Origin of the sequence: Hymenobacter negativus (genome assembly GCF_016056375.1) — a bacterium.
In the GTDB taxonomy this organism is placed as follows: Bacteria; Bacteroidota; Bacteroidia; order Cytophagales; family Hymenobacteraceae; genus Hymenobacter; species Hymenobacter negativus_A.
In genome coordinates this window covers 398,632-513,974 of the sequence record NZ_JAEDAE010000003.1, presented here as the reverse complement: position 1 = coordinate 513,974, position 115,343 = coordinate 398,632, and the positions used below count along the sequence as shown (strand labels likewise).

92 protein-coding genes (2 of these 92 only partly in view) are annotated in these 115,343 nt (G+C 59.7%); 50 read left to right on the top strand and 42 right to left on the bottom strand.

The genetic code is table 11. The features are described 5' to 3' along the window. The 13 genes from I7X13_RS10130 to I7X13_RS10070 form a co-directional block, all read left to right on the top strand. A protein-coding gene (locus I7X13_RS10130) for a translocation/assembly module TamB domain-containing protein (protein ID WP_198075380.1) crosses the window boundary here: on the top strand, positions 1 to 357 show its end. Its footprint begins 4,263 nt before the window's first position; 357 of the gene's 4,620 nt are visible here — the last part of the coding sequence; its start codon lies beyond the left edge, outside the window; it ends in the stop codon at positions 355 to 357. A gap of 41 nt (positions 358 to 398) precedes the next feature. Continuing rightward, the gene (locus I7X13_RS10125; RefSeq protein WP_198075379.1) at positions 399 to 1,298 is read left to right on the top strand and encodes a cell division protein FtsX; all 900 of its coding nucleotides are present in this window, start codon (positions 399 to 401) and stop codon (positions 1,296 to 1,298) included. A gap of 76 nt (positions 1,299 to 1,374) precedes the next feature. Further along, the gene (locus I7X13_RS10120; protein WP_198075378.1) at positions 1,375 to 1,698 is read left to right on the top strand and encodes a DUF3098 domain-containing protein; all 324 of its coding nucleotides are present in this window, start codon (positions 1,375 to 1,377) and stop codon (positions 1,696 to 1,698) included. A gap of 81 nt (positions 1,699 to 1,779) precedes the next feature. Continuing rightward, the gene (locus I7X13_RS10115; protein ID WP_198067916.1) at positions 1,780 to 2,610 is read left to right on the top strand and encodes an undecaprenyl-diphosphate phosphatase; all 831 of its coding nucleotides are present in this window, start codon (positions 1,780 to 1,782) and stop codon (positions 2,608 to 2,610) included. Continuing rightward, the gene (gene truB / locus I7X13_RS10110) at positions 2,610 to 3,455 is read left to right on the top strand and encodes a tRNA pseudouridine(55) synthase TruB (protein WP_198075377.1); all 846 of its coding nucleotides are present in this window, start codon (positions 2,610 to 2,612) and stop codon (positions 3,453 to 3,455) included. The genes I7X13_RS10115 and truB overlap by 1 nt, the downstream gene beginning before the upstream one ends. A 172-nt stretch (positions 3,456 to 3,627) precedes the next feature. Then, a complete protein-coding gene (locus I7X13_RS10105; protein WP_198075376.1) occupies positions 3,628 to 4,575 on the top strand; it encodes a bifunctional riboflavin kinase/FAD synthetase in 948 nt (315 codons plus the stop codon). A gap of 33 nt (positions 4,576 to 4,608) precedes the next feature. Continuing rightward, positions 4,609 to 5,847: a carboxypeptidase-like regulatory domain-containing protein gene (locus tag I7X13_RS10100; RefSeq protein ID WP_198075375.1), complete on the top strand. Its 1,239-nt coding sequence runs from the start codon at positions 4,609 to 4,611 to the stop codon at positions 5,845 to 5,847. 120 nt (positions 5,848 to 5,967) lie between these two features. After that, complete coding sequence (locus I7X13_RS10095) at positions 5,968 to 7,209, top strand: carboxypeptidase-like regulatory domain-containing protein (RefSeq protein WP_198075374.1); 1,242 nt, start codon at positions 5,968 to 5,970, stop codon at positions 7,207 to 7,209. Next, positions 7,206 to 7,901 (top strand): CoA transferase subunit A, encoded by a 696-nt coding sequence (locus I7X13_RS10090; RefSeq protein WP_198075373.1) that lies wholly within the window; start codon positions 7,206 to 7,208, stop codon positions 7,899 to 7,901. Before I7X13_RS10095 ends, I7X13_RS10090 begins: the two co-directional genes overlap by 4 nt. Positions 7,902 to 7,942: 41 nt before the next feature. Further along, positions 7,943 to 9,289, top strand: coding sequence for a serine hydrolase domain-containing protein (locus tag I7X13_RS10085; protein ID WP_198075372.1), 1,347 nt, complete (start codon positions 7,943 to 7,945; stop codon positions 9,287 to 9,289). 81 nt (positions 9,290 to 9,370) lie between these two features. After that, positions 9,371 to 10,027 (top strand): 3-oxoacid CoA-transferase subunit B, encoded by a 657-nt coding sequence (locus tag I7X13_RS10080; protein WP_198075371.1) that lies wholly within the window; start codon positions 9,371 to 9,373, stop codon positions 10,025 to 10,027. Between the two features lie 57 nt (positions 10,028 to 10,084). Continuing rightward, entirely contained in the window at positions 10,085 to 11,251 is a 1,167-nt protein-coding gene (locus I7X13_RS10075) for a T9SS type A sorting domain-containing protein (RefSeq protein ID WP_198075370.1), read from the top strand. Between the two features lie 366 nt (positions 11,252 to 11,617). After that, positions 11,618 to 13,156, top strand: coding sequence for a carbon-nitrogen hydrolase family protein (locus I7X13_RS10070; RefSeq protein WP_394368584.1), 1,539 nt, complete (start codon positions 11,618 to 11,620; stop codon positions 13,154 to 13,156). A 62-nt stretch (positions 13,157 to 13,218) separates the two neighbouring features. Here the strand turns inward: I7X13_RS10070 and I7X13_RS10065 are convergent, their stop codons facing one another. Continuing rightward, positions 13,219 to 13,752: a GNAT family N-acetyltransferase gene (locus I7X13_RS10065; RefSeq protein WP_198075369.1), complete on the bottom strand. Its 534-nt coding sequence runs from the start codon at positions 13,750 to 13,752 to the stop codon at positions 13,219 to 13,221. A gap of 136 nt (positions 13,753 to 13,888) precedes the next feature. Between I7X13_RS10065 and I7X13_RS10060 the strand changes: the two genes are divergently transcribed. The 3 genes from I7X13_RS10060 to I7X13_RS10050 all read left to right on the top strand — a co-directional run bounded on the left by I7X13_RS10060 (position 13,889) and on the right by I7X13_RS10050 (position 20,642). Then, positions 13,889 to 14,602 (top strand): SDR family oxidoreductase, encoded by a 714-nt coding sequence (locus I7X13_RS10060; protein ID WP_198075368.1) that lies wholly within the window; start codon positions 13,889 to 13,891, stop codon positions 14,600 to 14,602. Between the two features lie 278 nt (positions 14,603 to 14,880). Next, positions 14,881 to 16,854, top strand: a complete 1,974-nt coding sequence (locus I7X13_RS10055; protein WP_198075367.1) for a DUF4394 domain-containing protein — start codon at positions 14,881 to 14,883, stop codon at positions 16,852 to 16,854. Between the two features lie 227 nt (positions 16,855 to 17,081). Continuing rightward, the gene (locus tag I7X13_RS10050; RefSeq protein WP_198075366.1) at positions 17,082 to 20,642 is read left to right on the top strand and encodes a M36 family metallopeptidase; all 3,561 of its coding nucleotides are present in this window, start codon (positions 17,082 to 17,084) and stop codon (positions 20,640 to 20,642) included. Positions 20,643 to 20,716: 74 nt separating this feature from the next. Here the strand turns inward: I7X13_RS10050 and I7X13_RS10045 are convergent, their stop codons facing one another. Beyond that, positions 20,717 to 21,442 carry an RDD family protein gene (locus tag I7X13_RS10045; protein ID WP_198075365.1) on the bottom strand — a complete coding sequence of 242 codons (726 nt, stop codon included), beginning with the start codon at positions 21,440 to 21,442 and terminating at the stop codon, positions 20,717 to 20,719. Between the two features lie 169 nt (positions 21,443 to 21,611). Here I7X13_RS10045 and I7X13_RS10040 point away from each other — a divergent pair, with 169 nt between their 5' ends. The 12 genes from I7X13_RS10040 (at position 21,612) to I7X13_RS09985 (ending at position 34,591) form a co-directional block, all read left to right on the top strand. Beyond that, positions 21,612 to 22,586: a stage II sporulation protein M gene (locus tag I7X13_RS10040; RefSeq protein ID WP_198067901.1), complete on the top strand. Its 975-nt coding sequence runs from the start codon at positions 21,612 to 21,614 to the stop codon at positions 22,584 to 22,586. A gap of 42 nt (positions 22,587 to 22,628) precedes the next feature. Then, on the top strand, positions 22,629 to 23,597 hold the full coding sequence (locus tag I7X13_RS10035; protein ID WP_198075364.1) for a hypothetical protein: 969 nt from the start codon (positions 22,629 to 22,631) through the stop codon (positions 23,595 to 23,597). Between the two features lie 71 nt (positions 23,598 to 23,668). Continuing rightward, entirely contained in the window at positions 23,669 to 24,445 is a 777-nt protein-coding gene (locus I7X13_RS21915) for a DUF4129 domain-containing protein (RefSeq protein WP_198075363.1), read from the top strand. Positions 24,446 to 24,462: 17 nt separating this feature from the next. Further along, a complete protein-coding gene (locus I7X13_RS10025) occupies positions 24,463 to 25,989 on the top strand; it encodes a DUF4350 domain-containing protein (protein ID WP_198075362.1) in 1,527 nt (508 codons plus the stop codon). A gap of 12 nt (positions 25,990 to 26,001) precedes the next feature. Then, positions 26,002 to 26,265: a hypothetical protein gene (locus tag I7X13_RS10020; RefSeq protein WP_198067897.1), complete on the top strand. Its 264-nt coding sequence runs from the start codon at positions 26,002 to 26,004 to the stop codon at positions 26,263 to 26,265. A gap of 57 nt (positions 26,266 to 26,322) precedes the next feature. After that, the gene (locus I7X13_RS10015; RefSeq protein WP_394368583.1) at positions 26,323 to 27,321 is read left to right on the top strand and encodes an AAA family ATPase; all 999 of its coding nucleotides are present in this window, start codon (positions 26,323 to 26,325) and stop codon (positions 27,319 to 27,321) included. 2 nt (positions 27,322 to 27,323) lie between these two features. Further along, positions 27,324 to 27,875, top strand: coding sequence for an NADAR family protein (locus I7X13_RS10010; RefSeq protein ID WP_198075360.1), 552 nt, complete (start codon positions 27,324 to 27,326; stop codon positions 27,873 to 27,875). A gap of 78 nt (positions 27,876 to 27,953) precedes the next feature. Beyond that, positions 27,954 to 28,745 carry an SDR family NAD(P)-dependent oxidoreductase gene (locus I7X13_RS10005; RefSeq protein WP_198075359.1) on the top strand — a complete coding sequence of 264 codons (792 nt, stop codon included), beginning with the start codon at positions 27,954 to 27,956 and terminating at the stop codon, positions 28,743 to 28,745. Between the two features lie 72 nt (positions 28,746 to 28,817). After that, complete coding sequence (locus I7X13_RS10000) at positions 28,818 to 30,167, top strand: DUF58 domain-containing protein (RefSeq protein WP_198075358.1); 1,350 nt, start codon at positions 28,818 to 28,820, stop codon at positions 30,165 to 30,167. Positions 30,168 to 30,268: 101 nt separating this feature from the next. After that, entirely contained in the window at positions 30,269 to 32,326 is a 2,058-nt protein-coding gene (locus I7X13_RS09995; protein WP_198075357.1) for a beta-N-acetylhexosaminidase, read from the top strand. Positions 32,327 to 32,445: 119 nt separating this feature from the next. Further along, positions 32,446 to 33,927 (top strand): hypothetical protein, encoded by a 1,482-nt coding sequence (locus tag I7X13_RS09990; protein ID WP_198075356.1) that lies wholly within the window; start codon positions 32,446 to 32,448, stop codon positions 33,925 to 33,927. Between the two features lie 49 nt (positions 33,928 to 33,976). After that, a complete protein-coding gene (locus tag I7X13_RS09985) occupies positions 33,977 to 34,591 on the top strand; it encodes a 3'-5' exonuclease (RefSeq protein ID WP_198075355.1) in 615 nt (204 codons plus the stop codon). A 154-nt stretch (positions 34,592 to 34,745) separates the two neighbouring features. On the opposite strand, the gene I7X13_RS09980 is transcribed toward I7X13_RS09985, so the two are convergent. From I7X13_RS09980 to I7X13_RS09890, 19 genes are all read right to left on the bottom strand, one after another. After that, positions 34,746 to 38,615, bottom strand: a complete 3,870-nt coding sequence (locus I7X13_RS09980; RefSeq protein ID WP_198075354.1) for a hypothetical protein — start codon at positions 38,613 to 38,615, stop codon at positions 34,746 to 34,748. A 75-nt stretch (positions 38,616 to 38,690) separates the two neighbouring features. After that, the gene (locus I7X13_RS09975; protein ID WP_317191559.1) at positions 38,691 to 42,455 is read right to left on the bottom strand and encodes a sensor histidine kinase; all 3,765 of its coding nucleotides are present in this window, start codon (positions 42,453 to 42,455) and stop codon (positions 38,691 to 38,693) included. A gap of 346 nt (positions 42,456 to 42,801) precedes the next feature. Beyond that, positions 42,802 to 43,092 carry a DUF983 domain-containing protein gene (locus tag I7X13_RS09970; RefSeq protein ID WP_213019052.1) on the bottom strand — a complete coding sequence of 97 codons (291 nt, stop codon included), beginning with the start codon at positions 43,090 to 43,092 and terminating at the stop codon, positions 42,802 to 42,804. Positions 43,093 to 43,205: 113 nt separating this feature from the next. Next, positions 43,206 to 43,460: a hypothetical protein gene (locus I7X13_RS09965; protein WP_198075353.1), complete on the bottom strand. Its 255-nt coding sequence runs from the start codon at positions 43,458 to 43,460 to the stop codon at positions 43,206 to 43,208. Between the two features lie 40 nt (positions 43,461 to 43,500). Next, entirely contained in the window at positions 43,501 to 44,076 is a 576-nt protein-coding gene (locus tag I7X13_RS09960; RefSeq protein ID WP_198067887.1) for a DUF420 domain-containing protein, read from the bottom strand. Further along, a complete protein-coding gene (locus I7X13_RS09955) occupies positions 44,060 to 44,734 on the bottom strand; it encodes an SCO family protein (protein ID WP_198075352.1) in 675 nt (224 codons plus the stop codon). The genes I7X13_RS09960 and I7X13_RS09955 overlap by 17 nt, the downstream gene beginning before the upstream one ends. A gap of 3 nt (positions 44,735 to 44,737) precedes the next feature. Beyond that, the gene (locus tag I7X13_RS09950) at positions 44,738 to 45,082 is read right to left on the bottom strand and encodes a cytochrome C oxidase subunit IV family protein (RefSeq protein WP_198075351.1); all 345 of its coding nucleotides are present in this window, start codon (positions 45,080 to 45,082) and stop codon (positions 44,738 to 44,740) included. 89 nt (positions 45,083 to 45,171) lie between these two features. Then, on the bottom strand, positions 45,172 to 45,945 hold the full coding sequence (locus tag I7X13_RS09945) for a cytochrome c oxidase subunit 3 (RefSeq protein ID WP_198067884.1): 774 nt from the start codon (positions 45,943 to 45,945) through the stop codon (positions 45,172 to 45,174). A 21-nt stretch (positions 45,946 to 45,966) separates the two neighbouring features. Continuing rightward, on the bottom strand, positions 45,967 to 46,554 hold the full coding sequence (locus I7X13_RS09940) for a cytochrome c oxidase subunit 3 (protein ID WP_198075350.1): 588 nt from the start codon (positions 46,552 to 46,554) through the stop codon (positions 45,967 to 45,969). Between the two features lie 84 nt (positions 46,555 to 46,638). Further along, the gene (gene cyoE, locus I7X13_RS09935) at positions 46,639 to 47,490 is read right to left on the bottom strand and encodes a heme o synthase (protein WP_198075349.1); all 852 of its coding nucleotides are present in this window, start codon (positions 47,488 to 47,490) and stop codon (positions 46,639 to 46,641) included. Positions 47,491 to 47,556: 66 nt separating this feature from the next. Next, a complete protein-coding gene (locus I7X13_RS09930) occupies positions 47,557 to 48,699 on the bottom strand; it encodes a COX15/CtaA family protein (RefSeq protein WP_198075348.1) in 1,143 nt (380 codons plus the stop codon). 164 nt (positions 48,700 to 48,863) lie between these two features. Further along, positions 48,864 to 50,756 carry a cytochrome c oxidase subunit I gene (locus tag I7X13_RS09925; RefSeq protein ID WP_198067880.1) on the bottom strand — a complete coding sequence of 631 codons (1,893 nt, stop codon included), beginning with the start codon at positions 50,754 to 50,756 and terminating at the stop codon, positions 48,864 to 48,866. 22 nt (positions 50,757 to 50,778) lie between these two features. Beyond that, complete coding sequence (locus I7X13_RS09920; protein ID WP_198075347.1) at positions 50,779 to 51,849, bottom strand: cytochrome c oxidase subunit II; 1,071 nt, start codon at positions 51,847 to 51,849, stop codon at positions 50,779 to 50,781. A gap of 82 nt (positions 51,850 to 51,931) precedes the next feature. Further along, positions 51,932 to 53,242: a hypothetical protein gene (locus tag I7X13_RS09915; RefSeq protein WP_211531914.1), complete on the bottom strand. Its 1,311-nt coding sequence runs from the start codon at positions 53,240 to 53,242 to the stop codon at positions 51,932 to 51,934. A 6-nt stretch (positions 53,243 to 53,248) separates the two neighbouring features. Beyond that, positions 53,249 to 53,998: a c-type cytochrome gene (locus tag I7X13_RS09910; protein ID WP_198075346.1), complete on the bottom strand. Its 750-nt coding sequence runs from the start codon at positions 53,996 to 53,998 to the stop codon at positions 53,249 to 53,251. Further along, on the bottom strand, positions 53,998 to 54,525 hold the full coding sequence (locus I7X13_RS09905; RefSeq protein ID WP_198067877.1) for a DUF3341 domain-containing protein: 528 nt from the start codon (positions 54,523 to 54,525) through the stop codon (positions 53,998 to 54,000). The genes I7X13_RS09910 and I7X13_RS09905 overlap by 1 nt, the downstream gene beginning before the upstream one ends. Next, on the bottom strand, positions 54,518 to 55,969 hold the full coding sequence (nrfD, locus tag I7X13_RS09900; RefSeq protein ID WP_233454733.1) for an NrfD/PsrC family molybdoenzyme membrane anchor subunit: 1,452 nt from the start codon (positions 55,967 to 55,969) through the stop codon (positions 54,518 to 54,520). The genes I7X13_RS09905 and nrfD overlap by 8 nt, the downstream gene beginning before the upstream one ends. Positions 55,970 to 55,993: 24 nt before the next feature. Then, entirely contained in the window at positions 55,994 to 59,008 is a 3,015-nt protein-coding gene (locus tag I7X13_RS09895; protein WP_198075345.1) for a TAT-variant-translocated molybdopterin oxidoreductase, read from the bottom strand. Positions 59,009 to 59,161: 153 nt separating this feature from the next. Next, positions 59,162 to 60,496 carry a cytochrome c3 family protein gene (locus I7X13_RS09890; RefSeq protein WP_198067875.1) on the bottom strand — a complete coding sequence of 445 codons (1,335 nt, stop codon included), beginning with the start codon at positions 60,494 to 60,496 and terminating at the stop codon, positions 59,162 to 59,164. 514 nt (positions 60,497 to 61,010) lie between these two features. Here I7X13_RS09890 and rpsF point away from each other — a divergent pair. From rpsF to priA, 6 genes are all read left to right on the top strand, one after another. Continuing rightward, a complete protein-coding gene (rpsF, locus tag I7X13_RS09885; RefSeq protein WP_198067874.1) occupies positions 61,011 to 61,388 on the top strand; it encodes a 30S ribosomal protein S6 in 378 nt (125 codons plus the stop codon). 53 nt (positions 61,389 to 61,441) lie between these two features. Further along, positions 61,442 to 61,675 carry a 30S ribosomal protein S18 gene (rpsR, locus tag I7X13_RS09880; RefSeq protein ID WP_035561439.1) on the top strand — a complete coding sequence of 78 codons (234 nt, stop codon included), beginning with the start codon at positions 61,442 to 61,444 and terminating at the stop codon, positions 61,673 to 61,675. An 88-nt stretch (positions 61,676 to 61,763) separates the two neighbouring features. Then, complete coding sequence (rplI, locus tag I7X13_RS09875; RefSeq protein WP_198067873.1) at positions 61,764 to 62,207, top strand: 50S ribosomal protein L9; 444 nt, start codon at positions 61,764 to 61,766, stop codon at positions 62,205 to 62,207. Positions 62,208 to 62,309: 102 nt separating this feature from the next. After that, positions 62,310 to 65,111: a GSCFA domain-containing protein gene (locus tag I7X13_RS09870; protein ID WP_198075344.1), complete on the top strand. Its 2,802-nt coding sequence runs from the start codon at positions 62,310 to 62,312 to the stop codon at positions 65,109 to 65,111. 108 nt (positions 65,112 to 65,219) lie between these two features. Then, a complete protein-coding gene (locus I7X13_RS09865; protein ID WP_198067871.1) occupies positions 65,220 to 67,316 on the top strand; it encodes a thioredoxin domain-containing protein in 2,097 nt (698 codons plus the stop codon). A 66-nt stretch (positions 67,317 to 67,382) separates the two neighbouring features. Further along, the gene (priA, locus tag I7X13_RS09860; protein WP_198067870.1) at positions 67,383 to 69,926 is read left to right on the top strand and encodes a replication restart helicase PriA; all 2,544 of its coding nucleotides are present in this window, start codon (positions 67,383 to 67,385) and stop codon (positions 69,924 to 69,926) included. Between the two features lie 95 nt (positions 69,927 to 70,021). Here the strand turns inward: priA and I7X13_RS09855 are convergent, their stop codons facing one another. Beyond that, on the bottom strand, positions 70,022 to 70,654 hold the full coding sequence (locus tag I7X13_RS09855) for a hypothetical protein (RefSeq protein WP_198075343.1): 633 nt from the start codon (positions 70,652 to 70,654) through the stop codon (positions 70,022 to 70,024). Positions 70,655 to 70,869: 215 nt separating this feature from the next. On the opposite strand from I7X13_RS09855, the gene I7X13_RS09850 reads away from it, so the two are divergent. The 3 genes from I7X13_RS09850 to I7X13_RS09840 all read left to right on the top strand — a co-directional run bounded on the left by I7X13_RS09850 (position 70,870) and on the right by I7X13_RS09840 (position 73,479). Next, a complete protein-coding gene (locus tag I7X13_RS09850) occupies positions 70,870 to 71,667 on the top strand; it encodes a class I SAM-dependent methyltransferase (protein WP_317191558.1) in 798 nt (265 codons plus the stop codon). Positions 71,668 to 71,795: 128 nt separating this feature from the next. Then, positions 71,796 to 73,055 carry an S-adenosylmethionine:tRNA ribosyltransferase-isomerase gene (locus I7X13_RS09845; protein WP_198075342.1) on the top strand — a complete coding sequence of 420 codons (1,260 nt, stop codon included), beginning with the start codon at positions 71,796 to 71,798 and terminating at the stop codon, positions 73,053 to 73,055. A gap of 115 nt (positions 73,056 to 73,170) precedes the next feature. Beyond that, complete coding sequence (locus I7X13_RS09840; protein WP_198075341.1) at positions 73,171 to 73,479, top strand: hypothetical protein; 309 nt, start codon at positions 73,171 to 73,173, stop codon at positions 73,477 to 73,479. Between the two features lie 96 nt (positions 73,480 to 73,575). Here the strand turns inward: I7X13_RS09840 and I7X13_RS09835 are convergent, their stop codons facing one another. Further along, positions 73,576 to 73,812, bottom strand: a complete 237-nt coding sequence (locus tag I7X13_RS09835) for a hypothetical protein (protein WP_198075340.1) — start codon at positions 73,810 to 73,812, stop codon at positions 73,576 to 73,578. A gap of 137 nt (positions 73,813 to 73,949) precedes the next feature. On the opposite strand from I7X13_RS09835, the gene I7X13_RS09830 reads away from it, so the two are divergent. Then, positions 73,950 to 74,414 (top strand): hypothetical protein, encoded by a 465-nt coding sequence (locus I7X13_RS09830; RefSeq protein ID WP_198067865.1) that lies wholly within the window; start codon positions 73,950 to 73,952, stop codon positions 74,412 to 74,414. 33 nt (positions 74,415 to 74,447) lie between these two features. Then, a complete protein-coding gene (locus tag I7X13_RS09825) occupies positions 74,448 to 75,359 on the top strand; it encodes a prohibitin family protein (RefSeq protein WP_198075339.1) in 912 nt (303 codons plus the stop codon). 72 nt (positions 75,360 to 75,431) lie between these two features. Here I7X13_RS09825 and I7X13_RS09820 read toward each other — a convergent pair whose 3' ends face one another. Together I7X13_RS09820 and I7X13_RS09815 are read right to left on the bottom strand one after the other, a co-directional pair. After that, a complete protein-coding gene (locus I7X13_RS09820) occupies positions 75,432 to 76,850 on the bottom strand; it encodes a RagB/SusD family nutrient uptake outer membrane protein (RefSeq protein WP_198075338.1) in 1,419 nt (472 codons plus the stop codon). A 21-nt stretch (positions 76,851 to 76,871) separates the two neighbouring features. After that, entirely contained in the window at positions 76,872 to 79,892 is a 3,021-nt protein-coding gene (locus tag I7X13_RS09815) for a SusC/RagA family TonB-linked outer membrane protein (RefSeq protein ID WP_198067862.1), read from the bottom strand. Positions 79,893 to 80,168: 276 nt separating this feature from the next. On the opposite strand from I7X13_RS09815, the gene I7X13_RS09810 reads away from it, so the two are divergent. Then, positions 80,169 to 81,335: a ribonuclease D gene (locus I7X13_RS09810; RefSeq protein ID WP_198075337.1), complete on the top strand. Its 1,167-nt coding sequence runs from the start codon at positions 80,169 to 80,171 to the stop codon at positions 81,333 to 81,335. Between the two features lie 166 nt (positions 81,336 to 81,501). Here the strand turns inward: I7X13_RS09810 and aceA are convergent, their stop codons facing one another. Together aceA and aceB are read right to left on the bottom strand one after the other, a co-directional pair. Then, positions 81,502 to 82,785 carry an isocitrate lyase gene (gene aceA / locus I7X13_RS09805; RefSeq protein WP_198075336.1) on the bottom strand — a complete coding sequence of 428 codons (1,284 nt, stop codon included), beginning with the start codon at positions 82,783 to 82,785 and terminating at the stop codon, positions 81,502 to 81,504. Positions 82,786 to 82,974: 189 nt separating this feature from the next. Next, positions 82,975 to 84,600 carry a malate synthase A gene (gene aceB, locus I7X13_RS09800; RefSeq protein ID WP_198075335.1) on the bottom strand — a complete coding sequence of 542 codons (1,626 nt, stop codon included), beginning with the start codon at positions 84,598 to 84,600 and terminating at the stop codon, positions 82,975 to 82,977. A gap of 281 nt (positions 84,601 to 84,881) precedes the next feature. Here aceB and I7X13_RS09795 point away from each other — a divergent pair, with 281 nt between their 5' ends. The 4 genes from I7X13_RS09795 (at position 84,882) to I7X13_RS09780 (ending at position 90,367) form a co-directional block, all read left to right on the top strand. Beyond that, positions 84,882 to 86,387: a helix-turn-helix domain-containing protein gene (locus I7X13_RS09795; RefSeq protein ID WP_198075334.1), complete on the top strand. Its 1,506-nt coding sequence runs from the start codon at positions 84,882 to 84,884 to the stop codon at positions 86,385 to 86,387. A gap of 26 nt (positions 86,388 to 86,413) precedes the next feature. After that, on the top strand, positions 86,414 to 87,421 hold the full coding sequence (mltG, locus tag I7X13_RS09790) for an endolytic transglycosylase MltG (RefSeq protein WP_198075333.1): 1,008 nt from the start codon (positions 86,414 to 86,416) through the stop codon (positions 87,419 to 87,421). A gap of 229 nt (positions 87,422 to 87,650) precedes the next feature. Next, the gene (locus I7X13_RS09785; protein WP_198075332.1) at positions 87,651 to 88,895 is read left to right on the top strand and encodes an OmpP1/FadL family transporter; all 1,245 of its coding nucleotides are present in this window, start codon (positions 87,651 to 87,653) and stop codon (positions 88,893 to 88,895) included. A 50-nt stretch (positions 88,896 to 88,945) separates the two neighbouring features. After that, positions 88,946 to 90,367 (top strand): hypothetical protein, encoded by a 1,422-nt coding sequence (locus tag I7X13_RS09780; protein WP_198075331.1) that lies wholly within the window; start codon positions 88,946 to 88,948, stop codon positions 90,365 to 90,367. Between the two features lie 110 nt (positions 90,368 to 90,477). Here the strand turns inward: I7X13_RS09780 and I7X13_RS09775 are convergent, their stop codons facing one another. Then, positions 90,478 to 91,998 (bottom strand): hypothetical protein, encoded by a 1,521-nt coding sequence (locus tag I7X13_RS09775; protein ID WP_198075330.1) that lies wholly within the window; start codon positions 91,996 to 91,998, stop codon positions 90,478 to 90,480. 94 nt (positions 91,999 to 92,092) lie between these two features. Between I7X13_RS09775 and dtd the strand changes: the two genes are divergently transcribed. Both dtd and I7X13_RS09765 read left to right on the top strand, forming a co-directional pair. Then, positions 92,093 to 92,539: a D-aminoacyl-tRNA deacylase gene (gene dtd / locus I7X13_RS09770; RefSeq protein WP_198067853.1), complete on the top strand. Its 447-nt coding sequence runs from the start codon at positions 92,093 to 92,095 to the stop codon at positions 92,537 to 92,539. 25 nt (positions 92,540 to 92,564) lie between these two features. Continuing rightward, the gene (locus I7X13_RS09765) at positions 92,565 to 92,891 is read left to right on the top strand and encodes a nucleotide pyrophosphohydrolase (RefSeq protein ID WP_198075329.1); all 327 of its coding nucleotides are present in this window, start codon (positions 92,565 to 92,567) and stop codon (positions 92,889 to 92,891) included. 92 nt (positions 92,892 to 92,983) lie between these two features. On the opposite strand, the gene I7X13_RS09760 is transcribed toward I7X13_RS09765, so the two are convergent. From I7X13_RS09760 to I7X13_RS09720, 9 genes are all read right to left on the bottom strand, one after another. After that, positions 92,984 to 93,703 (bottom strand): 2-phosphosulfolactate phosphatase, encoded by a 720-nt coding sequence (locus tag I7X13_RS09760; RefSeq protein WP_198075328.1) that lies wholly within the window; start codon positions 93,701 to 93,703, stop codon positions 92,984 to 92,986. Positions 93,704 to 93,802: 99 nt separating this feature from the next. After that, complete coding sequence (gene gcvT / locus I7X13_RS09755; RefSeq protein WP_198075327.1) at positions 93,803 to 94,906, bottom strand: glycine cleavage system aminomethyltransferase GcvT; 1,104 nt, start codon at positions 94,904 to 94,906, stop codon at positions 93,803 to 93,805. Between the two features lie 173 nt (positions 94,907 to 95,079). After that, positions 95,080 to 96,144 (bottom strand): branched-chain amino acid aminotransferase, encoded by a 1,065-nt coding sequence (locus tag I7X13_RS09750; protein ID WP_198075326.1) that lies wholly within the window; start codon positions 96,142 to 96,144, stop codon positions 95,080 to 95,082. Positions 96,145 to 96,330: 186 nt separating this feature from the next. After that, positions 96,331 to 96,879 (bottom strand): cob(I)yrinic acid a,c-diamide adenosyltransferase, encoded by a 549-nt coding sequence (locus tag I7X13_RS09745; RefSeq protein WP_198075325.1) that lies wholly within the window; start codon positions 96,877 to 96,879, stop codon positions 96,331 to 96,333. Between the two features lie 86 nt (positions 96,880 to 96,965). After that, positions 96,966 to 97,685 carry an ABC transporter ATP-binding protein gene (locus tag I7X13_RS09740; RefSeq protein WP_198067847.1) on the bottom strand — a complete coding sequence of 240 codons (720 nt, stop codon included), beginning with the start codon at positions 97,683 to 97,685 and terminating at the stop codon, positions 96,966 to 96,968. Positions 97,686 to 97,697: 12 nt separating this feature from the next. Continuing rightward, positions 97,698 to 100,484 carry a tetratricopeptide repeat protein gene (locus I7X13_RS09735; protein ID WP_198075324.1) on the bottom strand — a complete coding sequence of 929 codons (2,787 nt, stop codon included), beginning with the start codon at positions 100,482 to 100,484 and terminating at the stop codon, positions 97,698 to 97,700. 3 nt (positions 100,485 to 100,487) lie between these two features. Beyond that, on the bottom strand, positions 100,488 to 100,775 hold the full coding sequence (gene gatC / locus I7X13_RS09730) for an Asp-tRNA(Asn)/Glu-tRNA(Gln) amidotransferase subunit GatC (protein ID WP_168671800.1): 288 nt from the start codon (positions 100,773 to 100,775) through the stop codon (positions 100,488 to 100,490). 42 nt (positions 100,776 to 100,817) lie between these two features. Continuing rightward, the gene (locus tag I7X13_RS09725) at positions 100,818 to 101,627 is read right to left on the bottom strand and encodes a lysophospholipid acyltransferase family protein (protein WP_198075323.1); all 810 of its coding nucleotides are present in this window, start codon (positions 101,625 to 101,627) and stop codon (positions 100,818 to 100,820) included. A 103-nt stretch (positions 101,628 to 101,730) separates the two neighbouring features. Continuing rightward, positions 101,731 to 102,309, bottom strand: coding sequence for an NUDIX domain-containing protein (locus I7X13_RS09720; RefSeq protein ID WP_198075322.1), 579 nt, complete (start codon positions 102,307 to 102,309; stop codon positions 101,731 to 101,733). 451 nt (positions 102,310 to 102,760) lie between these two features. On the opposite strand from I7X13_RS09720, the gene I7X13_RS09715 reads away from it, so the two are divergent. Next, positions 102,761 to 103,009: a hypothetical protein gene (locus tag I7X13_RS09715; protein WP_198067843.1), complete on the top strand. Its 249-nt coding sequence runs from the start codon at positions 102,761 to 102,763 to the stop codon at positions 103,007 to 103,009. A gap of 80 nt (positions 103,010 to 103,089) precedes the next feature. Beyond that, a complete protein-coding gene (locus I7X13_RS09710; protein WP_198075321.1) occupies positions 103,090 to 103,665 on the top strand; it encodes a ribonuclease HII in 576 nt (191 codons plus the stop codon). A 6-nt stretch (positions 103,666 to 103,671) separates the two neighbouring features. Here I7X13_RS09710 and I7X13_RS09705 read toward each other — a convergent pair whose 3' ends face one another. Genes I7X13_RS09705 through I7X13_RS09695 form a run of 3 tightly spaced genes read right to left on the bottom strand, consistent with a single transcriptional unit; the run spans position 103,672 to position 106,129 of the window. Continuing rightward, complete coding sequence (locus I7X13_RS09705; RefSeq protein ID WP_198067841.1) at positions 103,672 to 104,115, bottom strand: response regulator; 444 nt, start codon at positions 104,113 to 104,115, stop codon at positions 103,672 to 103,674. Between the two features lie 55 nt (positions 104,116 to 104,170). Then, a complete protein-coding gene (locus I7X13_RS09700) occupies positions 104,171 to 105,730 on the bottom strand; it encodes a sensor histidine kinase (RefSeq protein WP_198075320.1) in 1,560 nt (519 codons plus the stop codon). A gap of 24 nt (positions 105,731 to 105,754) precedes the next feature. After that, complete coding sequence (locus tag I7X13_RS09695; protein ID WP_198067839.1) at positions 105,755 to 106,129, bottom strand: CZB domain-containing protein; 375 nt, start codon at positions 106,127 to 106,129, stop codon at positions 105,755 to 105,757. A 229-nt stretch (positions 106,130 to 106,358) separates the two neighbouring features. Here I7X13_RS09695 and prfB point away from each other — a divergent pair. After that, a protein-coding gene (prfB, locus tag I7X13_RS09690; RefSeq protein ID WP_198067838.1) for a peptide chain release factor 2 occupies positions 106,359 to 107,436 on the top strand; the annotation gives its coding sequence in 2 pieces (ribosomal slippage) (positions 106,359 to 106,418 and positions 106,420 to 107,436; 1,077 coding nt in all). 85 nt (positions 107,437 to 107,521) lie between these two features. Here prfB and I7X13_RS09685 read toward each other — a convergent pair. Both I7X13_RS09685 and I7X13_RS09680 read right to left on the bottom strand, forming a co-directional pair. Continuing rightward, positions 107,522 to 109,003 carry a SusD/RagB family nutrient-binding outer membrane lipoprotein gene (locus I7X13_RS09685; protein ID WP_198067837.1) on the bottom strand — a complete coding sequence of 494 codons (1,482 nt, stop codon included), beginning with the start codon at positions 109,001 to 109,003 and terminating at the stop codon, positions 107,522 to 107,524. Between the two features lie 6 nt (positions 109,004 to 109,009). Continuing rightward, positions 109,010 to 112,228 carry a SusC/RagA family TonB-linked outer membrane protein gene (locus I7X13_RS09680; protein WP_233454732.1) on the bottom strand — a complete coding sequence of 1,073 codons (3,219 nt, stop codon included), beginning with the start codon at positions 112,226 to 112,228 and terminating at the stop codon, positions 109,010 to 109,012. Positions 112,229 to 112,980: 752 nt separating this feature from the next. Between I7X13_RS09680 and I7X13_RS09675 the strand changes: the two genes are divergently transcribed. Beyond that, positions 112,981 to 115,343: the 5' portion of a SusC/RagA family TonB-linked outer membrane protein gene (locus tag I7X13_RS09675; protein ID WP_317191557.1), read on the top strand. Its footprint extends 946 nt past the window's final position; the window shows 2,363 of its 3,309 coding nt (coding positions 1-2,363); its start codon is at positions 112,981 to 112,983; its stop codon lies off the right edge, out of view.

The window sequence follows — 115,343 nt, the reverse complement described above, 5'->3', positions numbered from 1 at the left end:
GGCTTCACCAGCAATTCCAACCTGGTAAACAGCACAACGCCTGGCGGTTCTACTACGCCTACCAGCACCGGCAACACCGCCGGTCAAGCCTCCCTGCTCGGCGACCTCAGCCTGGAATACTACCTGCGGGCTGATGGCAAATTCCGGGCAAAGCTGCGCTACGAAACCACCCCACGCGACCTGGAAACCATCAACCAGCCCCGGGCGGGCCTGTCGCTGCTGCACACTGAGCAGTTTAACACTTTCGGCGAGCTGTTCACGCGCAAAAACCCCAAAAAGAAGGAGCGCAACACCCAGAAGGCCCGCGAAGGCAAGGAGGTGATGACCGTGGACGACGACCCGCGCACGAATCTGTAGAACGTTCTTTTTCCTTATCCCTTCCGTTACCTTTGCCGGATATGGCTGCCCCAACCACTTCTCATTCGCGCAAGAAAAAGCTCGGCTCCTACCCTACTTTGCTCGTGGTGTTCAGCATTACGCTGGCCTTGGTGGTGATTGGTTTGTTTGGCCTGCTGCTGGTGCACGCCCAAAAACTGAGCGAAGTTGTGCGCGAAAACCTGGAGGTGCAAGTGTACCTCGACCGTGACCTGCCCGAAACGGAATTGCTCCGCCTGCAGCAGGACCTGGGCCAGCAGCCCTTCGTGGCCGAGCGCAACGGTAAGCCCCAGATTCGCTTCGTGAGTAAGGAAGAAGGTGCCCGCCAGCTGCTGCAAAGCACCGGCGAGGATTTCCGCCAGTTCCTCGGCGACAACCCGCTGCGCGATGCCTACGTGCTCAAAATCAAGCCCGAATTTACCGACACTACCCACCTGGGCCAGCTCAACCGCAGCATTTCGGCTCAGCGCGGCGTGTTTGAAGTGCAGTATCCGCAGGATTTATTTGCCAGCATCAACAACAACCTGACGCGGGTGAGCCTCGTGCTGCTGGGCTTCGCGGCGGTGCTGGTGTTGGTGGTGGTCATTCTGATTAACAACACGATTAAGCTGGCGCTGTTCTCGCAGCGTTTTCTCATCCGCTCCATGCAACTGGTGGGCGCGACGCGGCTCTTTATCCAGCAGCCGTTTTTGCGGCGTGCTACGTGGCAGGGCCTGGCCAGTGGCCTGCTGGCCGCGCTGATTCTGGTGGCGCTGCTACAATATGCTTACCTCGAAGTAGAGCCGCTGCGCCTACTGCGCGACGACCTGCGCCTCGGGTTGCTGCTGCTCGGCGTCATCGGACTGGGCGTGGTTATCGGCTTTTTCAGCTCGGCCCGCGCCGTGCACAAGTACCTCAAAATGTCGCTCGACGACTTGTATTAACATCTTCAGAACGTTGTGCTTCGACTCCGCTCAGCATGATTTTTCTAACCGATAACGAATAACATCATAATCCCATATGCAACCCACCAAACCCGCCTTCCGCTTCGCCTTTGGTCCCCGCAACTACCGCCTGATGTGGGCGGGCCTGGCCCTGTTGGCTGCTGGCTTCATCACCATGATGTTTGGCGACAAGGCCAATTACGGCGAAGATTTTGTGGGCATCACGCTCGGGCCGCTGCTGCTCATTGCCGGGTTTATCGTGGAATTTGCGGCCATTATGGTGCGCGATAAATCAATAGTGGCTGTGGCTGACGCTCCTGCAATCACGCCGGCTTTTACCACCGAGGCGCCCGTTGTGGCCGCCCCTGCCGCAGCCCCGGCTTATAAGCGCCCTTATTAGCGGTCCACGATTGATAGCTAAGGAACAATGCCCTTAATTATCAATCATTAACCACTAATAACTAACCGTTAACCACTACCAATGACCTATTGGCACGCGCTGCTCCTCGCTATTGTGGAGGGCATAACCGAGTTTTTGCCCGTTTCCAGCACCGGGCACATGATTATTGCCTCGGCCTTGCTGGGCATTCCGCCCACGCCGTTTTTCAAGCTCTACCTGGTAGTCATTCAGCTGGGTGCCATTTTATCGGTGTTTGTGGTGTATTACAAGCGCTTTTTCCAGAGCATTGACTTCTATTTGAAGCTGTTGGTAGCTTTTCTACCCATTGTGCTGGTGGGGCTGCTGTTCAAAAAACACATCGATGCCCTGCTCGAATCGGTGACGACGGTAGCCGTTATGCTCGTCATTGGCGGCGCGGTGCTGCTGTTCATCGACCGCTGGTTCCCGCAGGAGGACCCGCAGGAAGGCGGCCATCCCGTCACCAATCCCAGCTTCAAGGAAGCTTTGATTATCGGTCTGTTTCAGTGCCTGGCCGTGGTGCCGGGTACCAGCCGCTCGGCCGCTACCATCATCGGCGGCCTTACGCAGAAGCTCACGCGCCGGGCGGCAGCCGAATTTGCCTTTTTCCTGGCTATGCCCACCATGGCGGCAGCGGCCGTGAAAGACATTTATGATTATTACAAAGACGCCAAAGCACAGGGCGTGGACGTGGCGCACCTGTTTTCGGGCACCGAACTGAAGATGCTGGCGCTGGGCAACGTGGTGGCCTTTGTGGTCGCGCTACTGGCCATCCGGCTGTTCGTGGGCTTTGTAGCCCGGTATGGCTTTCGGGCCTTTGGCATCTACCGCATAATTGCGGGCGGTATTTTGTTGATTATGTTGGCGTTGAAGCTGCCCTTAAATCTGGTATAATGACGAAGACCCTGGCCGATTTCGACTTTGAAACGGGAGAAGTCCTGCTCCTGGACAAACCCTTGACGTGGACTTCTTTCGATGTGGTGCGCAAGGTGAAGAACACGCTGCGCATCAAGAAAATCGGCCACGCCGGCACCCTCGACCCCTTGGCTACCGGCCTGCTCATCCTCTGCACGGGCAAGAAAACCAAGGAAATCGACCAGATTCAGGCCCAGGAAAAAGAATACACCGGCACTTTCCGCCTCGGCGAAACCACGCCCAGCTTCGACCTTGAAACGGCCGTGGATATGGCCCGCCCCTACGCCCACATCACCGACGAGCAGATTACGGCCGCTACGGCCCAGTTCACCGGCCTCATCCAGCAAACACCTCCCATTTTCTCGGCCGTAAAAATCGACGGCAAGCGCGCCTACGAGCTGGCCCGCACCGGCCAGGAGGCTGAGATAAAGGCCAAAACGGTTGAAATCAAGACCTTCGAAATCACGCGTATTGCGCTGCCCGAAGTCGACTTCCGCGTAGTTTGTTCCAAAGGCACGTATATCCGCAGCTTGGCCCGCGACCTGGGCGTGGCCCTAGGCTGCGGCGCTCACCTCACACGCCTGGTGCGCACTCGCATTGGCGAGTACCGGGTGGAAGATGCCTTTACGCTGGATGCCATTCAGGCGCTGCGTCCGCCTCGGCCCGATAGCGAAGCGTCCACCCTACCGGGTACGACCCGCTCCCGTCACGAACGACCCAATACGGCTCCCAACCGCGCTGGCCTGCAGTACTTTGCCGCGCTCCAGGCCGATGCGCTGGCGGCCAAGCATCTCAAGGACGCGACCGAAAAATCGGCGGAGTAAGTTGTAGAGACGCAATATTTTGCGTCTCATCGTTGAACGGCCGGAGCTGCACCGAGGCTCAACAACATCAGCAACGATGAGACGCAAAATATTGCGTCTCTACTCCGTACAACGGCATAGCGCTACCTTCGTGGCGGTTTTTATCCCTTCAAATACGCTTCTCCGGCGCCTTATGCACGTCATCCGCGACCCGGCCCAGTTTCCGTTTCTTGGCAATGCCGTCGTCACCAGCGGCACCTTTGATGGGGTGCACGTGGGGCACCAGCGCATTCTGGCGCGGCTGCGCGAGGTGGCGCAGGCCAGCGGCGCGCCATCGGTGGTGATTACCTACTGGCCGCACCCGCGCCTGGTGCTGGGCCCCCCGCCCTCCCACCCCGAGCTGCTGGAATTGCAGCTGCTGAACACGCTGGATGAGCGCATTGCCAAGCTGGCCGAGCGGGGCGTGGACTACCTGCTTATCGTGCCCTTCACCAGGGAATTCGCGCAGTGGACTTCGGAGGAATACATCCAGAACCTGCTGCTAAAAACCGTGGGTGCCAAACAATTGGTGATTGGCTATGACCACCGCTTTGGCAAAAATCGCGAAGGCGGCTTCGACTACCTCCGCCAGAATGCGGACCGCTACGGCCTGACCGTGGAGGAAATACCACGCGAGGACGTGGACGCCGTGGGCGTGAGCAGCACCCGCATCCGGCAGGCGCTGCGCCAGGGCGACATTGCCACGGCCAACCGCTACCTGGGCTACCACTATCCGCTCACGGGCCTGGTGGAGCACGGCCAGAAGCTCGGCCGTACCATTGGGTATCCGACGGCTAATCTGGCCGTTCAAGAGCCGTTGAAGCTGGTGCCGGCCCGGGGCATTTACGCGGTGTGGGCCACCACGGCGGCAGGTACGCGGCACCAGGCCATGCTCAGCATTGGGGTGCGGCCCACCATTGGCACCGATTTGGCTCAGACGATTGAGGTAAACCTGCTTGATTTCAGCGGCGACTTATACGACCAGCTGCTGACGCTGGAGTTTGTGGCCTGGCTGCGGGCCGAAGAAAAATACGACGGACTGGATGCGCTAATTGCCCAACTGGCGTTGGATGAGCAGAACACGCGGGCCGCGCTGGCTTAGCCGGCCGTTATTATCTTACCTTATTATTTCATAATGAGATATTTGCAATTATTGCTGGTTTGCTGTTTGCTGGGAATGGGAAGTGCGGCGCAGGCCCAGGGCAAGCTGACCGGCGTGGTTTTGGATTCGGTGACGCATGAGCCGCTGGCGTTTTCCAGCGTTTTCCTGGCCAATACCACGCTGGGCGTAACGACGACCGAGCAGGGCAAATTCGAGTTTCCCAAGGTGCCGGCCGGCACCTACGACGTGGTGGGCTCCTACGTGGGCTACCGACTGGCCAAGCAGTCGGTGACCATGACCGCCGCCGCGCAGCAGATTACGCTGCAACTGGCCCCCACCGGCAACCAGCTGGGCGAAGTGGTGGTGAAACCGGAGCCCAACAAGCCGGAAGAGTACCAGAAATTTGCGCAGCTGTTTTTGGGCGGCAGTTCGTTTTCGGCCCAGTGCCACATCAGCAACCCCGATGATGTGCGCGTATTTTTCGACGACTCGACCAAAACGCTGACCGCGCAGGCCAAGGAGTTTGTGCAGATTGATAATGAGGCGCTGGGCTACCGCCTAAAATACTACGGGCTGTATTTCGCGGCCAACGACGAGGACGGCTCGATTTCTTATTACGGCCAGCCGGTTTTTGAGGAACTGAAGCCGCGCGATGAGCGCCAGCGCAAGCTGTGGACTGCCAACCGCCTCACGGCTTACACGGGCTCGTTTATGCACTTTCTGCGCAGCGTGTACAACAACCGCGTGCAGGCCGAGGGCTTCCTAACCCAGCAAATCATCGTGGGCCCGAACCCTCGCTTCGAGCGCGCCGACGAGAAACGCCGCGCCCTACTGGCCAGCCGGCCCGACAATAAATTCACCGCCACCGAGCAGGATTCGCTCGATAAGTGGGAAGACATGGCCCCGGTTATCGCCACCCTCAACCAGACGCCGCTGCCCATTGACAGCATCCGCCGGGTAGGGCCGAACGGGAAGCGGACTTTCCTGCGCTTCACGGGCGAGCTACAGGTGGCCCACTTCGGCGAAGCGCCCGACCCGCTGTATAAGCGGCCGATGTCGCCGCTGGGCTACCCCAAAATCCCGTACCCGGCCAAGCGGCAGGTGTCGCGCCTGAAGCTGCAGGGCCGCGAGGCCGCCATTCAGGCCAACGGCTCGCTGCTGAACCCGCTCGACGTGTATAATGGCGAATACTGGGGTTTTGAGAAAATCGGGGAGTTTTTGCCGTTTGACTACATGCCGCCCACGGCATCGACAGCTGCGCCCCGTCAGTAAGGGGCCGGTTACTTAGAGACGCATACTTGCGTCTCGTCGTTGAGCGGAATTAGCCTGACACATCCTAACGACGAGACGCAAGTATGCGTCTCTAAACCGTTTCACCTCCGCTTTGCCCGAATGCGCTTCTACCCGGTGCTTCTACTGCTACTGGCGCTGTTGGCACGGCCCGACAGCATTCGGGCGCAGGGCCGGCTGAGCGGCGTGGTTTTGGATTCGCTGACGCACCAGCCGCTGCCGTTCGCCAGCGTGTTTCTGGCCAATACCACACTGGGCGTGACGACTACTGAGCAGGGCAAGTTCAATTTCCCGAGCGTGCCGGCCGGCACTTACGACGTGGTGGGCTCCTACCTGGGCTACCGGCTGGCCAAGCAATCCATCACCGTTGGGCCGGCGGCGCAGCAGCTTACACTGCTGCTGACGCCCACAGCCAACCGCCTCGCCGAAGTGGTGGTGCGCCCCAACCCCAACCGCGCCAGCGACTACCAGAAATTCACGGAGCTGTTTCTGGGCCGCACCACGTTTTCGCGCCAGTGCCGCATCCGCAACCCCGATGATGTGCTGGTTGACTTCGACCCCGAAGCCAATGAGCTGACCGCCACGGCCATCAACTTTGTGCAGGTTGATAACCAGGCCCTCGGCTACCGCATCAAATACTACGGGCTGCGCTTCAACACCAACTTCACCCAGCACGTCGTCACGTTCTACGGCCAGCCGGTATTTGAGGAAATGACGGCCCGGAACGCCCGCCAACAGCGCCGCTGGGAAGCCAACCGGGCGGCGGCCTATCATGGCTCGCTCACCCATTTTCTGAGCAGCGTGCGGGCCGGGCAGGTGGCCGAGGAAGGTTTTACGGCCCAGCGCCTGCGCATTGTGCCCAACCCGCGCTTTGCCCGGGCCGACAGCCTGCGCCGCCAATTGCTGCGCGAGCGGGAAACGCGAATGCTGTCGGCAGCAGATAATGACTCAATACGAATCTGGAGCAAGGTGCCCGCGGCGTTTTCGATGCTCTACACGAAGGTGCTGCCCGTGGATAGCGTGCGCCGCGTGGCAGCCGGGGGCGAGCCGGTTTTTCTGCGCTTTCGCGACAACCTGCAGGTTAGCTACTTGCGCGAAGCACCCGACCCGCTTTACCCAATACGCACGGCGCAGCCCACCAATGCGCCCTCCCCGCCCGCCGACCGGCAGGTGTCGCAGCTGGTGCTGATGGTGCGTGAAATTGAGATTCAACCCAACGGCCAATTGACGAATCCGCTGGCCGTATTTACCGACGAATACTGGGGGTTCGAAAAAATGGGTGAATTTTTACCCGTGAATTACCTGCCGCCGGCTCCGGCCGCCTCCCCCAAAACCCACCCATGATAAACAAAACCGTTCCCAACGTGCAAGCCGCCCTGCAGGGCCTCACCGATGGCATGACCCTGATGCTCGGCGGCTTCGGCCTGTGCGGCATCCCCGAAAACTCGATTCAGGAAATCCTGCGCCTCGGCGTAAAAAACCTCACCTGCATCTCCAACAACGCGGGCGTCGATGACTTCGGCATCGGGCTGCTGCTGCAAACCAAGCAGGTGCGCAAGATGATTTCGAGCTACGTGGGCGAAAATGCCGAATTCGAACGCCAGCTGCTGAGCGGCGAGCTGGAAGTGGAGTTGATTCCGCAGGGCACACTGGCCGAGCGCTGCCGGGCGGGCGGCGCGGGCATCCCGGCCTTCTTCACCCCGGCCGGCTACGGCACCGAGGTGGGCGAGGGCAAGGAAGCCCGCGAGTTCAACGGCAAGATGTACCTGCTGGAAACCGCTTTGCACGCCGACTTTGCCTTCGTGAAAGCCTGGAAGGGCGACACCGCCGGCAACCTGATTTATAAAGGGACGGCCCGCAACTTCAACCCCATGATGGCCACGGCCGGCAAAATCACGGTGGCTGAGGTGGAAGAGCTGGTGCCCGCCGGCGAGCTCGACCCCAACCAGATTCATACGCCGGGCATTTTCGTACAGCGCATCTACCAGGGTGAGCGGTACGAAAAGCGCATTGAGCAGCGCACGGTGCGGGCCTAACGCTTCCCCAGCCGCGCAAAACCTGTTTTTCTGATTAGCCCATGAAAAAGTCCGCCGTTGTCCTGCTGTTGTTGCTAAGCAGCCCCAGCGCGTTTGCGCAGGTAGCCGCGCCGGCCCGCCAGGCGCGACGCTCGGTCCCAGCCAACCCGGCGGCGACTCCGGCTATTGTCGACCCGGCCGGCGCCCAGCGCATCGACCGGCTGCTGGCTGAGTACACTGCCGCCGGCCGCGTGCCCGGCGCCATTGCGCTGGTGATGCGCGACGGCAAGGTGGTGTATCGCAATGCTTTCGGCGTGTCCGACCTTGCCAACCAAACGCCGTTGCGCACCGATGCCATTTTTCGCATCGCCTCCCAGACCAAAGCCCTGACCAGCGTGGGACTGATGATGCTGTACGACGAAGCCAAATTCCAGCTCGACGACCCCATTGCGAAGTACCTGCCGGCCTTTGCCAACGCGCAGGTGCTGGCCAGCTTCAACCAGAAAGACTCGACTTACACCACGGTGCCGGCTAATAGTCCGGTCACCATCCGGCAGCTGTTCACCCACACTTCAGGCATCAGCTACCCGGTGATTGGGACGCGGGAAGCCACGGCCATTTATGCCAAAGCGGGTATTCCGAGCGGCATTGGCACGCCTTCGGGCACGCTGGCTACCTCCATGGATGCGCTGGGCAAGCTACCGCTGATGCACCAGCCGGGCGAGCGGTTTACCTACGGGCTGAGCGTGGACGTGCTGGGCCGGCTGATTGAGGTGCTCTCGGGCCAGTCGCTGGACCAGTTTCTGCGCACGCGGTTGTTTGAGCCGCTGGGCATGAAGGACACTTTCTTCTACCTGCCTGCCGAGAAACAGGCCCGCCTGGTGCTGCTGTACACTGAAAACGCCGCCAAGCAAAGCGTAGAAATGGAACCGCAGGGCCGCATGACACCCAACTACCCCAAGGCCAAAGGCACGTACTTTTCGGGCGGCGCGGGCCTGTCGTCTACCATCGACGACTACGCCCGGTTTCTGCAGATGATGCTGAACGGCGGCAGATACCAGGGCCGCCAGCTGCTGAAGCCCGCCACCGTGGCCCTCATCACCCAGAACCAGATGGGCAGCGTGAGCCAGGGTGGCAATAAATTCGGCCTGGGTTTCAGCATCACACCCCCCGAAAATGCGCGGGTGCCGGGCCTGTCGGCCGGCTCCTATGAGTGGGGTGGCATTTTCGGCACCACGTACTGGGTCGACCCGCAGCAAAAGCTGGTGGGCCTGATTTACACCCAGAAATACCCCAACAGCACCGGCCGCGACCTGGCCGGTAAGTTCAAAGCCGCCGTGTACGAGTCGTTTGTGCCCGGCCAGACGGCGCCAGCCGGCACGACTGTTCCGGCTGCGGGAACCAAGTAATTTCAGCTTTTTCCTCCTAACTCCCACCCAAAAATCCGCGAAATCCGACCAATCCGTCGAATCCGTGGTTCAGATAATCTTATGCTAGACAAACACGGCATCGCCCGGCGCATCGCCCAGGAAGTGAAAGACGGCTCCTACGTCAACCTCGGCATCGGCATTCCCACGCTGGTAGCCAACTACATTCCGGCCGGCATCAACGTGGAGTTGCAATCCGAAAACGGCCTGCTCGGCATGGGCCCCTTCCCCACCGAAGACCAGGTCGACCCCGACCTCATCAACGCCGGCAAGCAGACCGTGACCACGCTGCCCGGCTCCAGTATCTTCTCCTCGGCTGATTCGTTCGGCATGATTCGCGGCGAGCACGTCGACCTCACCATCCTGGGCGCGATGGAAGTATCGGAGCGCGGCGACATTGCCAACTGGAAAATCCCCGGCAAAATGGTGAAAGGCATGGGCGGCGCGATGGATTTGGTGGCTTCCGCCAAGAACATCATCGTGGCCATGCAGCACGTAGCCCGCGACGGCTCTTCTAAGCTGCTATCTGACTGCACCTTGCCCATCACCGGCCTGCGCTGCGTGAAGAAAATCGTGACCGAGTTGGCCGTCATCGACGTCACGCCCGACGGCTTCGTACTGCGCGAGCGCGCCCCCAGCGTGACCGTGGAACAGATTGTGGCCGCCACTGCCGGCAAGCTGGTGGTGCCCGCCGGCGAAGTACCCGAAATGGTGCTCTAATATCCTGAAACAAAGGCAGCCGGCGTATCTTCGTCACCACCCTTCACTGCTGATTCTATGCGCCAACTCTTACCCCTGCTGCTCCTTGCTGTCGTTCCTGTGCTGGCCCAGGCCCAGGTTTCGCCGATAATCGACCGGAACGATATGCCGGCCACTACCACCACCGTGGACAGCCTGCGGCTGAGCGTGGCCAGCCCGGCCCTACCCAGCACCGTGCCGCCCCTGACGCGGCGTGGGGCCAACCAAACCTGGAACTACAGCACCCTCGCCCCCACCTCGCAACGAGTCGAATCATTCGTATCGGCAAGCAGCGTCACCAGTACCGCGCCAGTGTACGCCTTCACCTTCGGGGCACTGTTTGGGGGCGTGAACCGGGCCACGGTAGCGTCGCCGCAGGCGCTGCCGCTGCCCGTGGCCCTGCCCATTCCCATCACCGATACTTACCAGTTCTATAGCTTATCGACGGCGACGGCGGCTCAGCAGGACTTCCGGTCCGTGGGGTTTGGCGCGTCGCTCAGTGGCACGGCCATTCCGGTTACGTATGCCAGCGCAGCCCAGCAGGACGTGATTTACCGCTTCCCGCTGAGCTTCGCCAGCCTGCCCGATTCCAGCAGCTCGTTCTTTTCTACCCCGGCGGCCGTTGCCACGGTGGGCTACCTGAGCCAGAAGCGCAAGCGCGTGAATAAGCCCGATGCCTGGGGCACGCTCACCACGCCCTTTGGCACGTTCCAAACGGTGCGCGTGGTCACCACCCTCATCGACCACGACAGCGTAGCTTTTGGTGGCACGGCCGGTCAGGGTTTCGACATTCCGCTGACCCGCGAGTATAAGTGGCTGGCCAAAACCCACCACGTGCCGCTGCTCACCATCACCACGCGCACCATTGGCGGCACCGAAACCGTGACCGGCGTGGAATACCGCGACATTTATCGCCGTATTATTCGCACGGCCACCCGCGACGCGGCCACCGATGCTGTGCTGACCGCCTACCCCAACCCCTCGGCCATCGGCACGCCGCTCACCCTGACGGTACCCGCCGGTAGCGGCCTGCTCACAGTATCGGCCACCGACGTGGTGGGCCGGCAGCTGTTTCGGCGCAGCTTTGGCAGCAATTCCGGTACCATTCGCCTTGAGGCCGAGGACTTTGGCACCTTCCGGGGCGTGCTGCTGCTGACGGTGCAAACCGCCCAGGGCACCGCCACCCGCCGGCTGGTGCGCGAGTAGCATTAATGACGAATTGCACCGTTTTGACTGTTTTTCCGTTGAAGGACCCGTTGGCGAACGCCGCCAACGGGTTTTTTTACGGGTAATTTTGTCGGGCCATTGCCGGTGCCCGGCTACTGGGGTCCCTAGCGGCCCAACCTCTAACACAGCGCTTTCTTCGATATTATGGCAACTTCTTCCAACGGCAAATCTGCCGCGTCTGCGGCCTCCAACGGCAAAGCCGCTCCCGGTGGCGCGCACGCCAAAAAAGTGGGCAAGCCCGCCCCGGCCCTAGCTGCCGAGCGCCTCACGCCCACCGCCGTGCCGGCTCACAAGCTGGTGCTGCGCACGCTGCGCCGCTCCGATTTTAAGGCCATCAAGGAAATTATGGATAAGGTGTATTCCAACATGGAAGGCGCCTGGGCGGCCGACGAGTTTGCGGCCCTGCTCCGTAAGTTTCCGGAAGGCCAGATTGGCATCGAGGACAACGGCCGGCTGGTGGCCGCTGCCCTGGCCATCATCGTGGATTACACTAAGTTCGGTGATAAGCATACCTACGCCAAAATCACGGGCAACGGCAAGTTCGACACCCACGACGACGATGGCGATACGCTCTACGGCGTTGACGTATTCGTGGACCCCGAATACCGCTCGCTGCGCCTGGGCCGCCGCCTCTACGACGCCCGCAAGGAGCTGTGCGAGAACCTGAACCTGCGCGCCATGGTAGCTGGTGGCCGCATTCCCGGCTACGCCGCGTATGCCAACGAGCTGACGCCGGCCAAGTACGTGGAGATGGTGCGCAACAAGGAGCTGGTCGACCCCATCCTCACGTTCCAGCTCTCGAACGAGTTTTACGTCCGTAAAATCATCCGCGGCTACCTGCCTTACGACTCGGAATCAAAGGCTTATGCTACACTACTGGAGTGGATTAACGTGTATTACGAGGAGTCGGAAAAGCTCATCGGCAATACTAAATCGAATGTACGCATTGGCATTGTGCAGTGGCAGATGCGTGCCACCCGCTCGCTGGAAGACCTATTGCAGCAAATTGAGTTCTTTGTGGACACCGTGAGCGGTTACAAGGCTGACTGCGTGCTGTTTCCGGAGTTTTTCAACGCTCCGCTGATGGCCCTCACCAACGAGGACTCGCCGGCGGTGGCCATCCGGGCGATGGCGGCCTTCACCGAGCCCATCAAGGCCAAGATGATGGAGCTGGCCGTGAGCTACAACATCAACATTGTGGCCGGCTCGATGCCGGTGTACGAGAACGAGAAGCTGCACAACGTGGCCTTCCTCTGCCGCCGCGATGGTACCATGGACGAGCAGTACAAGCTGCACGTAACGCCCGACGAGGCCAGCTACTGGGGCATGCGCGGCGGCGACAAGCTGAAATGCTTCGACACGGATTTTGGCAAAATCGGCATTCTGGTGTGCTACGACGTGGAGTTCCCAGAGCTGAGCCGTATGCTGAGCGACGAGGGCATGAAAATCCTGTTCGTGCCCTTCTGGACCGATACCAAAAACTCGTACCAGCGCGTGCGCCTCTGTGCCCAGGCCCGCGCCATCGAAAACGAGTGCTACGTGGCCATCACCGGCTCGGTGGGCAACTTGCCCCGCATCGAGAACATGGACATTCAATATTCGCAGTCGGCCGTGTTCAGCCCCTCCGACTTCGCCTTTCCGCACGATGCCATCGTGGCCGAGGCTACACCCAACACGGAGATGACCCTCATCGCCGACCTCGACCTCGACCTACTCAAAGACCTGAACACCAGCGGCGCGGTGCGCAATCTGCGCGACCGCCGCAAGGACCTGTACTCGGTGAGCTGGGTGAAGAAAACCGAGCGCGACGACGAGCTGCTGGCCCAGGGCGAGGAGCGCCGGCCCAGCACCAACTCGCGCCGCAAGGCCATCGCAGCGGGGTAGGGTTTTGGTATTTCGTTAGCTTAAAAGGCGGCAGTCATTCGGATGACTGCCGCCTTCTTTCTTTATTTGGCAGTTAATAATTTATAGTACACCGCCGTCGCGTGGGGCTGTCCGTCGAAGTTGATAAAATACGCGGGGATAGCGCCTACAAATACGTAACCAATTGATTGATAAAGCTGCTCGGCAATGTCGCCCAGGCGGGTGTCGAGCACCAGCGTGGTGCGGCCCAGCGTGCGGGCGTGGTCTTCCAGGGCCACGAGTAGCTGCCGGGCCAGGCCCTGGCGGCGCGCCCGCCGGTGCACCAGCAGCTTCGATACTTCGGCGCGGAGCAGGGAGTTAGGGCGGGTGGCCAGGTCGAGCTGCACGGTGGCGAGGAGGTCATCGGAGCCGGGCGGGCGGGCCACCAGCAACACGCGGTGCCCATCCTCAACAGCGTTGATAACGCTCTGCCAGTAGTCCTGGCTTTCAGCAGCCGGCAGCGGAGGCAGGAAACCGACGGAAGCGCCAGAGTCGACGGCATCGTGCAGTAGCTCGTGGAGCTGGGGCAGCAGCGCCTGGGCTTCGGCAGCGCTGAGGGAAGTGATAAGTGGGGTCATAAGGGTCGCAAGAAAACAATTCGGACAGAAACGGGCGGCTCAAAGGAGCTACTCCTATGGCGGGATGGGCTTTTGTATGTAAACTGCGCATTCGTTTGCCTTACTGCTCTTCTCACTTACCACTATAGAACACCTCATGCGCGTTTTCATCACCGGAGCCAACCGGGGCCTGGGCCTCGAACTTACCCGCCAGTACCTGGAGCGCGGCGACCAGGTATTCGCCGCCAGCCGGCAGCCTGCCCAGGCCGCCGAGCTGCAATCCCTGAAGCAACAGTACGCCGACCGCCTCGTGCTGCTGCCCCTCGACGTAACCGATGCGGCGTCCATCGCGGCGGCCGTGCAAACCGTGCAGGCCGCCACCGATGGCCTCGATGTGCTCATCAACAACGCCGGGGTGTACCCGCACGCGGGCTCCGGCGACGCCCACCAGCGCCTGGGCCAACTCACCCACGACGACGCCATGGAAACCATGCAGGTGAATGCCATTGGGCCGCTGCTGGTGTCGCAGGCGCTGCTGCCGCTGCTGCGCGCCGGGCGCAAGGGACGCATTCTCAGCATCTCGTCGGGGCAGGGCTCGCTGACGTGGAAAGCCACCGGGGACCCCTACCACTACAGCGCCAGCAAGGCCGCCCTGAACATGTACATGCGCAGTCTGGCGGCCGAAATCGGCCATATGGGTTTGATTTCGGTGCTGGTGGACCCGGGCTGGATGCGCACCGACATGGGCGGCGACCACGCCACCCAGGAGCCCGCCGACTCGGCCCGCGGCATCATTCGCATGGCCGAGCAGCTGCATGCCGAGGAAAACGGCAGCTTCGTGACCTGGCAGGGCAAGCCCGTGCCGTGGTAGCCGCCGGGCGCGCCGCACTGGTTTAGAGCAGCAACTACGCGGCTTTGGTCTGAAGCAGGGCCAGCGTTGGTAAGACGCGGCAAAGACACCGTTGCATTTGCCCCCTACTGTCCGCCTGCCGGGCAGTAGGGGGCTTTTCGTTTGGGGTGAATTAGGGAGATAGACTGGACTTTTATAAGGTAACTACTTGAATTAAAATGCCATTAAAATCAATCTGCTTTGGGTTTGTCTTCGTAACTCAATACAGTTCATCAACTCTTCACAAAACACCTCTTGTTATGCAACACCGTTCTACTTCCCAATGGCTGGCAGCGGCTACAGCCGGGCTTTTATTGCTGAATGCTGCCCCAGGCCACGCCCAAACAGTTTTCGGCCTGCAAACGTCAACCACCGCCACCAATCTTGTCACGTTTCAGGCCACAGCTCCGGGCACGTACACGGCTACTACGGCCATCACCGGACTGGGCACCGGTCAAACCCTGGTGGGCTTGGACAGCCGCCCCAACACCGGCCAGCTGTTCGCACTGGGCTACGCCGCGGCTACTACGCAAGTGCAGCTCTACACCCTGAACGTGACCACCGGCGCGCTCACGGCCGTGGGCCCGCTGCTCACGCTGAACCTGGGCACCAACACCGCCCGCATCGGCTTCGATTTTAACCCGACCGTGGACCGCATCCGGGTTACGGGCAGCAACAACACCAACTTCCGGCTGAACCCCAACAACGGCGCCCTGGCCGCCACCGACACCAACCTGGCCTACGCCACCACCGACCCCAACGCCGCCCAAACGCCCGGCATTGGGGCCGTGGCCTACACCAACAGCTACATCGGAGCCTCGGCCACTACCCTCTACGACGTAGACGAGGCCAATGCCCGCCTGACCACCCAAATCCCGCCCAACAACGGCACCCTGAATACGGTGGGCGCACTGGGCTTCGCAAATTTCGGCAGCTCCGACCTCGACATTTACTTTAATACCAGCACGGGGGCCAATGTGGGCTACCTCACGGCCCTGCCCAACGTGACGCCGGGCACCACCAACAGCAGTCTTTACACCGTGAATCTCGCCACGGGTGCCACCACGCTGGTGGGGGCCATCGGCGGCAACCTCACGCCACCGGTCACGGACATTGCACTGCAAATCACGCGCACGGTGCCAGCCACCGTGACCGGCAACCTGGCCTACGCCCTGTCGGGCACGAACCTGCTGACGTTTGATACGGCGCTGCCGGGCACCATTCGCACCTCGCTGGGCATCACAGGCGTAGCCGCTACCCAAACCCTGGTGGGCCTGGATGTGCGGCCATTTACTAATACGCTCTTCGCCCTGGGCTACGATGCGGCGCTGGCCACGCCCGGGCTGAATGCACAAGTGTATTCGATAAGTGCGGTAACGGGGGTGGCCACGCCTATCGGCTCGGCTATTCGCCTGGAGTTGGGCACCGGCAAAGTTGGTTTCGACTTCAACCCGACGGTGGACCGCATTCGCGTAACCTCATCTAACCGCGCAAACTACCGCCTCAACCCCAACGATGGCACCGTTGCCGCCACCGATACCCAGCTGGCCTACGCGACCACCGATGCCAACGCCGCTGCCACGCCCAACATTGGGGCCGTGGCCTACACCAACAGCGTGGCCGGCCCCCTTGCCACCGCTACTACTCTCTACAATTACGACCTGAGCCTGAACATCCTCACCACCCAAAACCCGCCGAACAACGGCACCCTGAACACGGTGGGAACCTCGGGCATTACGGCTAATGCCACGGCGTCCAGCCTGGACATGGATATTTACTCGCCGGTGGCCGGTACCAACACAGCCTACCTAGTAGCGAACCCCGGCACCACGGCCAACACCAACCTTTACACCGTGAACCTGACCACGGGCGCCACCACGCTGGTAGGCGCCATCGGCAATGGCCTGGCGGCCCGCGACATAGCCGTGGCTGGCCCGGCTGGTGTGAATACGGCCGTGCGCGACCGCGCCGACCTGGTGGCCGGGCTGAGCCTGTACCCCAACCCAACCCATGGCCGCACTGCGCTGGCCTTTAATATGGCCCGCCCCGGCCAGGTCGAACTAAGCGTGGTTGATGCCCTGGGCCGTCGTGTGGCAACCGTGCCATCGGCGGCGCTGCCGGCCGGGCCGCAGGAACTGCGTTGGGAAGCCGGCACTGCCAAGCCCGGCTTGTACCTGATGCGCCTCGTGGTGGATGGCCAGCCCGCCGCCACCCGCCAGCTGGTGATAGAATAACCCTGCTCAACGGCTTAGCCACACTTACAAGCCTCCTTATGAAAAAGCCCCGCCGAAATTATTCGGCGGGGCTTTCCTTCTTTCCGGGCGTTAAATCCTTCTCAAAAAGAATAAGTTTTAGTCATTTAAGGACAATGGTTTGCCTGCCATCATCGGGGAACACCTTGAATGTTGTACTTTTAGTTTTCCGAGCTTCATAACGTTTCATCACTACCTATTTTTTGCCCGTGAGTAAACCTTTTACCTTTCAAAAGCTCAGCTTGGCCCTGCTCGGCCTGCTGCCGCTGACTGCGCTACACGCGCAGTCCCTTGCCCCCCAGCAGGCCATGGAGAAAGCCTTGGCCGTGCGCAGCCAGTGGGCAGGCCCCGGCTTTGCGCCCGCCGACCTGCGCATGAGCAGTGCCTACGCCGATGCCAACGGCCTGGAGCACATGTACGTGCAGCAGCTATACCAGGGAATTCCGGTCTTTAACAAGATTCAGTCGCTGGCGTTTGTGGGCAGCCGCCTGGCCTCGCACACCGGAGCGTTTGTGCCGGCCAAGCAGTTTGCGGGCGTGCCCGCCACACCGGCCATCACGGCTGCGGTGGCCGTGAGCCGCGCCTTGCAGCATCTGGACCGTCCCTTCGCCGCTACCCCACTCCGCCTCACGGAAGAGAGTGGCCCCGAAGCCCGCCAGACCTTCGCCGCCAGCGGCGTGGCCCGGCAAGACATTGTGGCCAGCCTAACCTGGGCATTTGATGAGGCCGGCAAGGCCCACCTGACTTGGAACGTGAACGTCGACCTGCTCGGCTCGCCCGACTGGTGGAACGTGCGGGTAGATGCCGCCTCGGGTGCCATCGTGAGCCAGGACAACTGGACCGTGAGCGAAGCCGCTGCCCCTCACGCCCGGCCCGCTGCTGTGGCCACTAAAGGCGCAGTGGCCACGGTTGCGAAGGCCGCCCAGTTCCTTCCCCCGCCGCCGCCCACTACCACCTCGACATCGTTTCTGGTAATTCCCTTCCCCCGGGAGCGGCCCACGGCCACCGGCGTTCAGACCGATACCGACCCGTGGCTGAAAGCCGGGGCCACCAACAACGCCACCACCTACGGCTGGAACTTCGACGGCACCACCAACTACGCCTTCACGCGGGGCAACAACGTGGCCGCCTACGACGACGCCGCCAACACCAACGCGCCCGGCAACTACGCCAACTCGACGACGGCAGCCCCTGCCCTCAGCTTCAACTACACGCCCGATTTCACCCTGGCGCCCGGCGGCACTACCAACCGCAACGCGGCCGTTACCAACCTGTTCTACTGGAACAACATCATCCACGACATCACTTACCAGTACGGCTTCACGGAGGCTGCCGGTAACTTCCAGGCCGATAACATGGGCCGGGGCGGCAGCGGCAACGACTACGTGAAAGCCGAAGCCCAGGACGGCCTCGGCACCAACAATGCCAACTTCAGCACGCCGGCCGACGGCAGCAGCGGCCGCATGCAGATGTACCTCTGGAGTGCCGCCACGCCATCTTATTCGCTGATAGTGACGGCCCCTAGCACCGTGGCCGGCAGCTATCCGGCCGTGGAAGGCGGTTTCAGCACCAACAACAGCCTTGCCACGCTGGGTCCTATTTCGGGCCAACTGGCGCTGTACAACGACGCGGGTAACTTGGGCTGCACCGCCACTACCGCCACGGCGCTCACCGGCAAAATCGCGCTGATTTACCGGGGTAGCTGCAATTTCTCGGTGAAAGTGAAAAATGCCCAACTGGCCGGTGCCACCGCCGCCATTGTGGTAAACAACGTGGCCGGTGCGCCTTCGGTAATGGGTGGCAGCGACAACACGGTTACCATTCCTTCGGTAATGATTTCGCAGGCCGACGGGGCCACCCTGGTTGCTCAGATTACCAACAACATCCAAGTTACCCTGCCCCGCGCGCCAGCGCCCGGCCCAATGCTGGATGGTGACTTCGACAACGGCGTAATGGTGCACGAGTACGGCCACGGCGTGAGCACCCGCCTCACGGGCGGCCCCGCCAACAGCAGCTGCCTCAACAATGCCGAGCAAGGCGGCGAAGGCTGGAGCGACTACCTGGCCCTGATGCTGACCACCGACTGGACCACGGCGGCCCTCACCGACGGCCCCAACGCCCGCCCCGTAGGCACCTACGCCTCTGGCCAGACGGCCACCGGCAGCGGCATCCGCCGCTACCCCTACTCCACCAACCTCACGGTAAACCCGCTGACCTACGCCAACGTGGCCACCAACCCCGAAGTACACGCCATTGGCGAAATCTGGTGCGCTGCCCTGTGGGACATGACCTGGAACATCATCCAGCAACGCGGCCGCATCGAGCCCAACCTGTATAACGGAGCCGCCAACGGCGGCAACAACATTGCCATGCAGCTGGTGTTGCAAGGCATGAAGCTCCAGCCCTGCCAGCCCGGCTTCCTCGACGCCCGCGACGCCATCCTGGCTGCCGATTCGCTGCTCTACCAGGGCCAGTACCACTGCACCATTTGGAACGCGTTTGCCCGCCGCGGCATGGGCTACAGCGCCGTGGAAGGCTCTTCGGGCAGCGCCACCGACCAAACGGCGGCCTTCGACATGCCGCCGCCCGTGACGCTGCAAAAAGTGACGCCGCTGGTTTCCGGCAACACCTTCACCAACGAGTACAAGCTGGCCTGCAATTGCAGCGTGCCCACCGCTCCTTACACCCTCACCGACGAGCTGCCCACGGGCATGCAGTTCGTGAGCAGCACCACCGGCGGCACGCTCGTGGGCAACAAGGTCACGTTCAGCAACATTACGTTCACGGCGCCGGGCCAGACGCGCACGCTGCGCTTCCTGGGCCAGGCGGCGGCGGCCAGTGCCTGCGCGCCGGTTACGCCCGTAAACGACAACCGGGAAGCCAACACGACCGGCGGCTTCGCTGCGCAGCCCATCACCGGCACTTCCACCTGGACCACCAGCACGGCCCACGCCAACAGCGGCACCACCTCGTGGTGGGCCACGGCTCCGGCCATCCCCACCGATTTCGTGCTGACCTCGACCCCGTTCACGCCCACGGGCCTGTCGGTGCTCTCGTTCTACCACTATTTCGACTTTGAGGGCAGCTACGACGGCGGCACCGTGGAAATATCCACCAACAACGGCACCACCTGGCAGAACCCGGCCACCCTCTGGATTCAGAATGGCTACAACAGCACCTTCGATGCCAGCACCACGGCCCCCGGCCAGAAATGCTTCTCGGGCCGGAGCGTGACCGGCACCGCCGGTTTCATCCGCTCGGCGCTCGACCTGCGCTCCTTCGCGGGCATGCCGATGCTCGTGCGCTTCCGCACCCGCACCGACAACGGCAGCCCCGGCACTTTCGAGGGCTGGTTCATTGACGATATCCAGGTTATCAATGGCTGTGGCGGCAATCAGATTGTGGAGCTTCGCAACGGTTCCAACGTGCTGCAAAGCACCCAGACCGTGACCACCTACCTGACCACCAATACCACAACCGCTCAGAAAACCGGCCTCGCCCAGGCCAGCGAGTTCACGGCCCAGCCCAACCCCTTCGGCTCGCAGGGCCTGCAGCTCCGCCTGAACCTGCCTTCGGCCCAGCCCAAGATGGACCTCGACCTCTATGATGTGGCCGGCCGCCTGCTGCTGCACCGCACCGTAGACCGTGTGGCCGCTGGCACCAGCACCCTCACCTGGAACGAAGCCGCCGCCCTGCGCGCCGGCCTCTACCTGGTGCGCCTGCAACTGCCCGACGGCAGCGCCACCATGCTGCGCGTAGAGCGGGAATAACCGCCGGTTAGCCCCTCACAAAAAAGGCCCGCTGAAATTCAGCGGGCCTTTTTTGTGGGATTTATTTCCGGAGCTTAAACGGAACCGTGCACCGCCAGATGGGCGTGGTCACGCAGAATGGTTTTCAAAAATGGGCCGTCCTGCAAACTGGTTTGAATGCCGGTAATGGCTTTCACCTTATTTGCCACTTCGTTCAGCAACAAGTAATTCTCCTGCTTGCTGCCATGGTAAAGCAACTTGCGGATGAGCGCCACGTCGTGGTCGGTCAGGGCGGCGGCCTGCGTAAAGACCGGCTGGTAGCCCGCAATGGCCGCCACCTCGCCAGCCAGGGGCGTGGCATAGCTGGGCCGCTTTGTGAGGCTGATGACGGTGGTGCCAGCGGCGAGGTCGCCTAGGCGCTGGCCCCGGCCATTGAGCAGGATGGTAATCAGGGCCACCACGCCCGAGGTAGCCACAATTTCGATGGGCCGCAGCAGCCACCGCAGCAGGTAGTCGCCGAGGCCGGCACGGGTACCGTCCAGCCGCACCACGCGCAGGCCGCGGGCTTTTTTGCCCAGCGTCTGGCCGTTGAAAAACACCTCGCAGGCCAGCATGTAGAAGGTAGTGGGTAGCAGAGGTATCACCTGGCCCGCCCGTCCGCCGGGGCTGAGGTGATACTCACCGTTGAGCACGCTCCAAGCGATAAACCACACGAAATACAGGCCATAGTCGATAAGCGACGCCAGAATGCGGTCGCCGGCGCTGGCAATTTCATATTCTAACGAAACGTTTTGGGTAGTCTGAATGCGAATGGTGCTCATAAATGGGCCGGCGGTAGCGGGATAATGTGGGTCCAAGATTCGGCCGCGAAAAGTACGGCGAACCCGGGCATATAACCAGCCAGACAGCGCACGCAGCCCGGCCTCTTTTTTTCTGATATTCTGCTACTATCGCCGCTTTTGCTACCTTTAAGGTCCTATTCCACGCCCCATGCGCGAAGCCCTTTTCCTGCGGCAAAATCAGGCCCGCTGGCAGCAGTACGAAACCACGCCCGCCACCAATCCCGACGAGCTGGCTGCCCGCTTCGTAGCCCTGACCGATGACCTGGCCTACGCCCAAACCTTTTACCCGGAGTCGCCCACCACGGCCTACCTCAACACACTCACGGGCAAGCTGCACCAGGCCATTTACAAGAACAAAGCCGAGGCCAGGGGCCGTTTCGGCCACTTCTGGGCGCGCGAGCTGCCGCTGGTGGTAAGCCGCCATCAGGGCGTGCTGGCCTGGACGCTGCTATTTTTTGTGCTGTGCACGGCCCTGGGTGCCCTTTCGGCGGCGTATGACGACACCTTCGTGCGCAGCATTCTGGGCGACAATTATGTGAACCAGACGCTGGAAAACATTCATCGGGGCGACCCGATGGCCATTTACAAGAGCGACGAGGAAACGTCGATGTTCCTCTTCATTACTTTCAACAACATCAAGGTGGCACTCACGGCTTTTGCCATGGGCATCACGGCGGGGTTGGGCACGGGCGCGGCGCTGTTCTACAACGGCCTAATGCTGGGCTCGTTTCAGTATTTTTTCTACCAGCAGCATGTCCTGGCCGCTTCGGTGCTCACCATCTGGATTCACGGCACGCTGGAAATTTCGGCCATTGTGCTGGCCGGCGGTGCGGGCTTTGTTATGGCCCAGGGCATCTTGTTTCCGGGCACGCACAGCCGGGCCGAGTCGTTTCGGCACGCGGCCCGCGAGGGCGGCAAGCTGGCGCTGGGGCTGGTGCCCATTTTTATGCTGGCCGGCTTTCTCGAAAGCTTCGTGACGCGCCACACCGAGATGCCGGTGGCGGCCAGCGTGGCCATTATCGGCAGTTCGGCGGCGTTCATTCTGTGGTACTTCGGGTGGTACCCGTGGCGGCTGCGGCGGCAGGGCGCGGTGCTGGCCGCACCAGCTGCGGCGGGCCGCTAGGCCGGTCATGCTGGGCTTTATTTCTTCCCTTCCATTCTTTTTATGACGCGCTTACCCTTTACCCAGGAATCTGATTTTCGCCAGCAGCGGGATTTTGGCCAGAAATTTTCGGCTACGTTTGAGTTCATCGGCGCCCACTGGAGGGGCCTGGGGCGGGCCTTGCTCTACATTGTGCTGCCGGCAGCGCTGCTGCGGGGCGTGGCGGCCGCCGTGCTGCAACAGCAGATGCTGCAGGAAACGCTGGGGGCGGTGCGCTCCGGTACCCGCTACTCGCCCAACACGGCCGCGCTGGAGCAACTGGCCCTGATGGGGCGCATGACGGGCACGCCTCTGTATTGGCTCAACATATCCGTCAGCTTTGCTTTTGCTACGCTGCTGGTGCTCACCGTGTACAGCTACGTGAAGCTCTGCATGCACCCCGCTCCCACGAATGAGCCCATCATGCCGGGCGAGGTATGGCAGGGAGTGAAGGAGCATTTCCTGGGCTCGTTCCTGTCGTATTTCGGGCTGGCGATATTGATTATAATTGGCTTCTTCCTGCTCGCGATACCGGGCATTTATTTATCTGTCGCGTTCAGCCTGTTTTTTGTGGTGAAGGTGATGGAAGGCAGTGGCTTCGGCGCCACGCTGAGCCGCTGCCTACAGCTGATTAAGGGCAAGTGGTGGTCGACTTTCGGCCTGCTATTCATCATGTTGTTTATGCTCGGGATTTTGTTTGCGGTGGTGGGGGCCATGGCGGGCGGCCTCACGCTGGGCATGGCGCGCGGCGCGCTGGGCACCGACGGCGCCAACCAAGACTTCAGTGTACTACTCATTGTGCTTACCACGCTCGGCGGGGTGCTCAACCTGTTGATTTACCCGCCCATCCTGCTGGCCATTGCCTTCCAGTACTTTAACCTGGTGGAGCGCCGCGACGGCATCGGCCTGCGCCAAATGGTGGACCAGCTTGGTCGGGCTCCCGTCCCCGTGCACAACACCGACTACCGCCCCGATGACGAAGGCGAATACTAGCTCTCATTTGGGCGACAGCCCTGATTAACTGGCTGAAACCCCATCCTTCTTTCCTTCTCCCTATTTCCTTCGTGGCTGCTTTCTCTTCCTGGCTTCGGGCCTTGTTGCTGCTGCTGGTGCTGGCCGCCCCTTGCCGGGCCGCCCGGCCCGATGCGCCCGCCCGGCCCGCCGCCACCTGGCCCCTGCCGCCCGATGCCGGCCCCGCCCCGCAGCAGCGCCGCCCCGATGCCGCCCGCCTGCGGGAGCTGCGCGGGCAGCGCGAGTTTCAATACGTGGAGCCCGACACCCGCGCCGAGCAAAGCGCCTGGAGCCTGTTTTGGGCGCGGGTGTGGCAAACGGTTATCGAATGGCTGAACAGCCGCAGCTACAGCCACTTCTGGCGCTGGGTGTTCTATGCGCTGTTTCTGGGCGCGGGCGTGTTTGTGGTGCTCAAACTGCTGCAAATCGACTTCACGGCCCTGTTTGGCCGCTCGCCCCGGCGCGCGCCCCTGGCCTACGACACCGCCGCCGAGAACATTCACGAAGTGGATTTTGCCACCCGCCTGGCCGAGGCCGAAGCGGCCGGCAACTGGCGGCTGGCTGTGCGCCTGGGCTACCTGCAATTGCTAAAAACACTGTCGGACCGCGGCCTCATCAACTGGCAGCCCGACAAAACCAATCACGCTTACTTGGCCGAATTGCCGCCCACCGGTGCTATCCGGGACGACTTTCGCGAAATTACCCGGCAGTTCGAGTTTGTGTGGTACGGCGAGCTGGCGCTGTCCGAGCCGCTGTATGAGCGGGTGCGGGCCGGCCAACGGGCTTTCCAAACGCTGGTGGCTGGCCCCGCGGCCCGGCGTGCCGCCTGAGTTAATTTCCCTGCTTTATGACCTCGACTTTCCGCTGGTATCTGCTGGGTTTGCTGGCCCTGTTTGGCGCCTACGTGGCGCTGGAATACTACCGGCCCAAGCCGGTGGACTGGCGCCCCACGCTCATCAACAAGGACAAAATTCCTTACGGCACCTACGTGCTGTATGACCAGCTGCCGCGCCTGCTCGGCACCGATTCCGTTCAGACCACGCGCCTGCCCATCTACAACCAGCTCACTGGCATCTCGCTGAAAGTAACCGATGCGCTGGCCGAATCGCAGGCACGCACCATCACCACGGCGGGAGACAGCAGCCATCAGACAAAAGCATATGTCAGAGACATCACGGATTCCACTAATCAGCCGGCCGAAAAGCAGCCATTGCCCAGCGCGCACCCGAAGTCATCTGGCTCTTCAGGTCCTCGTTTAGACGACGAATACCCCGCAGAACCTGTCGTTGATACGGCCGCAGTAGCTTCCGACAGTAGCACGACTTCGGAAGATGAGTACGAAGAAAATGACGAGGAAGGGCACGACCGGACTACTGAGCACTTGTTGAGCCTTCGCGCCAACTATCTGTTCGTCAACACCACGTTTGAAGCCAGCGCCACCGATGCCCACGCCCTGCTGCGCTTTATTGCCAATGGCAACGACGTGTTCATCGTGGCCGAAAACGTTGGCGATTCCACCAGCGCGCTGCTCGATACGCTGGGCGTCCGCACCCGCACCGTGAAGCTGCCCACCCACGTCGGCCCGCGCGGCCTGCCCGTGCCCGATTCGGTGACGGTGCGCTTCAACAACCCGGCCTTAGCTTGCCCGCGCTACCGTCTGCCCGGCGGCGATGCCAACGTGCGCTTCGTGGTGGATTCGGGCCGCGTGGGCCGCGCCCTAGCCACCGATGCGCAGGGCCGCCCCGTGTTCGTGCGCCTCGACTATGGGCGCGGGCACGTGTACCTGTGCTCGGTGCCCATTGCCTTCACCAACCAGTTTGTGCTGCGGCCCGCCAGCACGCAGTTTGCGGCCACGGCCCTCTCCTACCTGCCCGCCCGGCCTACCTGGTGGGACGAATACCAGAAGCAGGGCCGCCTCGGCGACCAGTCGCTGCTGCGCCTCGTGAGCGGCCACGAAGCGTTGAATACGGCCTGGTACCTGCTCATCATCGGCGGAATCCTGTTTGTGCTGGTGGAAGCGCGGCGGCGGCAGCGCATCATTCCCACGCTCAAGCCGCTACCCAATACCACGCTGCTGTTTACGCGCACAGTGGCCAGCCTTTACCGCCAGGGCAGCAGCCACGCCCTGATTGCGGAGAAAAAAGTGGGCCTGTTTATGGATTATTTGCGCACGCATTTCCAGGAAACGAGCCCGGATTTTGGCGATGAGAACTTCCGGGAGCGGCTCAGCCAGAAATCCGGCCTGGCCCGGCCGCGCGTTGATGAGCTGCTGCGGCTGGTAAATTTCGCCCGTACCGCTCCGCAGATGAACGACCAGCAATTGCTGCAATTAAGCAGGGCGCTGACTGATTTCAAGCGCGAAGCCCACCGCTAACCGATGCCTGCCATGCTCACCGTTGCCAAGCTCGCCGTCCTCATCAAGTACCGCTGGGATAATCACCTGTTCAAGAAACAAGCCTCGGCGCAGGAAAAGGAATTGCTGGCCGATATTGACTGGTACGATATCAGCGAATTGCTGCAGGACCTCAAGCTTTACCACAAAAACCTCGTTGCGGCCGAATACGCCAAAAAAATTCTTGCAGACCTGCGGCAGACCTGCGCCGACGACGAAACCGCTCAGACCTTACTTGGCTACGCCAGCACTTTGTAGATGGAACCCGAAAACCTCGACCTGACTCCCCAATCGCCGGCCCCGGCCACACCCGAAATGGCTGACGCAGCCCCTGCCGCGCCCGAAGCCGCCTTCGCCCCGCGCACCGACTTTGCCCGCCTCATAACCAAAACGGCCGCTATTCGGACGGAAATCGGCAAAATCATCGTCGGCCAGACCAATTTGCTGGAATTGCTGCTCACCGCCGTGCTGGCCGATGGCCACGTGCTGCTCGAAGGCGTGCCCGGCGTAGCCAAAACCCTCATGGCCAAGCTGCTGGCCCGCACGCTGGCCGTGCCGTTCAGCCGCATCCAGTTTACCCCCGATTTGATGCCGAGCGACGTGCTGGGCACTTCGGTTTTCCGGCAGAATAAGGCCGATTTCGAGTTTCGACCCGGCCCTATTTTCGCCAGCGTGGTGCTGATTGACGAAATCAACCGCGCGCCGGCCAAGACGCAATCGGCCCTGTTTGAGGTGATGGAGGAGCGCACCGTGACCCAGGACGGCACCACTTACGCCATGCAGGAGCCCTTCTTGGTGCTGGCCACCCAGAACCCCATCGAGCAGGAAGGCACCTACCGCCTGCCCGAAGCCCAGCTCGACCGTTTCCTGTTTAAGCTGCACGTGGGCTACCCCACGCTGGCCGAGGAAGTGCAGATTCTGACCGGCCACCACTCCGGCCAGGGCAGCACCAACTTGGAGGCCGTGCAGCCTATCTTGAGCGCCGCCGACCTGGCCCAGTTGCGCCAGCAAGTGCGCCAGCAGCGTGTGGAAGCCAATATTCTGGAATACATCGCCAAGCTAGTGGGCCAGACGCGGGCGCACAAGTCGCTGTATCTGGGCGCCTCGCCCCGCGCCTCATTGGCATTGCTGAACGGTGCCAAAGCCCTGGCCGCCCTACGCGGCCGCGACTTCGTAACGCCCGAAGACGTGCAATTTCTGGCCCCCAGCGTGCTGCGCCATCGCATCATGCTCACGCCGGAGCGAGAGATGGAAGGCGGCACGCCCGATGAGGTGGTGAAGCAGATTATCCAGAGCGTGGAAGTGCCGCGGTAAGCATGAAATACTCTACCGAATGGCTGCTTGACCAGCTGACGCAGGATGCCCGTGTCAAGTACCTGTTTTTCTGGGGCAACCAGCCCAGCAAGGACGGCACCATCACCAAATCGTGCCTGAGCCAGTGGTGGCCAGCCGATTTTGTGGTGGCCGGCATCACCTACCGGTCCACGGAGCACTGGATGATGGCTGAAAAGGCGCGGCTGTTCAATGACGATAAGACCCTGGACCAAATTCTGGCCGCCAAAAGCCCGGCCGAAGCCAAGAAGCTGGGCCGCGAAATCCAGAATTTTGACCCTGAGATATGGGAAGCACGCAAGGTTGAAATCGTGATTGCGGGCAACCTGCACAAGTTCGGGCAGCATTCGGAGCTGGCGAAATTCCTGCTTTCCACCAACGACCGGGTGCTCGTCGAAGCCAGTCCGGTGGATACCATCTGGGGCATTGGGCTGGCGGCCGACGCGGCCGACGCCGCTAATCCCAGTCGCTGGTTGGAACCGAATCTGTTAGGCTTTGCGCTGATGGCGGTGCGGGACGAATTGCGGCGGCAATAACCGGGAGCCGCCGTTGCGGGTTATCCATTATTCAGTCCGCATTTCAACCGGCTGATTCACTCTCCCACTCGCCGCATCATGGACGTTCAACTCACCGATAAAACCGTTCTCATCACCGCTTCCACCGGCGGCATTGGCCTGGAAATGGCCCGCGCTTTCGCCCGCGAAGGCGCCAAAGTCATCATCAACGGCCGCTCCGAGGCCAGCGTGACCCAGGCCGTTGCCGAGTTGCAACAGGAGTCCCCAAATGCGCAGCTGCTGCCCCTAGCTGCCGACAACGGCACCGCGGAAGGCACTGAGCGCACCATCCAGCAATACCCCGAGGTGGACGTGCTCATCAACAACCTGGGCATCTACGAAGCCACCGATTTCTTCGACGCCACCGACGAAGCCTGGCAGCGGCTGTTTGAGGTGAACATGATGAGCGGCGTACGCCTGAGCCGCCACTACCTGCGCGGCATGCTGACCCGCAACACCGGCCGCATCCTGTTCATCAGCAGCGAATCGGCCCTGAACCCGGCCCCCGAAATGGCCCACTACAGCGCCACCAAACTCATGCAGCTCTCCATTTCGCGCAGCCTGGCCGAGCTCACCAAGGGCACCGCCGTGACGGTGAACACGCTGATGCCCGGCTCGACGCACACGCCCGGCGTGGAAGAATTCATCCGCCAGGTATTTCCCCACGAAGCCGACTACGCCGCCGCCGAGCGCCGCTTCATGGCCGAAAACCGGCCCACCTCGCTTATCGGTCGCCTCATCCAGCCCAAGGAAATTGCCGATTTTGCCGTGTTTGTGGCCAGTCCGCTGGCCGGGGCCATCAACGGCGCGGCCCTGCGCGTGGACGGCGGCATCGTGCGCAGCGCGGTGTAGCGTGGACTTTATAGCGCGCCGCAGGTTGGTGTGAAATTGCCGAATATTGCCTTTCCCTTCACGCCGTTACCCTTGACGCTATTTCTTACCTCCCGTTTCTTTCAAGCGCTGGCGGCCATTGCAGTCGGCTTCGTGGTGGCCTTTTTCCTGCCCTGGCTGCTCGGGCCGATAAAAATCGTGCTGGGCCTGTTTGTGGTGCTGGCCTTGCTTGATGCGCTGCTGCTGTATGCGCCCGTGAAAGGGCAGACCGCGCCGGTATTCGGGCGGCGGGTGCTCGGTGAGAAGCTGGCCAACGGCTCGGATAATGACGTGCGGATTTACCTCGAAAACCGCTACCGGTTTCCCATCCAGACCGAGACGATTGACGAGATTCCGCACCAGTTTCAACGGCGCGATGTGCTGTTCAAAACGGCCATCAAATCCGGCGAAACGCAGATTATTGATTACCAGCTGCGGCCCACCAAGCGCGGCGAGTACGAGTTTGGGGCGCTGAATATTTACGCCGCTTCGCCGCTGGGGCTGGTGCGGCGGCGGTTTCGCTACGAGCAGGGCAAGGTGGTTCCTGTTTACCCGTCCTTCCTGCAAATGCGACAGTACGAGCTGCTGGCCATCCACAACCGCCTCACGGAGGTGGGCGTGAAGCGCATCCGGCGCGTGGGCCACAGCATGGAGTTCGAGCAAATCCGGCCCTACGTGGCCGGCGACGACCCACGCAGCCTGAACTGGAAAGCCACCGCCCGCCGCACTGGTACCGGAACCGATGATGCGCTGGTGGTGAACCACTTCCAAGACGAGCGCGCCCAGCAGGTGTACTGCCTCATCGACAAAGGCCGCGTGATGCGCATGCCGTTTGATGGGCTGAGCCTGCTCGACTACTCTATCAATGCTACGTTGGTAGTCAGCAACATTGCGCTGCTCAAGCACGACAAAGCCGGGCTACTCACCTTCTCGAACCGCCCCGGTGCCGCGCTGGCCGCCGACCGCCGCCCCGGCCACCTGCTGAAGCTCCTGGAAATTCTTTACCGCCAGAAAACCAAGTACCTCGAAACCGACTTCGAGTTGCTCTACGCCACGGTGCGAGCCAAAATCAAGCAGCGCAGCCTGCTGATTTTGTTCACCAATTTTGAAACGCTGCACGGCATGCAGCGCCAATTGCCCTACCTGCGCCGCCTGGCCAAGGACCACCTGCTGCTGGTCGTGTTCTTCGAAAACACCGAGTTGCGGGCCTTCCTCGAAGCCCCGGCCGGGTCGACGGAGGACGTGTACAACCAGACCATCGCCGAGAAATTTGCCCAGGAAAAGCGCCAGATTGTGCTCGAGCTGCAGCGTTACGGCATTTATTCGCTGCTGACTGCACCGAAGGATTTGACAGCCAACACCATCAATAAGTATCTGGAATTCAAAGCCCGCGGCCTGATATAGACCACGGGTTGGCTCGGATTTTACGGATTCCAGCGTGCGCTTACTTCCGGTTGTGGACAGCAATTTGTAGTTAACGGGCAATTCAACTCTAACTGAACACGATGCCAAAAACTGGGAAAGCGCCGAAATGGGGGAAATGGCTGGTGCTACTGCTGGGGCTGCTGACGCGCCCGGCGGCGGCTCAAACCGCGTCTGCATTACTACCGCTGCCTGCCGAAGCCAATTACGGCCAGGGTCATCTACTGTTAAAAACGTCGCTGAAACCGCTGTTGCCAGCTCAGGTAGACCCGGCGGTGGCGGACGCGGTGGGCCGTACCATCAACCGCCTATCGCTGGCCACGAAAACGGCGGGGCTGGCCACGCTGCAAATCCGCTACGGCCGCGTGGGCCGGCCCGAGCTGTTTGACGAAGAGCGGTATTCGCTGCGCGTGACGCCAATGGGCGTGAGCATCGACGCCCCCACCAGCCTGGGCGTGCTGCGGGCACTGGCCACGCTGGAGCAATTGCCGCGCACCGATAAGAAAGGCCGCTATCTGCCCGAAGTCGACATCCGGGACCAGCCGCGCTTTGCCTGGCGCGGGCTCCTGATTGACGCGGCGAGGCACTTTATGCCCGTGGCCGTCATCAAGCGCAACCTCGACGGCATGGCGGCCGTGAAGCTGAACGTACTACACTGGCACCTCACCGATGACCAGGGCTTTCGCATCGAAAGCAAGGTTTTTCCGCGTTTGCAGACGGTGGGCAGCACCGATGGGCTGTTTTATACCCAAGCCGAGGTACGCGAGGTGGTGGCTTACGCGGCGGCGCGCGGCATCCGCGTGGTGCCGGAGTTCGACATGCCCAGTCACACCACCAGCTGGATTGTGGCCTACCCGCGCCTGAAATCGGCCGATTCGACTTACGCCCCCTACACCCGCTGGCGCACCACCAACGTGGCCATCGACCCGACCCGCGAAACCACCTACACCTTCCTGGATTCGCTGCTGACGGAGATGACGACGCTGTTTCCGGACCCGTATTTCCACGCCGGCGGCGACGAAAACGACGGCCGCAACTGGCGGCGCACCCCGCGCATCGTGGCCTGGATGCAGGCCCACAAAATGGTGAAGGCAGACGGCAAAACCGTAGACAAGCACCAATTGCAAACTTATTTCAACCGCCGCGTGATGGTGATGCTGCAACAGCGTGGCAAAACCATGATTGGCTGGGATGAAATTCTCGGCCCCGACTTACCAAAAGAAGCCGTCATCCAAAGCTGGCGGGGCAAAAAGGGCCTGAACGATGCTGCAAAACTTGGCCACCCGGTGCTGCTTTCGAGTGGTTATTACATCGATTTGAACCTCAGCGCGGCCAGTTCCTACCTCACCGACCCGCTGCCGCCCGACACGCCCCTCACGGCCGCCGAGCAGAAGCTGGTGCTGGGTGGCGAGGCGGCTATGTGGGCCGAATACGCCGATTCGGTCGTACTCGACTCGCGCATCTGGCCCCGGGCGGCCGCCGTGGCCGAGCGGCTGTGGTCGCCGCAGGCTGCGACTCAGAGCGTGGCGGATATGTACCGCCGGCTGAATGTATTGTCCCCGCAGCTCGAAACGCTGGGCCTGCGCCACCGCCGCGTGCCCGAACTGCTGCTGAAGCAGATGGCTGGCACCAGCAACGTGGTTCCGCTGCGCACCCTGGCCGAAGTTATTGAGCCGGTGAAGGAATATAAACGCAATTTCCAGGGCTTCAACTACACCACCGCCACCCCGCTCAACCGCTTGGTAGATGCCGCGCCGGCCGAGTCGGATGTGGCCCGCCGCTTCGGCGTGCTGGTGGACAGTGTGGTGGCGTTCAAGCCCGCTTCGCCTAATTGGCTGCCGGCCTCGCTGCGCCAGCTGGGCACGCTGCGGGCTCAGGCCGTACGCTGGCAGGTCAACGATGTACTGCTCCAACCCCTGCTCGCCGCTAACCCCAGCCTGACGGAATACGGCCCGCTCTCCACCCGGCTGGCCGCCGTGGCTACCGTGGTGCTGGAGCGCCTCACGCAGCTGCAAACCGGTCAGGTTCCCTCCCTGGCGTGGCTGGCCGCCACTCGCGCCACGCTGGATGCCGCACAGGCCCCCGCCGGCCAGGCCGAATTGGCCGTGGTGAAAGCCGCCCGCAAGCTGGTCGGGCTGTAGCAGCGCATCTTTGCGGCTCATCGTTAGCTTCGCTGACCTTCGGTTGAACGGCGACACTGGACCCGTCCTGACGGCGCGACCGACGAGCCGCAAGTCTGCGGCGCTACACCATTCTTACTTTGCCTAGTTCTCTGTTACGTCAGCTTCTTCCGCGCCTAGGCATCATCCTGGCCCTGCTGCCCTTCCTACTGCTCACCGCGTTCAATCAGCCGTTTTTCGACGACTTCCGCAACGGCTATTGGATGCGGGAGCACGGCACTTGGGGCGTGCAGTTGTGGCTGTTTCAAACCTGGACCGGGCGCTTCACCACCACCTTCATCATGACGGTGCTGAACCCCGTGGCCTACGGCTGGCTGGGCGGGGTGAAAGTAGTAGCGGCAGCGGCTTTTTTGGCTCAATGGGCCAGCTTGGCGCATTTGCTACAGGTGCTGGGGCACACGGTTTTGCGACGCGCGTACTCCTGGGGCCGGGCGCTATGGGCAGCGGGGCTGTTGCTGGCGCTGTTTTGCAACGCCGCGCCGTCGCCATTCTCGTTCCTGTATTGGTTTTGCGGCATCGTGGCCTACCAATTGCCGTTGATGGGGCTGCTGAATTTCACAGCATTGGCCCTACGCGCAGTCTGGGGTCCGGAAGCCACGCGGTGGCGCTACGCGGGCCTGGCCTGCCTGCCGCTGGTGCTGGCCCTCACCGGCAACGAGCTGACGCTGGTGCAGGCCGTGCCCGTACTGGCGCTGTTGGCTTTCGCTTTGCCCCAAACGGCCCGGCCCAAGCTGCTGCTGTGGCTCGGCATCGGGGCGGCGGCCGTTGCACTGGCGGCTGTGGCTCCCGGCAACTGGGCCCGCGTAGCCGCCATGGCTCCGCCCGCCGACCCTTACCACGCCTACCGCTGGCTGGTGCTTGGGCCGCGCGCTGCTTATTCGATGCTGCTGTTTCTGAGCAAGCCGCTAACTGAATTTAGCGTGCTGGCGGCCGGAGTGGCCGGGCTGTGGCTTGGCCGCCAACAATTGATTGATAGCCAAACGATGGTTCTGCTTTCTCGCCGGCAATGGGCAACAGTATTGGCAGGGTTTAGCCTGCTGAATTTTATTGGCTTTTTGCTGTTCCGGCACCTCGTGGTAGGGCCGCCGCTGCCCCGCGCCCAGAACGAAATCATGCTTGTGCTGCTACTGTCCACGGCCGGGCTGGGGTGGCTAGTAGGGCTGCAGTTTCTGCCGATGGCTGCCGCGGGCAAGCATCGGCAAAAGCTGTTTCAATTCCTGTTATCGTTGCTTTTCATTGGCCTCATTGGGGCCGGGCATGTGTCCGAAGCATGGCGAGAGCTAACCACCAGTGCCGCCCCATTTGATGCCCAGATGCAGGCCCGTTTTGCCGCGTTGCGAGCGGCGCACCGCGCCGGCACCCCACAAGTCACGCTGCCACCGCTGCGCCTGCGCTACGGCCGGGTGCTGGCTCCACTGCACCAGTTCAGTTCAGAACTTGAGTTTGATATTGACCTCACACCTGGTTGCGCGGGCAATATTAATGGTGTAATGGAGCGCTACTTTGAGGTGCCCGACGTGTGCTGCGATGCGGCTGCCCCACCGTTGCCCGCCGCCCAATAGCCCCGGGCCAATAGCTCAGATTAGCCCAATTGCGGCTAACTTGCCTATTATGCAAGGAGAAATTACTCAGGCGTTGGCCAACCTCGACTTCACGGCCATCGACTTTGAAACTGCCAACGAACGCCGCGACAGCGCCTGTGCCGTGGGCGTGGTGCGGGTGCGCGGCGGCCAGATTGTGGAAACCTACGCCACGCTGCTGCGCCCCCGCGTGCTGCGCGTAGACTGGCGCAACCAGCAGGTGCACGGCATTTCGGAAGCCGAGCTATACGATGCCCCTACCCTGGCCGACGTGTGGCCCCAGCTCCTGCCCTACCTGCACCGGCAGCCCGTGGCGGCCCACAATTCGGCCTTCGACGTGAGCGTGCTCGAATACAGCTGCCGCGATTTCGACCTGCCCATTCCCGCCTTCCACGCGCTGTGCTCGGTGAAGCTGGCCAAGGTGTGCTGGCCCCACTTCGAGCGCCACAAGCTCGACCACGTGGCCGGGCAGTTCGGCATCCCACTCAGCCACCACGACGCGCTGAGCGACGCCCGCGCCTGCGCCGAAATCACGGTGCGCGCTTTCCGCTCGGGCACTGCGCTGCCGCTGTGCTTCAAGCAGCGCGAGCTCACGGCCGGGCTGGCGGCGCGGGCCGCCAAGCAGCGCGTGGCGCTGGCTCGCTAGGCTTTCGGTATTAACAGACCTTCAACCATAGCAGCCATCTGGTGTAGAGACGCATATTTGCGTCTCGTCGTTGAACAGAAATTGCGGTAACGGTGCGGCCGACGACACGCAAATATGCGTCTCTACACCAGACGATAATTAACCCAAACAGCTCTTAAAACAGCACCGCCACCTGCATGCGCCCGGTGTGCACGGTGTTGAGGTTGCTGGCTTTGCGGCCGTCGTAGGCCAGCGTGATGTTGAGGCCGTTGCTGAGGCGCTGCTCCACGTTCAGGTTCCAGGTGAAGTTGCTGCCGGGGCGCAGGGCGTTGAGGATTTCGATGGCCACCACGGAGTTGAGGGCGGTGGGGTCCGCGTCGAATTGCACGCGGGTGTAGTGCGTGGCGGCCGAAATGGTGCGCTTGCTCACCTGACTCAGGCGAGCTTCGAGGCCCAAATCATCAAAGAGGCCGGGGTGCGTTTCGGCCGGGGTGGGCGTGGGCAGCGTGGGCAAGGGCGCATCGAGCGTGTTTTGCTTGAAGGTGTGCGCGTAAGTACCCGTAAGGCGCAGTACGGGCGTGGGCTGGTAGCTGATTTCGGGCTGAACGGTATAAATCAGCAGGCGGTAGTTGCGGGCCAGCAGGTAGCTGCTGGTGGCTTCGCGGATGTCGCGCGAGCCCGTGAGGCGGCCCGTGAACGAGGTGGCCAGCGTGCGGCGTAGCAGCAGGCTCTGGGTGGTGAGGTTGCGCAAATCGGACCCTTGCGCCAGCAGCGTCTTCTGCTGCGTCTGCTGCACCGTGAATTCAGCCCCGAAAATCGGATTCGACCGGTTGAAATACAGCGTATTCCGAAACAGCTGATTAAACGCCAGCAGCTGGGCATCCTCCTTGTCGAAGCTGAAGGGGCTGAGGCGCTTGAGCACCGACGGGTCGGTGGTGCGACGGTCCACGGTAATGCTCGTGAGCGTGGCGAAGCGCGAGGCCACCGCCCGCCAGCCGCCGGCTTCGCGCCAGCCGCGCGGGGCGGCCGTGGTGAGGCGGTAGGCCAGCCGGTTGGTAAAAGCCGTGATGTAGTCGGTGGTGGGCAGGTACACTTTGATGTAGGTACGGTACTGCGCATCCGGCGTCTGGGCCTCAAAAAACTCGTCTTTGTCCTCGCGGCCGTTGCCGTTGAGGTCGCCGGCGTAGTAGTGCGTGCCCTGCCCGGCCGGCACGGCCAGAAACGAGTAGTCGCGCTTGAGCTCGCGGCCGGTGGCCACGCTGTAGTTCAGCTCGGAGCGAATCTGGTTTTGGAGCAGGCCGGCGTTGTAGAACACCTGGCCCAGCACCGTGCGGTTGCGGGCCAGGCCCAGGGAGTCGAGGTCGCGGTAGGTGCCCAGCACCCGAATGTCCTGGGTTTTGCCCAGGCGCGAAGCCAGCGTGCCCTGCCAGGTTTGGGCGGTGCCGCGCCGTTGCAGAGCGGTTTGCTCGCGGTTGGGGGTTTGGTCGCGGCGGTAGGCGTAGTCGAGGCGGAACTGGGTGTGGGCCGAGTCGCGGCTCTGGATAAACACGTCGTGCTCATCGAAGTAGTTGGCCGAGCGAATGGTGTCGGTGGTGGCCGACGTGACGCGGTTTTTATCGAACCGGTAGGTATAGCCGGGCACGATGCGGCCGCCCACGAAGCGCCCCGTGGCCTCGCCCCGCGCCCAGTTGGAGTGGAAGCGCCCGGCATCCGAATTCAGCAGAAACAGCGAGCCGCGCATCTCCAGGTTGCCCACTTTCTGGGCCGCGTCCAGCCAGTGCTGCAGGCCGTTCACCTCGCCCGGCCGGAAGCGGCGGCTCAGGCGGTAGTTCACTCCGTTGTTCGCATCCTTATTAGCCCCTACGCTGAAATTGAAGATATTATCCTCCCGCGCCACCGGCGTAGTGCCGGTGGTGGCCGTAGTGCTCACGTTGCTCCAGTTGCGGTCAAATTCAATGTCGCGGTAGCGGTCTATCGGCGAAAAGCGCTTGCCGGTGTACTCGTAATCCAGCGTCGAGCGGAGGCGGTAATCCTTCAAAACCCCGTTGGCCAGTGCGGCGGGCAGGCGGCGGTCCTGCACGGTATAGCCCACGTGCATGGCCCCGTCCTGGTCGCTCTCCGAGGAGAAGCGGTTGCGGTCGAGACGCGAGCGGGCCACGTCCACGAATACCGTCGTGCTGCTGTCCAGCTGATAGCTGAGGCCGGCCGTCGCCAGCTGCTTCAGCAGCGGCGTAGGGATGAGGCGCACCGGGCGGTAACGGCCCAGACCCGGCCCCAAGTATTCATACACGGTGCCGTTGGTGGTAAGGAAGCGCGGGTTGGTGCTGCGCGCGTAGTCGCCGTTGCCCTGCCCCACGTCGGTAAAGCGCACCGTGTAGGAGCCACGCAGCGAGTCAATCGGCGAATCGGCCCCTACGTAGGTGAACACCGGCACACGCTGGCTGCCCACCAGCCGCAGCTCGCGGTGGTACTGCACAATGCGGCGGTCGTAGGCCACTGAGTCGCCGCCGGTGGCGGTGGCCACGGCCACGTTGCCGGCCCGGCGCAGAGCAGCGCGCAGCGTGTCGTTCAGGTTGAGGTTGGGGGCGTTGTCGGGGTTGTCGGCTTCCTGGTAGAAATTGCCGTGCACGCTCAGGCGGCCCAGCTGCTGGTAGTGGCTGGCAGCCACCAGCGAGCGGGAATAGTTGAGGTCCGAATACTCGAAATCAATCCGGATGCGTGAGTTGCGGGTGATGAGGTGGCGCGGCGTAAACGTGACTTCGGCCAGGTTGTAGTCGATGGTGTAGTCGGCATCGAAGCCCCGGGTCTGCAGCCGGCCATCCAGGTACACCCGCTCCGAATTGGCCAGCACAATGATGAATTGTTCGCCGTTCGGCCCGTTCAGCCGGTACGGCCCCTGCACGTTCTCGATGGGCGGCACCTGGATGCTGGCAAACTTGCCCTTCGCCACTCCGCCCGCCACCGACGTCGACGAGCGCCACTTTTTGGGAGCGCGGAGCGGGGAGCGGGAAGTGTCCCCGCCGTCGACCACCGTCACCGTGCTCACTCCCCGCTCCCCGCTTCCCACTCCCGGCAGCCGGTTGGGGTCCGTGAGTTGGGGCTGGCTGATGGCCGGCGGGTTGAGGGTAGCCGGCGACGGCCCGACCGCCCCGCCCGGCACCTGCCCCGCCACGCCGTTCAGAAACACCGCGTTGGCCACGCCCGGCGCGGCCCCGAAGCCGCTCAGCCCCACCATCGGCGGACCGAAGTTGGCCTCCACGGCCGCGCCCTGGATGTTTTTGTAGTAGCGCAGGAAGTAGTCGGGCTTGTTGCGCAGCACCACGTCGCCGGCCGTCAGGTTCCAGTTGGGGTTTGTGAGGGTGATGTAGATTTTGTCGAACTGCTGCAGCTGCTGGGTGTTGCCCTCAGGCTGGAAGGGCACGTTCTGGTCCGAAATAGCGGCCGTGAGGTGAATATTTTCGGCCAGTTGTCCCTCCAATTGCAGGTTCAGAGCCGAGTTCACAAACACGTTCTGGGTGTTGCCAAAGCTTAGGCCCCGGCTCAGATTACCCGTTTTGCTCACGCCCGGTGTGTTCAGAATCTGCTCCTTTACCGAGAAATCCTCGAACCGGGAAATCACCTGCCGAAAACCCAGGCTGTCCATCAGGCTGCGCGGCCGTCGGAAGCGGGCCGCTGTGAGGCGCAGCGGCAGCACCCGGTAGCACACCAGAATGGAATCGGGTCGAGGTACGCCGCTGCTGTCACGCGGCGCGGCGCGCACCCAGCGGTAGCGGTCGGTGCGCCCGTCATAATCCGCGCCGCGCCCGTTGATAACTACCGACGAGGGCACCACCGTGAGCGAATCCGGCAGCGCAAAGCTGGTCGTATCACGGCCCGGCGCGAGGCGCACCCAGCGGCAGCGCCGGGTACTGGGCGGCGCTTCTCCGGTTTTGATGGGCCCTGCCGGGTACGACCGCGCCTGCGCCCGCGCATCTTGCCTACCCATGAATAGCGCCGCGACGAGCAGGCCCACCAGGGGGAAGCACAGGCGTAAACGACGAATCATTCGGTAAAGGTCGGGTTTGGCAGGTAACGACACGAACCGGGGATTTCGTGCCGTCGCGGTGGCGCTTGGGCTGTTTTACCCGGCCAGCGGCAGCTCAATAAAAAAGTCCGTCCCCTCCCCCACTTCGGTTTCAAACCATATTTTGCCCCCGGCGCTCTCAATGCCGCGCTTGGCCACCGCCAGCCCAATGCCCGAGCCGCTGGCCTTGGTGGTGAAATTGGGCACGAAGACTTTCTCGCGCACGTCCTCCGGGATACCCGCGCCGTTGTCGCGGATGGCTACCCGCACGCCTTTGCCGTCCACTGGTTCCAGGCTCACGTCGATGTGCGGAGCGCGGCCTTCGGGCACGGCCTGGCGGGCGTTTATCAGCAGGTTGTTGAAGGTGCGCACCAGCAGGTTTTCGTCGGCAAATACCACGTAGCGGCCGGTTTCAGCATCGGGCGGCAGGTGCAGGGCCAGCGCGCCGTCGTCGGTATCGGGCTGGTGCAAGCCGGCGCAGCGGCGCAGCACGGCGGCTACGTCCAAGCGTTCGGGGCGCATGGTGGGCAGGTTGGTAAAGGTGCTGAAGCTGGTGGCAATGTCGCTAAGCACGTCAATCTGGGTGATGAGCGTCTGGCTGATGCGGCCGATAAGCTCCTCGGCGTTGGGCCGGCGCTCGGCAATGGCTTTTTGCAGGAACTGCAGGCTCAGCTTCATCGGCGTGAGCGGGTTTTTGATTTCGTGGGCCACCTGCCGAGCCATTTCGCGCCAGGCCGCCTCCTTTTCCTGGGCGGCCAGCTCGCGCTTGCTGGCTTCCAGCTTGGTAAGCATGGCGTTGTACTCGCGCACCAGCAGGCCGATTTCGTCGTCGGAGCTGCGGTAGTCCAGCAATTCGTTTTCGCCGGTAAGCGTGGTTTGGGTAAGCTTTTCGGTAATGAGCTTGAGCGGGGCCGTGAGCTGCCGCGCCGCCACATACGCCAGCCCCAGAAACAGCAGAAACATCAGGGTGAAGATGTTCAGAATCGTTGTAAACAACTCCGTCAGCTTGGTATTCAGCGCCTTTTCCGAGTCGAAGAACGGAATGCCCACATACCCCAGAATCGGCCCCGTCGGCATGTCTATTTCGTCGGCCGACGACCCATCATCGTCATCAAATGGCGAGTTGACTGAATATTTCACTGCCTTATCAGCGGTTGCTCCTGTCAGCCCATGCCCCAGGGCGTGGCCCGCCAAGTCGGCCACCACTTTTTCGCCCGCACCTGACCGTACTGGCAAGTATAAGGAATTGAACGACAGCGAACCTGCCCGCTCCGTGAGCAGGGCGCGGGGCCGGTTGCGCTCGCGCAGCGCCACCATGGCCTGCGGGTTCACCAGCGGCCCCAGCAGGCCGGCATCGAAAATGAGGGGCTGACTGCTGGCCAACAGCTCCCCGTGGGCATCGTAGAGATTGAGGTCGGTTTCGGTAAGGGCCGCCACGTTCTTGACCAGCGCGGCCAGGGTGGGCCGGGCCGTGCTGTCGGATAGTAAGTGGCGCTGACGGCGCAGGCTTTCCAATGCCAGTTGCCCACGCCGCTCGTAGGTGCGGGCCAGGTCGCGCTTATAGGAATCGATGAGCTGGCTGGCCGTGGCCACGCTCACCACCAGCAGCGGCACCACAATGCCCACATTCAGCAGCAGCTGGATGCGCGTGCTGAAGTTGAGCCGGGGCAACGCCCGGCCGCGTATCAGCAACCCTACGCCGCCCAGCAATAGCCAGAAAAACGTCGACAGCAAAAACTGAAATGAAAAGTTGGCCAGCCAGTCGCCAAGCGAGTAGGTAGCCGTAGTGACGACCACCGTCCGGTCCAGCGACCCGCGCACGGCAAAATGGTGAAAAGCTCTGCGTGTGAGGCCCGTAGTATAAAGGCGGGGCTCGGCCAGCAAGGCCGTGGGCAGGCGGTTGGCGTAGTCAAAATCGCCTTCGCTGTACACCAGTCGGCCGTGGTTGTAACCAGCGTAGCTCAGTTCAGTAGCTAGGCCGGGCTCGAAGAACTTCTGGTCCACCAGTAGTTCCGGCAGCACGCTGTAGGAGGTAAGTTTTTTGAGCGTTAACTCCACCCGCACCGACCCAATGGGCAGGCCAATGCCACTCACGCGCTGCCCCGGCACGGTGATGTGCGCCACATAGCGCCGCGAGCCAAAAGGGTTATCGGACTTCACCAGGAAAACACCGGCCTGCCCGGTGGGCGTGGCCTGGCGCGCCGTGGCCGCGCGGGCTTCGCGCAGGCTGGGCGTGCCTTTGGGGGCGCCTATTGGGTCACCAGCCGCGTCATACAGCGTGATGGTGCTTTCGTACTTGTCGAAGTAGTCGCTCAGGTATTGGCGGGCAATGCGCTCACGCACCGCTTCGGGCCGCCCAAAAGCAGCGGTGAGCGACCGCCGCACAAACGGGTCACGCGCGATTTTGTGCATCTGCTCACTTAGCAGATATTCTCCCTGAAAATCATTATCAACCAGAAGATTTCCAGCCAGTCGTTGCTTATCAACCAGCACCTGTTTTTCGAAACGGGAATACAGCGCTAACGCCCCGGTGGCCGACGTGAGGGCCAGCAGCAGCACCAGCAGCACCGAGGACTGGTAGTTGCTGGTGGTCGGTATCGCCCGCAGGTTCACGGCCCGCACCAGCGCGGCGAACAACAGCAAAACGCCCAGGAGCAGCAACCACGGTTGCCCCAGGGCCAGCCCTGCCCCCAGCACCGGCAGTGTAGCCAATGCGGGGGCCAACAGCAGCAGCCGGCGCGGCACGTGCTGCAACAGGGCCCCCGCCAGCTGCGTCAGGCCGAATAGTCCCACCAGCCATGCGGCCGTGTGCAGCAGCACCGCCAGCGCCAGCACTACCCAAAATCCCGTAATCTGCACGCTCCGGCTTACATCGAGGCTCAGCTGAGAACTGCCAAAGACCGAAGTGTAATAGCTGAATAATAGCCCCAGCCACCCACAAAAAGCGCCCCCCACCAGTACTGCGGCCATCACCTGCCGGCCAAGAGTCTGCGGTGCCCGCAGCCGTAGCGGCACCTGAAAATGCCGCCATAAGGCCACGCTTCCCACAGCTACCAGCAAAGCCAGTAGGGAGTCGAGCATCAAGTCGCCCAGCGAGGGCGCCCACCACGCCGCCGCGTACACGCGCGGGTCGAATAATGGCAACTCAATGAATGAATACGGCAACCCCAGGTACAGCAGCAGTGCCCGCAACACCACCAACGGCACTACCAGGGCAACCACGGAAGCCATTGGCCGGCCCGCTCCCCACCAGCGCCACGCCAGTAGCAGCCACCCCGCGGCATACAGCAGGCTTCCAAGTGCCAGCAGCCCCAGCGGCACATATTGTCCCGTGAGTGGATTCGGTTGTAAGCGCCTGATGGAAAACAGGTAATGTCCATCGGGCGCATCAAACCGGGCCGGTCCTTCGGCGGCGCTATCTGCTACTACCTTTAGCTCCATGCCCCTGAACAGCGCCTGCTCGCCTCCCTCCCGCAGGTACCGATTGCTGATGTCGTAGTGCCGCTCCAGCGGTAGATAAACCAGAATGAGATACCGGCCGGCCAGGCGGCGCAGTTGCAGAAAACTCCCCAAGGATGTTTCCACCAGTCGCTCGGAAGCGGTGCCGGCGGCCTCCGCTTCGGGCCGCAGGGTAGCATCGGACCAATAGCGCAGCGCCCCGTTCTCCAATATGCAGGTGGGGTACGTCGTCTGCGCAATCAGCTTTTGAAAGCTGTAGCCACCGCGAGGCAACTCGGCGGCTACGGTATCGACCTCCCGGCGGGCCGTAGCCTCAGCGTTGCGCACCAAATGCTGCAGGCGGGCTACATCGGTGCGTTGCACAACGCCCGGGGTTTGCGCGTAGCGGCTGGCCAGGTATCCCCCTACAAAGCACAATACAGCCCACAGCAGCAACAGCCAGGGCAGTCGTCGCCATGAGGAAGCTTGCTTTACGGATGAGCCAAAAAAAGGAAGCTGACGCAAAAAAGAGAAAATGAAATCGTTAATCCGGCGAAGCGTAGGCGGCCCCAAAATAAGCACGATACCTCGCCACAAAAGCCTATCGCCGAGGCAAGCATTACCTAAATGAAATCCCCGGCTCGAAATGGCCCCTGTCTAAGCAACCCGCAAAATCCAAGCCTAATAAAAAATGCTGCCATTGGCAGCATTTCCAAAATTCTCAATCCTTTTATTTATACCGATTTAAGTAACGCGGGTCAAAGCGTGCACCACCAAATCCGTAGAGCATCACCGCCCGCGAGTAGCGAAATAGCATCGGCGTTATGGCCAGCACGGCGGCAGCCACCGTTGCCACATACACCCACAGCGGCGGGTCGTTGGCGAAATAATACAGCAGAAACCCAATTCCCAGCAGCACTCCCGTTGAGAACCCCGAGCTGATATACATCGCGCCATAGTAAAAACCCGGCTCCGGCTCGTAGGTCTGCTGGCAAACCGGGCAGGCTTCGGGTATTTCCATAAAACTGGTGCTCAGCGCCGGGTGCGTAAACAGCTTACCCGTATGGCAGCGCGGACAACGCAAGGCCAGCAATGCCCGGCCCGTAGATGGAATAGCCGTATCGGGCTGCTTCACTAAGCCTTGGCCATCTTGGGATGGGTGCGACGGTACCAGAAATAGCCTACCGCACCCATGAGGATATAGGGCACCGTCATCATGTACACGATGCCCTTGTTGAGGCCGGCCACATCATAATCGTCGCGCTCCTGCCGGGCCGCTTCTACCTGCGACTTACACATTGTGCACTGCGCTCGGGCAGCCAAAGGGGCCAAACTCAGCATCACACCTAACAGCAGGGCAAAAGCAGCAGCAAAAAAGGGCTTTTTCATAGCTAAATCAACATAAATATTAAAGCAAAGTTTCTTAGTCTCAGGTATAATACGGCGAAATCATGAAATACACGATTACACCCGTCACCGATACATACAGCCACACCGGAAAGGTCCAGCGCGCAATGGCCTTATGCTTGGTGTATTGCCCCGTGAGCGCAAAATACAGCGTAAATAGCACCAGCCCAACCGTTACTACCGCCAGGCTGATATGGCTGAGCAGCAGGAAGAAATAAACAGTTCGAATAGCGCCAACCCCACCAAAATGCGTGCTCTCTACCTGCGAATGGTACGCGACATAAGACAGTAGAAACAGCCCGCCCAGGGCGAAGGCAGTTCCCATGGCCGTGCGGTGAGCCAGCACATTCTTCTGCCTGATAAAGTAAAAACCCACCAGCAATGCCACGGCAGTCAGCGAATTCAAGCCGGCATTTACGGCCGGCAGCATACGCAGGTAAGCATCGGCACCATCAATCTTGAAAATGCCCTTGAAATAGAACAGCACCGCAACCAGCAGTGGCACTATTACTCCTAAGCCACCAAGGATGATTTTGTAGCGCGTGTAATCCCCGGGGGCCATTACCGGCGGATGGAGTTGTTCAGTGGGGGTGTTCATAGTCGTAAAGCTGCACGGTCACTTCCGTGAGTAAGCGGTCTATTTCGCGGCCGTCGGTACCATCATAAATACCCCGTACCCGACGTTGATTGTCAACCAACAACAGCCGGCCAACGGGGATGTTGGCCGTGTACACGGCTCCCGGCAAGCGCTTAGGGTCGGCAGTCAAGCGAAACTCCTGTTGGGTAAGCCGCTTAAGGGTGTCGGGGGCACCAGTCAGGAAAAACCATTTGCCGGCAATGGTGCCGTATTGCTCGGCCAGTTGGGATAGCGCGGTGGTTTTGTTAGGGGCACCATTCAGCACGAAGGTGACCAGGCGCACGCGGGGCTCGTGTCGGAATTTCTCCTGCACCCGCAGGAGCTGTCGAGCTACGCGGGGACTGGCCTCATCGACACCGAAGAATTGGGCGATATACAAGCCTTTTCCTAGTTCTGCACTGCTCACTTCGCGCCCGTTGGAAGAGGGAAGCTGAAATGGGGCAACCTGGTGAAAAACAGTATCGCGCTGCCACTCCCCGCCAACCTGCGTGGAGTCCACACGGTCGGGCAGGTAAGTTGGCAGCGCGTAACGGTTATTGCCGAAGCGGAACAGGAACAAAAAGGCCAGTACCGGCACCAATAGCAGCAGCCCCAGCAAAAGGGTTTGGCGGGGCCGCATCCGCTATTTAAACATGTTTTGTAGGACTTCGCCGATGAACGAGCCTTCAGTAATCAGGGCCACCAGCAGCCACACCAGCAGCGCCACCGGTACCAGAATGGTCCAAATCAGGCCTTTGGTTTCATGTTTCAGGTGCATGAACTCGCCCACAATGAAGAAGGCTTTCATGATGGTAAGCACGATGAAAATGCTGTTGCGCAGCGTGCTCGGGTGCATTAGGAATACGAAAACGAATTCGACAGCCGTGATACCAACCAGGACGCCAAATACCCGCCAAATCCAGGCAGTGTTCGGCTTGGCGATTTCGCCCTGCGCGAGGGTATGTTCAGTAGTTGCGTGAGAAGCCATTTTTGAAATTTTGAATGTTGAGGGTTAAGGGTTGAATGTTGGCCAAGTTGATTACTCAGCACTCAACATTCAGCATTCAACACTCTTTATTAAACGAGGTAGAAGAAGGTGAATACGAATACCCACACCAAATCTACAAAGTGCCAGTAGAGGCCGATTTTTTCAATCATCTCGTAGTGGCCACGCTTCTCGAAAGTACCGTTGGTAGTGGCAATAAAGCACCAAACCAAGAGGCAAACGCCGGAGAATACGTGCGTGCCGTGGAAGCCCGTGATGAAGAAGAACAGGTCGGCAAAAAGCACCGGCCCGTATTGGTTCATCGCCAGGTTAGCTCCGTGGAATACCGTGCCGTCGGCCATTACTGTGCCTTCGTGGTGGCCATTGATGAAGTGAGTCCACTCCCACGCCTGGCTGCCCAGGAAAGTGGTACCGAACAGGATGGTCCAAAGCAGCCATTTCTGCACATCGGCCTTGTCCATGCGGTGGCCAGCCTCAACGGCCAACACCATCGTTACTGAGCTCAGAATCAGAATCATGGTCATCAAGGCCACGAAACCGAGGGGAACGTTTGCCTCGCCCATGCCGGGGAAGGCGTTGAATACATGGTCAGGAATGGGCCACCACCGCGTGCTGAATACAAAGTCTTTGGCTTCGCCGGTGAAAACCTCGTGCTTATGGCGAATCATGCCATAAGTAGTGAGGAAGGCGGCGAAAGTAAATGCGTCAGAAAGCAGGAAGAACCACATCATCAGCTTGCCGTAGCTCGCTTTGAAGGGTTCGTTGCCGCCATCCCAGTTGCCGGTGCGCGGGGCGTCGTGGGTAGCGGAAGCCGCGGGGTGCGGCAAAGTGGTCGATTGGGCCATAGCAGACAGCGTAACGTCGTTTTAGTGGTTCAAAAGTAAGAACAAATACAGGTACAGCCAAAGCCCACCTAGGAAGTGCCAGTATAAGGTAGCGTTGCCGATGGAGAGCAGAGCACGCGAATGCACCTGATAATTAAGCGTCCGCTTGAGGACTACGGCCAGAAAAATAAGCCCGGTAACCAAGTGAAAAGCGTGCACCCCCATCAACACGTATACGAACGAACCCGAAGGATTGGCGTCGGCCCCTCCGAAATAGGTGTTGCCAGCCACCAAATCGCCGAAGCTGTGGTACTGCCCAACCAGAAAAGCCAGGCCCAGTACCAATGTAATAATCAAGCCGGTCTTGACACGGCTGATTTCGTCCTTACGGGCTGAGAAATAAGCCCATTGCATGCTGGCACTGCTCAGCGCAATCAGGATGGAATTGATAAGCAGCGAACCCGGCAATTCAAACTCACGCCAGTTGCCTTCGTCACGGCGCACAATGTAGCCGCTGGTGAAAGCCGCAAACATCATTACAATGCTGAAAATAAGCAGAATAAGTAGCACGCGCTTGGGGTGCCAGCCAAGCCCAACTTCCTTTTCGGATAATGTTTCTGAAGGATTCATAAGCTAATTGTTAGGTATTGATTGTCAATTGTAATTGCTGACAGTACGGCTTTTCGCAACTAGGTAAAACCGGAACACAAACTGCTACATTTTATCCAGCACCAAAGCAATTTGGACGATGGGCAAGTACAAAAAAGAGGCAAACATGATACGTAATGCCGCTTTGCGCGACTGCGTCCGCATCAGCTGAACCGTGAGCAGTAGAAATAGCACCCCAGCCACTACGGCAACCAGCGCCGAAATGCGCCCTGAAATGTTGAACTCCAACGGCAACAGGCTCAGCGGAATCAGTAGCAGGGTGTAAGTCATTATCTGGAACGCGGTACGCAGGTCGCGGTTGCCCGGCGTTGGCAGCATTTTGAACCCGGCCCGCTTGTAGTCGTCGTCGGCCACCCAGGCAATGGCCCAGAAATGCGGAAACTGCCACATAAATTGAATTCCGAACAATACCCACGCTTCAACGCCGATGTATCCGGTAGCTGCCACCCAGCCAATGAGCGGCGGCAAACCGCCCGGGATGGCACCTACTGCTACGCAGATGGGCGAAATCGTTTTCAGCGGCGTGTAGATGAATCCGTAGAGGATGAGTGACAGCAACGACAGACCCGCCGTAAGCGGGTTGAAGAAATACCACAGCAGCGCAAACCCGGCCACGCCCAGCAACACGCAAAATACCCACGCTTCTGCTGGTGAAATAATACCCAGCGGTAGTGGACGTTTGGCCGTGCGAGTCATCAACTTATCCAACTCCCGCTCGTGCACCTGATTAATGATATTAGCCGAGCCAGTCACGAGTAGCCCCCCCAGCATCACCAGTAGCGCCCGGATCCAGCTAAGTTCGTGCGCACCCAGCATGTACCCGATGGCGCTGGAAAACGCTACCGTGAGCGAAAGCCGGAATTTGAGCAGCTGAAAATAGGCGCGGGCCTTAACCATCAATTGTGCTAATAATTTCGTTGTCCAGCTCAACTTGAAGGAGCCAGACCCAACGGGGCCGCAAAGTTACGCAACAACCCGCCGGGGTGCATCCGTAGGCGCAATAGTTTCCGGGCTTTTGCCAGCGCGAGCTACGGCCAGCAGCGTCAGGAATTGTACGCCGAATAACACGGTAGCCAACGTAAGATGCACCGGCTGCACTGCTGCCGGCAGCGCAAACGACGCCAGAACAATACCCGCCAGAATTTCCAGCCCCATGAGAAGTAGCGTAGCGGTAACCAGTTTGCGCAGCCGCTGTTGCGCTAATTGCCAAAGCTCGTAGCCGGTATACACGTTCAGTAGCAACACCGCGGCCGACATTGTGCGATGCAGACTGAATACACTACCGAGTTTACTCACCCAGCTTTCGCGCCCCACATAGCCTGCTGCAGCCGATACGATATCAACCTGCTCCCGTACCTGCGTCCCAAGCACAATTTGCCAGAATGTAAGCAATAGCGCTGCCCAGAGCCAGATTCGCAAAGTTGCTGTAGGGCGCTTGCCCACTTTCGGTTCGTTGATTGAGGCGACATTCGGCAAGGTCGACGCAGGACTTCCCTGCCCCCACTGCGCCCGGTCAACCGCATAGAGCAGCAATGCAACTATCACCAGCGCCAGCGCCATGTGTACAGTCACCATCACCGGCAGCAGGTTGGTAGAGACAACCAGTGACCCGAGATAGCCTTGCACACCAGTCAGCAGGAATGAGGAAAAAGCCAACCAAAAGATGGTTCGGTCTCGCTGCAGGTAAGGCACGGCAAATACAACCGTGAGGAAAACAAAAACTCCTATCAGTGCCCCTAATAACCGGTTTACGTACTCAATCCAGGTTTTTACCGGATTGAAATCGGTCTCGATGTATTGCGTAGGATGCGCGAAAATGCTGCCCGCCACCTGCGCAAAACCCATTCGCTGCAACGTGCGGGCCAGCTTCTGATTCTTGGCCACCCGCTGCGCGGTGTACACTTCCTTATAATTGGCGGGCAGTTGGCTGGCTTTCGTTGGCGGCACCCAGCTGCCAAAGCATTTGGGCCAATCGGGACAACCCATGCCGCTGCCGGTACTGCGCACAACCCCACCTACCAAAATCAATAGGTACACGCTTACAACTGTAAGAATACCGACAAATCGAAAACGGCGGACGGCAGGGCTCAGGTGAATATTATCCATAACAAAAAGCGGGTGGCTGTTACTACCGCGGTATATCTGCGCAAGACAGCCAACGCATAAAATTTAAGTGGTCAAGTAAAAGCCGTGAAACAAAAACGGGCCGCCGATTAGGCGGCCCGCTTCGGGACTTTACCAATTGCATTGGTTAATCAACCATTTTCTAACTAGTCAGCCAGTTCCTGCTCATAAGGCAAATTCGATGACTGCGTTTGCGAGTACGGTACGTTCTGGGGAATGAAGTCCACATCTGAACCGGGCTTGCTATAGTCGTAGGGCCAGCGGTACACAGCCGGAATCTCGCCGGGCCAGTTGCCGTGGCCGGGCTCAATTGGCGTAGTCCATTCCAGCGTAGTCGAGTTCCAAGGGTTCTGGGTAGCGCGACGACCGCGGAATATGCTGTAGAAGAAGTTGAAGATGAAGATGAACTGACCCAGGAAGGCGATGATGGCAGCAATCGAGATGAACTTGTTCATATCCGCGAATTGCGAGAAGGCATCAAAGCCAGTCCAAGCGTAGTAACGACGGGGGAAACCGGCGATACCAACGTAGTGCATCGGCATGAACACTAGGTACACGCCTGCAAACGTCAACCAAAAGTGGATGTAACCCAGCTTCTCGTCCATCATTCGGCCGAACATCTTCGGGAACCAGTGGTACACGCCGCAGAACAGGCCGAAGAATGCCGAACTACCCATTACCAAGTGGAAGTGAGCTACCACGAAGTAGGTGTTGTGCATTTGAATGTCGAGAGTGGCGTTACCGAGGATAATACCTGTCAGACCACCCGAAATAAACAGCGACACAAAACCGATAGCGAACAGCATAGCGGCCGTGAAGCGGATATTACCACGCCACAGGGTTGCCAGCCAGTTGAACACCTTCACGCCCGAAGGCACGGCGATGATAAGCGTCAGGAACATGAAGACCGAACCGAGGAAAGGATTCATGCCCGTCACGAACATGTGGTGAGCCCACACCACGAACGACAACAGCGAGATACCAATCAGCGAACCAATCATGGCGCGGTAGCCGAAGATGGGCTTGCGAGCATTCGTAGCCAGCACTTCCGACACCATACCCATAGCCGGCATGATTACAATGTACACTTCGGGGTGACCTAGGAACCAGAACAAGTGCTGGAACAATACCGGCGAACCACCCTGATTGCTCAAAGCCTGACCCGCAATGTAGATATCCGACAGGAAGAACGAGGTACCAAACGAACGGTCGAACACCAACAGCAGAGCCGCCGAGAACAGAACCGGGAACGACAGAATGCCGAGAATAGCCGTCAGGAAGAAGGCCCAGATGGTGAGCGGCAATTTGCTCATGCTCATGCCACGGGTACGCAGATTGATAACCGTCGTCACGTAGTTGACACCACCCAGCAGCTGCGACACGATGAAGAACACCATGCTCACCAGCCACAGCGTCATACCCGTACCGGAGCCGGGGATGGCTTGCGGTAGAGCGCTCAGCGGAGGATAGATTGTCCAGCCAGCTGCCGCCGGACCGGTTTCAATGAACAGGGAAGAGAACATGATAATGCTCGACAGGAAGAAGAACCAGTACGAGAGCATGTTCATAAAGCCCGAAGCCATGTCGCGGGCACCTACTTGCAGCGGAATGAGGAAGTTTGAGAACGTACCGCTCAAACCGGCTGTCAGCACGAAGAATACCATGATGGTACCGTGCATCGTCACCAGCGCGAGGTAGAACTCAGGGTTGAGTTTACCAGCCTGAATCCAGCCACCGAGGACGGGCTTTAGCCATTCCATCGTGCCTTCGGGCCAGCCGAGCTGCAAACGGAACAAACTGGAAAGAGTACCGCCAAGGATAGCCCAGAACATACCCGTAATCAGGAATTGCTTGGCAATCTGCTTGTGGTCTTGGCTGAACACGTACTTCCACAGCCAATGCTGGTCATGATGCTCATGGTCGTGGTCGTCGTGGTGCAGGTGGTCGCCGTGCTCGGTGGTCGGCACCGGGGCCGAGCCCACGCCACCCGACGCTTGCACGCTGGCTGAAAAATGGGGTTTGGGGGTCAGGTCTGACATAGCGGAATACCGTTGATAGTAATTAGTTCGAGGCGGCCAGAGGCATCGGCGCTGCTTCCACTTCGGGCGTGGCTGCTACCGGAGCGGGCACGGCCTTTGCCTTCTGTTTGAAAGCGGCCAGCACGTCGGGGTTCTTCTGCGTGAACGACTGCTGCGAAGCGTACCAGTTCTGGTAGTCGTCGGGCTCGTCCACAATCACCGTAGCTTTCATAGCGAAGTGGCTGCCGCCACACAGCTGGTTGCAGGCCAGTTCATAGTTGAACTTGGGGTTGCCCAGTTTGGCACGCATCTCATCGGTTGTGGTAGTTGGTGTGAACCAAAAACGGGTCGGCATACCGGGAACAGCGTACATCTGCACTCGGAAGTGGGGCATGTACACGGCGTGCAATACGTCGCGCGAACGAATCTTAATCAGCACCGGCACGCCCTTGGGCACGTGGATTTCATTAGTCGTGAAGTCATCCTGAGCCGCTTTGTCACTCAGGTCAAAGCCCCACTCGTTCACAGCATCAATCATGCGGTAATTAATTACCCCAAGCTTCATGTCACGACCAGGGTAACGCACAAGCCAGTTGAACTGCTTACCCATTACCTCTACTACTACCGAATTTTTCGGTGCGGGACCGGTAATACGGGTCCAGGCTTTCCAACCGGCGAAAATCAGCGAAGCCATCACAATGGCTGGGATAATCGTCCAGACAACCTCAATCGTGTTGTTGTGTGCAAAGAAGTAAGCGCGACGGCCTTCCTTGTGTTGGTATTTATACGAGTACCAAAACAGCAGAATCTGGGTAATTACGAAAGCTACGCCAATCACAGCCATCGTGGTCCAGAACATGGTTTCCATTTTGTGTCCATGTACCGAGGCAATAGGCGGGTTCATTTTGTTGAAGTTCTCAACAAACGAATAGGCAAACCATGCACCACCACCTACTAGAAAAACCAGCATCAGAATAGCATTCACGCTATTGCTCATGCCAATGTCGCGGGTGAAGGTGCCCGAGAAAATAGAAGTAAAAATCTGCAGGCGGAACAGGAGGCCGAATACGACCAATAGCAACACCAACACCAGCAAAATGGTAAGAGCAGTCATTGAGTTTTAGTATTGAGTACTAAGTATTAAGACCTGAGCGCAAGTTTTTGAACAGCTTGCGCTCAGGTCTTCAATCTAAAGTCTAGGTAGTGTGGTGAACGCTCTCGTCGAGGAACGGATGGTTGACAGCAACAAGCGATGCCGAAGCCAGACGGCGCGTGAACAAAATGAGGAAAGCACCCAGGAAAATGGCAGCAATGCCAATCTCGATTAGGAACCCGTTTTCACCACGCAAAGTTGCGGGCATGAGCATCAGATAGAAATCTGACCAGTGCCCCGCAAGGATGGCGATGCAGACGATTTTCATGATAATCATCTGGCGCTTGGCGTCACGCGTCATCAAACCCAGGAACGGAAAGACGAAATTGATGAAGATATTAAAGTAGAACAGGAAGGTATAACGGCCTTCAAAGCCACCCAGACGCTGGTTGAAGTACACAGCTTCTTCAGGAAGGTTGGCATACCAAATCAGCATAAATTGGGCGAACCATACGTAGGTCCAGAAAATGCTGAACCCGAACATCAACTTACCCAAATCGTGGAGATGGTTGACGCTCAAAGCGCGGAGGTAACCTGCTTGTTTAAGGAAGATAGCAGTAAGCGCGATAGCAGCGATACCAGATACCCACCACGAAGCGAATACATACCAGCCAAACATGGTGCTGAACCAGTGGGTGTCAACCGACATTACCCAGTCCCAAGCAGACATCGAAGAACTCACGGCGTACAACACTAGGAACAAGGCCGAAGCATTGATGCTCTTGTGAAACCAAACAGTGCCACCATTCAAATCCTCCTGCAACGACAACTGGCGTAATTTCCAGCTGAAGTAAGCCCAGATAGCCAAGTAAACGATGGTACGGATGAGGTAAAAGGGCAAGTTCAGGAAACCACTTTTACCGGCAATGATGGCATCGTAGTTTGGGCTGTTTTTATCCATGATGCCCTCGTGAGTCCAATGGAAGATGTCGTGACGACCAACCAGGAAAATGATGAGCATAATCACACCGCCTGGAATAACCCACGCGCTGAGAGCCTCCGAAATGCGCTTCACCATCACCGACCAACCAGCGTAAGCTACGTAGTTGATAGCCATGAATACCGTGCCGATGGTGGACACACCAAGGAAAAACAGGTTGCTGTGCCAAAGACTTACAATTACGCGCTTAATCAGCACGGAATGGCCTTCTTCGTGAGCAGCGCCATGCGCAGCGGCAGCGTGGCCGGCGGCCTCGCCGTGCTCGGCAGCGCCCCAACCTAACACTTGGGCGAGGATACCGAGAATGAGTATTACCACACCGGTGACGATGATGGCAATAAAAGTTTTACGGGCGCCATCCGTAACGACGAGCTGTTCAGCCGTGGCGCTTTCGTGGTGCGTCAGAGTTGCCATAGTGCGTTAGTGGGCGTTGCCGTTAGTTGCTTTGGTTTTGCCTTCGCCGGGGGTTTCTGAACCGGTGTTGGCTTGTGCCTGACCCACTGGAGCAGTGTTGGTGGCGTCTTTAGTTTCAGTAGAGTCGCTGGTGACCGTGTTGGTCGGGCCTTTCGCAATCAGCTTGCTAAGTGCATCGGGGCCTTCGCCACGCTGCAACACGTGCACGTACATGGCAATTTTCCAACGCTCTTCGGGATTCACCTGCGAGCCGTGCGGCATCATGCGGTTGCGGCCCCACTCGATGACGTGGTAGATGTGTCCATCGTTCATCGTCTTGTAGGCACCCGTCGAGTAATTCGGTACGCCCTTGAAAATCTTGCCTACCGGGCCCTGACCGTCGCCGGCCTCACCGTGGCAATGCTGGCAAATGCGCGTGTAGAGCACCTTGCCTTCTTCCAAATTGGCTTTTGTGTAAGGGTACGGGTTGTGGAGCATCCGCTCAGCCATTCGCACACTATCCTTGGGAATGTGGTCGAAATAGTTGAGTTTGCCACGGGGGATGGTACCGTTGGCGGGAGTGCGCTCATTGATACCGAACGAGTTCACGGTGTTAAACGTGGTTTGGCGCAGGGGCTCGTAGGGGATGGATTCGTACATCTCCGGTGCATATTCTACGCCGGGGTCGTTTCCGTCGTGGGTGCAGGCCGTGGTGGCCAGTCCCAAGGACAGTAGCAGCGCCGAAACGCGCAGGCTCAGGGTCAGCGGATGCATCATTAGTTGTTGGTCATTTCTTTTTGGTTGACTTCCGAAGCGCCGTTGTCGCGCAGCAGCTGGGTCAGCCGGGGAAATTGCGAGCTGTTTTCATCCAATTCAATGGCCATTACGAACTTGTCGTCGGTGGCGCGTACATCCATCACCGGTACTTTGAAGCGCGGATACAAACCCGTAATCGTGAAGAAGGTGAGGGCCATGCCGTGGCAGGTGAAGAACACCGTCAATTCGAATGCCACCGGCACGAAGGCCGGCAGGCCGATGTGGGGCTTACCACCGATAATCATCGGCCAGTCGAAACCCAGCATGTAAATCTGCATCCACAGCGCAAACGAGAGTCCCGTCAGGCCGAAGAAGAAGGCAGCAATGGGCAGGCGCGACCGCTCGATGCCGAGGGCGTCGTCAATGCCGTGTACCGGGTAGGGCGAGAATACGTCGTAGATTTTCACGCCGGCGGCGCGCACGTTTTCCACGGCGTGCAGCAGCACGTCTTCGTCTTCGAAGATGCCGAGGGCGAATTGCTTAGTCATGCTGGTTGTAGGTTACGGGAGCCGAGGCAGGGGCACCGTGAGTGGCAGGGTGATGAGCGTGAGCCGCTTTTTCGGGGTTGTAAGTAGGGCCGTTGTCAACGGTGTACTTCAGGATGGTTTTCACTTCGGCCATGTTAATCACAGGGAAGAACTTGGCGAAGAGCAGGAACAGCGTGAAGAACAAGCCGAGGGTGCCGAGGTACAGGCCGATGTCGATAATTGAGGGCGAGAACATAGCCCAGCTCGACGGCAGGTAGTCGCGGTGCAGCGAGGTCACGATGATTACGAAGCGCTCGAACCACATACCGATGTTCACAATGATAGACAGGATGAACGTGAGGCCAATGCTGTAGCGTACGCGACGGAACCACACCAGCTGCGGCGTAATCACGTTGCAGGTCATCATCGAGGCGTATGACCACCAGTAAGGACCGGTAGCGCGGTTGATGAAGGCGTACTGCTCGAACTCAACCTGCGAGTACCAAGCGATGAAGAACTCCGTGATGTATGCCACACCCACGATGGAGCCGGTTACCATCATGATTTTGTTCATCAGCGCGATGTGCTCCAGCGTGATGTAGTCTTCGAGGCGGAATACCACGCGGGTGATAAGCATCAGGGTAAGCACCATGGCGAAACCCGAGAAGATAGCACCGGCCACGAAGTAGGGCGGAAAGATGGTGGTGTGCCAGCCCGGTACCACCGAGGTAGCAAAGTCCATCGATACGATGGTGTGTACCGAGAGTACGAGCGGGGTCGAAACACCGGCCAGAATCAGCGAAACCGTTTCGTAGCGCGACCAAGCTTTGGCCGAACCTTTCCAGCCGAAGCTCAGCATGGAGTAGCTGAATTTGGCAATGGGCCCTTTGGCACGGTCACGGATGGTAGCAAAGTCGGGAATCAGGCCGATGTACCAGAACACCAGCGACACCGTGAAGTAAGTTGAGATTGCGAATACGTCCCAGAGCAGCGGCGAATTGAAGTTGGCCCACAGCGAACCCAGCGTGTTTTGCAGCGGGAAAACGTAGAATGCCAACCACGGACGGCCCATGTGCAACACCGGGAACATGGCGGCGCAGATTACGGCAAAGATGGTCATGGCTTCGGCGGCGCGGTTGATGGAGCTCCGCCATTTCTGACGGAACAGCAGCAGAACGGCCGAAATCAGCGTACCGGCGTGACCGATACCTACCCACCACACGAAGTTGGTGATGTCCCAGGCCCAGTTCACGGTTTTGTTCAGGCCCCACTCGCCGATGCCGTACCATACGGTGCGGTATACGGAGTAGAAGAACACCCCCAGAAAGAACAGCGCCACGCTCAGAGCAGCCATCCAACGGAGGTTGGGCTTGGCTTCGACCTGATAGCAGATGTCTTGCGTTACGTCGTGTAACGTCTTACCGCCAGTTACGAGCGGCTCGCGTACGGCTGATACGTGCTGCATAGTTGATATAGATTAAGCGTTTTCTTAAGCTTCTTTGCCGAAGAACTCCGATTCAGAATTCCGAATCTTCGTCAGGTACGTCACGTTCGGCTGCACGTTGATGGAGTCGAGCGAGTGGAAAGCGCGCTCGCCGTCTTCACGACGCAGGAGCTTGCTAATACGGCTGTTGGGGTCTTTCATATCACCGAACACGATGGCTTCGGTGGGGCACGACTGGGCGCAGGCAGTTACAATCTCGCCATCCACCGGACGACGCTTCTGCTTCTTGGCTTCGAGCTTGCCGAGCTGAATGCGCTGCACGCAGAACGAGCATTTCTCCATCACACCACGGGCACGTACTGTTACGTCTGGGTTCAGCACCATGCGGCCGAGGTCGGTGAACATGTGGCCGTTCACGATTTCGAACTTCTCGTTCGAGTAGTACGAGAACCAGTTGAAACGACGCACTTTATACGGGCAGTTGTTGGCGCAGTAGCGCGTGCCGATGCAACGGTTGTAGGTCATCTGGTTGAGACCTTCCGAGCTGTGCGTGGTAGCGAGTACCGGGCACACCGTTTCGCAGGGTGCGTGGTTGCACTGCTGGCACATCATCGGCTGGAAGATAACCTGCGGGTTTTCCGAAGGGTCTTCCATGGCGGCGTAGGTACCTACTTTGCCTTTGCTTTCGAAGTCGCTCTTGTGCGCATCCGAGCTGTAGTAGCGGTCGATGCGCATCCAGTGCATCTCGCGGCGGTTGATAACCTGCTGCTTACCTACTACGGCAGTGTTGTTTTCGGTCTGGCACCCAATCACACACGAGCCGCAGCCAATGCAGGAGTTGAGGTCCACGGCCATGCCCCAGTGGTGGTTGTTGTACTGGTAGTCCTGCCACAGCGATACCTTGCTGGGCGCTTCCAAGCCATCAGGCGTAGCGATTTTCTCGTACTCCGTTACTTCCTTGGGGTTCTTTTTGTAGTTAGCTAGCGTATTCTCCTGCACCACCGGGCGGCGGTCCATCAGCGTCTGGTGCGTCTGGGTCTGCGCGATGGGCGAGGTGGCGCTCGTCTTCTCCAGCGTCACCACATTCATGTACTGAATGCCGTTGGCCGTCATGGCGAGTGGGGCGGCGTTCTCCCCTACTTTGTCGCCGGCTTTGCCAGCCATTGTGCGGCCGTAGCCGAGGGCGATGCTCACCGTGCCATTGGTCTGGCCGGGCTGAATCAGCACAGGCAGCTCGATGCTGTGGCCGTTAGCAGTCACTTTTACCACATCGCCCTGCTCCCACTTGTTAGCAACGGCCATGGCGCGGGGTATGGCTACGTAGTTGCCCCAGGTTGCTTTCGAAATCGGGTCGGGCAACTCCTGCAGGAAGGGGTTGTTGGCTCCGCAACCGTCCGCGCTCAGGCCTACTTTTTCGTAGAGAGCAAGTTCAACACCGTTCGGCTTGGCGGCACCGCTCAGCTGCGAGGCAGCAGTGGCAGCGCTCATCGCCGTCATGGCCGGTGCTGCGGGCAGGGCAGTACCCATGGCCACGCCATCGTGCACTACTTTGTCCCAGGCCGCATCCGTGGGGGTGATGCCACGCCAGTTGGCGCGGAGGAAGCGGTAGTAAGTCGTGTTGTTGCCAGCCCAATGCAGCAGGCTCTCCTGGGCCTGGCGGGTGGTGAACAGCGGCGTAATCACAGGCTGCGACAGGCTGAGGTAGCCAGCTTTCGGCTCGAAGTCGTTCCACGATTCCAGCCAGTGGTTGTCAGGAGCGGCGTACTGGCAGAGGCTGCCGGTTTCGTCCAGACGGTCGTTGAGCGAGATGGTCAACGGCACTTTGGCAATGCCCGACTTCACTTTGTCGCCCATTGGGTGGTTAAACACCGGGTTGGCGTTGTAGAAGATAACGGCGCCTACGCTGCCGTTATTCATATCATTCACTAGGGCGGCCATGCGGGCATCGTCGCCTTGGCGCACATTGCTCGAAGCAGCGCTGATAGTAGTGCCGGCGTTGCCAAGAGTTTGGTTGATGGCAGTTACCAGCGACTGCACGGCGGGGTCGTTCGAACCCGAAACCACGAGGCCGGTGCTACCGCTGGCTTTCAGCTCGGCTGCAGCAATAGCCAGTTGCTTTCCATAAGAAGCAGAGGTTGACACGCTGCCACCGTTTACGATGGCATTGTACAAGGCCAGTGCCACCGCACCCTGTTCCGAGGGCTTCACTGGCACGCGCACGTCGGCGTTGGAGCCGGTGAGCGACATGATGGTCTCGAACTGGAAGTGGCGCGACATGGTGCGCTTATCCGTGCTCACCTTGCGGTTTACCACGTACTGCTTGGCATACTCTACGGGCGAAATCCAGGTACCGAGGAAATCGGCATCAAGGCTCACGATGACGTTAGCCTTGCTGAAATCGTAGCCGGGAACCACGCCGCCGTTGGCTTGCAGCAGGCCGGTGGCCGACTGCGCGTCATACATTACGTGGGTAGTGTTGGGGTAGCGGGCAGCGAATTCGGCAATGGCCCTCTTCGTGCTCGGGCTGATAATCGTGTGCGACACGATGGCGATGCGGCCCGTGGTGCCGGCCAGCTTCGTGCGGATTTCCTGGTCAACTTGCTTCACCTCGGCCTTCTGGCCTTTGATGGCGAAGTGCTGCAAACGGCCACCGTCGTACAGACTCAGTACAGCGGCTTGAGCACGCGCTGACAGGCCGCCTTTGGTAATGGGCGACTCCGGGTTGCCTTCCAGCTTAATCGGCCGGCCTTCGCGCGACTTTACCAGTACGGCGTTGTAGTCCGAGCCGGTGAAGTAGGTGGAAGCGTAGAAGTTGGAAATGAGCGGGTCAATTTCCTCGGGCTTGTTCAGGTACGGGATGGCCTTCACTACCGGCGTTTCGCACGAAGCCAGCATGGCCGCGCCAACGCCGAAACCCATCAGCTTGAGGAAGTCGCGACGGGGAGCCGACGTATCGTCCTTGCTCTCGTGGCTTTCCTTAACCGGCATGAACTCGGCGAAGGCCGATTGCATGAACTCCGGGGCGCTTTCCAGTTCCTCAATTCCTTTCCAGTACTTCATTTTTGGGGACTTAGGGACTCGGGGACTTGGGGACTTGGCCACCAGCCGCGAGGTACTTGAATTTATAAGCGGAATCTTTTTTTGTAACAGAATGGATAAGGGGCCGAGTCATGAGAAAACTAAGTCCCAAGACCCGAAGTCCCCACTAACCAATTAGTAGTGGCACTTCGAGCACTCGGTGCCGCCGTTCGACGACACGGTGAAGGGAGCACCGGCGTTTTTCGAGTCGTGCAGCTTCACGAGGTTGTCGTAGTACTTGTTATCCTTCGTGTTGAGGGGCATCTCGCGGTGGCAGTTGATGCACCAGCCCATGGTGAGGGCCGAATACTGGTACACTACTTCCATATTCTGGATGGGGCCGTGGCAGGTCTGGCACTGGAGGCCTGCTACCTGCGTGTGCTGCGAGTGGTTGAAGTAAGCCAGGTCGGGCAGGTTGTGAATACGAACCCACTGAATCGGCTGCTTGCGCTCGATGGCGCGGTAGATTTTCTTGATTTCGGGCGACTCCGTCTTCACCTGCGAGTGGCAGTTCATACAAATGTTGGCCGAAGGAATGTTGGCCGATTTGCTCTTGTACACCGACGTGTGGCAGTAGGCGCAGTTAATCTGGTTGGTGCCGGCGTGCAGCTTGTGCGAGAAAGCAATGGGCTGCGTGGGCTGGTAGCCCTGGTTCAGGCCAACGGCCATTACGCTTTGCACACCTTCATAAAGTAAAACGAGGGCAAAAACGACACCTACAATACCGCGTAGTACGGGCGAGCGGTAAAACTTGCCCCAGTCGAAGCGCTGCTCCAGAATTTCGATGTCGCGGCCGTCGAGGTCCTTGCGGCCGCGCAGCACGTCTTTCATCAGGTTACCAATGATAACGAGCGTCACCACCAGCACAATCAGCACCACTACGAGGACAATAAGCAGGATGTCAACGTATTTGCCAGCTCCGGCATCGGCACCGCCAGCAGCAGCCTGACCATCGGCAGCGGCCGCGTTGCCAGCCGTAACACCGCCAGCAGGGGCAGCAGCTGCGCCTTCCTGCGAAGTGATGTAAGCTACAATCGAAGTTACTTCCTTGTCCGAGAGGGCGAAGGAGGGCATTTGCTGCTTGTTGAACTTGTTGAAAAGAGCCACAGCATAGTCATCGCCGCTGGCTACTACTTTGCTGGAGTTCTTTACCCAGGGCAAAATCCAGGAGATGGGGCGGCGCTTGGTGATGCCGGCGAGGGCGGGACCAACTACCTGCTCATTCACGGCGTGGCACTGGGCACAATTGCCTTTGAAAAGAGCATCACCGGCGGCGATGGCAGCGGCATCACCACCGCCAGCGGCCGGAGCAGCAGCGGTTGCGGGCGTGGCAGCAGCCGTGGCACCGGGGGCTACCCCTTCTTTTTTCACGGCGGCAGCGTCTTGGGCCGAAGCCTGCTGGATGCCGGCAAACGTGAGCACAAATGCCAGCAACAGATGAGGTAAGGAACGGAGTCGAATGCTATTCATAAGAAAATAGACGGTAAAACGAAACGCTAGGGCATTTCAAGGCCACAAATGTAGGTCAGGAATCGTAGGCGGCAAAGTTCGAAATACAATTTCCGGGCAGCGGCAGCCGTTTGGATTAGCCCTATTATGGGCTTTCCGCAGTCCGGCAGCCAATACGGCGCAGCTTCTAATTGAGTCGTGGCAGCGTCAGAAAACCATCGGTGGCCATAGGTTATGCGGTGATTTCTAAAGCCCTAAATCGGAACCACGGGCAGCTATTTTTGTTGTTTTGCTCCAGTCATTCTCGCCCACACTTTTCATTCGGCGCAGGAGCATCGAACTCAATTTTTATCCTCCTCCCCTATTCCTTATATATAGGTAACACGGACAGAGGCACCCGCTGGTGTGGCTGATGACTGCCCGCGGTGAGAATTGCAATTCGGTAAGATGATTACGGTGGCCTTGGCAATGTGCCGGAAAGTCAGTACCTTTGCGCCCCAATCAATTTTTACACCCACAATTCACCCCCATCGTAATGGAACAAAGAAATTACGAGACGGTCTTCATCGTGACTCCCGTATTGAACGAGAGCCAGGTGCAAGAAACGGTCGAGAAGTTCACTCAGGTGCTTAAGGAAAATAGCGCCGCCCTCCTGTCCACCGAAGCCTGGGGCCTGCGCAAGCTGGCTTACCCGATTCAAAAGAAGAACACGGGCTACTACTTCTGCCTGTCCTACACGGGCGAAGGCAACATCGTGGACGTGCTCGAGCTGGCTTTCCGCCGCGACGAGCGTGTTATCCGCTTCCTTACGACCGTGCTCGACAAGCACGCCGTGGAGTACAACACCCGCCGCCGCAACGGCGAAATGAACCAGCAGAAGGCTGCCAAAGAAACCGAAGCCGTAGCCCAATAATTTAGCACGACATGGCATCTCCCGCATTCAACCGCAACAACGACCGGTCGGCTATGAACAAGCCGCAGGATACCCGCAAAAAATACTGCCGCTTCAAGAAGAATGGCATTAAGTACGTGGATTATAAAGACCCGAACTTCCTGCTGAAGTTTGTGAACGAGCAGGGCCGCGTGCTGCCCCGTCGCCTCACCGGCACCAGCCTGAAATTCCAGCGCAAAGTGACTCAGGCCATCGCGAAGGCCCGCCACTTGGCTCTGATGCCGTACGTAGCCGACGCCCTGAAATAGACCTTAGACCTGAGAACTCAGAACTTAGATTTCGACTGCGTCTACGCTCTTGGCTCTAAGTTCTAGGTTCTCACATCTTATCAAGATAATGGAAATCATCCTCAAAGACGACGTTAAGGGCCTCGGGTACAAGAACGACATCGTGACCGTGAAATCGGGCTACGGTCGCAACTTCCTGTTGCCGCAGGGTCTGGCCATGTTGGCCGACAAGACGAACAAGAAAATCACGGCTGAGAACGTGCGCCAGGCCGCTCACAAAGCCGACAAAATCAAAGGTGACGCCCAGGCTATTGCTGACCAGGTCGGTGATATGGTGCTGGAAATCCCCGCTAAGGTGGGTGAAAGCGGCAAAATCTTTGGTCGGGTAACCACCCTGCAATTGGCCGATGCGCTGAAAGCTAAGGGTGTTGACATCGACCGCAAGCGTTTGTCGTTCGACCAGGAGCCGGCTTCGGCTGGCGACTACACCGCTACGGCTAACCTGCACAAGGAAGTGAAGCACACGATTAACTTCCGCGTAGTAGCCGAGTAGTCTCGGTTCCTTTGCTAGATAAGAAAAAGCCCTGCCTGCTGGCGGGGCTTTTTTTATTCCGCTTCTCGGGCCATAGCCCGGTTACGGGCTATTTTTGCTTTAATGTTTAGAACTGAATTGACAATTGCCCCGGCCGCTGGCCAGCTGGCGCGCACAGCACTGGTGCTCACCATGGGTTCGTGTTTTGCTGACAGCATTGGCTCGCGGCTGGTAGCTAATAAGGTAGAGGCGCGGGTGAATCCATTCGGCACCGTGTTTCAGCCGCTGGCGCTGGCGCGACTGCTGCGCGCAGCTGCTGGCGAAGAGGTGGATTGGCAGCGGCACTTGGTGCAAGCCCGTGGGCGCTGGCAGAGCTACGACCTCCACGGCAGCGTCGGGGCCGATTCGCCGGTGGAATTGCTTCAGTACATCCAGGAAGTGGTGCGGCAAACGGGCGAGTTCCTGCGCAATACAGACGTGGTGCTGCTGACGCTGGGCACGGCCTGGGCTTACCGCCTGCGCGAAACCGGTGAACTGGTAAGCAATTGCCACAAACAGCCGAGCGACTTATTTGTGCGCGAATTGCTGACGCCGGATGAGATTATCAATGCGCTGGCGGAGACGCATGCTTACCTGCGCCGCATCAACCCAGACTTGCGCTTTGTGCTGACGGTGAGCCCTGTGCGGCATTTGAAAGACACTCTGCAGCTGAATGCGGTGAGCAAGTCGGTGCTGCGATTGGCTACGCACATTGTGAGCGACCTGCTGCCTGGCGTGGCCTATTTCCCGGCTTACGAGCTGCTGGTGGATGATTTGCGCGACTACCGCTTCTATGCGTCGGATATGCTGCACCCGTCGGAAGTGGCGGAGGATTATATCTGGGAGAAGTTTGCCCGGGCGTATTTCGATGCTGATTTTGGGCGTTTCCGCAAGGAATGGGCGGCCGTGCGGCAGTCGCTGGGGCACCGGCCATTGCACGAAGGCGCGCCTGAACACCGGCAGTTCTTGGAAAGCACCCGCGAAAAGCTGGAGCAACTGAGCTTGCGCAAAGTAGACGTGGCCGATGAGCTGCGCACGGTGCGGGCGCGCATCGCGGCCCTGCCGGAGCCGATACAACCGCCGATGGTTGTCGAAGAGCTGGAGGATAATGAGGAACGGATTGACATTGGCGAAGGCTCGGAAGCTTTGCCAATGACGCCCGTTGCACCAGCTAATGGAGCCGCCGCTGAGCAGCCCACCAGCAGCACCGAAACCGGCCGTGCTTCGCGCTTGTCGCCGGAAGAATTCCGAGCGCACCGGGCGGGTCGTTCGGACCGGCCTGAGCGCGGGCGGCGCGATGGCCGAGGCAGAGGCCGGGGGGCCGCTCCTTCCGAAACGGAGGCTTTTCAGGCCGCAAGTTTTGGGGAAGCCGACGAATTTGCGCAGCAGCCTTTCCTAGCAAATACCGATGTTGGAGAGACTGAGTTGACTCCAGTAGCAGCCTCGACTGAATTTACGGTTGGAGCAGTGAATTCGGAACAGGGAGCAGATGCTGCCGAGCATGAACAAGGCCGCAAGAAGAAGCGTCGTTCGCGGGGCGGAGCAAAGCGCACGGCGCGTAAGCATGCATTGCGTCTCACGGCTGAGCTGGGCATAGACCCAAGCCAGCTACCGGCTTCGGAAACTGCTTTGGAAGCAGCAGCTGGCGCACTGCCCGCTGGGCAGAACATCCGTCCGGAAACGCCGAAATCCAGCGTTATCACCAAATCGCAGCCGGTAAAACGGGGTGGGCGGCGCAACGAGCCAGGCCGCGTACCTCGCGTAGAGTTGTTTGCCACTCCACCTGCTGCCGAAGGTTCAGCTTCGGAAACGCCAATGGTGGATGCGGAAGCATTTACACCCGTTGATTTTGAAGCATTGACAACACCAGACGCGCTGATTATCAACGCTGAATCTGATTCTGACATTGCGGCTACTACTTCCCGCAGTAGCCGCAACCGGAAAAAGAAAAAGGCCCGGAAACTGGCTGCAAGTGTTGATGAAGCCAGCACCGCAACTTCAGAGAACGTAGTAGCTGGCACGCATCAAACCTTGCCGATAGCCAGCGCGGCTCAACTTTCCGAATCATCAGAATCAGTCAGTGAGAGCCGACGCGAGGATATGCGTCAGCCGCAGGAACCAGTGGCGGCACTGCCGGTAAGCGGGCAAGCTACGGCCGTTGTTTCGACGACAGGAGTACCAAATGCCGTGGATACGCCCGTTACAAATCCGGCCCCAGCCAAGCCATCGGCTCGTAAGAGAAGAGCCGCGGTGGGTGGAAGGGCCGAGAAACCCGCTGTTGACACGCCGGTAATTCCAATAGCTGACCCGTCGGTGGTTCGGACGCAAGTGGCTGCCGGACGCATGATGGGCACCTCGGCCTCGCTGGTAACTTCTGCCCCCGAGCCGAAAGCTGACGCAACCAAAACAGTGCCCTCAAAGGCTGCAGTGGTTAGGAAGGCTACGGCAAAAGCTAAACCGGCTAACGCGCCCGTAGCGCCAACGGCCGCAATGTCAGCCGCACCAGTTGCAACAGAAGCTTCGTCGACGGCTACGCCCCCAACGCCGAAGCGCAAGGTGGCAGCAAAAGCAAAGGCCGCCGCGGCTCCAGCTCTGTCTGAAGCGCAGGCTCCGGATGTCACTACGGAAACGGCCCCAACAGCCGCCGATAAGCCTGTACCGGCTAAAAAGAAGGTTAAGTCCGCTCAAAAGCCCGCTGCGGCAGCAGAGCAGAAAGTGGCGGCAGTAGCCAAAGCCGCTGCAAAAAAATCGGTTTCCAAAGCGGCTATTACTAAAGCGGCTGCTCAAAAAAAAGCGGTTACCAAGGCTGACAAACCAGTTATTGCAACCGAAACGCCAGCTGCCAAACCAGCTGCCAAACGCAAAACACCGAAAAAGTCAGCTTAACCTCTGATAAAAGCCCGCTAAAATCCGGCGAGTTGCGTTATTTATTTCCCAAGCCCGGCCTTTTTTGCCGGGTTTGGTGTTTTAGCACCTCCCCTACTCCGCATACTTATGGCCCACGCTGCGTCGCATACCAACCGTCTTGCTCAGGAAACCAGTCCTTATCTGCAACAGCACGCCCATAACCCCGTGGATTGGTATCCGTGGGGTCCGGAGGCGCTGAACCGGGCGCAGGCTGAGCAAAAGCCTATTCTGGTTAGTATTGGCTATGCGGCTTGCCACTGGTGCCACGTAATGGAGCGCGAGTCGTTCGAGAACGAGGCGGTGGCGGCGGTGATGAATACACATTTCGTATGCATCAAAGTCGACCGGGAGGAGCGGCCCGATGTGGACCAGATTTACATGGATGCGCTGCACGCCATGGGTCTTCAGGGCGGCTGGCCGCTGAACGTGTTTCTGACGGCCGACGCCAAGCCTTTTTACGGTGGCACCTACTTCCCGCAGGGCAACTGGACCAAGCTGCTGACCAACATCGGACAGGCCTATGCCGGCGAGCACCGCGCCGAGCTGGAGCAGTCAGCTGAGCGGTTTATGGAAGTCATCGGCAAGAGCGAACTGGCCAAATATGGCGGGCACAACCGCAATGAGGCCCAGGAAGCCGACTACGCAGCCTTAGAAACCATCGGCGTAGCGCCGGAAACCGGACCGGCCGGCGTTTCCGATGATGAATTTAAGCTGCTGGTGTATAACCTGAGCACGAATTTCGACCGCGAACGCGGCGGCATGAACCGCGCCCCGAAGTTTCCGATGCCCAGCATCTGGCGGTTTTTATTGCGGGCGCACGCCATCAGTGGCAGCCGGGCGGTGCTGGACCAGGCGGTACTAACCTTGCGCGAAATGGCCTGGGGCGGCATTTACGACCAGGTGCACGGCGGTTTCGCGCGCTACTCGGTGGATGGGGAGTGGCTGGCCCCACATTTCGAGAAGATGCTGTATGATAACGGCCAGCTGGTGAGCCTGTACAGCGAGGCCTTCCAACTGACGAAGGACGAGCTTTTCCGGGAAACGGTGTACGATACCATCGAATTTATCCGGCTGGAGCTGACCAATGATGAGGGCGGGTTCTACTCTTCGCTCGATGCCGATAGCGAGGGCGAGGAAGGCAAGTTTTACGTCTTCACGAAGGAAGAATTGCGCGGGATTCTGGGCGACGAGGAACCGCTGTTTTCCGACTACTACAACTGCACGGCCGTGGGCAACTGGGAGCACGGCCGCAACATCCTGCACCGCCGCGAAACCGACGAAGCCTTTGCCGTCGTCCACCAGCTGGCTCCCGGCGTGCTGCCGGAAATCGTAGCGAGCTGGAAACAGAAAATCATGGCCGTGCGCGCCACCCGCGTGCGCCCTGGCCTCGACGACAAAGTCCTCACCGGCTGGAATGCCCTGATGCTGCAAGGCCTGACGGATGCCTACCGGGCCTTTGGTGAGCCCGAATTCCTGGTGATGGCTGAGCACAACGCCCGCTTTATCGAAGCCAATCTGCGCGACGGCGCGGGCCTGTTCCGGACATGCAAAGACGGCCGGGCCAGTATCAGCGGTTTTTTGGAAGACTACGCGCTAGTCATTCAGGCTTACATCAGCTTGTACGAAGTGACCTTTGCCGAAAAGTGGCTGCGCGAGGCCGAAGGGCTGACGGAATACGTGCTGGCCAACTTCTTCGACGCCACTGAAACGCTATTTTTCTACACCGACAGCCGCGCTGAGCCGCTTATCGCCCGCAAAAAAGAGCTGTTCGATAACGTAATTCCCGCCTCGAACTCCATCATGGCGCACAACCTGCGCCGCCTGGGTCGCCACCTTGAAAAGGCCCAATACACCGACCTGGCCGCCGAAATGCTACGCCAGCTGCGCCATCTGGTGGTGAAAGAACCTCAGCACCTCGCCAACTGGGCTTCGCTTTATGCGGCGCTCCTGCGGCCGGGAGCCGAAATTGCCATTCAAGGCCCCGCAACGGAGGAATTCCGCGAGGAACTTAGCCGGCATTTTTTGTTTGATACGGTCCTGGCCGGCACCGAAACCGCGTCGGAACTACCGTTGCTGAAGCTGCTGCCTACCCCCACAGATGGCCGCACCGCCTTGCACGTGTGCCGCAACTATGCCTGCCAGGCGCCGGTGTACAGCGTGCCGGACGCGCTAGCGACGCTCTAGCGGCGGCGCCATGGTTCGCGCTACGGCCCTGTTATCTTTACTATCCGCTCCTACGCTATACCTGTTTTGAGTCTTACGCTTGATTTTATTGCTCCCGTGGCCGCGCCCTCGGCCGACCGGGTGACGCTGTTTGCCGACGTTATTCTGCCCCTGCCTTTGCCCAGGCTCTACACCTACCGGGTGCCGTATGAGCTGAATGACAACGTGGTGATTGGCGGGCGCGTCATCGTGCAGTTCGGGGCCAAAAAGACGCTCAGTTGCATTGTAGCGGCCGTGCACGAAACCGCGCCCAAGGAGTATCAAGCGAAGTACATCCTCGAATTTATTGACGATGCGCCGGTGGTCACGCAGGCGCAGCTCAAGCTATTTCGCTGGATGGCCGACTATTACATGTGCACCATCGGCGAGGTGATTAATGCTGCGCTGCCCTCGGCGCTGAAGCTTAGCTCAGAGTCGCGGATTCAGCTGCACCCGGGGTTTTCACGGGAGGAAAACGAGTACCCGCTTTCCACGCAGGAAACGTTGATTGTGGACGCGTTGGGCGTGGTGGAAGACGGCAAAGCCCTGACCTTTACCGAAGTGGGCGACCTACTCGGCATCACGTCCTTCCATAAGGTCATCAAGTCGCTGATGCACAAGGACGTAATTTTCCTCTTCGAGCACACCGCCGATAAGTATGCGCCCAAGGTGGTGAAGAAGGTGCGGCTGGCGCACCATTTCGTGTCGGAAGCGTCGCTGGAACAGCTCTTTGAGCAGCTCACCAGCAAGCCCAAGCAGCTTGATGTGCTTATGAAGTACCTGCAGCGCGTGCCGGTGTATCAGAACGAGCATTCCAACCAGACCGGCATCGAGAAAGCTTACCTGGCCAGCAGCCCGCACCTCTCGGCTTCGGCCGTGAATACGCTCATCAAAAACGGCGTGCTGGAGCAATTTGACCAGATTGTGAGCCGCTTCCCGGTGGAAAATGAGGGTGCCATTCACATGCCGTTCAGCCTGAGCGAGGCCCAGACCAAGGCGCGGGATGAAATCATGGCCCACTTCGGCGAAAAGGAAATAGTGCTGCTGCACGGTGTGACTGGCGCGGGCAAAACTGAGATTTACATCGACCTCATCCGCAAGGCGATGGATGGCGGCGGGCAGGTGCTGTACCTGTTGCCTGAAATCGCCCTCACGGCCCAGATTGTAACGCGCCTCATGCGCGTATTTGGCTCGCGGCTGGGCGTGTACCATTCCAAATTCTCCGACAACGAGCGGGTGGAAGTATGGAATGGCGTGCTCTCGGGCCGTTTCCAGGTAGTGGTGGGCGTGCGTTCGGCGGTGTTTCTGCCGTTTGATAATTTGTCGCTCATTATCGTGGACGAGGAGCATGAATCAAGCTACAAGCAGTACGACCCCGCCCCACGCTACAACGCCCGCGAGGTAGCCCTGATGATGGCAAACTTCCAGGGTGCCAAAACGCTACTAGGCTCGGCCACGCCGGCCGTCGAAACCTATTACCAGGCCAAGCAGGGCCGTTATGGGCTGGTGAGCCTCACCAAGCGCTTCGGAGAAGCTGGCATGCCCGAAATTGAGTTGGTGGACACTCGCAAGGCCCGCGAGCAGAAAACCATGCACAACCACTTCACCGCCGATTTGCTGGGTGAAGTGGAGCGCACCCTGGGCCGGAAAGAGCAGGTCATTCTGTTTCAGAACCGGCGCGGCTACGCGCCCGTGGTGGCCTGCCAGGACTGCGGCTGGATACCGAAATGCACTAACTGCGCCGTGAGCCTGAGCTACCACAAGCACAGCCACGAGCTGCGCTGCCACTACTGCGGCTACCACGACAGCATGGTGAGCAAATGCCCCGCCTGCGGCTCCCGCGCCGTGAAAACCCAGGGCTTTGGCACCGAAAAAATTGAGGATGACCTCAAAATCATGCTGCCCCAGGCCAATATCCAGCGCATGGATTTGGACACGACGCGCGCCAAAAACAGCTACCAGCAAATCATTGCCGACTTCGAGAAGCAGGCCACCAACGTGTTGGTAGGCACCCAGATGGTGACAAAAGGCCTGGATTTTGCCAACGTAAGCCTCGTGGGCATCATCAACGCCGACAGCATCATTCATTACCCCGATTTCCGGGCGCACGAGCGCGCCTACCAGATGTTTGTGCAGGTGAGTGGGCGGGCCGGGCGCAAGGGCAAAAAGGGCAAGGTCATCATCCAGACGGCCGACCCCACGCAGGTGATTTTTGACAAGGTCATCCGCAACGATTACATCGAGTTTTATAACTACGAAATCGTGCAGCGGCACGAGCACGGCTACCCGCCCTTCATGCGCGTTATCAAGATGACGGTGAAGCACATCGACCAAAACGTGGGCGAGGCAGCCGCCATTTTACTGACGCAGGAGTTGGTGGACCGCCTGGGCCGGGCCGCGGTTTTGGGGCCGGAAGCGCCTTATATCTTCCGCATTCGCAATTTCTATCTGCAGGAAATCACCATCAAGCTCGACCGGGCCCACACCGTGCTCAAGCAGGCCAAGCAGATGATTTGCGAAGCCATGGACGTGGTGAAAGACCACAAGGAATTTAAGCAGGTCCGCCTCGTGGCCGACGTGGACCCGATGTAAGCCCTTGATTGTCTCTCAATGGGCATATTGACCATCAAAAAGCCCCGGCTGCTTCAGTGCAGCCGGGGCTTTTTGATGATGAAAAGCGCAAGGGCTTACAGCTCGTCGAGCAGGTACAGGATGATGAGCACGATGCCGATAATGGCCAGAATGAGACCCAACAGGCCGATGATACCGCCAATGGTACCGCCTACTGCGCCACCCACAATGCCTACCAGCAAGCCCACCAACAGCAGAATCAGGCCCTGGCGCAGCTTACCGTCGAGGCGGGCCGTGCTGGCCGTATTATCGTGGCGGTTGAAGCTGGCTTTTTGTGATGCCTTCTCCAGTTTCTTGCTTACCTTATTGAGAGCCACGCGCTGCAGGAAGCTCAGCTTGGCAGGGGCAGCAGCGGGCGCGTTGGCTACGACAGTAGCGCTGGTTGCCGGGGTTTCTGTCACCACCACTTTAGCAGTGGGGGCCTTGGCTACCGGAGCCGACTGAGCAACGCGAGTGGCAGGCGCAACTGCCACAGCGGGAGCAGCCGGAGCAACAGGGGCGGCTACCGAGGCTACAGCAGCCGTTGCAGGCGTTGCGGCAGCTGGCACGGGCGTGGCTACCCGCGTAACGCCGTGGTAGGAACTACCCTTGGGCAGCATGGCGTACTCGGAACGGCTGCAGCTGCCCAGCGTGAGGGCACAGGCGGCAAGCGCAATCAGTTTGGCGAAGGGGGGAAAAAGGTTCTTCATAGGTATGCGGGTAAGAGAAAACTTGATTGCGCATTCTACGGCAAAAATTACAAATAGGCGATTCTTTGGAATTACTTTATTTGTTCCGCCGGTTCTTAAAATCGTTTTCCGGCACGGTTCCCGCTACGGCTCAACTCGTTTCCAATCGGGCGCTAGCTGAACGTAGCGCACCAAATTGCTGTTGAATAGCCCGTATGTGCTTACTTGCAAATCGTATGAAATACTGTTTTTCTACCTGGCAACGGGCTTTGGGTGTAGTGGGAATAGGGACAGGAGCCGGGGTGCTGATAATGAGCTGCACGCAGCTACCGGCCGAAACCCGCCCCTCGATGAGTAATGAGCGTCGCATGCAGGCCATGATGGTGGCCGATACCAGCGGCTACGAAACCGCTTCGCCCCGCGACCCCAACGGTATTGGGACCTACTACCTGGGCCGGCAGATTGCCCACGTAATGGGCCACGAGGGCGCGAGCTGGCTGGAGCGCAAAGGCCGCCGTCAGGAAGAAGGCACCGACTTATTGTTGAAAGAGCTGAACCTGAAACCCACCGATGTGGTGGCCGATATTGGGGCCGGCACGGGTTTCTTTTCATTTCAATTGGCCAAAAAAGTCCCCAAAGGGCAGGTGCTGGCCGTTGATATTCAACCCGAAATGATTGCGGCACTGCAGGAAAACAAGCGCCGCCAGAAGGTGACCAACGTGCGCCCGGTGCTGGGCACTACCACCAACCCCGGCCTGCCCGCCGACAGCGTGGACCTGGTGCTTATTGTGGACGCCTACCATGAGTTCGACCACCCGCGCGAGATGGGCCGCGCCATCCGGCGGGCTTTGCGCCCCGGCACCGGCCGGCTGGCGTTGGTCGAGTACCGGGCCGAAGATGTTAATGTGCCCATCAAGCGCATCCACAAGATGAGCATCGGGCAGGCCCGCAAGGAAATGGCCGCCGTGGGCATGGTCCTGGCCGATTCCATCGAGACGCTACCGCAGCAGCACCTGCTGTTGTTCAGGAAGTAGCACATGCCGCCGCTTGCGACGAGCGCAGCCCATTCGATTGTTGCAGGCGTACTACCAGCTCCATTTGTCGCAAGCTGAAGCTGCTGGCGCCTATGGATTAGCCCGCGCTGTGTCACGACCTTTGCGGGATGAACCCCGACCCGCGCCAGCTTTCCATCCACGATTTCACGTATCCGCTGCCTGCCGAGCGCATCGCGCCGGAACCCCTCCCCGACCGCGCCGCCAGCAAGCTGCTGGTGAGCCGCCACGGCCAGCTCACCGATAAAAACTTCCGCGACCTGCCCAGCGAGCTGCCGGCCGGTGCCCTCCTCGTTTTCAACGACACCCGCGTGGTGCGCGCGCGGCTGCTGGCCCGCCGGCCCACCGGGGGCCAGGTCGAACTGTTTTGCCTGGAGCCCGTGGCCCCGCACCGCAGCCTGGAGCTGGCCTTGCAGCAAACCGGCAATTGCACCTGGCGCTGCCTGGTGGGCAACGGCCGCCGCTGGAAAGAAGGCCCGGTAACCTTGGATTTCACTTCTGCCGACGGTCAGCCCGCCACACTGCATGCCGAACGCCGGCTACAGGAAGCAGGCACGGCGCTGATTGACTTCCGCTGGGAGCCGGCCGAGCTGCCCTTTGCCGAAGTGCTGCGTGCGGCCGGCCATTTGCCCCTGCCCCCTTACATAGACCGCCCCGATACGGCCACGGATGCCGTGCGCTACCAGACCGTGTACGCCGCCGCCGAAGGAGCCGTGGCGGCCCCCACTGCCGGCCTGCACTTTACCCCCGAAATACTGGCTGAGCTACAGGAAAAAGGCTTTTCGACGGGCCACGTTACGCTGCACGTGGGCGCGGGCACCTTCCAGCCGGTGAAGGCCGACCACATGGCCGGCCACCCCATGCACACCGAGCCCATTCTGGTCACGGCCGGGCTGCTGCGCCAGTTGCTCGCCCACCGGCCCCGGCCGGTAATCGCAGTAGGCACCACCAGCCTACGCACCCTGGAAACGCTGTACTGGCTGGGCGTAGGCCTGCTGCACTCCGCAAATGAAATCACGGAGCCAGCCGCGCCCGCCGTAGCCGAACTGCTGGTATCGCAATGGCAACCCTACGAAATGGCCGAGGTGGCGGCCCGCATCAGCCCCGAAATGGCCCTGACGGCCCTGCTCCAGCACCTCGAAGCCACGGGCACCGATACGCTGCAAGCCAGCACGCGGCTGCTGATTGCGCCGGGCTATGAATTCCGGCTGGCCGATGGGCTGATTACCAATTTTCATCAGCCGGAAAGCACCTTGCTGCTGCTGGTAGCGGCGCTGCTGGGGCCAAACTGGCGGGCAATGTATGAGCACGCCCTGAACCACGACTACCGGTTTCTGAGCTACGGCGACAGCTCATTACTACTGCCTTGAAGCCGCTGAAACCCAGTTTTCAGCCGCCGGGCCGACTGCGGCACGCTCCTTGCACCAACCTTTGCCAATAGGGAGCGTACAAAGCCCTCATAACCCTTTTTCTTCTTTTGACCCCATGAAAAAAGTAACCCTGTTGCTCGCCCTTTCCGCTTTTGCTACTACTGCTTATGCGCAAACCACTCCTACCACGGAAGTTAAGACCCGCGACAACGGCACCACCAAAGTGGTAACCAAAACCGGCAAAACCAACGTTGGCCAGGCCCTCGAAAACACGAAAGATGCCGCCGGCAACGTGGCCCACAAAACGGGTAGCGCCATCAAGCGCGGTGCCAAGAAAACCGGTCACGCCGTGAAGCACGGTGCCAACAAAGTGAGCGCCAAGACCAAAGAAGGCACCGAAAAAATGGAAGCCAAAACCGAATAGTCCTTTCCAAGAGCTGTTCCTTTCCGCTTTCCAGCAAGAGAAACCCCGGCTTAGGTCGGGGTTTTTTCTTGCCCTGGTGCGAAGGCCTGCGGGGGATTACTCACCGCCGGGTTTTTCGCGCAGCTCGTGCAGCACTTTCTCTACCACGCCGCGTCCAAACAGACTGAGGCCGGAGTTGAGCACGACCAGAGCCGCCGTGCCGGCCATTATCCACCTAGAAGCGGGTTGGCGCTGTTCTTTAAGGCTGCCGGCCCAGTGCACCATACTGGCCCCCGCGCCAATAGTGGCCAGCCCCAGCGGGGCAAAAATCAGCCATTTGGATTTGTGTGTCATCGAAAAAAAGCTGAGGGTGTAATAATGAGCCAAACGCGCCGATTCAGCACCTGGGCTGCTATCCGCATGTACCTTTCGGCTTTCTGCTTACGCACCGTGCCGAGCCGTGTTTCGGTCCCGGATTCCGCCTTCGCTTTATGACGCCTTACGAACAACTGCTGCACCTATCCTTCACCGCGCCCAACGACGTGAAGTATTACCTCACCCCCAATGCTTTGCAGGCCTACGACCTGCTGCGCAAAGCCCCACCCGCGCAGCTATCCTTCCGGTTTGAGCAGGTGCGGCTGGGCCTGGCCATGAGCCTGCTCAAGCTGGTATCGGAGTTGGGCGACCACGACGAAAGCCGGCAGGTACTTGACGTGCTGCACCGCGCCCTGAACGAAGCCCGCTCACCCGACGACATCGACCGCATCATCGGCCGCGAGGCGCGCCTGTTTGACCGGCTTTATGAGAATCTGTACGTGAACGAAGAAGGCGAAGAGCTGCTCAACCTCTTCGGCCGCACGCTGGATGCCGACGCGCCCGAGCTGCTGGAAGAAATAGCGCAGGAAGGCGTGGACCTGGCCCGCACCCTGGACTTTGGTTCCGACGAGGACGAGTAAACTTAAGCTGCCAACCCCAAATCCTGCTTTCTCATGTTTCTCAGCATTCTTGGTTTTATCATTCTGGTGCTGGGGCTGAATGCCTCCCGCTTCTCTGAGCGGCTGGAGCGGCTGCGCGGCGGCCTGGTTTTCCTCGGCGGCGTGTTTCTGATTCTGGGGCTGGCCCTGAGCACAGTGGTGCAGGTGGGCGTGGGCCAAGTGGGCGTGCAAACGCTGTTTGGGCAGGTGCAAAAGCGCGTGCTGCAACCCGGCCTGAGCGTGGTGAACCCATTGGTGGACGTGACGCGCTTCGACACCCGGACGCAGAACTACACCATGTCGGCGCAGCACGGCGAGGGCCAGCAGTCGGGCGACGACGCCATCCGGGTGCTCTCGGCCGATGGGCTGGAAGTGGTGATTGACCTCACCGTGCTCTACCACGTGGTGCCGGCGCAGGCCCCGCACATTCTGGCCACCATCGGCGAGGATTATCAGGACAAAATTGTGCGGTCCATTTCGCGCACCCGCATCCGGGATAATGCGGTTTACTATGATGCCGTGGCACTTTACTCCACGCGTCGCGAAGAATTTCAAGCCCGGATTCTGGCCGCCATCGAGAAGGATTTCCGCACCAATGGTCTACAGCTCGACCAGCTGCTCATCCGCAACATCCAGCTGCCCGAGTCGGTGAAGCGTAGCATCGAAAGCAAGATTTCGGCCGAGCAGGATGCCCAGAAAATGCAGTTTGTGCTGCAAAAGGAAAAGCAGGAAGCCGAGCGCAAGCGCGTAGAAGCCCAGGGCATTGCCGATTATCAGCGCATCGTAAACACCGAGCTGAGCGACAAGCTCCTGCAGTACGAAACCATCAAGGCCAACCAGGCCATTGCCACTTCACCCAATGCCAAGGTCATCATCATGGGCGGCGGGCGTGGTGCGGCGCCGCAACTGCTGATTGGCGACAAATAACGGTTTTACGCTTGCACAAAAAAGCCCGCTCCAATGCGTTGGAGCGGGCTTTTATTTGTCAGCAACGCGAAATTAGAAGCCGGGGTTTTGCACCAGCAGCTCGTTCAGGTTAATGTCGTGCTGCGGGATGGGCAGAATCAGCTTGGGGTCGTTGGCATTCACGGCCGGCGTGGTGCCGGCAGCCGGAACGATAACCGCGTTGGTCCGCTTGAGGTCGTAGATGTGGAAGCCTTCGAAGGCCAGTTCCAGCTGGCGTTCATGCAGCACATCTTCGAGCGTAACGGTGGTGAGCGGGGTAGCGCCCGACCGCGTCCGGATGCGGTTTACGTCGGCCAGGGCATCGGCGGTGTTGCCGGCCCGCACATCGGCTTCGGCCCGGATGAGGTACATCTCGGCCAGACGAATGATGGGAATATTCTGGCCATAGGTGCGGTACTTGATGCTGCGCAACCGGCCGGGCCGGGCTCCATCGCCGAGGTAAATGAGCTTGCGCGTGGCCGAAGCCGCCAGCGAGTCGGTGCCGCGCGCGTCGCTGTCCTCGTACTGAGTGGAGAAAGCCGGCAGAATGCGCACATCGCCCCGGCCCACGCCGCCGTCGCTGGCGAAGTAGGTGGCCAGGCCGTCGTTGGATGTGCCGGCGTTGTTCTGGTCGTTTTGCTGAAGCTCAAACAATGTTTCGCTGCCGTTGCGGTTGGCGAAGATGGCAGCCACCGAGCCCGCCAACGACTTCCCGCTGTGGGTGATGACGTCATCAGCGGCAGTGCGGGCGTCTGCGAAGTTGCTTTGCTGCAAGTACACGCGGGCCAGCAGCGCCTCGGCGGCGTAGGTGGTGGCGCGGGTGCCGTTGCTTTCGGGCAGCTTCTGCATGGCTATGGTCAGGTCATTAATTACCTGGGTATAGACCTGCGCCACGGTAGCGCGGGGTAGCTTCACGGTGGCCTGGTCGACGGTCGTGTTGGCCGCGAGCGTGATGGGCACGCCCAATTGCGCATTCGCGGTGCCGGGCTGGTACTGCTGGCCGTAGAGCCGGACCAAATCGAAATACAATAGGCCGCGCACGAAACGAGCTTCGCCCTCGTACTGCGCTTTCAGGTCGGCATTCGTCACCACGGGCAGGGCGCTGAGCACCAGGTTGGCCTGGTTGATGTCCTCATAAGCCCGCTGCCAGATGCCGGCAGCGGTGGTATTCAGCGAGGTGAACGACGAGCGGGTGGCAATCTGGCGGTAGTTGGTGAACGTGCCATCCCAGCGGATGTAGTTCTCGGGGCCAATGAGCTCGGGCACCAGAATAAGGTCGGTACCGTAGAGGCGTGGGTCGTCGAGCTTGGCGTACATGCCGACAACCGCACCACCTACTTTCTCGGGAGTATTCAGAGCCACCGATACGTCGATGCCCTGCTGCGGAGCAATGTCCAGCGGGTCTTTGCAGCCGGTGAGGCTCAGCCCCAGGGCCAGGGCCAGCACGGCTGGCCGAATAAAGGTATGTTTCATATTGGAGAGGAAGTCAAAAGATTAAAAGCCCAGGTTAACACCGGCCAGGAAGGTTTTGGCCAATGGTGGCGTGTAGAAATCGTGGCCCAACACCGTGTTGGCATTGTAGAGGCCCGATACTACTTCGGGGTCGTACCCGGTGTACTTGGTGAAGGTGGCCAGGTTCTGGCCCGTCACGTAGATGCGCACCGATTGCAGGTAACCCTTCTTCACTAGGTCGGCAGGCAGGTTGTAGCCTAGGGTGATGTTTTTGAGGCGGAAGAACGAGCCGTCCTGAATCCAGCGCGACGAGGTGCCCGTGCCGTTGCCTTCGCCGAAGCGGGCCTGCGGAATGTCGGTGATGTCGCCCTTTTTCTGCCAGCGGTTGAGCTGGTCGATGGTCTGGTTGTCGAAGAAGTCCCCGTTTACCGACTGATAGATGCCCGCGCCGTTATAAATGTCGTTGCCAACGGTAAACTGGCCCAGGCCGCTCAGGTCGAAGCCTTTGTAAGACATATTGAGCGTGACGCCGCCCGTGTATTTCGGGTTCGGGTTGCCTAGCTTCTGGTCAACTGCGTTGGCGTAAACATTCGTCTTCGAGCCGTCGGCCGTGTAGTAGAGTGCATCGCCGTTGTCGGGGTCGACGCCAGCGTATTTCTTGCCCCAGAACACACCAATGGGCTCGCCCTGACGCACGCGGCTCAGCGTGTTGCCGCCGGGGATGATTTCATCCTTCAGCGTGGTGATGATGTTGCGGTTGAACGAGATGTTGCCACCCACGCTCAGCTTGAAGTCGCCGTCGAGCACGCGGCCATTCAGGGCCAGTTCCAGACCGCGGTTACGCAGCGAGCCGATGTTCTCGGTAATGATGCTGTAGCCGCCGGTGTAGGGCAGCTGGCGGTTGAGCAGCAGGCCGGTAGTGGTTTTCTGGTACACGTCAGCTTCGCCCGTGATGCGGTTGTTGAGGAAGGCGAATTCTACCCCCAGGTCCACCTGCTTGGTGTTTTCCCAGGTCAGGTTGAGGTTGCCCAGGGTGTTGAGCGGGGCCGTGCCCGACAGGTCGGCATAAGGCAGTGCGGCGAACAGCGAGCGGGAAGCGAAGTTGGCAATTTCGGCGTTGCCGGTGAGGCCGTAGCTGGCGCGCAGCTTCAGGAAGCTCACCACCGAATTATCCTTCAGGAAGCTTTCTTCCGAAACCACGTAACCCACCGAGCCGGCCCCAAACGTGCCATACGGGTTATCCTGGCCGAAACGCGACGAGCCATCGCGGCGGATGCTGCCCGACACAAGGAACTTGTTGCGGAACGCATAGTTGAGACGGCCGAAGTAGGAGATGAACGAGAAGCCCGTGCCAAACGACTGGTTACCGCTGGTTTTCACGGCGGCGCTGGCAATGCGCGTAAACTCCGGCGTGGGGAAACCGCGGCCTTCGGCAGCCGTCAGCTTGGTATCGGAGCGCTGGTAGGAATAGCCGGCCAGGGCCTCAAAGCGGTTGTCATCGCCGAGGTTGAAGCCGTAGGTGGCCGTGTTGTTGGTGGTGTAGTTGATTACCTGCGTCTGGGCGCTGTAGGCGTAGCCGGTCGAGCCGCCGTCCTGCGTGCCGGCGCCGCGCACTAGGTCCTCGTTCAGATTTAGGAAGTCGCCGCCTACCTCGGTGCGCAGCGTCAGGCCCTTCAGCGGCTCCCAGCTCAGGAAGGCCGTGCTGAACGAGCGGAAGTTACCGGCGCGGTTGCTGCCGAGCTGCTGGTCAAGCAGGTTGTTGTAGTAGAGCGTGTTGGGGTTCAGTTTGCCCGAAGTGGGGTCGTACACCGGCTGCAAGGGCGGCAGGGCGTTCAGCTGCAGGGGGTTGGCAAAGGCGTTGTCGTCCGAAACCCGGTCGTTCACCGAACGAGTGAGCGAGAGGTTGATGCCCACTTTCAGCTTTTCGTAGATGCTGTGGTCGAGGTTGAGGCGGATGCTGCCCCGCCGGAAGCGGTTGCCGATGATGATACCCGTCTGGTCGTTGAACGTGCCGCTGAGGTAAAAGCGCGTTTTGGCATCGCCGCCGGCCACGCTCAAATCGTACTGGCTCACCGAACCGTGGTCGCGGAAAGCCTGGTCGCCCCAGTTCGTATCGGATGTCGAGTTGTAGTCAATCCCGCCGAAATCGGAGAAAACCCCTGCCACGTCCGGGTATTGGTCGGCACCCGTTCCCACGTAGCCCGCATTGATAATGGACTCACTGAACAGCTCCTTGTATTGAGCAGCATTCAGGAATTTCCGCTTGCGGGTGGGCGTGCTGCGGCCCACGTAGTAGCCCACGTTCACCTTGGTCTGGCCCTGGCGGCCTTTTTTGGTGGTCACAATCACCACGCCGTTCGAGGCGCGCGAGCCGTAGATGGCCGACGACGAGGCATCCTTAAGAATGGAGATGCTCTCGATATCATTCGGGTTGAGGTCGGCAAGCGGGTTGGCGCCGTCGGTGTTGGCCTGCGACTGGTCCTGCGAAGTCACCGGAATGCCGTCAATCACATACAGCGGCTGGTTGGAAGCCGTGACCGAGGCCGAGCCACGCACCCGAATCTGCACGCCCGCGCCCAGCTTGCCCGAGCCCTGGCTGATGGCCACGCCCGGCGTCCGGCCCTGAATGGCCTGCTCGAAGCTCACCACCGGCTGGTTTTCCACGTCCTTGGCCGAGAGCTGCGTCACGGAGCCTGTCAAATCAGCCTTGGTCTGCGTGCCGTAGCCTACCACAATGGCTTCGGTAAGTTCGGTGGTGCTGGCGGCCAGCGTGACGTTGAGCGTGGTTTGGCTGCCCACGGCCACCGTCTGCGCCTTGTAGCCTACCGAGCTAATGACCAGCGTGGCGTTAGGCTGCACAGTCAGGCTGAAATCGCCATTGGCGCCGGTGCTAATGCCGTTGGTGGTGCCCTGCTCTAGCACTGTCACGCCAGGAATGCCCCCGCCATCGGTCCCGACCACCCGGCCGCTGATGGCCCGGCTTTGGGCCCAGGCCGAGGCAGAATAGAGGCACGCCGCAAAGAGGAGCAGCAACCTTAAGTGAGTAATAAGTTTGTGTTTCATGGAAAAGTGGGTAAACTGTTAGAAATGAATAAACCCCCGAATAACAATTCGGGTAAACCGCAAAAAAAGCTGCCCGGAAATAAGAGACTGGCAATAATTCTTCCTCCAAACTACCAATCTCCTACTTATGGATGCCGAAACGAAAGTAATTACACATCCTGAATTTAACATTTCCGTTAACATTATCCGGCGGCCCTGCCATACTTCCCTACCTTTACCGAGCTATTCCCCGCAGCGCGTAGCCACGGGCGCCGCTGACTTTTTCTTTGCTTCTCAATGCCCACCATTCATTACCTCACCACGGCCGAACCCATTGCCGCCGCCGCCGCGCACTTTGCCACTTTGCCCCGCATCGGCATCGACCTAGAGTTTGATGATATGCGCCACCGTTACGGCCGCCACCTGGCACTTATTCAGGTGTTTGATGGCGCCGAGGTGTACCTGATTGACCCCCTGCCCCTGCCCGATATGGCCGTGGATTTGGAGCCGCTGTTCGCAGTGCTCCGCGACCCGGCCGTGGCCAAGGTGTTTCACTCCTGCAAGTCGGATATTTTGCTGCTCGACGAGGTGTTCAGCGTCAATTGCCGCAACATCGTGGACACCAGCGTTCAGTTTACTTTATTGGCCGCCGAGGACAATAATATTTCGCTGGGCCGCCTCATTCAGGCTGAATTGGGCCTCGAAGTCGACAAAGGCGAGCAGAAATCGAACTGGCTGAAACGCCCCCTCACCGAAGCCCAGAAGGAATACGCCGCCAACGACGTGCTCTACCTCTTCGAGCTCACCGACCGCCTCAGCGCCCGCCTGCAGGAGTTGGGCCGCTCCGATTGGGCCGCCCAGGAAAATCTGGCCCTCGAAGCCGTGCGCTACGGCCGCGATGACCCGCGCCCGTGGTCGCGCAACGCCGCCAAATACAAGATTACTGCGCTGGAAATGCCCATTTTCCGGGAGTTGTATATGCTGCGCGACGCCGTGGCCCGGCAGCTCGACCGGCCGCCCTACCACGTGCTCAGCAACGACCGACTGGCCGAGCTAGCCCGCAACCCACTCGAAACCGCCCTGCAGCTGCGTGGCGCCAACGGCCTGCACCCCGAGCTGAAACGCTCGCCCTACGCCGAGCAGCTCCTCGCCATCGGCACTACCGATTTGGAGCCTGATGCCCCGATTCCGGCCGACCAGCGCAAGTTTCCGTTCCGCCGCCGCCTTAGCGGCCCCGCCGCTGCCCGCGCCGATGCCCGCGAAGCCCTGCTTATGGCTCTCAAAGGCCACCTCGCCACCGACCACGGCAGCACGATGGCCAACATGGTGCTCAGCAACCGCCTCATCGCCGACATCATCGAGCTGGGTGCCGAAGCCGCCCTGCGCCCCTGGCAGCAGCAGCTGCTAAAGGACTCGGCCGAGAAGCACGGCGAAGATTACGCCTCAATTGAGAAGCCTTTCTAGACCGCAGATTTGAACGGATTTAACGAATAAGAACAGATTCGGATGAATCCCAACAACCACAAAAGCCAAAAAGGGCCACTGCTTCTTGAGCAGTGGCCCTTTTTATTACCTCGGGCGTGTACGCTTGAATCTGTTCTTATCCGTCAAATCCGTTACAATCTGCGGTTCAGAATTGCGCTTCCTCCGTGCTGCCCGCCAGCGCAGCGGTGCTGGTCTGGTTGCTGGTCACCACGTTCTGCACGGCATCGAAATAGCCGGTGCCCACGAAGGACTGGTGCTTCACGGCCTGGTAGCCGTCCTTCGCCAGCGCAAATTCCCGCTCCTGCAGCTCGGAGTAGCCGGCCATGCCGCGCTGGCGGTAGGCTTGGGCTAGCTCGAACATGCTGGTATTGAGCGCATGGAACCCGGCCAGTGTAATAAACTGAAACTTGTAGCCCAGCGCGGCCAGTTCCTCGCGGAAAGTTTCCATCTGCTCCACGCTCAGCTTCGAGGCCCAGTTGAAAGACGGCGAGCAGTTGTAGGCCAGCAGCTTGCCGGGGTATTTGGCATGGATGGCTTCGGCAAATTTGCGGGCGTCACCCAGGTCGGGGTGCGAGGTTTCCATCCAGATGAGGTCGGCGTAGGGCGCGTAGGCTAAGCCACGCGCAATGCCAGCCTCCACACCACAACGAATGCGGTAGAAACCCTCACTGGTGCGCTCGGCCTCCTGCAGGATAAAGGGCTGGTCGCGCGGGTCCACATCGGCCGTGAGCAGGTCGGCCGCGTCGGCGTCGGTGCGGGCCACGATGAGCGTGGGCACGCCCAGCACGTCGGCGGCCAGGCGGGCCGCCACCAGCTTGTTGATGGCCTCCTGCGTGGGGACCAGCACTTTGCCGCCCAAGTGGCCGCACTTTTTGGCCGATGACAATTGGTCTTCGAAATGCACGCCAGCTGCCCCGGCTTCAATCATCATTTTCATCAGCTCAAACGCATTCAGATTCCCGCCGAAACCAGCCTCAGCATCGGCCACGATGGGCGCCAGGTAGTGCACATCGCTGCGGCCGTCGAGGTGCTGAATCTGGTCGGCCCGCAGTAGGGCGTTGTTGATGCGCCGCACCACGGCCGGCACACTGTCCACGGGGTACAGGCTTTGGTCGGGGTACATGTGGCCGGCGCCGTTGGCATCGGCCGCCACCTGCCAGCCGCTGAGATAAATAGCCAGCAAGCCGGCCTGCACTTCCTGCACGGCCTGATTGCCGGTGAGCGCGCCCAGCCCGGCCACGTATTCACGGGTGTGCAGCAATTCCCACAGCCGCTCAGCCCCCTGGCGGGCTAGCGAATACTCAATGTGCACGGAGCCTTGCAGCTTCGCCACATCCTCGGGCGAGTATGGGCGCTCGATGCCAATCCAGCGGGGGTTGTGGGCCCAGTCGAGGGTAATTTCGGCGGCGCGTTGGGTGTGCGTTTTCATGGGAGTTGGGTTGAATGGTGGACGGTTGGGTTTGGGCAAAAGGGTACCGGGCCGCCTGTTGAGGCTGCTTTTTAATTCCAGCAAGTGGTAGGAACGCGCCATAGCGCGCTCAATCGTTGCAGACCAGACGGCACGGCCAGCGAACGCGCCATGGCGCGCTCCTACCACTTGCCGGTCTGGATTGTCTGCTTACGCCAGCTGCTCGTAGGCCGGCACGGTCAAAAATTCGATGAATTCCTCGCTTACAACCAGCTTATCAAACAGCCGGGCGGCGCTCAGGAAATGGCCAGTTGAATACGCCTTCTCTCCCACCAGCGCTTTGATTTTCTCCAGCTGCGCGGGCACCAGCGAGCGATATAGCTCGGTGGTCACGGGACGGCCATCGGCCAGCACGGTGCCCGGCGTGTGCAGCCACTGCCACACCTGCGCCCGGCTGATTTCGGCCGTGGCGGCGTCCTCCATCAGGTTATAAATCGGCACGCAGCCGTTGCCGCCCAGCCAGGAAGCCAGGTATTGAATGGCCACATCGATGTTCAGTTTCAGGCCTTCTTCGGTGATATTGCCAGCTGGAGCTTTCACCAAATCGGCGGCCGTCACGCGTACATCGGGGCGCTTGTTTTCTATTTGGTTGGGGCCGGGCATGAGACGGTCGAAGACTTCGAGCGCCACTTGCACCAGGCCGGGATGGGCCACCCAGGTGCCGTCGTGGCCGTTGGTGGCCTCGCGGATTTTATCCTGCCGGACTTTTTCCAGCGCCTCGGCGTTGGCGGCCGGGTCGTTTTTGATGGGAATCTGGGCGGCCATGCCGCCGATGGCGTGCACGCCCCGACGGTGGCAGGTTTGTACTACCAGCGCCGAGTAGGCGGCCATGAAAGGCACCGTCATGGTTACCTCGGCGCGGTTGGGTAGCCGGAATTCGGGGTTCAGCCCCAGCCGCTTGATGTAGCTAAAAATATAGTCCCAGCGCCCGCAGTTCAGGCCCGCGCTGTGCTCGCGCAGCTCGTACAGGATTTCATTCAGTTCGAAAGCTGCCGGCAGTGTTTCAATCAGAACTGTGGCTTTGATAACGCATTTAGGCTGTTTCAATGACCATTGGGCGAAACCAAAAACGTCGTTCCACAACCGTGCTTCGAGGTGGCTTTCGAGCTTGGGCAGGTAGAAATAGGGCGCCGTGCCCCGGGCGCATAGTTCATGCGCGTTGTGGAAATAATAAAGCCCGAAATCAAGCAGCGCGGCGCTGATGGGCTCACCATCAACCAGAATGTGCTTCTCGACCAGATGCCAGCCGCGCGGACGCACCATGAGCACGGCGGTTTTCTCGTTCAGCTTATACTCCTTGGTAGGCGTGCTGAGCGAGATGGTGCGGCGGACGGCATCGCGCAGGTTAATCTGGCCCTGAATGACGTTGTCCCAGGTCGGGGCGTTGGAGTCTTCGAGGTCGGCCATGAACACGCTGGCTCCGGAATTCAACGCGTTGATAATCATCTTCCGCTCTACGGGGCCGGTGATTTCCACACGGCGGTCGAGCAGGTCCTGGGGCAGCGGGGCCACGGTCCATTCCTGCTCGCGCAGGCGCTGGGTTTCGGGCAGAAAATCCGGGCGAATGCCAGCGGCGAAATCGGCCTGACGCTCGGCGCGGCGGGCCAACAGCGCCTGCCGGGTATGGTCGAAGCGGCGGTGCAGCTCGGCCACGAAGGCCAGGGCCGAAGGGGTAAGAATTTCGGCAAAAGCCGGCGAATAGGTGCCGAGAACCTTCACCCGCTCGGGGGTGAGGTAGGTGGGCGTGGGAGCGGGCGCGAGGTCGGTGAAAGTCATAGCTGAGTTAGTTAACAGTGAGCAATGAGTAGCGGAGGCTTTTTTTCGGTTGAGCTGCGCCCGTGGCCGGTGGTTCGGGGCCACACTTTAGGCTGGGCTTGACACAAACATACATTGCGAATTTTATTTTATTAGCGAATATTCGCTGATAAAATAAAATTCGCTCAAACCCTGCCTTTAGCTAAGTCGCCGTAGCTTCGTCAAAAGAACTCCTGCGGGGAATAGGGCCGGTTTAGGTGGTCAGGTACCGCAGGCTTCGATGCCAAAATTTTATTTACTCTATGCTCAACCACGGCCAGGTCGTCCGTCTCATTTTTGGTCTGAAGCTGCGCGAGTTGCGGCAGGAGCGCAGCCTGAGCCCGGCCGAGCTGGCGCGGGCCTGCGATGTGTCGGTGAGCTATTTGAATGAGATTGAGAAAGGCAAAAAGTACCCCAAGGCCGACAAGATTCTGAGTTTGAGCAAGGCGCTGCACGTGCGCTACGACCAGCTGACCTCGCTGGAGCTGCCGCGCCGGCTGGAGCCCATCGGCGAGTTGCTGAATTCCAAAATGCTGAAGGAGTTTCCGCTGGAGATGTACGGCCTGGAGCCGGCCCGCATTATCGAGCTGATTGCCAATGCGCCGGCCCGGATGAATGCCTTCATTAGCACCATCTTCGAGATTGCGCGCAACTACGAGCTGCGCCAGGAGCACCTGTTTCTGGCCGCGCTACGCTCGTTTCAGGAAATGCACGACAACTACTTCGAGGACCTGGAGCAGGACGTGCGGGCCTTTGTGGGCAGCCACCAGCTGAGCACCGCCGCGCCCTTCGACCTCGGCCAGCTGGAGCGCGTGCTCATCGAAGAATATGGCTATACGCTGGACCGCGAGACGCTGGGGCGGCACGCCGTGGCCACCCAGGCGCGGCTGCGGAGCGTGTTTCAACCCAAAACCAAGCGCTTGCTGCTGCGGACGGGGCTGAGCCGGGGCCAGCAGGCCTTCGTGCTGGGCCGCGAGGTGGCCTTCAACTACCTGAAGCTGACGGAGCGGCCTCACGTGAGCAGCAGCCTGCAGGTGCGGTCCTTCGATGAGGTGCTGAACAATTTCAAGGCGTCCTATTTTGCCGGGGCTTTGCTGATGGAGGAAGAAAGCCTGCTGCGCGACGTGAAGAAATTTTTCGGGGCCAAAAACTGGGAGCCCGAGCTGCTGCTGAACCTGATGACGCAGTATGACGTGAGCCCCGAGATGTTTATGCAGCGCCTCACCACACTGCTGCCGCGCCATTTTGGCCTGCAAAGCCTGTTCTTCCTGCGCTTTGACCAAGCCGATTCGCTCGCGCCTTTCGAGCTGACTAAGGAGCTGCACCTGGCCCGCCTGCACAACCCCCACGGCAACGAGCTCAACGAGCACTACTGCCGCCGCTGGGTGAGTTTGCGCCTCATTAACGAGGCTCGCGCCCTGCCCGTGCCCGATACCGCCGATGCGCCCGTGACCGTAGCCGGCGCGCAGAAGTCCCGCTACTTCGGCACCGACGACGAGTATCTCTGCTTCACGCTGGCCCGCGCCGGCACGCCCACCCAGGTGGCCCTGAGCGTGACCATTGGGCTGCGCTGCGACGACAACCTGAAACAGCACGTCCGCTTCCTGGCCGACCTGGCCCTGCCCTTCCGCATCGTGAACGAGACCTGCGAGCGGTGCCCGATTGAAGACTGTGAGTCGCGCGCGGCGGCTCCTACCGAGATTGTGCGCTTGGCCGAGCGGGCGGCATTTGAGGCAGCCGTGGCGGAACTTGTAGAAGGAAAGGCCTGATGCGGCGCGGCTACTTAATTGGCGGGGTGTTACTGCTCCTGCTCCTCGGCGCTGGCTATGTGGGGTGGCGCGTAGCCTACCGCCCCAACGTGGTGGCCTTTCCCGAAGGGCCGGCTTACCTTTATATCCGCACCGGCACGGGCTACGCAGCGGTGCTAGATTCGCTGCAAAAGCACGAGCTACTTATCGAGCCGGCCACTTTTCGCTGGATGGCCGAGCACCACGATTACCCGCCCCACGTGAAGCCGGGCCGCTACCGGCTGGACCCTGGCATGGGCAACATCGATTTGGTAAAAATGCTGCTATTCGGCCACCAGGACACGGTTAAGTTTGAGCTGAAGCCCTTTCATTATATTGAGCAGTTGCCGCGCAAGGTGTGCGGCCGGCTCGAAACCGACTCTTTCAAGCTGGAGCTGCTGCTGGGCGATAACCAAGGCCTGCAACGCCGCTACCACCTCGATACCTGCACCATTCGCACCATGTTTATACCGGGGCAGTACCGGCTGCTGTGGAACACCAGTGCCCCGGTTTTCCTCGATTCGGTGGCCGCCCGCTACCGCCGGTTCTGGACACCGGAGCGCCAGGCCCGAGCCGATTCGCTGAAGATGAGCCGTGTGGAGGTGAGCGTGCTGGCCAGCATCGTGCAGCGCGAAACTGCCCAGCCAACCGATAAGCCCCTCATCGCCGCCGTGTACCTCAACCGCCTGCGCAACGGCCAGCCCCTGCAGGCCGACCCCACCCTGCTCTGGCCCCTGCACGGCTTGGGCACCCGCAAGCGCGTGCTCAACGTGGACAAAAAAGTGGATTCGCCCTACAACACCTACCGCCACAAGGGCCTGCCGCCCGGCCCCATCACCACGCCGCTGCCCGGCTCGCTGCTGGCGGTGCTCAAGCCCGCCCACAACAAAAACCTGTTCTTCTGCGCCCGGCCCGACGGCAGCGGTTTCTCAGACTTTGCCGAAACCTACGCCCAGCACAAGCTGAATGCCCGCCGCTACCAACACCGACTGGATAGCCTGGGGGTGAAGCGTTGAATCGGGCAGCCGCTTCGGCTTTTCTGCCCGCGCTTGCCATTTCCGTGAGACAGTCTCATATCGGTTTACAGCACTCGATTTTGCGGGCAGGCCGAGGTTTGGAAGGCGCGGCTGAGCGTGCCAAACCTTGCGGCCCGGGGTTATCCTTTTGTGAGCCACGGGCCGGAGGCTGGGCTACTACCCGGCGACTGTGTACATTTGTTTCCCAATTTTCCGCAAAACCGCCCGTATGCGCCAACCTTTTCTTTTTCTGATTCCTGTCTTCTGTGGATTAACGGCTTCGGCCAGCGGCTATGACAGCGGCCCGCAAGGTGCCCGCGTGCTAGGGCTGGGCGGGGCCAGCACGGCCTACATCAACAGCATTGCCGGCATGAGCACCAACCCCGGCCTGCTGGGCCAGTGGGCCGATTCCCTCACCCGCGTGAGCATCGGCGGCATTGGCCAGATACGGCGCACCTCCTTTGTGGGCCAGGATACCTACCAGCGCACCGACCAGGACCTGGTGGTGCAGCCCGGCGGCTACCTCTACGCCACCCACGCCCTGAACAAGCGCGTGGCCCTGGGCCTGGCCATCACCACGCCCTACGGCTACCACACCAAATGGCCCAGCACTTGGGAAGGCCGCTCTGTTATTCAGGAAAGCCAGCTCAACACCTACTTCGTGCAGCCCACGGTGGGCATCCGGCTCAACGACAACTTCAGTGCCGGCGTGGGAGTTGTGTATGCCTTTGGCAAATACAGCCAGCGCCGCGCCCTGGGCCAATACGACGACCCGAACGCCCAGACCCAGTTCAGCGCCAGCGGCTCGGGCTTCGGCGTGAATGCGGGCCTGTACGGCCGCAGCGGCGACAACCTGTCGTTCGGCATCAGCTACCGCAGCACCGTGCAGCTGAAAATGAACAACGGCACCCTTACCACCACCGGCGTGCCCACCCGCGATGCCAGCTTGGCCCCCGCCTCCTCAGACTTCACTACCCGCGTTAGCATGCCCAGCACGCTATCCGTGGGCATCGCCGACCACATCACCAAGAAACTGCTGCTCACTTTCGACTTCTCCCTGAGTGGCTGGAGTGCGGTCGATTCGCTGAAACTGAACGTGGCCGCTACCGGCAGCACCCCCGCCCGCACCCAAAGCAGCGTGCGCCGCTACGAAGACGCGCTGAGCTTCCGCGTGGGCACCGAGTACCAAGTAAACCCCAAGCTGACCGTACTCGGCGGCTTTCACTACGACGAGACGCCCGTGCGCGACGAGTACATCAATCCCGAGTTCCTTGACGCTAACCGTGTGGGCGTATCGGCCGGCCTGAGCTACCAGCTCACCTCACGCCTGGCGCTGGAAGGAGCTTATTCCTTCGACTACGGCCAGCTGCGCACCGCCCGCGTTTCTCAGAACGATGAGAAGGTATCCAACGTGGCCGGCACCTACCGCTTAGCGGTTAATACTGCATCGGTGGGCCTTTCGGTAGCCTTCTAAGCCGCCGATTCCACGTTCCTCATTCTGCATTTTCGATTCCGATTTCCGCGATGAAGCATTTTTCTTTTACGCTTTCGGGCCGCGCTGGCTTTGTGGCTGCCACCGCCCTGCTGCTCAATGCCTGCGCTCCGGGCCAGGACACTCCTACCCCCACCGCTGCCATCGACCTGAGCCATTACCTGGCCGTGGGCGACAGCTACACCGCGGGCTTCAGCGCGGGGGGCCTCACCCGCACCAGCCAGCAGTATTCGTTTCCCAACCTGATGGCCCAGCAATTTGCGCTGGCTTCGGGCGGCGGCAGCTTCACGCAGCCTACGCTGGAAGCCGGCACGGGCACGGGCTACCTCAACCTGCTCGATTTCACGGCGACCGGCCAGCCCCGGGCGCGCCGGGTAGCGGGTGCGGCCGTGCGCCGCTCCGTGATTGACCCCGCCGCCTGCGGCGGCCCCGATACCGTGCGCCTGTTCACGCGCAGCGCCACGGCCAGCGCATTGCCCCAGAACCTGGGCGTGCCGGGCCTCAAGCTCAGCCAGATTGAAGTAGCCGGCCTCGGCAACGAAACCAATGCTACCCCAGGCGGCGCATTCAACCCCTACTTCGAGCGGCTGCTGCCCGCTGCCGACAGCCGTACCTACCTGCAAGCCGTAACGACAGCTGCCAGCTCGGCCACTTTTTTCACCTACTTCCAGGGCCTGGATGAGCTCATGCCCTACATCCGTAGCGGCGGCACCTGCGGTACGGTCTCGACCTCCCTGGCGGAGACAATGAAGCTCAACGCCCGGAAAATCCTCGATGTTCTGGCTGCCAACGGCCGCAAAGGCATCATCATGCGCTTGCCCGACATTAAAACGCTGCCGCTGCTGCGCCAGGGCCAGGGCAAGAACGTGGAAGCTCGCCTGCAGGCCTTCTACCACGATAATGCCCTGATTTACATCGAAAGTCCCTTCGTGCCGGGCACCTCGCAGCCCATCACCGACGAAGATTACATTCTGGCTACGGCGCTGCCGCGCATAGGCCAGCTCACGCCGGTGCAGGTGGGCAGCAGCATCCTGATGCTGCCCTACGGCCGCGACGCACGCAACCCAATTCGCAACGCCGATGTGTTGGAGAAAGCCTCAGAGCTCAACATTCTCACCGGCATTATCACCACCTATAACGGCGGCACCAGCCGGGCGCTGAGCCTGGAAGGACTGGCGAAACTCTACAAATTGCCCATCGTCGACCCAGCCCAGAGCCTGTACACGCTGGATACGGGCTTGCTGTTCACCAATGTGGGTAATTCCGTGGCCATCGGAGGCGTAGTGTACTCGGCCGAGCCCGTGCGGGGTAATTTCTTTTCCCTGGACTATTATACCCTCACGCCCCGGGGTAATGCCCTGCTGGCCAACACCTGCATCACGGCCATCAACCGAGCCTACCAAGCCAACATCCCGGCAGTTGACGTGAACAAGCTCCCCACTACGGCGCAGTAGTGCGGGCTTAGCCTTTTCCTGATATTACCTCTGAAGCCGCTGGTCGCAGCCCCTGATAGCAAGCTATCGAAGGGCCACGACCAGCGGCTTCGCTTTTGCCGATGCGGTAATTATTGCAGCCGATATAGCCGGAGGGGCAGCGAATCGGCCTGCGCAGCCTGGCACGCGGCCAGGGTTTCGACGTAGCTTAGCCCTGTGTACTCAGAATGCTCCAAGAACAACAGCGGCCTGTGCAGCGCCGGCTCGGGCCACGCCGCCACCGGCCGCTGCGCCGCCAGCGAATCGAACCGGGCCACGCCCGCCACCTGCCGGTAGCCATCGAACAGCACGTACTGCACGCCCTGGCGGCGCAGGGCCGGTAGCTGCCGCTCGTCCGTGATTACCGTCAGGATTTGGCGATTGTTCAGGTACGGGGTTAGGTTAAGGCCCACGGTGCTGGCTATCCGTGTGGCTCCGTGCTGTTGCAGCCACGCCGCCACCTGCGGGTAGTGCGTGGGCAGCGGCGCATACAGCTCGCGCTGAATGCGGAACAAGTTCTGGCCCACCGCAGCCAGTAGCACCCCGGCCAGCGCCCAGCCGGGCAGCACGCGCCGGCCGCTCAGCACGGCCAGCGCGGCCAGCGGCAGGTAGGCAAACAGTAGTCCCCGGGGCGCTTTCACCACCAGCGACATGCCGCCCAGCAGCAGCGCAGCCCACACCAGCAGGTAGGATAGCACCGTCCACTGCCGGGTGGCCGCCCACCCGCCGGCCTGCCACTGGCGCAGCACCAGCCACGCGGCCAGCCCCAGCCCCAGCAGCAGAAGCGGCGACTCGAAGCTGCCCAGGTAGCGCAGGTAATAGGTGATATCGAGGCTCATGGTGGCTTGCCGGCCCGCCAGGTTGGCGGTTTTAGGCACGGCCACGCGCACGTAGAAGGCCAACCAACGGTACCACGGCAGCCCCACCTGCCACCCCAACGCACCAAACAGGAAGTAGGGCGCGGCCAGGATGCCCAGCACTCGCCCCCAGGTGCGCGGCTGCCGCCACAGGCCGTCGGACTGCCACCACTCCAGCACCACGAGGATGGGAATGGTGAACAGGAATTTATAGTCTATGCTCAGGCCCAATGCTAGCCACAAGGCCACGCGCGGCAATGCGGCAGAATTGGGCTGCTGTAAGCGCGCAAAATGGCTGCGCAACAGCCCTGCAAACAGCACAAGGTTGAGCGAGCTCATGGTGAAGTCGCGGCCCGAAAACGTGAGCAGCAGCGAGGTGCCGCCCAGCAGCGCGAGGCCCGCCGTTTCGGGGCCGTTGAGGCGGGCTTGGCGGCTCACCCAGGCCACGAAAAAGCCCAGCCCGGCCACGCCCAGCAGCGCATTGATGGTTTGCAGCACCACAAACCGATGCGCAACCAATGCCACCGGCAGGTAGAAAACGCTGAACCCCGGGCTGCCGTGGTGGAAGAGCTGGGAGAAGTCGCCGTGCACCATCTGCTGAATTATCTGCCAGTCGCGTACCGAGTCGGAATCGGGTGCGCCGACCTCGGCCAGCCGCCACAGCCGGCTGATGGCCACTAGCAGCAGCGCCCCCAGCAGCCACCAGCGGCGGCTAGCGGAGATGCGGACGTTATTTGCAGAGTCAAATAGAAGCATGGGCAGTGACGCGAAAGGGCAGGCGCGAAGGTCGGCACGCCTGCCACAACATTCGGCGCAACTTCCGGCTTTACCCGTTTCACTTAAACAATTTATGCGTCTCGTTATTCAGCGCGTTAGCCAGGCTTCGGTCACCGTCGACGGGCACATTACCGGCCAGATTGGCCCGGGCCTACTGGTATTGGCCGGCTTCGCCCCTACTGATAATTCTACTTCCCTCGCCTGGATGTGCCGCAAGCTGGTGCAGCTCCGCATTTTTGGCGACGAAAATGGCCAGATGAACCGCAGCGTGCAAGACATCGGCGGGCAGGTGCTGGTAGTGAGCCAGTTCACGCTGCTGGCCGATGCGCGCAAGGGCAACCGCCCCAGTTACATTGGGGCTGCCCCGCCCGCCGTGGCCGAGCCGCTGTACGAGCAGTTTGTGGCTATGGTGGCCGCCGAGCTGGGCCAGCCCGTGCCCACCGGCATCTTTGGGGCCGATATGAAAGTCAGCCTGCTCAACGATGGCCCGGTAACCATCGTGCTCGATTCGCCGGCTTAAACCTCACCCGCTTCAATTTTTCCACATGACCATCGAAGAAGCCCAGAAAACCGTCGATACCTGGATTACGACTACGGGTGTTCGCTACTTTAATGAGCTGACCAATCTGGCCATCCTCACGGAAGAAGTGGGCGAAGTGGCCCGCCTCATCGCCCGTCAGTACGGCGAACAGTCGTTCAAGGAATCGGACAAGGGCCGCGAGCTCGGCGACGAGCTGGCCGACGTCTTGTTCGTCGTCATCTGCCTCGCCAACCAGACCGGCATCAACCTCACCGAAGCCATGACCCGCAACCTGGCTAAGAAAACCCAACGCGACAGCCAGCGGCATCAGGATAATGAGAAGCTGAAGTAATAAAATTGTCATACTATACGCAGGGAAGCATCTGAGAACAAATCATTAGACGATTATCCCAGATGCTTCCCTGCGTTCAGCATGACAAACAATTACGCTAACACCAGCCGGTCGGCCTGCCACACGGGCAGCACGTTGGTATAAGCGTCAATCCGCAGGCAGAACTCAAAATCCTTGCTGGCTTCCAGCGAATTGAGGCGTCGAACATGGGCCGATTGCAGCAAATACGCCGACAAATCGGCCTTGCCCTGCTCCCATAAGTTCAGCGCCGCCAGCGTGGCATCGGAGCTGCGCACGTCGAAATCCGCGCTTAGCCGCTCGGCCAGCGCACCGCCGAATATGGTGTCTTCGAGGCAGAACTGGCCTTTCCAACCGGCGCACACCACCAGCACATCGCGCTGCTGGCGGCGGGCAAAATCGGCCACGGCCGCCAGGTTCAGGAAACTGCCGACTACCACAGCGTCCGCCGCCAGCGAGCGACGGAGCGCCGCCGTGCCATTGGTAGTGCTGATGGTGAGGGCGCGGCCCCGCACTGGCCGGGCAGCATCGAGAAAGCCGAAGGGCGAATTGCCCAAATCGAAGCCAGCGGCGGGCAGGCCGTCGCGCTCGGCTGCGGTGAGGCAGCCGTGCTGCTGACCGTAAGCGCTGCATTCGTCCAGCGAAGCCACTGGAAAAACATAGGTTACGCCCTCCCCCAGCGCCGTGACGATGGTGCTGGAAGCCCGCAGAATATCCACGATAACGGCCACCTTGCCGCGCAAGTCATAAAAGGGCAGCAGCTCGGGCGAGAAACAAATATCAAGTTTGTACACTGGTTGAATTAAGAGTTAAAAGTTAGGAGTTAAGAGTTGGTAGCTAGGGTCCATAGAGCCCGTAACCAACTCTTAACTCCTAACTTTTAACTCTTGACTCTATTCTTCCGTGCCTTTGGTGAGCGGCAGTTTGCTCACCGTAGCGGGCATGTTTTTGCCGCGAATCTGCACGAAAATCTGGGTACCGGGGGCTGCCAGCTCGGTTTTCACATAGCCCAGGCCGATGCCTTTGCTGAGCGAAGGCGACTGCGTGCCGCTGGTGACGTCGCCAATTTTCTGGCCGTCGGCGTCCACTAGTTCGTAGTGGCCGCGCGGGATGCCGGGGCCGTCCATCACGAAACCAACCAGCTTTTTAGTCACGCCGGCTTCCTTCTGCTTTTTCAGGTTTTCGGAGTTCGTGAATTCTTTGGTGAACTTGGTAATCCAGCCCAGGCCGGCTTCGAGGGGCGAGGTGGTGTCGTCGATGTCGTTGCCGTAGAGACAGTAGCCCATTTCGAGGCGGAGCGTGTCGCGCGCGCCCAGGCCGATGGGCTTGATGCCGTAGGGCTGGCCGGCGAGCATAATTTTATCCCAGACCATGGCGGCGCTTTCGTTCGGGATGTAGAGCTCGAAGCCACCCGCGCCGGTGTAGCCGGTGGCCGAAATAATGACGTCGGGCGCGCCAGCAAAGGTGCCCTGCACGAAGGAGTAGTACGGGATGCTGCTCAAATCCACGTCGGTCAGCGACTGTAAGGCAGCCTGCGCCTTCGGTCCCTGCACGGCAAACAGGCTGGTGCGGTCCGAAATGTCTTCCATCTCCACGCCCTGCGTATTGTGGTGCTGAATCCAGCTCCAGTCTTTTTCGATGTTGGACGCGTTGACTACCAAGAGGTAATCTTCATCGGCCAGCTTGTACACCAGCAGGTCGTCCACGATGCCGCCGTCGTGGTTGGGCAGGCAGGAATACTGGGCTTTGCCGTCGGTGAGCTTGCTGGCGTCGTTGCTGGTCACGCGCTGAATGAGGTCGAGGGCCTGGGGGCCGCGCAGGCGAAATTCGCCCATGTGCGACACATCGAACATGCCCACCGCGCGGCGCACGGTGTGGTGCTCGTCGAGGTCGGACGAATAGCGCACCGGCATGTCGTAGCCGGCAAAAGGCACCATTTTGGCACCCAGCTCGCGGTGCTTGCTATCGAGGGTAACGGTTTTCAGGGAAACGGTCATAGAGGAGTGACTGAGTAGCGGAGTGGCTGAGTGAGTGGGAATGGTTTGGAGCTGCAAAGGTGGGGCAAAAAAGAAAAGCCGCTTCACAATGAAGCGGCTTTTCCTGTAGCGTGGACTCTGCGAGTCCGCGCATCGTTCGTTTAATGCGCGGACTCGCAGAGTCCACGCTACAATTACACGGCCGCCATCCAGTTGTGCACGTCGGCGCCTTCGCCGGTGCGGATGGCATCTAGGGCCGCGCCTACGCGCTTCGAGAAGGCGTTGGGGCCAACTTCGGGCAGCTCGTAGTCGTGCCCTTCGTAGCCGATGACGGCAATGGGCGCGATGGTAGCGGCCGTGCCGGCGCCGAAAGCTTCTTCCAGTTTGCCGGCATGCAGGGCCTCCACAATTTCGCGGCTGCTCACCTTGCGCTCTTCCACGGGCATGCCCATGTCGTGGGCCAGCTCCAGCACGCTGCGGCGCGTGATGCCGTCGAGGATGCTGGTGCTGAGGGCGGGCGTCACCACGCGGCCGTCAATCACGAAAATGGCGTTCATCGTGCCCGATTCTTCCACGTAGCGGTGCTCCGAGGCATCGGTCCAGATGAGCTGGTTGTAGCCTTCCTGCTGGGCCAGCTTGGTGGGGTACATGGCTGCGCCGTAGTTGCCGGCGTTTTTGGCGTAGCCCGCGCCACCTTCGGCCGAGCGCACGTATTTCTGCTCGAAGCGCACACGCAACGGCTTGTTGTAATACAAGCCCACGGGGCAGGTGAAAATCACGAAACGGTACGCCTCCGAGGGCCGCACGCCGATGAAGCCATCGGTGGCAAACATGAAGGGGCGGATGTAGAGCGAGCTGCCCGCGAAAGTGGGAACCCAGCCCGCATCGAGCTTGATGAGCTCGCGCAGGCCCTGCATAAACAGTTCTTCCGGGATGGTGGGCATGCACATGCGCTCGGCCGAGGCGTTGAGGCGCGCCCAGTTGTCAAGCGGGCGGAACAAGGCCACGCCGCCATCGGTCTGATGGTAGGCCTTCATGCCCTCGAAAATGGCCTGACCGTAGTGCAGGGCCGAGTTAGCGGGGCTTACCGAGAGGTCGCCGTAGGGCAAAATCTGGGCATCCTGCCACTCGCCGTCGCGGTAATCTACCACAAACATGTGGTCGGAAAATACTTTGCCGAATTCGAGGTGGTCGAAGTCCTGCGTGGCCAGCCGCGAGGCCGTGGTTGGCTGCGTGCGAATCGGAAGAATGTCTATCATAAAAAGGCAGTTACGGGGTACGCGTGGGTGGGATTTTCCGAGTACGGAATTAGAGAGGGTGTGGGTAATTAATTAAAAGCAAAGGTCGGCAGTTGGCCGGAATCAATCGGCTCGCTGGCTTTGCCGAAGCCTGGAGCGAGGCGGCCGGGCTTCTTTCTGCATGACGCTCAAAGGGGTTGTTTCGGTTCACAGCCGGGCCTGCCAGGTTACTTCCTCCACGCCCAGCTCGTGGGCCATGGCCCGGCTCAGCACAAACAGAAAATCGGACAGGCGGTTCAGATATACCACTACCAAATCAGCCACAAAAGCATCCTCGGCTAGGTGAATGACGAGGCGCTCGGCGCGGCGGCACACGCAACGCGCTACGTGGGCGTGGCTTACAGCGGGATGGCCGCCCGGCAGAATAAAGGCGCGCAACTCGGGCAAATCGAGGTTGAGGCGGTCCATTTCATCTTCCAGCAGCGTCACGTCGGCGGCGTGCAGGTCGGGCAGTTTCATTTTCGACTTCTCCGGGTCAGCCGCCAGGGCTGAGCCAATGGTGAATAGCCGGTCCTGGATTTCCTTAAGCAGCGGCCGGCGGGCGGCATTCACTTCTTGGTCGCTCACCAGCCCGAGGTGGGAATTCAGCTCATCCACCGTGCCGTAGCACTCAATGCGCAGGCTGCTCTTGGGCACGCGCGTGCCGCCGATAAGGGAGGTGAGGCCTTTGTCGCCGGTTTTGGTGTATATTTTCATGTATTTAGCTGGTTCTTGAACGTCATGCAACGCGCCGCGAAGCATGGAACGGAACGGTGCTGCGCGATTGGTTTACCCCCAACCACTTAGTGCCCCGCCATTGCGTGGGTGGTGACGTTCCGGTTCACCTCGTCGGTTTCGATGAGGCCATCGCGCAGGCGCACAATGCGGTGGGCGTAGTGGGCAATATCTTCCTCGTGTGTCACCATGATGATGGTATTGCCCTTGGCATACAGCGCCTCAAACAGGTCCATGATTTCGTGGCTGGTCTTCGAATCGAGGGCACCGGTGGGTTCGTCGGCCAGCAGCACGCTGGGGTTGTTGACGAGGGCGCGGGCAATGGCCACGCGCTGGCGTTGGCCGCCGCTCAGCTCATTGGGGCGGTGCGAGGCTCGGTCGGCCAAGCCCACCGAGCGCAGGCTTTCCATGGCGCGCTCGGTGCGCTCGCGCTTGCTCAGGCCGGCGTAGATGAGCGGCAGGGCCACGTTGTCGAGGGCCGAGGCGCGGGGCAGCAGGTTGAAACTCTGGAAAACGAAGCCAATTTCCTTATTACGCACCTCTGCCAGCTGGTTATCACTCATCCGGCTCACGTCCTGCCCATTCAGAATGTACTGGCCCTTGCTGGGCGTATCGAGGCAGCCCACAATGTTCATCAGCGTGGATTTGCCCGAGCCCGACGGCCCCATAAACGCCACGTACTCGCCGCGCTTGATTTCAATGCTCACTGACACCAGCGCGTTGATGACCTCCGTGCCCATCACGTAGGCTTTGGCGATGTCGGTGGTTTCGATAACGTTCGGATTCATGGAACCAGGGGCTTATTGCAGAGGTGAGGGAGCGGGCGCTTGGGAGAAGGACGCCCCGGCCGCCGCGCGGGCTGCCTGGTGGGCGGCGTACTCCGTTGCTAAAGTAGCATAAGTATTGGGCGGTAGCAGCCGGCGCAGTTGGGCCAAGGCATCGGCGGCGTATTCGGTCAGGCCGGCATCGGCAGCGGCCAGCACGTAGGCCCGCAACAGCGGTACAGACTCCGGGTTTTCGTCGAGGCCGGCGCGCAGGGCCGAGTAAGCGTTTGTGTAGTCGTGTCGACGGGTGTAAAAGTTAGCGGCAGCCAAGACGGCTGGGGCATTGAATGGGGCTTCGCGCACGATGCGCTGGTAGCTTTTGGCAGCGGCCGGGGCGTTGTTCTGCTCGGCATGCTGGGCTTCGGCCAGCCAGGTCATACCCACGCGGCCGGCTGTATCAGCAGCCAGCACCGGACGGCCCGCGGCCAGCAACCGCTGCGCCTGCCTCCCCTGCCGCTGCTGGGCCGTGTCGGGCGAAGTTAGAAGCCGCGCCGTGGCAGCCCGCACCGAGTCGGCATTGCCGCTCAGGGCCAGCGCATATACCCGCATTTCGGCAGCCTGGGGCGCACCGTGCGAGGCCGCAAAAGCTAGTTGGTCGGCGGCAGTGGCGTATTGGCCCTGCTGAAGCTGCCACAGCGCCAGCAGCTGCTGGAAGTACGCTGAAGTAGCCGTAGTCCCCGCCGCCAGCGGCAACAGCAGCTGCCGGGCTACCTGCTCCTGCCCCAGCGCATGCCGCGCTAGCGCCTGCAGGAACAGTAACTGTTCGTAGTAGTCGGCATTGGCCGGCTGTGTGGCCAAGCGGTTCAGTTGCGCCAGCAAAGCGGGCGTGAGCTGGGCTTTGCGCCGGGCCACGTCCCACAGCACCGCGTGGTAGAGCTGGGCAAAGTTGGCTTCGTCCAAGACCTGCACATCGGCGGCCGGGGCAGCGGGCGTGGGCTCCATTGGCGTAGCAGTGCGGAGCTGGAGCAACGTGAAGTTGCTCATCAGCGCCGGCTCCGTGGTTTTCAGGTTCAGTTGGGCGCTGCGCTTCCGGGCATCGGCCAGCAGGTTCTGGCTCAGTAAAAAGGCCAGCTGATTGGTACGGCTGGCGTAGCTACCGGGAGCCAGCTGTTCGGCTTTGTCGAGGTAGAAGGCGACGGAATCGGTTATGGTGGTGCGGGTGAAAAGCTGGGCCAAATCGCCGGCCAGCGCCGCGCTGCGCGGGTGGGCCTTCAGGCCGCCGCGCAGGATGTCAAGCCCTTCGAATAAGTCGTCCGGGTCGCTATACAGCGTGGCCAGACGCAGCGAGACCTTCTCATCGGGCCCGCGCAGCAGGGCGCGGCGCAGGGAGAGTATCTCGTTGCGGCGCTGCTGGCGGAAGCGGAAAATGGCTGCCCGACCAAACTCGGCGTGCCGGTTGGCGCGGTACAGCACGTCGCCGCTTTCGGCGTAGTAGCGCTCGGCCAGGCCAGCGAGGCTGAGGTCGTCGGGCGCGGCTTCGCTTTGCTGGCGCGTGAGGTCGCCGAGGTTATTGTACTGGCCGGCCATCACTTGGTTAGCCAGCGGAAAGTCCTGGCGCGACTGCACCAGAATCAGGCTCCCAATCGACAAAACATACACCGAATAGAACGGCAGCCGGCGCGGCTCAAATACTACCCGGTACACCCGCAGCCGTTGCCGGATAAGCGGCGCAAAGTTCACCAGCACATACAGCAAAAACGGGGCGCCCAATAGCAGCAGCGCCAGCCCTGTGAAGCTGCGCGCCGCCACCAGCAGGGGCGTATTGGCCGTGGCGAAGGCATAACCCAGCGCCCCGGCCGCGCCCAGCACAATTAACGGGTACAGTTGCGCCATTCCTTCGGCATACGGTACCCAGGCCGCGTAGCTGGGCGCCCGCAGCCGCAGGCCCAGCCAACTGGTTACCACGGCCGGTAGCAGCAGCACCAACGGGTCAAGGTTCAGGCCCGGCAGCAATTGCAGTACTCCGTCATTCCAGACGTACAAGAAGAGCGCACCCAGGTAAAGCAAGCTGGCGGCCACAAACGGCAGCAGTCCGAACCGCCCCGTCGGCTGTTCGGCCTGGGTATTGAACCACAGCAAGGCCCTGATATTCTCTAGGCCCACCCACAGCACCAGCAGCACTACCAGTACTGCGCCGCCCGGCGTAGCATACGCCGCCAGCTGTAGTACGGTATCCACAACGGGCAGCTGGCTTTGGGCGAGGAGCAATGCGCTCAGCCCGGCCACCACGGCTCCCATCACCACGGCCCGCCGCCACAGCGGCCAGTCCTCGGCAAAAGCGTGCAGGGCAAAGCCAATGCCGCCCACCAGCCCCAGCATCAGGTACAGGAAGTACCGCTCACTGGTATTGAAAACACCCAGCGACTCGGTATTAAGCGACAGCAGCAGGAAAATAACCGGCACCATGCCCGCCACGAAAGCCATGCGCGCCAGTGTGCTCACCACGGCTACCCAGCCCGCCAGCACCACCGCCAGCAGCACCAGAAACACGCCCGCTGCCACCGGCTGCGTAAATGGCCCCGCCACGTCGTGCGTCAGCGTCACGATAAAGCTGCTGGCCTGCACCGGCAGGTGCACCGGGCCGGCCGCCACGCTGTCCAGCGTCAGGGGCGTGGCTTGCAGGTGCGCTACCTCGCGCACGGGCAGGGTACTGTTTTCGCCCGTGAAATAATAAAAGATGGTCAGGCCCACGGCCAGCGCGGCCAGCCAGACCAGCCAGCCGGGCCGCGCCACGGCGCGACTGCTTACAGATTGCGGCGTCACCAACTATTCCAGCACTTTGGGTACCCGGAAGTAGTCCGAATCCTTGCGGGGCGCGTTGCGCAGACCGTCCTGGTGGCTCACGGTATTGCGGGCCTCATCGTCGCGCAACACGTTGATTTCCTGCGAGAGGTGCACCAGCGGCTCCACGCCCGTCGTGTCGAGGCCTTCGAGCTGGGCCACAAAATCGAGGATATTGTTCAGGTCGCCGAGCATTTGCTGCTCGCGGGTTTCATCAAATTCGAGGCGGGCCAGGTGGGCCAGGCCGCGCAGGGTGCCAAGGTCGGTGCTCATGCTAGATTATGAGTTTTGAAGTAGGAATTATGAGTTGGTGAACTACCCCTGCTCAGATGGGGCAACGGCACTCGGCGCGCGCCAAGTGCTGGGACCGGGTTTCACGGCTCCTTCGGGCAGGAAATCGGCGGCCAGCTGGGCCGATACCCGCGCCTTTAGCTCCGGTATATCGGCCAGGGTGAGGCCGGCGGTGGGAATGGGTGGATGAAAAACAATTTTGAGGCGGTGGTAGCGCACGCGCAGGCCCTTTTCCACATCAGGCATAAACATATGGTTCAGCGGCATGCCCACTGGCACGATGGGCACCCCGGCCTCAATAGCCATCTGAAAGGCCCCATCCAGAAACGGCAACAATTCTTTGCCAGGGGTGGGCGATATGCGGCCTTCCGCAAAAATGGCGATGCTCTTGCCCTCGGCCAGGTTGCGGCGGGCCGCCACCATAGCCCGGCCCCGGCTCACGGCGCTGCCCCGGTCCACGGTGATGTAGACCCGTCCGAAAATACTCCCCCATACCGGCACCTTCGCCAGCGAGGCCTTGCCCATCATGTTCAAAAAGCCCGGGATGTACTTAAAGAGCATCATGATGTCGATGTACGAGCCATGATTGGCCACGTACACGCAGGGCTGCGGATTGGGGCCCTGGCTTTCGCGCACCACTTCTACCGGCACGCCCCACATCGTAATGGATAGCCACGACCAGAAGCGGTTTATCGCGTGCACCACCCTGCCCCCGTCGGGCCGCCGGCTGAAATACCATTGCACCGGGTACGTGAGTACAAACGGCACGATGAACCAGAAAGTAGCCCACGTAGTGTAAAGGCGATGGCCGAGGTAACGAAGCTTATGGCGCATGGCAGCAAAGTTAGGCTAGCCAGCCGGAGTGCATTACACCAAGGCACTAGGCCGGACGGCAAAGGCATCCCAGACGGCCGCAAAATTTCCCATCAGCAGATAGCTACGAGCGGGCGGCTAGCACTTTTTCCGCCTTCAGCAGGCCAGCTACGCTGATGCCGTCCGTAATGCGGTCGTCCATCACCATCCGGACGGCTTCGGCCAGCGGCAGCTTCCACAGGCGCAAGTCTTCGGTTTCCTCGGGCTCCAGCTCGCCCTGGGTTAGGTCTTCGGCCAGGTACACAAAGCCTTCCTCGTCCGTCACCGAGTTGGAAGTATGCAGGCGGGCAATACGCGTCCAGCGGGCCGCCGTCAGGCCGGTTTCTTCCTTCAGCTCGCGTTGGGCCGATTCCAGAATATCCAGCTCTACTAGGCCGCCGCCCATCGGAATTTCCCAGCTGTACTCGTTCAGCGGGTAGCGGTACTGGCCCACCAGCCAGGTATTGCCCTCCGCATCGACGGGCACAATACCCAGCGCCTTGTTTTTCATCGTCACCACGCCGTAGATGCCCTGGCCGCCGCCGGGGTTCCGCACCTGGTCTTCACGCACCGAAATCCACGGGTTGTGGTACTTGATTTCGCTGCTAAGCGTGTGCCAGGGATTATGAGTTTCGTCCACATCGGGGCGGGCATTGGATTGCATAGCTATTGACGAAAAAAATTATGGATTTAATACGCAAAACTACGTTGGATGTGGCTTTCATGAAGTTGTCGTTCGCAGCTGTATATCCTCCATCCGCCGTGAAAAATTAGCCGTTGGCCGCTTAAATCTCCTGATTAATCCAATAACATTTGCGTTCCCCCCGTTTAGTTTCGTAGCTTTGACCCATAAGTACCCCCGCACGGGCTGGAAATGTGGAAAGGAAGGACCTCTCGTGCGGCGGCGCTCTGGCTGAAAAGGTGGGGTAGACACCTCTAAGCCGGACCCGCCACTTTAAGGCCGTTACCCTCGGGTGGCGGCCTTTTTTTGTGCCTTGTTAGTGGCCTGCTGCATTGTTGATGAGCGGTTGCCCCCTCTGTTGTGCTTAACCCTGACGGGCAGGCTGCCGTACCTCCCTATTCCGGTTGCATACATCCCGGCCGGCACCTTCCTTATGGCTCAGCCCAATTCCAAACCCAAGCAAAACCCCACCCCGGAAGCCCACGACCCGCTTTTCAACCTGAAGCACGCGCAGGCCGAAGCTGACCTGGCTCAGAATACGCAAGGCCTGGGCCCCGTTACCAACGAATACGTTTCGACCGACGAGGACACCGAAATCGACGAAGGTCCCCGCGACAGCCAGGGCCAGCGCCGCGGCGAAAGCACGCCCACGGACCTGGGCAGCACTGCTGGCAGCCACTAATCAACATTCATAGCAAGGAAGGGAGTGAGGAATAAAAGTAACTTTGCAACGGTTATTTTTATCCCTCACTCCCTTTTTCGTTGCTAACAGCTACCTGCACCGGCCACGCTCTCGAAGCAGGCCTCGACGAAGCTGGCCGGGGCTGCCTGGCGGGTCCGGTTTTCGCGGCGGCCGTCATTCTGCCGCCCGATTTTGCTCCGAAGTTCCTTAACGACTCCAAGCAGCTCAGCGCCAAACGGCGCGATGCTTTGCGGCCCATCATTTGCGACGAAGCCGTGGCGTGGGCAGTGGGTCAGGCTTCCGTAGAAGAAATTACCAGCATCAACATCGCGCAGGCCAGCTACCTGGCCATGCACCGGGCGGTAGCAGCACTCGGCATCAGGCCCGCGCATCTTTTAGTTGATGGCAACCGGTTCACACCATTGGCCGGCTTTGCGCATACCTGCATCATTGGCGGCGATGGCCTGTATCGCAACATTGCCGCCGCTTCCATCCTGGCCAAAACCTTTCGGGATGAGCACATGATGGCCCTGGCCGACGAATTCCCGGAATACGGCTGGCAGCAGAATGCCGGCTACCCCACCGCTAGCCATCGGGCAGCTATCAGGGCACACGGACCAAGCCCGCACCATCGCCCGGGGTTTCGGCTGCTATAGGCAGTGTTAATCCTTCAGCTTGAGCAGGTCCAGAAACAGGCTAAACCCGTCCACGCTGGTCCCGCCTTCGCCGAAGGTATCAAAGCTCAGTGGCTTGATGATGTAGCCGCTCACGGCCAGTTCCTGCGCTTTCAGGCGGTCCGATTCGAGGTCGGAAGTCGTCATGATGAAGACGTTCAGGTTTACAAACTCAGGGTCGGAACGCAGCACTTCCAGCAGTTCCAGGCCATTCATGCGTGGCATGTTGATGTCGAGCATCACGAGGCTGGGCTTGGCTATTTTGGGTTCTCCTCCCTCGCCGCGGAGCATGCGGAGGGCGTCACGGCCATTGCGGGCGTGGATGAGGGGCACGTTGATGTTTTGGCGACGCAGCTCGCGCTGCACGTTCATCACGTCCATCTGGTCGTCTTCCACGAGCAGGATGCTGGGCGTGGGATGGTCGGCGGACATAGGCTTGGCAATTGGCAACAGCGGGAAAATGCCCGCGAACAGCAGTTCAAAGCTGCTATAAAGTAGCGGTTGATACGGTAGAAACGACTGGCGTGGCTACCGCAGCGGCCACATTTTTGGTTTTGGGCGGATGCTTGGGCCAGGTGAAAATGAACTTAGCGCCCTGACCTTCGGCCGATTTGACGCTGATGCGGCCGCCCTGCCGCTCCACAATTTTTTTCACGATGGCCAGTCCCACGCCGGTACTTTCAAAAGTATCGCGCTCCGTCAGGGTCTGGAAGATGACAAAAATACGGTCGTGGTATTCGGGGTCAATACCCGGCCCATCATCAGCCACCGAAAATGAGTAGAATTCGCCCGCATCATCGCAGCCGATGTGCACGGTGCCCGTGGCAGGATGGTCGTGGTACTTCACCGCGTTGCTGATGAGGTTAGTGAACACCTGTTGGAGCTGCACGGCATTGGTAGTAAGCGTGGGCAGGAAAAACGGTAGCTCTACCTTGAAGCCCTCGGGCAGATGCAGGCTATCGATGATTTCACGCAGCAAGGTCCGCACAAACACCGTCTCGTTGGCCTGCGCTACCCGGCCCACGCGCGCTAAGTCCAGAATGCCGCTGATGAGCTTTTCCATACGGTGCACCCGCTGGCGCATCATGCCCAGAAACTCGCGGATGTGGGTCGGCAGCGCTTCCTTGCCCATATCCTCCTCAATCCAGCGGGAAGCGCTTTCGATGCCGCGCAGCGGAGCTTTCAAATCGTGCGACACAACATAGGCAAACTGGTCAAGCTCTTGGTTGCGGCTTTCGAGTTGGTTGATGTTGGCCCCTACAGTGCGCGCCATCACGTTCAGGGCGGCCGTTAGTTCGCTTACCTCGTCCTGCTCGTTGTCCACAATCTGGGTATCGTAGTCGCCATCGGCCATGCGCCGGGCCAGATTGAGCATGCCACGTAGCCGCCGGGCAAACGTCCGCACGATGTACAATGCCCACAGCAGCCCCAGCACCAGCGCCATAATGGCCAGTCCCACCGACAGCCATTCGGCCCGGATAATACTGCCGTTCAGACGCTGGCGCATGGCTTTGCGCGAGGCAGCTTCCGTCTGCTCGAATTTATTTAGCCGAAACCGGATATTGTCCATCAGCTGCTTGCCCGTGAGAGTTTCGGCCAGGCGGTGGTGCGGCATGTTTTCCAGGCCGCGCTGCAATGGGTTGCGCCGGCGGGCCTCCCGCTTCTCCGCAATCAACAAATGGCTGTAGCCCAGCCACTGCTGAAAGAGCCGTTGGGTCTGGTCAATCAATTGAACTTGTCCGGGGCTTTCTTCCACCAGCGTGCGCAGCTGAGAAAACCGGCCAACCAAGTCGCGTTCCCCTTCATAATAGGTGTCCAAGGTCGCCTCATTGCCGATGAGAATGTATCCCCGAAACCCGGTTTCCATGTCCACGATGTTCCGCAGCAGGCTCACCGCTTCGTTGGTAACATGCTGGGAGGATTCTACTTGCCGGGAGTTGCGCAGCACTTGGCCCGCCAATTTATAGGAGAACAGCACAATCACCGAAAACAGCGCCAGCAACAGCACAAATCCGGCAAACAGCTTCGTAGTAAGGGTTATTTTCATGCATTGGTGCGCGGGCGCATCGCTTCAGGCCTTGGTACGGAGCTTGGTCTCCATGGTTTGGAGCAGGCCCATCATTTCATCGGCAATCACCTGCAGAGGCGCATAGCCCGCCCCTGCTTCCTGAACATTGCCCGCGAGGTACAGGTCCATCAGCCGGCTGGCCTCCCTGTGAATCAGCACGTGCTGTTGGTCAAAATGCCGAGCTTCGGGCAGGTGCGCGTACACTCCGGTCCCGCGCATGCGGGTAGCTATCCACAGGCCCAGGCCGCATTGCTCGGGGTCCCGCAACAGGTCTTCGCTGCCACCATTGCCAAAGAGAAAAGAACGCAGCTTGCTCTTAAAATGTACGTGCTTGATGCGGGCGGAATCAAAGTCCTGTTTCAGGTCTTCCGTGGTCATAGGCAAATTTATACCGGTAGGCGAGCGCACGGCGCAAAGCACCTGTCGCAAAACCGGGAGCTGCCCCGGCGAGAGGGGGAAATAAAGCCGCGCAACCGGCCAAGGCCTCATAGTACGCCACAGGGCCCCGGTCGGTTGCCGCTTTGGAATTCGGTACTTTCGCGGTTCAATCATTTTCCTCGGTGAGCCCTCGGCACTGCCGCCGGCCACCTTTCATCATTTCCCCACCATGACCCAAGACCAGATTAAGGACTTGAAGGGCCGCGCCGAGGCCCTGAGGAGGTATCTTTGACTACGATGCCCGCAAAGAACAATTAGCGGCCTACGAGGCCAAAACCACGGCTCCCGGCTTCTGGGATGACTCCAAAGCCGCCGAAGCCACGCTCCGCGAAATCAAGCCTATTAAAACGTGGACTGATGATTTTGAGGCCGTGCAGCAAGCGCTGGCCGATACCGAAGTCCTCTACGACTTCCATAAGGAAGGCGAGGTGAGCGAAGCCGAAATGCAGGACGACTACAATGCCACGCTCAAAAAGCTGGAGGAGTTGGAGTTCAAGCGTATGCTCTCGGACGAGGAAGACCAGCTTTCGGCCATCATCGATATCAACCCGGGGGCCGGCGGCACCGAAAGCCAGGACTGGGCCGAAATGCTCATGCGCATGTACATCATGTGGGCCGAAAGCCACGGCTTTGGGGTGAAGCAAATCAGCTACCAACCCGGCGAAGGCGCGGGCATCAAGTCTGCCTCGCTCGAAATTGATGGAGACTTCGCCTACGGCTACCTGAAGAGTGAAATCGGCGTGCACCGTTTGGTGCGCATGTCGCCCTTCGACAGCAGCGGCCGACGGCATACGTCCTTCGCCTCGGTGTTTGCCTACCCGGTGATTGATGACACCATCAACATCGAAATCAACCCCGCCGACATCTCCTGGGACACCTTCCGGGCCGGCGGAGCGGGGGGGCAGAACGTGAACAAGGTGGAAACCGCTGTGCGCCTTACCCATGCGCCGTCCGGCATCATCATTGCCGTCCAGATTGAGCGTAGCCAGCTCATGAACAAGGAGCACGCTTTGCGCATGCTCAAATCGCGGCTTTACCAGATTGAGATGGATAAGCGCCACGCCGAGCGCGACAAGGTGGAAGCCAGCAAGAAGCGCATCGACTTTGGCTCCCAGATTCGCAACTACGTGCTCCACCCTTATAAGCTCATTAAAGACTTGCGCACCGGTATTGAGCGCACCGATGTGCAGAACGTCCTCGATGGAGACTTGGACGAGTTCATCAAAGGCTTCTTGATGCAGAGCTAGAGCTGACTTATCTATTAGCCAATTTTATATGACAAAAAAAAGGCTGCCCGATTGGGCAGCCTTTTTTACGTTGAACGGAAATCCGTTACTTTTTATCCCAGAAGAGTTTCGTCTCAGCCTTATCACCACCGATGGCAGAAGCAGCCTGCGAGTAGTTAGAGCCGTTGATGTTTTGCTCAACAACCGGGTAGAGCAAACGAACCGGAATACCCGAAACGGCTGCAGCAGGAGGCGTCAGCACAGGGTAATCAAGACGACGCCACGAGGTCCAGGCCTCAACCGGCTGGTTGTACAAAGCCACCCACTCCTGGTAAGCAATGCGCTGGATAGGAGTACCGGGAGCCGTGCTGAAAGCCACGTTTGGCTGAGCCAAGTAAGCGGCAGCTTCAGCGGCGGTTCCACCCCACTGCGGCTCCGTAATCGAAGCAGTAACACCGGCATTGTAGTGCGACTCGGCGGTAGTACCTGCCCCTACGTTCCAGCCGCGGAGAGCACCTTCAGCCAGCATCAACTCTACTTGAGCATACGATACAATCACACCAGGCAACGTCTGTGCGCGCAATTTAGTACCGGGCAGCGAGTTGGTAGTTTTGCTATTGGTCGAGCCGTACGTGCCACCAGCAAAGGTGCCAGCGGGAAGCGAGGAATTGGTCGCCGGGTTGAAGTACTGCTTCAGACGCGGGTCTACAACACCAGTAGCCGGACCAGTAGTACCCTTCAACTGGTTGATGAAATAGCTGGTACCAGCAAAGTCGGTACGGGCGCTTCTCACCAGGTCCTCGTAAAGCGGGTTGGTGTTGGGGAACGTGCCGTTGAAAGTCAAGTCGATAACGTCAGCATTCGAAGCTGGCAGTTTACCAATCGTGGATTCAGCCATGGTCTTTGCCTTGGCACCATCAACATCGGCAATAACGAGAGCCATACGCAGTTTCATGGCGTAGGCAAACTTGAGCCACAGAGCCGTGCTACCGTTGTTAATCAGGTCGTTGGCACCGAGGCCCGTTGCTACGGTCGGGTCAATCTTACCGATAGCTACGTCAAGTCGCGAAATCAGGTCGTTGTAAATGGTCGCCTGGTCGTCGTACTTGGGCTGCGCCTTGTTATAGTCGAGCGCATCGGTATAGGGAATGTTTCCGAAGGTCTCTACCAGGTTAGCCCAGGCATAGATTTCCAGAATTTCCGCTACAGCCAAAGCGTTGGTCTTGTTAGCAGCAGGCACCGTCAAGTCGGTAGGAATCGTCGTTTTTGCCTCGCGCAAGTCACGGATGCAGTCACGATACAGAGCCGACCAATACGCATTCGGAATGTTCCGGGTGTTCTGGTCATAGCGCGACTCGGTTGGGTAATCCGTAGCAGCCCAATACTGAACGTAGAAGCGGAAAGGATTGAGGTTTACGTTCGTGCTTACGAGCGTCCGAGCGAGCGTGCGCTCAGCATTGGCAATGAATCCCGATGCAAGAGCAGTGGTAGGGGATTTGGGGTCAACGTTATAATTGCTCTCCAGTGACCCTACGCAGGAGGTTGTCAGCATCAATGCTGACGCACCAGCAATAAGAATATTTTTCATGTTTGATTAGAAGCTGAGACGGAGGTTAGCACCAAGCGTGCGGATAGCGGGGAACGAACCAGTGGAATAGCCTTGGCCGAAGTTACCGGAGCTAGGAGCATCTTCTGGGTCAGCGTAAGGCAGGTTCTTGTTGATAATCCACAGGTTGCGGCCTACGATGGAGATGTCAGCACCTTTCACACCACCTACTTTAGCCATGAAAGCTTTCGGCAGCGCGTAGGACAGCGATACTTCACGCAGTTTCACGAAGCTGGCGCTGTACACGAAGGCAGCAGCGGGGTTAACCGTGGTGCCGTAGGCAGTGTAGCCATTAACCGTGCTGTTGTCAGCACGAACCGTGTTAACCGAGCCATCCGACTGAACGCCGGGGAAAATTACACCGCCGCCGTTGGCAATGGTGTTACGCGAAGGGTTGCCCAGGTCGTTGAGACCAGCCGTAACAGGATACAAGCCCGTGTCCAGACCATACGACTGGTCCAGCGAGAAGATTTGACCACCGTTGCGTACATCCACCAGGAAGTACAACGACAGGCCTTTGTAAGATACCGTGTTCGAAACACCGCCGGTCCAGTTAGCATTGGGGTTAGCAATTACTTCGTTGGCGGTAGCGCTTTTCACATAGTAACCATCGGTGCCAACCACACGCTGGCCATCTTTGTAAACGTAGTTGAAACCACGGATGGTTCCGTAGGGCTGACCAACAGTAGCGTTGCTCGATACACCGCCCTGGTAGTTAGCCAGTACAATGTTGTCTACACCATCGGCGAGCGACATTACGCGGTTCTGGTTCTTAGTCCAGTTGGCGTTAATCGTCCAGGTGAAATCGTTGGTTTTAACAGGCGTCACGAAAGCAGTGAGTTCCAGACCACGGTTACGCACGTCACCGGCGTTGACGTAGCGGAAGCTGTAGCCGGTAGCGGTCGAGATGTTAATCGGAATAATCTGGTCAATCGAGTTCGACTGGTACACGTTGGCTTCGAAACCCAAGCGGGTGTTCAGGAAAGCCATTTCAAGACCGATTTCGGTGCTCTTCGTGCGCTCAGGTTTCAGAGCGGGGTTGTTTTTGGTGTTGGGTACCGAGAACAAAGCAACCGAACCAAAAGCAGTCGGCTTGTCATAGCTGTCCACAATGCTGTAAACAGGAGCACCAGCACCTACTTCAGCATAGTTTACACGGGCTTTGCCATACGACAACCACGGAGCGGTTTCTTTCACCAGTTCAGAGAACACAAAACCCAATGCTGCCGAGGGGTAGAAGAAGGTGTTTTTGTTTGTTGGCAGAGTCGACGACTTGTCCTGACGAGCCGTCAAATCCAGGAACAGGAAATCGCGGAAGCCCAGGGTAGCGCTAGCGAATACACCGTCGACTGCCTGGCGCAGGTCTTGCTCAGTAGGGGGGCTCAAAGCCGATACGCTGTTCGACAGCGAGTACAACTCAGGGATAACAAGGCCGCTGTTGGTAGTAGCACGAATCGACTTCGTAGCCTGACGACGCATGTTAGCACCCAACAAACCGTTGAAGCTCAGGTCCTCGTTAATTTTAGCTTTGAAGTTACCAATCAGGTCAAAGTTAGCCTCACGGTAAGTACGGTTGAAACGGCTGTAGCCAGCTACGTTAACCGAGCCATAAGCCATGCGCTCTTCCTGCAGGTCGTCGTTCGAGTCCAGAGTAACACGGCCCAGCACGCTGAACCAGTCGGTTACTTTGTAGTTAAGGGCAACGTTGCCGAAAGTGCGGTAGCGCGAATCAGTTTCGAAGCTCTTGGCACGGGAGAAGTAAGGGTTGTTCCAGTATTCTGCTTTAGAAGTAGGGCTGGGAGCCGAAAGGTTCCAGCTAGCATTCAGACCAGCGTACTCATACGCCTGCTTCTGCTCTTTCAGGTCAACGTTGGTCTGCCACCACTGACGGAAGTTGGTCATCAGGTTTTCACCGAACGTACCGCTGTAGCCAGTGCCGTAACGGCCTTTGCCGTCTACTTCCGAGAAGTTTACCGAAGCACTAGCCGTCAGGCGGCTCGTGAGGTTCAACGTACCAGCGAAGTTGACGGTGTTCTTGTTAACCTGGCTGTTTGGCAGCACACCTTTATCGCGTACGCTGTTGTAGCCGAGTTTGAAGGTACCTTTTTCGCTACCACCGTCGATGGTGATGCTATTGTTCAGCGTACGAGCGGTTTCGAAGAAAGTCGACGGGTCGTTGGCAGCAGCTACCCAAGGCGTAGCCTTGCCGAAGCTCGAAGTGCCGGGCACGAAAGCATTCCACTGGTACACGTTCAGGTTCGGGTCGAAACGCGGACCAGCCGATGCATCAGCGTCAAGTTGGATGTAGGTATCAGGAACACCATCGCCGTTCACGTCATCCGTGTTGAAGGTAGGGCCGTAACCAGCGCCGTACTCCTTCTGGTAAGTAACGAAGGTGCTCTTGTCGATGCGACCACCGGTGATACCAGCGTTGATGGTAACGCCAAGGCCCTGACGGCCCTTCTTGGTGGTGATGAGGATAACACCGTTACTAGCACGCTCACCGTAGAGAGCAGTAGCGGCAGCACCTTTCAGAATCGTCATGGTAGCGATGTCATCCGGGTTGATGTCGGCGGCAGCGTTGCCGTAGTCATAACCACCACCACCGGTCTGCTGACCCGAGGTGTTGGTGTTGGCGTTGCTGATTGGCACACCATCTACTACGAACAGCGGCTGGTTGTTACCAGTGATTGACTTGGTACCGCGAATCAGGATGTTGGTCGAACCACCCAGGGTGTTGCTCTGACGGATTTGTACACCCGCTACTTTACCCGACAAGCCGTTGATGGCGTTGGGGTTACGAGCGGCCGTTACTTGGCTGCCTTCAACCTGCGTGGCAGCGAAAGGCAGCGAGTTGCGGGTACGCTCCTGACCGAGGGCAGTCACGACTACTTCACCAAGCTGTTTGGTATCGGCGGCCAGCGAAATGTTGAAAGTTGAGTTGGAACCGATAGGCTGCTCAATGCTGGCGAAACCAACGGAGCTGATGCTAAGGGCCGTGGCGCTAGCTGGCACACTCAACGAAAAAGAACCATCTGCATTTGTTGATGCACCGATGGTAGTACCTTTTACCAGAACCGTTGCACCGGGCAAGCCTTGCCCGTTAGAACGGTCCGTCACGCGACCCGAGACAGTTCGGTCTTGTGCATTTACCTGCTGCAACAGGCAGGTCATCAGTAAGACGACCATGAAAAAGAAGTGTTTCATGTAGTGATGAAAATGGTGAGTGAATTGAAAAAAATGGTAGAAATGGAGAAAAAAGAACTTAATGAGACCAATCTAATGGCAAGGTATTACAAGTTTTTTTGTTACGCCAATATTTCGCGCCCCCCGGCTTTCAATATCAATATTAAGTTGATTGAATACATAAACCAACTTTACTAAGATAAGCAAATCTCGCCAAACACCAGGTTTTGGATGCAAGTATTTTGTATTCTGGTAGGTTAGGTCTCTAGATTGTTGTGGGCTCCCCTGGGCATCCGTCCGAAAAGTACGTCCCAACATGAAGTTTAATTTCATCAGAGAGGGCTCGATAAGTCGAAATACATCATAGCGACAAAGATTGTCCAAGCGCCGCAGACGAAATTAATGAGCAAAGTCAGGGGCTTTGGGAAGAATTAAATGATAGACCCCCCAACTATCCGGCGGGTTATTTATTAATGCCATCGTTAATTTATTAACAAAATCATAAATATTATAATAATAATTCATCTATAATATTAGAAAGCTGGTCAAAGCACTGATTGGCAATGAAATTTGTCGAAAATCAAGTGTGTAATCCAATTCCCATATATTAAAAATACAATAAAACAGCATTATTACAACAATAGCAGCCATCTATTTGGGGAAGAAGTGCGCTGGTATATCCCAGAATGACTATCACTAAAAGTAGCACCTCAGTCTCTATAGGGCTATCCAAGGCAAATATCGCAACTCTACTGTGGGGACATTTTCGGTAAATGCCGTACTTTCATCTTTTAAACTGCCACACCCATACTGTTTTCCTCTTTTTTTCACACACCCACTTTTACAACTCAATGAAGAGAATCTTACTATTAAGCCTGCTCTTGCTACTGACCCTTGCCGGGCGGAGCTGGGCTCAAACGCGGCAGATATCAGGCCGTGTGCTTGACAAAAGCAATAACGAAGGCTTGCCCGGGGTTAGCGTTATCGTGAAAGGCACTACCACGGGCACTGCCACCGACGCGGATGGTCGCTTTGAAATGAATGTGCCGGCTTCGGCTGCTACCCTGCAGTTTAAGTACCTGGGCTACATTACTACTGACCAGGCTATTGGCGCAAGCGGCCCCGTGAATGTCTCCATGGCAGTAGACAATAAGCAACTGGATGAAGTAACCGTAACCGCTCTTGGCATTTCGCGTGAAAAGCGGGCGCTCGGCTTTGCTGTTTCGGAAGTGAAGGCTGAGCAGATTGTGCAAAAATCTGAGCCCGACCTGCTGCGCACCCTCACGGGCAAGGTTCCCGGGGTGAATATTTTGAGCTCGAGTGGCGTACCGGGTGCTTCTTCCCGCATCACTATTCGGGGCAACACGTCGTTTTTTGGGGACAACCAGCCCCTCTTTGTAGTAGATGGTGTGCCTTATGACAACACCCAGACGGAATCGGATAGCCCACTGGTAAACGGGGCTTCGTACTCGAGCCGGACTTCTGACGTGGACCCAAACAACATTGCTACCATCAACGTGCTGAAGGGTGCGGCGGCGGCGGCGCTATACGGTTCGCGTGCCGCAGGCGGCGTTATCGTAATCACGACCAAAACCGGCGGTGGCGGACGTGGTGCCAAAGGCATTCAGATTGGCTACACCACCGGCTACGCCATAGAAAAGGTGGCGGCGTTGCCGAACTATCAGAATAAGTATGGCGCTGGCTCCAACTTCGTGAACTCCGATGCCAACGGCTCCTGGGGTCCTGAGTTTGGAAATACCATTCAGGGCGCGCCGGCTACAATTGCCCACCCGCAGGCCGGTAACCCGGACTTTCCGAACATTCCGGCGGGCACGCGCATTCCGTACCAAGCCTACCCCAACAACGTCAAAGACTTTTTCAACACCGGTCACCTGTTCGAAAACTCTGTATCGCTGAGCTCTACTTCGGATAATTCGACCTTTACGACTATTGTTTCGCGGGCCGACCAGCAGGGTACCATTCCCAATTCGTCGTTTGTGCGCAACAACATCAGCGCAGGCGGCTCGGGCCGGTTCAATAAACTGACTGTAAGCGGCAACGTTGCTTACACCAACACCAACCAGCAGGGTCCTATTGTGGGCGCCAACAACTCGGCTTCCGGCAGCGCTTCGGCTTTTTCCCGCACCCTGTTTCTGACCCGCAGCCTCAACCTGCAGGGCCTCCCCTACCAGGACCCCGTGACCAAAGGCCCCGTATTTGCCTGGCTGACCACCCAAGCCGATAACCCGCTGTGGTCGGTGGAGAATGCCATTTACAAATCGCGCGTAGACCGCGTGGTGGGCAGCTTAGGCTTGTCCTATGCTATCAAGGACTGGTTGACGCTGACTTACACCGGCGGTGTTAACACGTACACCGATATTCGGTCCAGCACCATTCGGCCCGGCTCCTTGGCCAACCGTGGCGTCAGCCAGATTATTGAAGACAACCTTCAGAACACCGAATTCGAGCAAACCGCTCTGTTGAACTTCAACAAGAACATCACCGAAGACATCAGCCTAACCGCCAGCGTTGGCCAAAACATCAACGCTCGCAAATACGAAGGCAAGTCTTACCTCGGCACCGGCATTATCACGTTTGGCATCGACAACATCGAGAACACCACGGAGAAAAGCACCTATGGGTATGCCTACGCCGAGCGGCACTTGATGGGCCTACTGGGCAACGCCACGGTTGGCTACAAAAACTTTGCCTTCGTGACCGTAACGGGCCGCAACGACTTCTCGTCGACGCTTAACCGTGACGGTATTGTCGGCAACACGGGCCGCTCGTTCTTCTATCCGAGTGCCGCCGGTTCGCTGGTTCTGAACGAAGCGTTTAACATGGACTACCGCTGGCTGGACCTGTTCAAAGTGCGCGCTGCCTATGGCAAGGTGGGCCGCGATGCGCCGGCCTACGCCTCGGGCCCCACGGGTTACGTCACCAACCCCAGCAGTTCGCTGCCCTTCAAGGGCGTGCCGGGCATTGGCATCAGCGGGGTGGTAAACAACGCCAAACTGACCCCGGAATTCACGTCTGAACTGGAGTTGGGTACCGAACTCGCGCTGTTCCGCAACCGCATCTCGTTCAACGGTACTTACTACGACAAACGCTCGACCAACCTGATTGGCGTAATATC

Excerpts from the sequence above, each read along its gene's own strand:
- I7X13_RS10125 (WP_198075379.1), top strand. The coding sequence starts at position 399 with ATGGCTGCCCCAACCACTTCTCATTCGCGCAAGAAAAAGCTCGGCTCC.
- I7X13_RS10120 (WP_198075378.1), top strand. The coding sequence starts at position 1,375 with ATGCAACCCACCAAACCCGCCTTCCGCTTCGCCTTTGGTCCCCGCAAC.
- I7X13_RS10115 (WP_198067916.1), top strand. The coding sequence starts at position 1,780 with ATGACCTATTGGCACGCGCTGCTCCTCGCTATTGTGGAGGGCATAACC.
- truB (WP_198075377.1), top strand. The coding sequence starts at position 2,610 with ATGACGAAGACCCTGGCCGATTTCGACTTTGAAACGGGAGAAGTCCTG.
- I7X13_RS10105 (WP_198075376.1), top strand. The coding sequence starts at position 3,628 with ATGCACGTCATCCGCGACCCGGCCCAGTTTCCGTTTCTTGGCAATGCC.
- I7X13_RS10100 (WP_198075375.1), top strand. The coding sequence starts at position 4,609 with ATGAGATATTTGCAATTATTGCTGGTTTGCTGTTTGCTGGGAATGGGA.
- I7X13_RS10095 (WP_198075374.1), top strand. The coding sequence starts at position 5,968 with ATGCGCTTCTACCCGGTGCTTCTACTGCTACTGGCGCTGTTGGCACGG.
- I7X13_RS10090 (WP_198075373.1), top strand. The coding sequence starts at position 7,206 with ATGATAAACAAAACCGTTCCCAACGTGCAAGCCGCCCTGCAGGGCCTC.
- I7X13_RS10085 (WP_198075372.1), top strand. The coding sequence starts at position 7,943 with ATGAAAAAGTCCGCCGTTGTCCTGCTGTTGTTGCTAAGCAGCCCCAGC.
- I7X13_RS10080 (WP_198075371.1), top strand. The coding sequence starts at position 9,371 with ATGCTAGACAAACACGGCATCGCCCGGCGCATCGCCCAGGAAGTGAAA.
- I7X13_RS10075 (WP_198075370.1), top strand. The coding sequence starts at position 10,085 with ATGCGCCAACTCTTACCCCTGCTGCTCCTTGCTGTCGTTCCTGTGCTG.
- I7X13_RS10070 (WP_394368584.1), top strand. The coding sequence starts at position 11,618 with ATGGATAAGGTGTATTCCAACATGGAAGGCGCCTGGGCGGCCGACGAG.
- I7X13_RS10065 (WP_198075369.1), bottom strand. The coding sequence starts at position 13,752 with ATGACCCCACTTATCACTTCCCTCAGCGCTGCCGAAGCCCAGGCGCTG.
- I7X13_RS10060 (WP_198075368.1), top strand. The coding sequence starts at position 13,889 with ATGCGCGTTTTCATCACCGGAGCCAACCGGGGCCTGGGCCTCGAACTT.
- I7X13_RS10055 (WP_198075367.1), top strand. The coding sequence starts at position 14,881 with ATGCAACACCGTTCTACTTCCCAATGGCTGGCAGCGGCTACAGCCGGG.
- I7X13_RS10045 (WP_198075365.1), bottom strand. The coding sequence starts at position 21,442 with ATGAGCACCATTCGCATTCAGACTACCCAAAACGTTTCGTTAGAATAT.
- I7X13_RS10040 (WP_198067901.1), top strand. The coding sequence starts at position 21,612 with ATGCGCGAAGCCCTTTTCCTGCGGCAAAATCAGGCCCGCTGGCAGCAG.
- I7X13_RS10035 (WP_198075364.1), top strand. The coding sequence starts at position 22,629 with ATGACGCGCTTACCCTTTACCCAGGAATCTGATTTTCGCCAGCAGCGG.
- I7X13_RS10025 (WP_198075362.1), top strand. The coding sequence starts at position 24,463 with ATGACCTCGACTTTCCGCTGGTATCTGCTGGGTTTGCTGGCCCTGTTT.
- I7X13_RS10020 (WP_198067897.1), top strand. The coding sequence starts at position 26,002 with ATGCTCACCGTTGCCAAGCTCGCCGTCCTCATCAAGTACCGCTGGGAT.
- I7X13_RS10015 (WP_394368583.1), top strand. The coding sequence starts at position 26,323 with ATGGCTGACGCAGCCCCTGCCGCGCCCGAAGCCGCCTTCGCCCCGCGC.
- I7X13_RS10010 (WP_198075360.1), top strand. The coding sequence starts at position 27,324 with ATGAAATACTCTACCGAATGGCTGCTTGACCAGCTGACGCAGGATGCC.
- I7X13_RS10005 (WP_198075359.1), top strand. The coding sequence starts at position 27,954 with ATGGACGTTCAACTCACCGATAAAACCGTTCTCATCACCGCTTCCACC.
- I7X13_RS09995 (WP_198075357.1), top strand. The coding sequence starts at position 30,269 with ATGCCAAAAACTGGGAAAGCGCCGAAATGGGGGAAATGGCTGGTGCTA.
- I7X13_RS09985 (WP_198075355.1), top strand. The coding sequence starts at position 33,977 with ATGCAAGGAGAAATTACTCAGGCGTTGGCCAACCTCGACTTCACGGCC.
- I7X13_RS09980 (WP_198075354.1), bottom strand. The coding sequence starts at position 38,615 with ATGATTCGTCGTTTACGCCTGTGCTTCCCCCTGGTGGGCCTGCTCGTC.
- I7X13_RS09970 (WP_213019052.1), bottom strand. The coding sequence starts at position 43,092 with ATGGAAATACCCGAAGCCTGCCCGGTTTGCCAGCAGACCTACGAGCCG.
- I7X13_RS09965 (WP_198075353.1), bottom strand. The coding sequence starts at position 43,460 with ATGAAAAAGCCCTTTTTTGCTGCTGCTTTTGCCCTGCTGTTAGGTGTG.
- I7X13_RS09960 (WP_198067887.1), bottom strand. The coding sequence starts at position 44,076 with ATGAACACCCCCACTGAACAACTCCATCCGCCGGTAATGGCCCCCGGG.
- I7X13_RS09955 (WP_198075352.1), bottom strand. The coding sequence starts at position 44,734 with ATGCGGCCCCGCCAAACCCTTTTGCTGGGGCTGCTGCTATTGGTGCCG.
- I7X13_RS09950 (WP_198075351.1), bottom strand. The coding sequence starts at position 45,082 with ATGGCTTCTCACGCAACTACTGAACATACCCTCGCGCAGGGCGAAATC.
- I7X13_RS09945 (WP_198067884.1), bottom strand. The coding sequence starts at position 45,945 with ATGGCCCAATCGACCACTTTGCCGCACCCCGCGGCTTCCGCTACCCAC.
- I7X13_RS09940 (WP_198075350.1), bottom strand. The coding sequence starts at position 46,554 with ATGAATCCTTCAGAAACATTATCCGAAAAGGAAGTTGGGCTTGGCTGG.
- cyoE (WP_198075349.1), bottom strand. The coding sequence starts at position 47,490 with ATGGTTAAGGCCCGCGCCTATTTTCAGCTGCTCAAATTCCGGCTTTCG.
- I7X13_RS09930 (WP_198075348.1), bottom strand. The coding sequence starts at position 48,699 with ATGGATAATATTCACCTGAGCCCTGCCGTCCGCCGTTTTCGATTTGTC.
- I7X13_RS09925 (WP_198067880.1), bottom strand. The coding sequence starts at position 50,756 with ATGTCAGACCTGACCCCCAAACCCCATTTTTCAGCCAGCGTGCAAGCG.
- I7X13_RS09920 (WP_198075347.1), bottom strand. The coding sequence starts at position 51,849 with ATGACTGCTCTTACCATTTTGCTGGTGTTGGTGTTGCTATTGGTCGTA.
- I7X13_RS09915 (WP_211531914.1), bottom strand. The coding sequence starts at position 53,242 with ATGGCAACTCTGACGCACCACGAAAGCGCCACGGCTGAACAGCTCGTC.
- I7X13_RS09910 (WP_198075346.1), bottom strand. The coding sequence starts at position 53,998 with ATGATGCATCCGCTGACCCTGAGCCTGCGCGTTTCGGCGCTGCTACTG.
- I7X13_RS09905 (WP_198067877.1), bottom strand. The coding sequence starts at position 54,525 with ATGACTAAGCAATTCGCCCTCGGCATCTTCGAAGACGAAGACGTGCTG.
- nrfD (WP_233454733.1), bottom strand. The coding sequence starts at position 55,969 with ATGCAGCACGTATCAGCCGTACGCGAGCCGCTCGTAACTGGCGGTAAG.
- I7X13_RS09895 (WP_198075345.1), bottom strand. The coding sequence starts at position 59,008 with ATGAAGTACTGGAAAGGAATTGAGGAACTGGAAAGCGCCCCGGAGTTC.
- I7X13_RS09890 (WP_198067875.1), bottom strand. The coding sequence starts at position 60,496 with ATGAATAGCATTCGACTCCGTTCCTTACCTCATCTGTTGCTGGCATTT.
- rpsF (WP_198067874.1), top strand. The coding sequence starts at position 61,011 with ATGGAACAAAGAAATTACGAGACGGTCTTCATCGTGACTCCCGTATTG.
- rpsR (WP_035561439.1), top strand. The coding sequence starts at position 61,442 with ATGAACAAGCCGCAGGATACCCGCAAAAAATACTGCCGCTTCAAGAAG.
- rplI (WP_198067873.1), top strand. The coding sequence starts at position 61,764 with ATGGAAATCATCCTCAAAGACGACGTTAAGGGCCTCGGGTACAAGAAC.
- I7X13_RS09870 (WP_198075344.1), top strand. The coding sequence starts at position 62,310 with ATGTTTAGAACTGAATTGACAATTGCCCCGGCCGCTGGCCAGCTGGCG.
- I7X13_RS09865 (WP_198067871.1), top strand. The coding sequence starts at position 65,220 with ATGGCCCACGCTGCGTCGCATACCAACCGTCTTGCTCAGGAAACCAGT.
- I7X13_RS09855 (WP_198075343.1), bottom strand. The coding sequence starts at position 70,654 with ATGAAGAACCTTTTTCCCCCCTTCGCCAAACTGATTGCGCTTGCCGCC.
- I7X13_RS09850 (WP_317191558.1), top strand. The coding sequence starts at position 70,870 with ATGAAATACTGTTTTTCTACCTGGCAACGGGCTTTGGGTGTAGTGGGA.
- I7X13_RS09845 (WP_198075342.1), top strand. The coding sequence starts at position 71,796 with ATGAACCCCGACCCGCGCCAGCTTTCCATCCACGATTTCACGTATCCG.
- I7X13_RS09840 (WP_198075341.1), top strand. The coding sequence starts at position 73,171 with ATGAAAAAAGTAACCCTGTTGCTCGCCCTTTCCGCTTTTGCTACTACT.
- I7X13_RS09835 (WP_198075340.1), bottom strand. The coding sequence starts at position 73,812 with ATGACACACAAATCCAAATGGCTGATTTTTGCCCCGCTGGGGCTGGCC.
- I7X13_RS09830 (WP_198067865.1), top strand. The coding sequence starts at position 73,950 with ATGACGCCTTACGAACAACTGCTGCACCTATCCTTCACCGCGCCCAAC.
- I7X13_RS09825 (WP_198075339.1), top strand. The coding sequence starts at position 74,448 with ATGTTTCTCAGCATTCTTGGTTTTATCATTCTGGTGCTGGGGCTGAAT.
- I7X13_RS09820 (WP_198075338.1), bottom strand. The coding sequence starts at position 76,850 with ATGAAACATACCTTTATTCGGCCAGCCGTGCTGGCCCTGGCCCTGGGG.
- I7X13_RS09815 (WP_198067862.1), bottom strand. The coding sequence starts at position 79,892 with ATGAAACACAAACTTATTACTCACTTAAGGTTGCTGCTCCTCTTTGCG.
- I7X13_RS09810 (WP_198075337.1), top strand. The coding sequence starts at position 80,169 with ATGCCCACCATTCATTACCTCACCACGGCCGAACCCATTGCCGCCGCC.
- aceA (WP_198075336.1), bottom strand. The coding sequence starts at position 82,785 with ATGAAAACGCACACCCAACGCGCCGCCGAAATTACCCTCGACTGGGCC.
- aceB (WP_198075335.1), bottom strand. The coding sequence starts at position 84,600 with ATGACTTTCACCGACCTCGCGCCCGCTCCCACGCCCACCTACCTCACC.
- I7X13_RS09795 (WP_198075334.1), top strand. The coding sequence starts at position 84,882 with ATGCTCAACCACGGCCAGGTCGTCCGTCTCATTTTTGGTCTGAAGCTG.
- I7X13_RS09785 (WP_198075332.1), top strand. The coding sequence starts at position 87,651 with ATGCGCCAACCTTTTCTTTTTCTGATTCCTGTCTTCTGTGGATTAACG.
- I7X13_RS09780 (WP_198075331.1), top strand. The coding sequence starts at position 88,946 with ATGAAGCATTTTTCTTTTACGCTTTCGGGCCGCGCTGGCTTTGTGGCT.
- I7X13_RS09775 (WP_198075330.1), bottom strand. The coding sequence starts at position 91,998 with ATGCTTCTATTTGACTCTGCAAATAACGTCCGCATCTCCGCTAGCCGC.
- dtd (WP_198067853.1), top strand. The coding sequence starts at position 92,093 with ATGCGTCTCGTTATTCAGCGCGTTAGCCAGGCTTCGGTCACCGTCGAC.
- I7X13_RS09765 (WP_198075329.1), top strand. The coding sequence starts at position 92,565 with ATGACCATCGAAGAAGCCCAGAAAACCGTCGATACCTGGATTACGACT.
- gcvT (WP_198075327.1), bottom strand. The coding sequence starts at position 94,906 with ATGACCGTTTCCCTGAAAACCGTTACCCTCGATAGCAAGCACCGCGAG.
- I7X13_RS09750 (WP_198075326.1), bottom strand. The coding sequence starts at position 96,144 with ATGATAGACATTCTTCCGATTCGCACGCAGCCAACCACGGCCTCGCGG.
- I7X13_RS09745 (WP_198075325.1), bottom strand. The coding sequence starts at position 96,879 with ATGAAAATATACACCAAAACCGGCGACAAAGGCCTCACCTCCCTTATC.
- I7X13_RS09740 (WP_198067847.1), bottom strand. The coding sequence starts at position 97,685 with ATGAATCCGAACGTTATCGAAACCACCGACATCGCCAAAGCCTACGTG.
- gatC (WP_168671800.1), bottom strand. The coding sequence starts at position 100,775 with ATGAGCACCGACCTTGGCACCCTGCGCGGCCTGGCCCACCTGGCCCGC.
- I7X13_RS09725 (WP_198075323.1), bottom strand. The coding sequence starts at position 101,627 with ATGCGCCATAAGCTTCGTTACCTCGGCCATCGCCTTTACACTACGTGG.
- I7X13_RS09720 (WP_198075322.1), bottom strand. The coding sequence starts at position 102,309 with ATGCAATCCAATGCCCGCCCCGATGTGGACGAAACTCATAATCCCTGG.
- I7X13_RS09715 (WP_198067843.1), top strand. The coding sequence starts at position 102,761 with ATGGCTCAGCCCAATTCCAAACCCAAGCAAAACCCCACCCCGGAAGCC.
- I7X13_RS09705 (WP_198067841.1), bottom strand. The coding sequence starts at position 104,115 with ATGTCCGCCGACCATCCCACGCCCAGCATCCTGCTCGTGGAAGACGAC.
- I7X13_RS09700 (WP_198075320.1), bottom strand. The coding sequence starts at position 105,730 with ATGAAAATAACCCTTACTACGAAGCTGTTTGCCGGATTTGTGCTGTTG.
- I7X13_RS09695 (WP_198067839.1), bottom strand. The coding sequence starts at position 106,129 with ATGACCACGGAAGACCTGAAACAGGACTTTGATTCCGCCCGCATCAAG.
- I7X13_RS09685 (WP_198067837.1), bottom strand. The coding sequence starts at position 109,003 with ATGAAAAATATTCTTATTGCTGGTGCGTCAGCATTGATGCTGACAACC.
- I7X13_RS09680 (WP_233454732.1), bottom strand. The coding sequence starts at position 112,228 with ATGAAACACTTCTTTTTCATGGTCGTCTTACTGATGACCTGCCTGTTG.